The 115,343-nt window shown below is 51.7% G+C and carries 100 protein-coding genes, 4 tRNA genes, 3 rRNA genes and 3 pseudogenes (2 of these 110 only partly in view); 78 read left to right on the top strand and 32 right to left on the bottom strand.

Features of this window, described 5'->3' with window-relative positions; genetic code table 11:
• The 5 genes from JTE88_RS07585 to JTE88_RS07565 form a co-directional block, all read left to right on the top strand.
• Positions 1 to 171, top strand: the end of a protein-coding gene (locus JTE88_RS07585) for a CPBP family intramembrane glutamic endopeptidase (protein ID WP_204424056.1). The gene continues 636 nt to the left of window position 1, outside the view; 171 of the gene's 807 nt are visible here — the last part of the coding sequence; the start codon falls outside the window, past its left edge; the stop codon is at positions 169 to 171.
• The gene (locus JTE88_RS07580) at positions 168 to 1,115 is read left to right on the top strand and encodes a DUF4300 family protein (RefSeq protein WP_204424054.1); all 948 of its coding nucleotides are present in this window, start codon (positions 168 to 170) and stop codon (positions 1,113 to 1,115) included. The genes JTE88_RS07585 and JTE88_RS07580 overlap by 4 nt, the downstream gene beginning before the upstream one ends.
• 272 nt (positions 1,116 to 1,387) lie before the next feature.
• The gene (locus tag JTE88_RS07575; RefSeq protein WP_204424053.1) at positions 1,388 to 3,052 is read left to right on the top strand and encodes a sodium-dependent transporter; all 1,665 of its coding nucleotides are present in this window, start codon (positions 1,388 to 1,390) and stop codon (positions 3,050 to 3,052) included.
• Positions 3,049 to 3,198, top strand: a complete 150-nt coding sequence (locus JTE88_RS07570) for a methionine/alanine import family NSS transporter small subunit (protein WP_204424051.1) — start codon at positions 3,049 to 3,051, stop codon at positions 3,196 to 3,198. The genes JTE88_RS07575 and JTE88_RS07570 overlap by 4 nt, the downstream gene beginning before the upstream one ends.
• A gap of 359 nt (positions 3,199 to 3,557) precedes the next feature.
• On the top strand, positions 3,558 to 4,640 hold the full coding sequence (locus JTE88_RS07565; RefSeq protein WP_204424049.1) for a Fic family protein: 1,083 nt from the start codon (positions 3,558 to 3,560) through the stop codon (positions 4,638 to 4,640).
• 91 nt (positions 4,641 to 4,731) lie between these two features.
• Here the strand turns inward: JTE88_RS07565 and JTE88_RS09340 are convergent, their stop codons facing one another.
• Complete coding sequence (locus JTE88_RS09340; protein ID WP_476693082.1) at positions 4,732 to 5,151, bottom strand: RipA family octameric membrane protein; 420 nt, start codon at positions 5,149 to 5,151, stop codon at positions 4,732 to 4,734.
• A gap of 140 nt (positions 5,152 to 5,291) precedes the next feature.
• Between JTE88_RS09340 and JTE88_RS07560 the strand changes: the two are divergent.
• From JTE88_RS07560 to JTE88_RS07540, 5 genes and pseudogenes are all read left to right on the top strand, one after another.
• Positions 5,292 to 6,534: pseudogene (locus tag JTE88_RS07560) on the top strand (IS3 family transposase).
• 81 nt (positions 6,535 to 6,615) lie between these two features.
• Positions 6,616 to 6,969, top strand: a complete 354-nt coding sequence (locus JTE88_RS07555) for a cupin domain-containing protein (RefSeq protein WP_204424048.1) — start codon at positions 6,616 to 6,618, stop codon at positions 6,967 to 6,969.
• Entirely contained in the window at positions 6,966 to 7,784 is an 819-nt protein-coding gene (locus JTE88_RS07550; RefSeq protein ID WP_204424046.1) for a class I SAM-dependent methyltransferase, read from the top strand. Before JTE88_RS07555 ends, JTE88_RS07550 begins: the two co-directional genes overlap by 4 nt.
• 231 nt (positions 7,785 to 8,015) lie before the next feature.
• Positions 8,016 to 8,273, top strand: a complete 258-nt coding sequence (locus JTE88_RS07545; RefSeq protein ID WP_204424044.1) for a helix-turn-helix transcriptional regulator — start codon at positions 8,016 to 8,018, stop codon at positions 8,271 to 8,273.
• A complete protein-coding gene (locus tag JTE88_RS07540; RefSeq protein WP_239519510.1) occupies positions 8,270 to 9,310 on the top strand; it encodes a type II toxin-antitoxin system HipA family toxin in 1,041 nt (346 codons plus the stop codon). The genes JTE88_RS07545 and JTE88_RS07540 overlap by 4 nt, the downstream gene beginning before the upstream one ends.
• A 377-nt stretch (positions 9,311 to 9,687) precedes the next feature.
• On the opposite strand, the gene JTE88_RS09305 is transcribed toward JTE88_RS07540, so the two are convergent.
• The gene (locus JTE88_RS09305) at positions 9,688 to 9,981 is read right to left on the bottom strand and encodes a DUF4839 domain-containing protein (RefSeq protein ID WP_420826946.1); all 294 of its coding nucleotides are present in this window, start codon (positions 9,979 to 9,981) and stop codon (positions 9,688 to 9,690) included.
• Between the two features lie 333 nt (positions 9,982 to 10,314).
• Positions 10,315 to 10,491: a hypothetical protein gene (locus tag JTE88_RS07530; RefSeq protein WP_204424043.1), complete on the bottom strand. Its 177-nt coding sequence runs from the start codon at positions 10,489 to 10,491 to the stop codon at positions 10,315 to 10,317.
• 182 nt (positions 10,492 to 10,673) lie between these two features.
• On the opposite strand from JTE88_RS07530, the gene JTE88_RS07525 reads away from it, so the two are divergent.
• From JTE88_RS07525 to JTE88_RS07520, 3 genes are all read left to right on the top strand, one after another.
• Complete coding sequence (locus JTE88_RS07525; protein ID WP_204424041.1) at positions 10,674 to 10,943, top strand: transposase; 270 nt, start codon at positions 10,674 to 10,676, stop codon at positions 10,941 to 10,943.
• A 658-nt stretch (positions 10,944 to 11,601) separates the two neighbouring features.
• Positions 11,602 to 11,724, top strand: coding sequence for a hypothetical protein (locus JTE88_RS09180; protein ID WP_275586616.1), 123 nt, complete (start codon positions 11,602 to 11,604; stop codon positions 11,722 to 11,724).
• 38 nt (positions 11,725 to 11,762) lie between these two features.
• Positions 11,763 to 11,915, top strand: coding sequence for a hypothetical protein (locus JTE88_RS07520; RefSeq protein WP_204424039.1), 153 nt, complete (start codon positions 11,763 to 11,765; stop codon positions 11,913 to 11,915).
• A gap of 26 nt (positions 11,916 to 11,941) precedes the next feature.
• On the opposite strand, the gene JTE88_RS07515 is transcribed toward JTE88_RS07520, so the two are convergent.
• The 3 genes from JTE88_RS07515 to JTE88_RS07510 form a co-directional block, all read right to left on the bottom strand.
• Positions 11,942 to 12,193, bottom strand: coding sequence for an integrase core domain-containing protein (locus JTE88_RS07515; RefSeq protein ID WP_204424037.1), 252 nt, complete (start codon positions 12,191 to 12,193; stop codon positions 11,942 to 11,944).
• A 45-nt stretch (positions 12,194 to 12,238) separates the two neighbouring features.
• Complete coding sequence (locus tag JTE88_RS09300) at positions 12,239 to 12,448, bottom strand: hypothetical protein (protein ID WP_420826931.1); 210 nt, start codon at positions 12,446 to 12,448, stop codon at positions 12,239 to 12,241.
• A gap of 204 nt (positions 12,449 to 12,652) precedes the next feature.
• Entirely contained in the window at positions 12,653 to 12,883 is a 231-nt protein-coding gene (locus JTE88_RS07510; protein WP_204424035.1) for a hypothetical protein, read from the bottom strand.
• A gap of 60 nt (positions 12,884 to 12,943) precedes the next feature.
• Here JTE88_RS07510 and JTE88_RS07505 point away from each other — a divergent pair, with 60 nt between their 5' ends.
• From JTE88_RS07505 to JTE88_RS07470, 9 genes are all read left to right on the top strand, one after another.
• Positions 12,944 to 13,531 (top strand): extracellular solute-binding protein, encoded by a 588-nt coding sequence (locus JTE88_RS07505; RefSeq protein WP_204424033.1) that lies wholly within the window; start codon positions 12,944 to 12,946, stop codon positions 13,529 to 13,531.
• Positions 13,528 to 13,668, top strand: a complete 141-nt coding sequence (locus JTE88_RS07500; protein WP_204424031.1) for a hypothetical protein — start codon at positions 13,528 to 13,530, stop codon at positions 13,666 to 13,668. Before JTE88_RS07505 ends, JTE88_RS07500 begins: the two co-directional genes overlap by 4 nt.
• Positions 13,669 to 13,767: 99 nt before the next feature.
• A complete protein-coding gene (locus JTE88_RS09175) occupies positions 13,768 to 14,046 on the top strand; it encodes an ATP-binding cassette domain-containing protein (RefSeq protein WP_275586615.1) in 279 nt (92 codons plus the stop codon).
• A 2-nt stretch (positions 14,047 to 14,048) separates the two neighbouring features.
• Positions 14,049 to 14,879 (top strand): ABC transporter ATP-binding protein, encoded by an 831-nt coding sequence (locus JTE88_RS09170; RefSeq protein ID WP_275586614.1) that lies wholly within the window; start codon positions 14,049 to 14,051, stop codon positions 14,877 to 14,879.
• 195 nt (positions 14,880 to 15,074) lie between these two features.
• A complete protein-coding gene (locus tag JTE88_RS07490; RefSeq protein WP_204424030.1) occupies positions 15,075 to 18,728 on the top strand; it encodes a SpaA isopeptide-forming pilin-related protein in 3,654 nt (1,217 codons plus the stop codon).
• Between the two features lie 47 nt (positions 18,729 to 18,775).
• Entirely contained in the window at positions 18,776 to 20,368 is a 1,593-nt protein-coding gene (locus JTE88_RS07485) for a SpaH/EbpB family LPXTG-anchored major pilin (protein WP_204424028.1), read from the top strand.
• A 204-nt stretch (positions 20,369 to 20,572) separates the two neighbouring features.
• Positions 20,573 to 21,475, top strand: coding sequence for a class C sortase (locus tag JTE88_RS07480; RefSeq protein WP_204424027.1), 903 nt, complete (start codon positions 20,573 to 20,575; stop codon positions 21,473 to 21,475).
• Positions 21,476 to 21,652: 177 nt separating this feature from the next.
• A complete protein-coding gene (locus JTE88_RS07475) occupies positions 21,653 to 22,153 on the top strand; it encodes a hypothetical protein (protein WP_204424025.1) in 501 nt (166 codons plus the stop codon).
• Positions 22,154 to 22,404: 251 nt separating this feature from the next.
• Positions 22,405 to 22,818: a hypothetical protein gene (locus JTE88_RS07470; RefSeq protein WP_204424024.1), complete on the top strand. Its 414-nt coding sequence runs from the start codon at positions 22,405 to 22,407 to the stop codon at positions 22,816 to 22,818.
• Here JTE88_RS07470 and JTE88_RS07465 read toward each other — a convergent pair.
• Positions 22,815 to 24,057: pseudogene (locus tag JTE88_RS07465) on the bottom strand (IS3 family transposase). The gene JTE88_RS07470 and the pseudogene JTE88_RS07465 overlap by 4 nt on opposite strands.
• A gap of 123 nt (positions 24,058 to 24,180) precedes the next feature.
• On the opposite strand from JTE88_RS07465, the pseudogene JTE88_RS07460 reads away from it, so the two are divergent.
• Positions 24,181 to 25,333 (top strand): annotated as a pseudogene (locus JTE88_RS07460) (IS110 family RNA-guided transposase).
• A gap of 578 nt (positions 25,334 to 25,911) precedes the next feature.
• Here the strand turns inward: JTE88_RS07460 and JTE88_RS07455 are convergent.
• On the bottom strand, positions 25,912 to 26,778 hold the full coding sequence (locus JTE88_RS07455) for an Abi family protein (protein WP_204424022.1): 867 nt from the start codon (positions 26,776 to 26,778) through the stop codon (positions 25,912 to 25,914).
• A 201-nt stretch (positions 26,779 to 26,979) separates the two neighbouring features.
• Here JTE88_RS07455 and JTE88_RS07450 point away from each other — a divergent pair, with 201 nt between their 5' ends.
• The 3 genes from JTE88_RS07450 to JTE88_RS07440 are packed head-to-tail and all read left to right on the top strand — an operon-like array spanning position 26,980 to position 28,851.
• Positions 26,980 to 27,693, top strand: coding sequence for an ASCH domain-containing protein (locus JTE88_RS07450; RefSeq protein WP_204424021.1), 714 nt, complete (start codon positions 26,980 to 26,982; stop codon positions 27,691 to 27,693).
• Positions 27,694 to 27,705: 12 nt separating this feature from the next.
• A complete protein-coding gene (locus JTE88_RS07445) occupies positions 27,706 to 28,419 on the top strand; it encodes a potassium channel family protein (protein WP_204424019.1) in 714 nt (237 codons plus the stop codon).
• A gap of 15 nt (positions 28,420 to 28,434) precedes the next feature.
• The gene (locus tag JTE88_RS07440; protein WP_204424017.1) at positions 28,435 to 28,851 is read left to right on the top strand and encodes a rhodanese-like domain-containing protein; all 417 of its coding nucleotides are present in this window, start codon (positions 28,435 to 28,437) and stop codon (positions 28,849 to 28,851) included.
• A gap of 61 nt (positions 28,852 to 28,912) precedes the next feature.
• Here the strand turns inward: JTE88_RS07440 and JTE88_RS07435 are convergent, their stop codons facing one another.
• Both JTE88_RS07435 and JTE88_RS07430 read right to left on the bottom strand, forming a co-directional pair.
• Complete coding sequence (locus JTE88_RS07435; RefSeq protein ID WP_204424015.1) at positions 28,913 to 29,374, bottom strand: Dps family protein; 462 nt, start codon at positions 29,372 to 29,374, stop codon at positions 28,913 to 28,915.
• Between the two features lie 69 nt (positions 29,375 to 29,443).
• Positions 29,444 to 29,992 (bottom strand): NAD(P)H-dependent oxidoreductase, encoded by a 549-nt coding sequence (locus tag JTE88_RS07430; protein ID WP_204424013.1) that lies wholly within the window; start codon positions 29,990 to 29,992, stop codon positions 29,444 to 29,446.
• 700 nt (positions 29,993 to 30,692) lie between these two features.
• On the opposite strand from JTE88_RS07430, the gene JTE88_RS07425 reads away from it, so the two are divergent.
• From JTE88_RS07425 to ptsP, 5 genes are all read left to right on the top strand, one after another.
• A 16S ribosomal RNA gene (locus tag JTE88_RS07425) occupies positions 30,693 to 32,218 on the top strand.
• Positions 32,219 to 32,480: 262 nt separating this feature from the next.
• A 23S ribosomal RNA gene (locus JTE88_RS07420) occupies positions 32,481 to 35,573 on the top strand.
• A 101-nt stretch (positions 35,574 to 35,674) separates the two neighbouring features.
• Positions 35,675 to 35,792: ribosomal RNA gene (gene rrf / locus JTE88_RS07415) — 5S ribosomal RNA — on the top strand.
• Together the 16S, 23S and 5S rRNA genes form the textbook arrangement of a ribosomal RNA operon.
• A 314-nt stretch (positions 35,793 to 36,106) precedes the next feature.
• Entirely contained in the window at positions 36,107 to 36,370 is a 264-nt protein-coding gene (locus JTE88_RS07410) for an HPr family phosphocarrier protein (protein ID WP_204424011.1), read from the top strand.
• 4 nt (positions 36,371 to 36,374) lie between these two features.
• Positions 36,375 to 38,075, top strand: a complete 1,701-nt coding sequence (gene ptsP, locus JTE88_RS07405; RefSeq protein ID WP_204424009.1) for a phosphoenolpyruvate--protein phosphotransferase — start codon at positions 36,375 to 36,377, stop codon at positions 38,073 to 38,075.
• Positions 38,076 to 38,324: 249 nt separating this feature from the next.
• Here the strand turns inward: ptsP and JTE88_RS07400 are convergent, their stop codons facing one another.
• Together JTE88_RS07400 and JTE88_RS07395 are read right to left on the bottom strand one after the other, a co-directional pair.
• Positions 38,325 to 39,176: a PRD domain-containing protein gene (locus JTE88_RS07400; RefSeq protein WP_204424007.1), complete on the bottom strand. Its 852-nt coding sequence runs from the start codon at positions 39,174 to 39,176 to the stop codon at positions 38,325 to 38,327.
• 8 nt (positions 39,177 to 39,184) lie between these two features.
• Positions 39,185 to 41,155: a glucose PTS transporter subunit IIA gene (locus JTE88_RS07395; RefSeq protein ID WP_204424005.1), complete on the bottom strand. Its 1,971-nt coding sequence runs from the start codon at positions 41,153 to 41,155 to the stop codon at positions 39,185 to 39,187.
• A gap of 300 nt (positions 41,156 to 41,455) precedes the next feature.
• Between JTE88_RS07395 and JTE88_RS07390 the strand changes: the two genes are divergently transcribed.
• Positions 41,456 to 42,619, top strand: a complete 1,164-nt coding sequence (locus JTE88_RS07390; RefSeq protein WP_239519509.1) for a peptidase T — start codon at positions 41,456 to 41,458, stop codon at positions 42,617 to 42,619.
• A 119-nt stretch (positions 42,620 to 42,738) separates the two neighbouring features.
• Here JTE88_RS07390 and JTE88_RS07385 read toward each other — a convergent pair whose 3' ends face one another.
• From JTE88_RS07385 to JTE88_RS07375, 3 genes are read right to left on the bottom strand one after another with little or no spacing between them, the layout of a single operon-like run.
• Positions 42,739 to 43,137: a DUF4870 domain-containing protein gene (locus tag JTE88_RS07385; protein WP_204424001.1), complete on the bottom strand. Its 399-nt coding sequence runs from the start codon at positions 43,135 to 43,137 to the stop codon at positions 42,739 to 42,741.
• 58 nt (positions 43,138 to 43,195) lie between these two features.
• A complete protein-coding gene (locus JTE88_RS07380) occupies positions 43,196 to 44,458 on the bottom strand; it encodes an alpha/beta fold hydrolase (RefSeq protein ID WP_204423994.1) in 1,263 nt (420 codons plus the stop codon).
• 9 nt (positions 44,459 to 44,467) lie between these two features.
• On the bottom strand, positions 44,468 to 45,250 hold the full coding sequence (locus JTE88_RS07375; protein ID WP_204423992.1) for an FAA hydrolase family protein: 783 nt from the start codon (positions 45,248 to 45,250) through the stop codon (positions 44,468 to 44,470).
• Positions 45,251 to 45,406: 156 nt separating this feature from the next.
• Between JTE88_RS07375 and JTE88_RS07370 the strand changes: the two genes are divergently transcribed.
• Positions 45,407 to 46,363 carry an L-lactate dehydrogenase gene (locus JTE88_RS07370; RefSeq protein WP_204423990.1) on the top strand — a complete coding sequence of 319 codons (957 nt, stop codon included), beginning with the start codon at positions 45,407 to 45,409 and terminating at the stop codon, positions 46,361 to 46,363.
• A 135-nt stretch (positions 46,364 to 46,498) separates the two neighbouring features.
• Here JTE88_RS07370 and JTE88_RS07365 read toward each other — a convergent pair whose 3' ends face one another.
• Together JTE88_RS07365 and JTE88_RS07360 are read right to left on the bottom strand one after the other, a co-directional pair.
• Complete coding sequence (locus tag JTE88_RS07365) at positions 46,499 to 47,023, bottom strand: LppP/LprE family lipoprotein (protein WP_204423988.1); 525 nt, start codon at positions 47,021 to 47,023, stop codon at positions 46,499 to 46,501.
• Positions 47,024 to 47,132: 109 nt separating this feature from the next.
• Complete coding sequence (locus JTE88_RS07360) at positions 47,133 to 49,355, bottom strand: NADP-dependent isocitrate dehydrogenase (RefSeq protein WP_204423986.1); 2,223 nt, start codon at positions 49,353 to 49,355, stop codon at positions 47,133 to 47,135.
• Between the two features lie 216 nt (positions 49,356 to 49,571).
• Between JTE88_RS07360 and JTE88_RS07355 the strand changes: the two genes are divergently transcribed.
• The 4 genes from JTE88_RS07355 to JTE88_RS07340 all read left to right on the top strand — a co-directional run bounded on the left by JTE88_RS07355 (position 49,572) and on the right by JTE88_RS07340 (position 53,773).
• The gene (locus JTE88_RS07355) at positions 49,572 to 50,024 is read left to right on the top strand and encodes a protein-tyrosine phosphatase family protein (RefSeq protein WP_204423984.1); all 453 of its coding nucleotides are present in this window, start codon (positions 49,572 to 49,574) and stop codon (positions 50,022 to 50,024) included.
• 119 nt (positions 50,025 to 50,143) lie between these two features.
• Positions 50,144 to 50,911, top strand: a complete 768-nt coding sequence (locus tag JTE88_RS07350) for an alpha/beta hydrolase family protein (protein WP_204423983.1) — start codon at positions 50,144 to 50,146, stop codon at positions 50,909 to 50,911.
• 25 nt (positions 50,912 to 50,936) lie between these two features.
• Positions 50,937 to 52,229 carry a M18 family aminopeptidase gene (locus tag JTE88_RS07345; RefSeq protein WP_204423982.1) on the top strand — a complete coding sequence of 431 codons (1,293 nt, stop codon included), beginning with the start codon at positions 50,937 to 50,939 and terminating at the stop codon, positions 52,227 to 52,229.
• Positions 52,226 to 53,773, top strand: coding sequence for a class I adenylate-forming enzyme family protein (locus JTE88_RS07340; RefSeq protein ID WP_204423980.1), 1,548 nt, complete (start codon positions 52,226 to 52,228; stop codon positions 53,771 to 53,773). The genes JTE88_RS07345 and JTE88_RS07340 overlap by 4 nt, the downstream gene beginning before the upstream one ends.
• 71 nt (positions 53,774 to 53,844) lie before the next feature.
• Here the strand turns inward: JTE88_RS07340 and JTE88_RS07335 are convergent, their stop codons facing one another.
• Together JTE88_RS07335 and lipB are read right to left on the bottom strand one after the other, a co-directional pair.
• On the bottom strand, positions 53,845 to 54,891 hold the full coding sequence (locus JTE88_RS07335; RefSeq protein WP_204423978.1) for a lipoyl synthase: 1,047 nt from the start codon (positions 54,889 to 54,891) through the stop codon (positions 53,845 to 53,847).
• Positions 54,870 to 55,661, bottom strand: a complete 792-nt coding sequence (lipB, locus tag JTE88_RS07330) for a lipoyl(octanoyl) transferase LipB (RefSeq protein ID WP_204423977.1) — start codon at positions 55,659 to 55,661, stop codon at positions 54,870 to 54,872. Before lipB ends, JTE88_RS07335 begins: the two co-directional genes overlap by 22 nt.
• Before the next feature lie 257 nt (positions 55,662 to 55,918).
• Here lipB and JTE88_RS07325 point away from each other — a divergent pair, with 257 nt between their 5' ends.
• The 6 genes from JTE88_RS07325 (at position 55,919) to JTE88_RS07300 (ending at position 65,766) form a co-directional block, all read left to right on the top strand.
• Complete coding sequence (locus JTE88_RS07325; protein WP_204423975.1) at positions 55,919 to 56,926, top strand: ABC transporter permease; 1,008 nt, start codon at positions 55,919 to 55,921, stop codon at positions 56,924 to 56,926.
• Positions 56,926 to 57,891: an ABC transporter permease gene (locus JTE88_RS07320; RefSeq protein WP_204423974.1), complete on the top strand. Its 966-nt coding sequence runs from the start codon at positions 56,926 to 56,928 to the stop codon at positions 57,889 to 57,891. Before JTE88_RS07325 ends, JTE88_RS07320 begins: the two co-directional genes overlap by 1 nt.
• A complete protein-coding gene (locus JTE88_RS07315; RefSeq protein ID WP_204423972.1) occupies positions 57,888 to 60,017 on the top strand; it encodes an ABC transporter ATP-binding protein in 2,130 nt (709 codons plus the stop codon). Before JTE88_RS07320 ends, JTE88_RS07315 begins: the two co-directional genes overlap by 4 nt.
• Before the next feature lie 192 nt (positions 60,018 to 60,209).
• Positions 60,210 to 61,901, top strand: a complete 1,692-nt coding sequence (locus tag JTE88_RS07310; RefSeq protein ID WP_204423970.1) for an ABC transporter family substrate-binding protein — start codon at positions 60,210 to 60,212, stop codon at positions 61,899 to 61,901.
• A gap of 47 nt (positions 61,902 to 61,948) precedes the next feature.
• A complete protein-coding gene (locus tag JTE88_RS07305; RefSeq protein ID WP_204423969.1) occupies positions 61,949 to 64,039 on the top strand; it encodes an ABC transporter ATP-binding protein in 2,091 nt (696 codons plus the stop codon).
• Positions 64,036 to 65,766, top strand: a complete 1,731-nt coding sequence (locus tag JTE88_RS07300; RefSeq protein ID WP_204423967.1) for an ABC transporter ATP-binding protein — start codon at positions 64,036 to 64,038, stop codon at positions 65,764 to 65,766. Before JTE88_RS07305 ends, JTE88_RS07300 begins: the two co-directional genes overlap by 4 nt.
• A 26-nt stretch (positions 65,767 to 65,792) precedes the next feature.
• On the opposite strand, the gene JTE88_RS07295 is transcribed toward JTE88_RS07300, so the two are convergent.
• Positions 65,793 to 66,407 (bottom strand): PH domain-containing protein, encoded by a 615-nt coding sequence (locus tag JTE88_RS07295; protein ID WP_204423965.1) that lies wholly within the window; start codon positions 66,405 to 66,407, stop codon positions 65,793 to 65,795.
• 117 nt (positions 66,408 to 66,524) lie between these two features.
• Here JTE88_RS07295 and typA point away from each other — a divergent pair, with 117 nt between their 5' ends.
• The 5 genes from typA (at position 66,525) to JTE88_RS07270 (ending at position 72,476) form a co-directional block, all read left to right on the top strand.
• Positions 66,525 to 68,450, top strand: coding sequence for a translational GTPase TypA (gene typA / locus JTE88_RS07290; protein WP_204423963.1), 1,926 nt, complete (start codon positions 66,525 to 66,527; stop codon positions 68,448 to 68,450).
• A gap of 7 nt (positions 68,451 to 68,457) precedes the next feature.
• Positions 68,458 to 68,850 (top strand): hypothetical protein, encoded by a 393-nt coding sequence (locus JTE88_RS07285; RefSeq protein ID WP_204423961.1) that lies wholly within the window; start codon positions 68,458 to 68,460, stop codon positions 68,848 to 68,850.
• 6 nt (positions 68,851 to 68,856) lie between these two features.
• Positions 68,857 to 70,545: a VanW family protein gene (locus JTE88_RS07280; protein ID WP_204423959.1), complete on the top strand. Its 1,689-nt coding sequence runs from the start codon at positions 68,857 to 68,859 to the stop codon at positions 70,543 to 70,545.
• Between the two features lie 113 nt (positions 70,546 to 70,658).
• Positions 70,659 to 70,982, top strand: coding sequence for a ferredoxin (fdxA, locus tag JTE88_RS07275; RefSeq protein WP_204423957.1), 324 nt, complete (start codon positions 70,659 to 70,661; stop codon positions 70,980 to 70,982).
• A gap of 162 nt (positions 70,983 to 71,144) precedes the next feature.
• Positions 71,145 to 72,476: a citrate synthase gene (locus JTE88_RS07270; RefSeq protein WP_204423955.1), complete on the top strand. Its 1,332-nt coding sequence runs from the start codon at positions 71,145 to 71,147 to the stop codon at positions 72,474 to 72,476.
• Positions 72,477 to 72,627: 151 nt separating this feature from the next.
• On the opposite strand, the gene JTE88_RS07265 is transcribed toward JTE88_RS07270, so the two are convergent.
• On the bottom strand, positions 72,628 to 73,317 hold the full coding sequence (locus tag JTE88_RS07265; protein WP_239519508.1) for a Maf family protein: 690 nt from the start codon (positions 73,315 to 73,317) through the stop codon (positions 72,628 to 72,630).
• Positions 73,314 to 74,978, bottom strand: coding sequence for a DUF885 domain-containing protein (locus JTE88_RS07260; protein ID WP_204423954.1), 1,665 nt, complete (start codon positions 74,976 to 74,978; stop codon positions 73,314 to 73,316). Before JTE88_RS07260 ends, JTE88_RS07265 begins: the two co-directional genes overlap by 4 nt.
• Positions 74,979 to 75,108: 130 nt before the next feature.
• Between JTE88_RS07260 and JTE88_RS07255 the strand changes: the two genes are divergently transcribed.
• The 3 genes from JTE88_RS07255 to JTE88_RS07245 all read left to right on the top strand — a co-directional run bounded on the left by JTE88_RS07255 (position 75,109) and on the right by JTE88_RS07245 (position 78,298).
• Positions 75,109 to 76,152 (top strand): adenylate/guanylate cyclase domain-containing protein, encoded by a 1,044-nt coding sequence (locus tag JTE88_RS07255; protein ID WP_239519507.1) that lies wholly within the window; start codon positions 75,109 to 75,111, stop codon positions 76,150 to 76,152.
• 86 nt (positions 76,153 to 76,238) lie between these two features.
• Positions 76,239 to 76,919 carry a response regulator transcription factor gene (locus JTE88_RS07250; RefSeq protein WP_204423952.1) on the top strand — a complete coding sequence of 227 codons (681 nt, stop codon included), beginning with the start codon at positions 76,239 to 76,241 and terminating at the stop codon, positions 76,917 to 76,919.
• Positions 76,920 to 76,981: 62 nt separating this feature from the next.
• On the top strand, positions 76,982 to 78,298 hold the full coding sequence (locus JTE88_RS07245; protein WP_204423951.1) for a sensor histidine kinase: 1,317 nt from the start codon (positions 76,982 to 76,984) through the stop codon (positions 78,296 to 78,298).
• A gap of 37 nt (positions 78,299 to 78,335) precedes the next feature.
• Here JTE88_RS07245 and JTE88_RS09095 read toward each other — a convergent pair whose 3' ends face one another.
• The 3 genes from JTE88_RS09095 to JTE88_RS07230 all read right to left on the bottom strand — a co-directional run bounded on the left by JTE88_RS09095 (position 78,336) and on the right by JTE88_RS07230 (position 81,626).
• A complete protein-coding gene (locus JTE88_RS09095) occupies positions 78,336 to 79,736 on the bottom strand; it encodes an LCP family protein (RefSeq protein WP_239519506.1) in 1,401 nt (466 codons plus the stop codon).
• 16 nt (positions 79,737 to 79,752) lie between these two features.
• Positions 79,753 to 80,910, bottom strand: coding sequence for an LCP family protein (locus JTE88_RS07235; protein WP_204423949.1), 1,158 nt, complete (start codon positions 80,908 to 80,910; stop codon positions 79,753 to 79,755).
• 65 nt (positions 80,911 to 80,975) lie between these two features.
• A complete protein-coding gene (locus tag JTE88_RS07230) occupies positions 80,976 to 81,626 on the bottom strand; it encodes a TIGR03089 family protein (RefSeq protein WP_204423947.1) in 651 nt (216 codons plus the stop codon).
• 182 nt (positions 81,627 to 81,808) lie between these two features.
• On the opposite strand from JTE88_RS07230, the gene JTE88_RS07225 reads away from it, so the two are divergent.
• Genes JTE88_RS07225 through JTE88_RS07215 form a run of 3 tightly spaced genes read left to right on the top strand, consistent with a single transcriptional unit; the run spans position 81,809 to position 86,465 of the window.
• A complete protein-coding gene (locus JTE88_RS07225; protein ID WP_204425829.1) occupies positions 81,809 to 82,093 on the top strand; it encodes a WhiB family transcriptional regulator in 285 nt (94 codons plus the stop codon).
• Between the two features lie 23 nt (positions 82,094 to 82,116).
• Positions 82,117 to 85,038, top strand: coding sequence for a glycosyltransferase (locus JTE88_RS07220; protein ID WP_204423946.1), 2,922 nt, complete (start codon positions 82,117 to 82,119; stop codon positions 85,036 to 85,038).
• A complete protein-coding gene (locus JTE88_RS07215; protein ID WP_204423944.1) occupies positions 85,035 to 86,465 on the top strand; it encodes a DUF5719 family protein in 1,431 nt (476 codons plus the stop codon). Before JTE88_RS07220 ends, JTE88_RS07215 begins: the two co-directional genes overlap by 4 nt.
• Before the next feature lie 17 nt (positions 86,466 to 86,482).
• On the opposite strand, the gene JTE88_RS07210 is transcribed toward JTE88_RS07215, so the two are convergent.
• Positions 86,483 to 86,911 carry a metallopeptidase family protein gene (locus tag JTE88_RS07210; protein ID WP_204423942.1) on the bottom strand — a complete coding sequence of 143 codons (429 nt, stop codon included), beginning with the start codon at positions 86,909 to 86,911 and terminating at the stop codon, positions 86,483 to 86,485.
• A 56-nt stretch (positions 86,912 to 86,967) separates the two neighbouring features.
• Between JTE88_RS07210 and JTE88_RS07205 the strand changes: the two genes are divergently transcribed.
• The 6 genes from JTE88_RS07205 to hpf all read left to right on the top strand — a co-directional run bounded on the left by JTE88_RS07205 (position 86,968) and on the right by hpf (position 93,095).
• The gene (locus JTE88_RS07205; protein ID WP_204423940.1) at positions 86,968 to 87,417 is read left to right on the top strand and encodes a DUF3499 domain-containing protein; all 450 of its coding nucleotides are present in this window, start codon (positions 86,968 to 86,970) and stop codon (positions 87,415 to 87,417) included.
• A gap of 51 nt (positions 87,418 to 87,468) precedes the next feature.
• Positions 87,469 to 88,143 carry an MtrAB system response regulator MtrA gene (gene mtrA, locus JTE88_RS07200; RefSeq protein WP_204423938.1) on the top strand — a complete coding sequence of 225 codons (675 nt, stop codon included), beginning with the start codon at positions 87,469 to 87,471 and terminating at the stop codon, positions 88,141 to 88,143.
• A gap of 5 nt (positions 88,144 to 88,148) precedes the next feature.
• Positions 88,149 to 89,783 carry an MtrAB system histidine kinase MtrB gene (gene mtrB, locus JTE88_RS07195; protein WP_239519505.1) on the top strand — a complete coding sequence of 545 codons (1,635 nt, stop codon included), beginning with the start codon at positions 88,149 to 88,151 and terminating at the stop codon, positions 89,781 to 89,783.
• Positions 89,780 to 91,456, top strand: a complete 1,677-nt coding sequence (locus JTE88_RS07190; RefSeq protein WP_204423935.1) for an LpqB family beta-propeller domain-containing protein — start codon at positions 89,780 to 89,782, stop codon at positions 91,454 to 91,456. The genes mtrB and JTE88_RS07190 overlap by 4 nt, the downstream gene beginning before the upstream one ends.
• Positions 91,408 to 92,166, top strand: coding sequence for a ComF family protein (locus tag JTE88_RS07185; protein WP_204423933.1), 759 nt, complete (start codon positions 91,408 to 91,410; stop codon positions 92,164 to 92,166). Before JTE88_RS07190 ends, JTE88_RS07185 begins: the two co-directional genes overlap by 49 nt.
• 257 nt (positions 92,167 to 92,423) lie before the next feature.
• Positions 92,424 to 93,095 carry a ribosome hibernation-promoting factor, HPF/YfiA family gene (gene hpf / locus JTE88_RS07180; protein ID WP_204423932.1) on the top strand — a complete coding sequence of 224 codons (672 nt, stop codon included), beginning with the start codon at positions 92,424 to 92,426 and terminating at the stop codon, positions 93,093 to 93,095.
• Between the two features lie 150 nt (positions 93,096 to 93,245).
• Here the strand turns inward: hpf and JTE88_RS07175 are convergent, their stop codons facing one another.
• Positions 93,246 to 93,725, bottom strand: a complete 480-nt coding sequence (locus tag JTE88_RS07175) for a DoxX family protein (protein ID WP_204423931.1) — start codon at positions 93,723 to 93,725, stop codon at positions 93,246 to 93,248.
• Between the two features lie 223 nt (positions 93,726 to 93,948).
• On the opposite strand from JTE88_RS07175, the gene JTE88_RS07170 reads away from it, so the two are divergent.
• A complete protein-coding gene (locus tag JTE88_RS07170; RefSeq protein ID WP_204423929.1) occupies positions 93,949 to 95,334 on the top strand; it encodes an FAD-dependent oxidoreductase in 1,386 nt (461 codons plus the stop codon).
• Positions 95,335 to 95,518: 184 nt separating this feature from the next.
• On the opposite strand, the gene JTE88_RS07165 is transcribed toward JTE88_RS07170, so the two are convergent.
• Positions 95,519 to 96,013: a YajQ family cyclic di-GMP-binding protein gene (locus tag JTE88_RS07165; RefSeq protein ID WP_204423928.1), complete on the bottom strand. Its 495-nt coding sequence runs from the start codon at positions 96,011 to 96,013 to the stop codon at positions 95,519 to 95,521.
• A gap of 135 nt (positions 96,014 to 96,148) precedes the next feature.
• Between JTE88_RS07165 and JTE88_RS07160 the strand changes: the two genes are divergently transcribed.
• From JTE88_RS07160 to JTE88_RS07140, 5 genes are all read left to right on the top strand, one after another.
• A tRNA-Tyr gene (locus JTE88_RS07160) sits at positions 96,149 to 96,229 on the top strand.
• Between the two features lie 110 nt (positions 96,230 to 96,339).
• Positions 96,340 to 96,415, top strand: a tRNA-Thr gene (locus tag JTE88_RS07155).
• A 25-nt stretch (positions 96,416 to 96,440) separates the two neighbouring features.
• A tRNA-Met gene (locus tag JTE88_RS07150) sits at positions 96,441 to 96,514 on the top strand.
• Positions 96,515 to 96,567: 53 nt separating this feature from the next.
• Complete coding sequence (gene rpmG / locus JTE88_RS09295) at positions 96,568 to 96,738, top strand: 50S ribosomal protein L33 (protein WP_204423927.1); 171 nt, start codon at positions 96,568 to 96,570, stop codon at positions 96,736 to 96,738.
• Positions 96,739 to 96,849: 111 nt separating this feature from the next.
• The gene (locus JTE88_RS07140) at positions 96,850 to 98,031 is read left to right on the top strand and encodes a UDP-N-acetylmuramate dehydrogenase (RefSeq protein ID WP_204423925.1); all 1,182 of its coding nucleotides are present in this window, start codon (positions 96,850 to 96,852) and stop codon (positions 98,029 to 98,031) included.
• 17 nt (positions 98,032 to 98,048) lie between these two features.
• On the opposite strand, the gene JTE88_RS07135 is transcribed toward JTE88_RS07140, so the two are convergent.
• Genes JTE88_RS07135 through JTE88_RS07125 form a run of 3 tightly spaced genes read right to left on the bottom strand, consistent with a single transcriptional unit; the run spans position 98,049 to position 100,616 of the window.
• The gene (locus JTE88_RS07135) at positions 98,049 to 98,729 is read right to left on the bottom strand and encodes an esterase/lipase family protein (protein WP_204423923.1); all 681 of its coding nucleotides are present in this window, start codon (positions 98,727 to 98,729) and stop codon (positions 98,049 to 98,051) included.
• The gene (locus JTE88_RS07130; RefSeq protein ID WP_204423921.1) at positions 98,726 to 99,589 is read right to left on the bottom strand and encodes an alpha/beta fold hydrolase; all 864 of its coding nucleotides are present in this window, start codon (positions 99,587 to 99,589) and stop codon (positions 98,726 to 98,728) included. Before JTE88_RS07130 ends, JTE88_RS07135 begins: the two co-directional genes overlap by 4 nt.
• Positions 99,579 to 100,616: an adenosine deaminase gene (locus tag JTE88_RS07125; RefSeq protein ID WP_204423920.1), complete on the bottom strand. Its 1,038-nt coding sequence runs from the start codon at positions 100,614 to 100,616 to the stop codon at positions 99,579 to 99,581. The genes JTE88_RS07130 and JTE88_RS07125 overlap by 11 nt, the downstream gene beginning before the upstream one ends.
• Before the next feature lie 54 nt (positions 100,617 to 100,670).
• Here JTE88_RS07125 and JTE88_RS07120 point away from each other — a divergent pair, with 54 nt between their 5' ends.
• Both JTE88_RS07120 and JTE88_RS07115 read left to right on the top strand, forming a co-directional pair.
• Positions 100,671 to 101,984 (top strand): phosphotransferase family protein, encoded by a 1,314-nt coding sequence (locus JTE88_RS07120; protein WP_204423918.1) that lies wholly within the window; start codon positions 100,671 to 100,673, stop codon positions 101,982 to 101,984.
• 413 nt (positions 101,985 to 102,397) lie between these two features.
• Positions 102,398 to 102,679 carry a hypothetical protein gene (locus JTE88_RS07115; RefSeq protein ID WP_204423916.1) on the top strand — a complete coding sequence of 94 codons (282 nt, stop codon included), beginning with the start codon at positions 102,398 to 102,400 and terminating at the stop codon, positions 102,677 to 102,679.
• A 79-nt stretch (positions 102,680 to 102,758) separates the two neighbouring features.
• On the opposite strand, the gene JTE88_RS07110 is transcribed toward JTE88_RS07115, so the two are convergent.
• On the bottom strand, positions 102,759 to 103,964 hold the full coding sequence (locus JTE88_RS07110) for a pyridoxal phosphate-dependent aminotransferase (protein WP_204423915.1): 1,206 nt from the start codon (positions 103,962 to 103,964) through the stop codon (positions 102,759 to 102,761).
• Positions 103,965 to 104,158: 194 nt separating this feature from the next.
• On the opposite strand from JTE88_RS07110, the gene JTE88_RS07105 reads away from it, so the two are divergent.
• From JTE88_RS07105 to rpoC, 10 genes are all read left to right on the top strand, one after another.
• Positions 104,159 to 104,231, top strand: a tRNA-Trp gene (locus JTE88_RS07105).
• A gap of 51 nt (positions 104,232 to 104,282) precedes the next feature.
• Positions 104,283 to 104,528 (top strand): preprotein translocase subunit SecE, encoded by a 246-nt coding sequence (gene secE, locus JTE88_RS07100; RefSeq protein ID WP_204423913.1) that lies wholly within the window; start codon positions 104,283 to 104,285, stop codon positions 104,526 to 104,528.
• A 33-nt stretch (positions 104,529 to 104,561) separates the two neighbouring features.
• The gene (gene nusG / locus JTE88_RS07095) at positions 104,562 to 105,389 is read left to right on the top strand and encodes a transcription termination/antitermination protein NusG (RefSeq protein ID WP_204423911.1); all 828 of its coding nucleotides are present in this window, start codon (positions 104,562 to 104,564) and stop codon (positions 105,387 to 105,389) included.
• 121 nt (positions 105,390 to 105,510) lie between these two features.
• Entirely contained in the window at positions 105,511 to 105,945 is a 435-nt protein-coding gene (rplK, locus tag JTE88_RS07090) for a 50S ribosomal protein L11 (RefSeq protein WP_204423909.1), read from the top strand.
• A gap of 101 nt (positions 105,946 to 106,046) precedes the next feature.
• A complete protein-coding gene (rplA, locus tag JTE88_RS07085) occupies positions 106,047 to 106,751 on the top strand; it encodes a 50S ribosomal protein L1 (RefSeq protein ID WP_204423908.1) in 705 nt (234 codons plus the stop codon).
• A 329-nt stretch (positions 106,752 to 107,080) separates the two neighbouring features.
• Positions 107,081 to 107,701 (top strand): uridine kinase, encoded by a 621-nt coding sequence (gene udk, locus JTE88_RS07080; protein ID WP_204423906.1) that lies wholly within the window; start codon positions 107,081 to 107,083, stop codon positions 107,699 to 107,701.
• A 249-nt stretch (positions 107,702 to 107,950) separates the two neighbouring features.
• Positions 107,951 to 108,475, top strand: a complete 525-nt coding sequence (gene rplJ / locus JTE88_RS07075) for a 50S ribosomal protein L10 (RefSeq protein WP_204423904.1) — start codon at positions 107,951 to 107,953, stop codon at positions 108,473 to 108,475.
• Between the two features lie 65 nt (positions 108,476 to 108,540).
• A complete protein-coding gene (gene rplL, locus JTE88_RS07070) occupies positions 108,541 to 108,927 on the top strand; it encodes a 50S ribosomal protein L7/L12 (RefSeq protein WP_204423903.1) in 387 nt (128 codons plus the stop codon).
• Positions 108,928 to 109,408: 481 nt separating this feature from the next.
• Positions 109,409 to 112,873 (top strand): DNA-directed RNA polymerase subunit beta, encoded by a 3,465-nt coding sequence (gene rpoB, locus JTE88_RS07065; protein WP_204423901.1) that lies wholly within the window; start codon positions 109,409 to 109,411, stop codon positions 112,871 to 112,873.
• 91 nt (positions 112,874 to 112,964) lie between these two features.
• Positions 112,965 to 115,343 carry the 5' portion of a DNA-directed RNA polymerase subunit beta' gene (gene rpoC / locus JTE88_RS07060; protein WP_204423899.1) on the top strand. 1,599 nt of this gene lie beyond the right edge of the window, so 2,379 of the gene's 3,978 nt are visible here — the first part of the coding sequence; it begins with the start codon at positions 112,965 to 112,967; its stop codon lies beyond the right edge, outside the window.

Raw genomic sequence — 115,343 nt, 5'->3', positions numbered from 1 at the left:
TGGACGGTGAATGTTACTCCGCTTGTGGTGGTCAATGTTGATGACGGGGGTATGTCGAATTCTGCGGTGGCCACCGCGATATTAGTTCCGCAGTTCGTGCTTGCCGGGATTGCGGTTGCGGTCCTTTCTTTTAGACGGTCACGGTTGAAAGCCGATACACTTGCGGTATGAAAACATGGAAGCGAGTAGGTTTAGTAGTTCTAGCTGCGAGTTTTTCTGCAGGCTGTAGCGATGCAACAGGTTCGGTAGCGGACACTGGTGATCTGGAGACGTCAGTGGTTTCTGAATCTGAAGCCAGCGGGCCAGAAACACCTGCAGTTGATCCGGCGTTGGCCTCGGTGCGTACCAGTAATCTGGTCGATGAGCAGTCCCGCCATGAGGTCTACACGGTTTTGAAGAATGCCGGGTTAGGCGAGCAGGCGCTAAACGATTTCGATACGCAGGTGAAACGTTTTTACGATCATGTGCCTACGGCGTCGTTAATCCAATCCGGCTTCCAGCCGTTAGCGCAAGCTCAAAAGGCTGATCTCGTTGCACTTGCTCAAGCTGCCCAAGAAAAGGCCACACCGTTAACGAATTGCCGAATCACAACGTTCACGTTGGGTCGTGAGCAGGTGACGGTGGGCAAACCGCAGGGTGCTGATGATTCGCAGCTCTTCTTCGATATTGAGTCCTTGGATACTGAGCCGAAGATGTTTGTCGGTGCTGAGCGTGAAACCTTCCTTGGTCTTTTTGGCAGAGTACCTACGGTGGCGGAGAAAGATTCCCAGCGTCATACCAATGACATCATTAACTATCTTCTTGAGCATGAGATCGGTTTTAAGGTCGGTCCGGTAAGCATGGTCAGCGTCTATATTCATGACAATATCGATCCGAAAGACGCAGCGATGTTCATCGGGCATATGGGCTTGCTGGTTGAAGATAGTGCGGAAGGTAAGCTGCTTTTCGTTGAGAAGCTGGCATTCGATCAGCCGTATCGGGCGAGCTGGTTTGACTCGCGTGAGCAGCTCGAAACGTATTTGCGGTCGATGTATGACGACGGTCCGGATCTTGAGTATGGCCAGCCGGTGATTATGGAAAACGATCATGTTATGCAGGCAACGCAGATGTATTAAGCTTGCGTTCCAACTGAAGAGCATTTAGTGGAATGAGTGGCCTCGGTTACATGCGGGGTCACTCATTTGACGTTTTGGAAATAGTAATGATACTGTAAGCATCATGTTGCGTAAGAGCTTAGAGATTATTAGCGGGTGTGCAGGCTAGAGAAGCCGCCATCCGCAGTCCTGCGCACCCCACCCCGAAACCTGTCTGGTTCGGGGATTTTTTATATCTTCATTCGCATTTATGTGTTCTGATTATTCATTAACATCCAGCAAAGGTGTCTTTTATGTCTACAACAACAGGTAGAGAAGTCTGGTCTTCCCGCACAGTATTTCTTGCTGCTGCCGTTGGTTCTGCTATTGGTCTGGGGAACATTTGGCGTTTTCCATACATTGCATACGAAAATGGTGGCGGGTCGTTCCTCATTCCTTACGTGATTGCGCTGGTGACCGGTGGTATCTCGATGTTGTTCTTCGACTATGCGATCGGGCATCGGTTCCGTGGCGCACCACCGTTGGCATTCCGCCGCGTGTCAAAGCATGCGGAAGCGTTGGGCTGGGTGCAGACGCTGGTGACGTTCTTCATCGCCGTCTATTACATGGCAATTTTGGCCTGGGCTGGCTTCTACACGTACTATTCAGTGACGCTCGCATGGGGTGATGACCCTGAAGCGTTCTTCCTTACGGAGTTTCTCCAGCTCGACGGCACCTCGGTGTTTACCGGCGGCTATCTTCCCGGTTTGACGGTGGTGTTGGCAGTAATCTGGCTGGTGCTACTCTTCGTGATGTCAAAAGGCGTCGAGCATGGTGTCGGCCAAGTATCGAAGCTGGCAGTGCCGCTATTGATCGTGTTGTTTTTGGCTATTACGGTGCGCGCAGTGTTCTTACCAGGAGCATCCGCGGGCCTCGATACGCTGTTCACTCCGGACTGGTCGGCTCTGTTAAAGCCATCGGTATGGATGGCTGGGTATGGCCAGATCTTCTATTCGCTCGCGGTTGGTTTCGGAATTATGCTCACCCAGGCGTCATACTTGAAGCGCCGAACCGACGTGACAACAACAGCGTGGACGGTTGCCTTCGCTAACTCTTCCTTCGAAGTGTTGGCCGGCATCGGCGTCTTCTCCGTGCTGGGATACATGGCAATGAATTCAGGACAAGAAGTAGGCGACGTCGTTTCCTCCGGCATCGGTTTAGCATTCATCGCCTTCCCAAAGATCATCTCGCTTATGCCCGGCGGTGCACTATTCGGTGTGCTGTTCTTCGGTTCGCTCTTCTTGGCCGGATTCACTTCAATGTTCTCCATCATCGAAGTGCCGATCTCAGCTGCAATGGACAAGTTCGGCTGGGCTCGCCGCAAAGCCGTGTTGGTAGTTGGTGGTCTCGCTGCGCTGATCTCCGTGGGCCTATTGCCCACCACGACTGGTCTTGCCACGCTCGACATCATGGATAAGTTCATCAACGTGTTCGGCATCGTTGCCATCGCACTCGTGACCTTAGTGGTTGTCGGTTGGGGCATGAAGATGTTCCCTGTGCTCTCACGTCACTTGGATGCTATCTCGACCATCCCGACTCGTGGCTGGTGGGTTGCTGCAGTTGGTGTACTCACCCCATTCGTATTGGCAGTGACATTGGTGGGCGATACGCGAGAACTCTTGACGAATCCGTACGGTGGCTACACCACAATGCAGCTGCTGGTTTACGGTTGGGGACTAGCTCTGCTGATCTGGGTGCTTGCTTTCGTGCTGAGCTACCTGCCGTGGGTGAAGGGTACGCAATTTGAAGCTCCAGCAGAATTCGCATTCGACCTGGATAAGACTGAGCAGATGGTTGCCGGTAAGGCAACGGGCGGTGCGCCGGCTGCGGTGGCCGAGCGGGCTGAAGTGGCTGTGCAGGCCGCGGCAGCCGAGCAGGCAGAATTAACTGAACGTAAGAAGGAAGGTGAACGAGCATGACAACATCAGCACTCGTCATGATGGTGGTATACCTAGGATTAGTAGGCGGCGGTTTAGGATTTGGTGTTGCTCTCATGGCAACTCACAATGATGAAACCTCGGGCGTTCTCGGAACCGCTGATGTCAACCCTGCAGATCTTTCCTAGCTTGTAGTTAAGAAGCTCGTGCTGTGGTAAATCATAGCCAGGCTGGCCATTACGGCCAGCCTGGCTTGTTTTGTATGTGCGCTCGGCGCGGAGGTAGGTGGGGGATTCGGGTCAAAGGCCGACTTATAGGCTCGATAGTGTGCACTGATTCGGGGAATAGCGCAAACCTCGTTCATATACGTCGCAGTTTGCGCTATTTCCCCGTTTGCTGCAGATGCTGCCAATTAATTCAGATCGTGGGATCGACTTTTGGCGTTTTAATAGAAATCAATATGTAAAGATTTTTTACACATCCAAATAACGTGTAAAAAATCGGGCGGAAATTTTACACATGCGGATTTGGGGGATATTCTAGAGCTATGAGTGTTGACCGCATGAAGCCCTTTCAAGATTTACCGCCTTTACCTCCGAATGGTGTGGGTACTGCGGAAGTTTATACTGCTGTTATTCGCGCTTCGAGAGCTTTAGCTAAGGCAGATGCAGCCGCTGAGCTACTTCCTAATCCGGATATTCTCATTCACTCTATTCCGTTGCTGGAGGCTCAGGCATCGAATGAAATTGAAAATATTGTGACGACGAATGATGAGTTGTTTCGTGCGGCGCATCATGTAGAAACTCCTTCTCCTGCTACGCGCGAAGCTTTGCGTTATCGTCAGGCTCTATATGTGGGAAGTGAAGCGATTCGAGACCGGCCATTGACAACCAATACGGCTAAGCTTGTATGTTCAACAATCACAGGTGTTGAAATGGATATACGACGTGATGTTGGAACATATATTGGTAATCCGGTAACAAAAGATCGCATTTACACTCCGCCAGAAGGGCAGAGCGTTATTCTGGAGCACTTAACAAAGTGGGAATCTTTTTTGCATAATGACATGTCGTTAGATCCACTTATTAAGTTGGCTCTTTTACACTACCAGTTTGAAGCGATTCACCCATTTTCGGATGGTAATGGGCGAACTGGCAGAATTCTTAACGTGCTTTATTTGGTTCATGAGGGTTTGCTTCGTCAGCCGATTACCTATCTTTCTGGTTATATTGTGGAACATAAAGATGAGTATTATCGACTGTTGAATAATGTCACCCAGAAAGGCGATTGGATACCTTGGGTGTTGTATATGCTCAATGCGGTTGCTATAACTTCTCAATGGACGAGTAATTTAGTTTATGTTATTCGTGATCAGATTGAGGAGACGATCGGCTTACTACATGAAGGTGGAATGCCGGCTCGTGATCTGGCGTATACGTTGTACGAAAAGCCATATCTACGCTATGCAGATTTGATGGTGGCGCTGAACGTCAGTCGTCCAACTGCTGGAAAACATGCGGAGAAGCTTGTTGAATTAGGGGTGTTAGAGCGATATAAAACGGGACGAAGTGTTTTGTTTGTTAATACGCGATACTTAAATATACTTTTCAACGCGAAGCTCCCGCAGTAGGCGGTGGGAAGATATGTAAAAGGTTTTTACATATCCGAATGACGTGTAAAAAATCGGGCGGAAATTTTACACATGGGTGAGTGGTCGGGTGCTATAAAGACTTCGTTTTATAATCGAAAGCTAATTTAGCTATATTGAAAGAAGGGGTCGCTGGTTTATGATTTCCATCTTCGCATGTGTCTTGTTTGGCCACGTCTGACTTAGTTTTAAAGGTTAGCAATACTGCTACAACTACCAGTAGTATTGCAGCTATTATTAGCAGAATGCAATGCCCAAGTTGATATCCTGCTGCGACGGAATATCCAAAGATGATTATCCAGAACAAGAATAGAACTAAACCTAAAAACTGGTTGATTTTAGAGACAGAATACGGGGAAGCGCCTAAAGTCCAGAGTCGGTTTTGGGGTGTTTTAGTTACAGAATGGATTGGGATGGCAGCTATTATCTCGAGAATGTGGACGTGATCCTCCCAGTTCTCTTGCCAGTACTTACTTCCTTTGTTGGCCAGGATCCATCCCAGGGTGAAAATTACTCCTAGCGCAGATAAAAGAACTAAAAAGAGTAGCCGATAATCAGCATCTAACGTTTCATTGAATGCGACTGAACCGCCCTGACTTTTGTTCCGTGTTGTTTTGAGGAAGGATTGTTGTTATGGCACGGAAATTTACGCGGGAGTTGAAGGATCGGGCTGTTCGTTTGACGTTTGAACATCAGCGGATTCATGAGTGTTCACGTTGGGTAGCAGCCCAAGCGATTGCGGTTAAACTTGGTATGTCACCGCATTCGATCTTGGATTGGATGAAAAAGGACGCCGCTTCGGCTAAAGCCGGGCAAGGCAGCGCGATCGATTACGAGGCGGAAAACGCTCGGCTTCGTGCGGAAAATTTTGGAGCTTCGGCGGGTCAATGAGCTACTCAAAGAGGCGTCGGCTTTTTTCGCGTCCGAACTCGACCCCCGAGCCAAGAAATGATCGCGTTCATCGATGCGTATCGTGATCGTTTCGGGGTAGAGTTCATCTGCACTACATTGGCTCGCCACCGCGAAGGTGGGTTTATAACCGCGCGCGGATACCGCGCTACTAAGAGGCATTTTGTCTTCCAAGTGTTCGTTGCGGGACTGCGAAGTGATCCCCATCATGATCGATATCCATCGGAACAATTACGGCGTGTATGGGGTGGGTAAGATGTGGCATGCCATGGCTCAGGCGGGCCATGGCTCGGGCAGGTCATAGCATTGGCCGCGATCAGGTTGCCCGGTTAATGAAGATCGCTGGACTTCACGGTGATCCGAGGCAGGAAGCCCATCACTACCAAGCCCGCTACAAGGCCAGATGTGCGCCCTGACTTAGGTTCAGCGTAACTTCCGCGCACCAGCGCCGAACCGTTTGTGGGTTGCGGATATTACCTATGTGCGCACCCAGTCTGGATTCGTCTACACCGCGTTCGTCACCGACGTGTACTCCAAGAAGATCGTGGGCTGGGCAACCAAGAGCCGCCTGACCACCGAGGCTTTGCCCTTAGAGGTGCTCAATCATGCGATTGCAACCGTTAAAGGAAGGCTGAAGGGCCTGGTGTATCATAGTGATCACGGTAGCCAATACGTTTCCATCGCCTACCACGAACGCCTACATGATCTGGGGATTGATGAGTCCACTGGTAGCGTGGGAGACTCCTACGACAATGCCCTAGCCGAGACCATCAACGGCCTATACAAAAGTGAACTGATCTACTCCCAAACTTGGGAAGGATTAACCGAAGTCGAGTGGGGAACCTTATGCTGGGTTCACTGGTGGAACACCACCGGCCTCCACTGCGAACTGGGATACCGCACCCCGCAAGAAATCGAAGACCACCACTGGGCCAACCAACCCAGTATACTAATACCCACCACCTAGGAACAAAACCCAGGACGGTTCAATCTTTCTCCAGGATAGCTATGGTAAGGTAAGCCTTACCTAAACAACAAGGAGATTGAGATGTCGCCAACCTCGTTATCAGAATCAGTTGTGGTAGCTGATATTTTGGCCGATTTACCTGTAGTGAAGAATTCGACGACGTCGCGAGTGGTGGTCAATAATGAATTGCTGCGTCACGTGATGTTTTCGATGGATGCCGGTCAAGTGTTAACCGAGCACTCCTCATCGCGGGCAGTGATCGTCAATATTTTATCTGGCAAAATGCTGTTCACAGTTTCTGGTGAAGTGCACACTGTCAGCGGTGGAGATGTTATTTATCTTGCGCCGAATGAACGCCATGCAGTTGAAGCGGTAGAACCGTCTTATATGTCATTGACTTTAGTGGTTCAACCAACCTCGGAGAAGACTTCATGAGCGGTGATATAAAAGGTGCTCGGAGCGGTCCAGCGGAAAATCGACTGCAGGGCCACTGGCTACTAGCCAAAATGGGGAAGCGGGTGCTACGCCCTGGAGGGCTAGAAATGACCACCACTTTGCTGGAGCACGCCGAACTGAAACCTACACAGACGGTTGTAGAGTTTGGGCCAGGCGTAGGTAAAACAGCTAGTTTGTTGCTTCAAACGCCGCCGAGCAGTTACATCGGAGTAGATCCGCACACGGAAGGTACCTCGGAGGTTAGCCGAGTTCTTAAGAACTATCCGCACGTCGCTAGTCGTTTAGTGGCCGCCGATGCAAAAAATACTGGTCTTGAAGATGGCGTGGCAGATATGGTGATGGGTGAAGCAATGCTTACCATGATGTCGCCTGTTGACAAGATGGCGACAATGCGTGAGGCTGCGCGATTGCTGAAACCGGGTGGCAAATATGTCATTCATGAGATGGGTCTGACTCCGGATAATATTGCACCCGAACTAGCTCAGCAACTACAAAAAGAGATTTCACGTACGATCAAGGTTGGAGCTAGGCCGCTCACAATGCCAGAATGGCAGCAGCTTCTGACCGAAGCCGGGCTTGCCGTCGAATTCACCTACAGTAACTCCATGAGCTTGCTGGAACCCAAACGCCTGCTTGCTGACGAAGGGGTAGTAGGGGTGCTTCGGATCGTTAAAAACATGATCACTAATCCGGCAGGTCGTAAACGTATGCTTGCGATGCGGGCAATCTTTACCGAGTATGCCGATAACTTATGTGCCGTTGGCATTATCGCTACTAAGCCGATCGGTTCGTGACCCGCGTCTGCGAATCTGGGCAATAGCGCAAACCGAGGTCTATATGAGCTAGGTTTGCGCTATTGCCAAGTTTTCCATACGCACGGTTGCTGGGCTAGCGTTGCTCCTCCGGGTGGATCCACTCGGAAATATCCTTCCGAAAAAACTGTCTGTATGTCCACGATGTTGATAAAAAATGGTAATTCGGAAAAATTGTTCCGAAAGTAGTGAACCTAGGGTATTCTTATGGTCATGAATACCTTAACCGGAAATATCCTTCCGAAAAAAGTGTCCGCTGTCAGTGCTGCTGGTGCTCCGACGTCGATCGCCCAGAAACTGAAAACGACTCGTAAAGAATATGGACTTACTCAGCAACAGGTAGCCGATCTTGCGGGCGTGTCAGATCGGACTGTTCGTAAGTTCGAACAAGGCGAGACAAGCCCGAGTCTGAAAGCTCTTTTGGCTGTTGCAGCAACCCTTGGTTTAGAGGTTCAGGTGGTACTGCCGTGAAACAATCACTGGCTATGGAACTCCCTGATTTACGGTTTGTTGAAAGCGCAGATGTTTATAAAGGAGATCTGCATGCAGGAACACTAACTCGTCTACCTAATGGAGACGTCGAATTTTCCTACCTTCCTGATTATAGTGGCGAACCGGTTTCATTTTCGTTGCCGTTAGGCGAAAAGGCTGTGCGCCCAGGGGGAGCTCTTCCGGCATTCTTTGCCGGGCTGCTACCAGAGGGTCACCGGCTAACAGTATTAAAGCAATCCACCAAAACCTCAATGGACGATGAATTGACCATGCTCCTTGCGGTCGGTGCTGATACACCGGGAGATGTCCGAGTCTTTCCTGCCGGGGTGACTCCTGCTGAGCAACCACCGCTTATCGGTGATGTAGCAGACTGGGACTTTGCTACCGTAATCGATACTGTAGATCGGCACGCAGTACCTGGGGTGCAAAACAAAGCCTCGTCTTCAATGATGAGTGCTCCGATCGCTACTGGAACAGATCATGCGATTCTGAAGATAGATCCTGCGAATTTTCCGCACCTGGTCCAGAACGAGTATCTTCATTTATGTTGTGCGAGCGGGTTGAAAATACCAGTAGCTCAGGCCGACATTGTTACAGATAGGCGAGGTGCAGAAGGGCTGCTTGTTCGCCGATTCGATCGTGTAACGAATGAGGATGGTACTTTGTTGCGGCTAGCTCAAGAAGACGCATCGCAGATTCTGCAAATTTCGCCGGCGCGTAAATATGCGGTTGATTCTGAGGATGTTGTGACTGCGCTAGCAAGCCGAACGCAAGCACCCGTTATTGCAACTCGTAATCTTTACCTTCAATTTCTATTTGCATGGTTAACTGGCAATGGTGAGTTGCATGCAAAAAACGTGTCGATATTGCGTAATCCGAAGGGCGTATGGGCGGTGGCTCCTATGTATGACCTGCCGTGCACTGCGCTCTATCGTGACTTTGACATGGCATTGCCTATGGGAGGGCGCACGAAAAAATACGCGGTAGGCACTGGGACGAATTTGCCCAGAATGTAGGTATTCCATTGCGGGCGGCACGGTCAGCACAACGCCTTGCTCTTAGTGTGGCGGAAACTGTTGACTTGTCTCAGCTTCCATTTGAAGGGTCGATCCTGCGAGGAGCACAGCGTGAATTGAGTGCGCGGCGTTACGAACTTGGATCTTTGATTGGCTGAAGTGACGGATCATCCATCGCTAGGTCGTCCGTATGTGCAGTAACTAGTCTGATGGCAACTAATCTGGATCAAACTGGCGGATCTGGGCAGTGGACTGTGAGATTACTGAGCTTGGCTGGTATAACGAAGGGAGCTCGTAACTTCAATAGCTGGGCTGGCTAAGCCACGGGTTCAGTCAGCCCAGCTATGATTATTACCGGAACGTGATTTTAACGGGAGTTAGATAAAAAAGACCGCTTTTTGTTCGTAGCTATCGACTCTGGCGGTTATGCGGATATTATCGCCAAGTTTTACGGATTCGTGGTTTCCCTCAATATTGAGAGTTGAGAAAGATTGGTTCTTTAATTTGAAGTTTGGTCCTCGCTGTGAGTCTGGGTCATAGTCACCAGGGCATATCAAGAAATCCCATCGGGTCTTATATACTTTCGATGAGGAACGGTAGTGGTCCATGAAACAGATAGAAGCATCGAATTCTATGTTTTGGTTATGATACTTTTTCTCGAAACTGGTAATTGAAGGGTCAAATTCGTTGCCGAGTTGTAACAGATTAGCTAGCTCAGGATTATTTTCTGGAGTTAGCGTAGCTGTAGTTTCCTGATCTTTTGGTTGTGTTTCTTCTACAGGAGTTTCACTTTGAGAGTCATTACTTTTGTCTGTTGGAGGATTATCTAAGTCAGTTTCTTTTTTTATCGTGTTCTGGGAAGGTGCGAAAAAATATTCTTACTGGTGCATCTTTCTTGAATTGGTCGGATGCGGAAAATGAATTCTGTCCATTGATTGTAACGTTTTCTACTTCTCCATCTTTTGTCATCCAGCCCAACACTAAATCAGTTATTGCTTCTCGCTCTATATTTGTGAAGCCAGCATCGCTGAAGCTTTTTCAACGTGGTCAACATTCTCTCCCGATAATGCGGAAGATGATGAAGGCACACTAACCATATCTGCAGAATCTGGATCATTGTTACAAGCACTTAGCGAGATTAACGCTAAGCAAAATGCGAGCATGAAGTGAATTTTCTTCATAACGAACATATCTTTCGGTACTAATTGACGAAATAGTGGTCATGCATTGTTATAGCAGATCGCTTTTAAATGTATTGGGGCTATATCAGTAGTCCTTTAGGAGTGGTCGGGTGAAGTGTACTGGGTTTTCTTTGAAGTGCCCCGGGTTTTGTTCCGTTTGAGTAGATGGGATAATCTGGACTATGCCAAAGAAATTTGATCAGGATGCGAAGGATCGTGTCGTCCGCTTGGTAGAAGACCGTATTGTGGCGGAGAATGTTTCCTTGCAAGAAGCGTGCAAGATTGTGGCACCGAAACTAGGTGTTTCTTGGCACACTGCTGCGCAATGGACTCAGGTAGCTCGCCGTGGAAGGGGCGCGTTCTTGAACGCATGCCCACAGGACTTGGAAGTCGAAAATGTACGACTACGCCGTGAAAATCAGGAGCTTTGTGATACTCATGAGTTCAGATAAGCAGCGTCGGCTTTTAACGTTGGAACTGGCCCCGAAACATTGGTAAATGATTCGGTTCATTGATGAGTATCGGAAGCGTTTCTCTACTCAGTTCATCTGCAAGACGTTAAACACTGACCGTGTTGGTGGTTTGTGGCTATCGTCAATCACAATCTTGTGGTGTGAGTGTTCGTAGCCTGCGTGATGCTGCTGCCGATAGTACATATCGTTGAGGTTCATGAAAGTAACTACAATGTCTACCCGATTCGTAAGATGTGGCACGCGTTGGACCGTGAGGGGATCGATATTGGTCGTGAAGCATACCGCTCGTTTGATGCGCCTTGCTGGAGTTAGGGGTAAAGGTAAGAGCCAGGTTGCTTGTGACAACTCGCAAACCTCGGGTGCTAGATACTCGCCTAGACTTGGCGTGACGTGAATTTCGAGCTCCGAGGCCGAATCGGTTGTGGGTGGGGTGACATGACCTATGTCCGTACCCGTAAGGGGTTTTCTCTACACCGCTTTTGTGACCGATGTGTTCACTCCGGACGGATTTATCGGGTGGGCGCTGGTCGGTTCAATGCGAACGTAAAGCGTTACTGTTGCAGGCGCTCAATCAGGCGATCGTATGTGCGAGGAAAACAACTGGGCTGATTCACCATTGCAACCCGCGGCTTACAGTATGTGTCCATTGTTTACAATGAGCGTCTTGCCGAGCATGGGATTACTTACCTCGACAGGGACGGTTGGCGATTCGGATGACAATGCTTTGGCTGAGAACGTCAACGGTTCATTTCAAGAATGAGCTGATTCATAGGTGGTCATGGGGCGGGGCGTGGTTGGATGTTGAAATCGCTGGCGTTTGAATGGGTTTCGTGGCCGAACGAGTCACGACTTCACCAGAGCTTGGGCTACCGTACACCGGCTGAGGTTGAACAGGAGTTTTGGAACGGCAACACCGGCCATGAAATAATAGAAATCAAGGCACGTGCCTAGGAACAAAACCCGGGGCACTTCACTTCTTAGGCTTTTGTCCTGGTTGGTGTTTGTATTTTCTGTGTTGTGTTAACGGTGTGCCAGTAGTCGTTTTCAACTTCGAGTGGTGTGCGGTAGTCGAGTGCTTGATGTAGCCGTGTCTTATTCCACCAACTTACCCATTCAAAAGTAGCGATTTCCACTTCGAGTACGTCTTGCCATGTACGAGGATGAATAAGCTCGTTTTTATAACAACCATTGACATTCTCAGCTAAAGCATTATCGTAGCTATCACCCACGCTACCTTGTTGAGGGAATAATCCCTCCCCTGTGCTAGGTGCTCGTTATACACAATCGAAGCGTACTAGGAACCATGATCGCCATGGTCTACTAGCCCGCTGACCTCCTTCGCACAAGCAATTGCTTGGTTTAACGCCTGGTAAAGCCTGGGTTCGCATAGAATCCAACAACGCCCACCCCACGATCTTACGGCTGAAAACATCCACAACAAAAGCCGCATACACAAACCCCTGACGTGTTCGAACATACGTCATATCGCCCCACCCATAACTGGCCGGGTTTAACGGCACGGAAATGACGATTAACTAAATCAAGACGAGTATCTTCACATCTTCTTAGCCGACTCACCACCGAGGATCGGCCCTTTACCTTTGCCTGACAAGCCGGCTAAACGCATAAGCCTAGCTGTTTGTTCACACCCAATCATGATCCAGGCACACCCTAAAGCATGCCACATCTCACCCACCCCATACACACCATAATTCGAGGCATGAATATCCACGCATAATCCCCACAAACTCACTATCGCGTCTGGCTCGAGCGCTTAACAGAACCGACTGCCACGAAACCCCAAGCTTGGGTGCTATAGCTTGGCAAGCAGCCTGGATAGTCAACCCCTCGCTCAAGATCCTATCTACGATAAGCCGGACCACCCGATCCTTAGCATCCTGATCAAATTTCTTTGGCATGATAAACATTTTCCCATCTTCTCAAACGCAAGAAAACCTGGGACACTTCAGTCTGAGGCGATGGGTGGGAAACTGGCGTTATCTATTCCGTTCGGTTCGGATTATTTGGCGTGGTATTTTCAAAATATTAACTGGTCTTTCGGGGGATCTTACTCCAAAGAATGGGATCAGAATCTGACTAGCGCGCAAACGATCGAGGCCGGTCAGTGGTTACAAGAGATGGTCGGATCGGGTTTGATCGAAACGGCGAAAACTCCGTCGGAAAGTTTTGCTGCTTGCCAATCGGCGCTGTTACTGCAATCAACTGGCTCGCTGCAAGGTTTGGAAGAAACAGTGCAAGGTTTCGAGTTAGCTACCGCGTTTTTGCCTGGTTTTGGCGACAGCTATGTGTGCCCAACGGGCAGAGCCGGCATTGCGATTCCGGCGAAAGTTACTGGCGAGCGTCGCGCTGCAGCGGTGAAGTTCATTGCGTTTATGACCAACGATGATTCTACTAGTGCCTTTTCGCAAGCAACGGGATATATGCCGGTAACTAAGGGTGCCCAGGATAATGAGCAGATGAAGTCCTACATGGCGAAGCATCCTCATGCTTCCACTGCTGTTGAGCAGCTAGCACATACGCGTCGCAAGATAATTACCGGGTTTTGATCCCTGGTGGGGATCAGAAGCTCGGTGCTGCGCTCGATAAGATCGTGGCCGGTGCGGATGTGGCTGCCACGTTTGCTGGCGTGGGTGCGGAGCTGCAAAAGATTGCCGATAGTCAGATTAAACCGAAACTGAAGTAAATCTAGGCGTAATTCTAGCGTCTAAATAATATGCGATGTACCTGGCGGCGGGTAGATCTGCCTGCTAGGTACATCGCTTATGTGTAAGGAGAAGAAAAGATGACAACTGTTAGCTTCGATCAGGCTAGTAGAATTTTTCCCGGTGCGAACCGTGCCGCGGTAGATCAGCTGAGTTTAGAAGTTGATCATGGCGAATTTTTGGTGCTAGTGGGGCCATCTGGCTGCGGAAAATCTACATCATTGCGTATGGTTGCCGGCTTAGAGCCGGTCAATGCGGGCCGGGTATTCATCGATGGTCAAGACATGGCTCGGGTGCGCCCACGTGTGATCGGGACGTCGCCGTCGTCTTTCAATCCTATGCACTGTATCCGAATATGACTGTGGCGGAAAATCTGGCGTTCGCGTTGAAGAATGCGAAAATGAGCCGGGAGGTGATTCGTGAGCGGGTGGCATTTGCGGCCCGAGCGCTTCAGTTGGATGAGTTGTTGGAGCGGCGCCCAGGTGCACTTTCTGGTGGGCAACGCCAACGGGTGGCGATGGGCCGGGCGATTGTGCGTGAGCCGCGGATTTTTTGTATGGATGAGCCGCTTTCTAATCTCGATGCGAAACTTCGAGGTTCTACGCGTGCGGAGATTGCGCAGTTACAGCGTCGGCTAGGGGTGACGACGATTTATGTAACCCACGATCAGGTTGAGGCGATGACGATGGCTGATCGGGTTGCGGTATTGGAATCGGGGAAGTTACAGCAGGTTGTTCGGCCGATTGATCTTTATCGCCAGCCAGATAATGTTTTTGTTGCTAGTTTTATTGGTTCGCCGGCTATTTCGTTGCTGGATGTGGCTTTTGACGGGGTAGCGGTAGCGATTGGGAGTGCTTTATTGCCTGTTGCGCCGCATATTCGCAGCCAGGCCGGCGCGCGGATCACTGTGGGGTTACGGCCTGAGGCGTGGCGTCTGGTTCGGCCGAGTGAACCGGGGTTAGATGTGCACGTGGATTTGGTAGAGCAATTAGGCGCTGAATCTTTTATGTATGCTACGGTTGCGCAGCACAATACCAGGAGGATCGATTTTTGTTCAGTCGTTGATAATAACCGGATTGCTGTGCATCTTGAGCGCAATCAGCGCGTTGGGGTTAATGACGTGGTGCGCATCGCTCCGGCTACGGCTGAGGTGCTGTATTTTGATGTGGTGACTGGGCGGGCGCTGCGGTAGCGGGTTGTATGGCGGGGAATTGGGGCACTCGGCTAATACTGCAGTGCTAGCTCAATGTAACGAATGTGTACTATCTCCCAGTTCTAGGGTGGAGATCCTCTTTCAGCTTCAAGCTGATAGAGTGACTACTTAGTTATTCGTTGTTTCATCGGTATTATTAAGGTTTTTACCGCAAGGTAGTTATATGGGAGTTGTATGTTTGGTCGTAAAGTTACCTGGCAGTATGGGGTTGCTGGCTTAACAAGTTTAGCAATGCTGGTTAGTCTCCCTATCGCAGGGCTTACTGCTAGTGCAGATACTGTGCCTTCGTCTCACTCTGATTCGGAGCTACCTAACTCTTTGGATGATTCTTCGGATCAAGATTCGCTCGATCTAGTGGATGCACCACTTAGCACTGATGGTGAGGCGTCATCCGAAGGTGTGCCTACTGAAGATAGTGATTCTTTGGGGGATAGTTCGGATCCACTATCTGACGATGATGAAGATTTTGACCTTTCCGCAGCAACTGTTGTAGCGGGGGGGCGTGATCGGGGCTCCTTAACTCCCGAATCGGTTTGTACTCCTGGAGTTTTCCATGTTTTAGGTTCGCGTGGTGAACTTCAGCATTGGAAATACAACTCAGACGGCAAGCCAGCCGAACTCATTACAACTAATGACGTTCCGTTTGGAATTTTTCATTGGCTTAATAATAACGACGGGGGTGTCCGCTCGGACTCCGGAGCACAGTATCACCCCAAGCTGAGCTACAACCCCGATGGTCGTTTCGACGCTATGGGTTTCGATCGAAATAAAATATTCGTCCTCAATGCGCCTAAGACGAACGATAAAAATCCGGGTGGCGAGGGCATTATCATTCATGAGTTTGATAAACGTACCAGTAAATGGTATGCACATACCCGGACTGGGCGCGTTGAAAACGGCTGGAAAAGTGCGACGTGGCACGGCGAAACGATCTATCAGAATAAGGTTCCAAAGGGGAGACACTTCGGGCACTCTCCAACAATGTCAACGTTATTTACTCCGGAGTACGGTCCGGGGCAAAAGAAAAACACTTTTTCGAGGGCATACACGAGTTTCATCGGCGGAACAGTCCTCAATGATGGAACCTATATTTTCGGTGGCACAGCGCATGAGCGCGACCGCAGCAACAACACAAACGATTTCAAACTTTTTGCCCGGAAGCCTGATGGTCAGATCATCTATCTTGGCCATACCTCTGTACCGCAACTTCAGGATACCTCCACTGGTGATTTCATCAGTTCTCCAGAAGGCGACCTATACATAACTAGTGGTTCCATTGGTGGTAGTTTAGGCGATGGAATCCAGAGCGATTCAACGATCAGTCTCGTCAAGATAACTGCAAACGATCTGCGCGAACGTATCAATGCCCCCGGTGCGACGTGGAACGGTAAGAGTAGTCAGTGGCGTTCTTCTAACGGGGCAGGCTTCTACCACAATAGGAATAATAAGCTCGGCTCTACTCCCGTGCAGATTAAGAACAGCAAAATCTTTAATAATGTTGCGGTTCAGACCCCAGGTTTTAAGCCACGCAAGTTGAGTGGCGTCAGCTATTCGTCCGCAGGAAAGATGATTGTGGCGTTCTATGGAGATACGACTGACAACAGGACCATAACTAGGTTCTTTGAGGTAGATACAGCACAAATTCAGCAACGAACTCCGGTCACTGCTACGACGTTGTTTGATAACAATAAAGTGAGCAATGAAGTATATGCATGGGGGAAAAATGCCGGTCGTCCTAATCCTATCGTGACTGAAATGCACGGGTGTCCGTTTCCTTCTGCAACGCCCACCCCTCCAAAAGCTAAACGTAAGATCACCCTGTTTAAAGTGCTAGAGCGAGCTAAGCCGAGTGATCAGTTTGAGATTGACTTCAATCCGCTCCGGAGCCACGAAAATCAACCGCCTTACCGGATTGAAGAGGTAAACACGTCAAACTTGCCTCTTGTGGACGGTAAGTACAAAATTGGCGAATTTGAGTTGCCCGCAGCTAGCTTCACAGGGCGTTTTCGTGAGAGTGCCCTTGGTAGTGCTAAGTTAACTGATTATCGGACGACGTTAACGTGTACTGCAACAGGTAGTGGTCAAGTGGATCCCGGCAGTCAGGAAAACGTTGGCTATAACCGCTTCTTTGATCTCACGGTTCCTGAGAATGTTACCGGAGATGTGGAATGTACGTTAACTAATACCAGCAAACTTCCTAAAACGCATAATGTTAACGTTTATAAAAAATTTGACAAGCGTTACAGCGACAGCGATCAATTTACCATTGAATTAACTACTGGCACTAATATCGCTCGTCGAGAAACTACAAGCTCCAGTCAGAGTGGCGGTCAGGATCACCTCCTGTTCACGGCTTCTGATATTCCTACTTCTAGCCGAGTGAAAATCGCGGAACGTGGGAAAAATGGCGCTGACTTAAGGAATTATGACACTGCGATTTCGTGTTATGACAATCAGCGTTCAACTGGTGGAAAGAAACTTGCTGGAATAGAGGCTCAAAGTTCCTCATTGCAGTTTAGTTTCCCTAAGGATCTTGCGCCTAATGCAACTATCCATTGCTATGTTGACAATACCGCGCATACTGCCACGCGCAAGGTGCATATCTACAAGCAATTTGATAATCGGTACGCTCCTACAAACAATTTCAGAGTTAACGTGTCTCAGGGAGGTCGTGAGCTTGTTACTGGTTGGACAAAGTCTGCCAATACTGTGGGTAGTCCGATTAGCTTGGGTTCGGCGAATGTTCAGGTAGGTTCAGCGTTTAACGTGGCTGAATTGCCATTTGGTGATACTGATTTAACAAAGTACACCACTCAAATTGTTTGTCACCAAGATTCAATTTCCGGACAGATTGTGGGACAGACAGCTGGTCGTTCTCATACACAAACAATTCCCGGTAATGTGCCAGATAATTATTCGTTGCATTGCTTGGTTGATAATAAGGTGAAAACTGCAGGGCGTACATTCTCGCTATTCAAGAAGTTTGACGATCTTGATCCAGCAGACGATATTCCTCGGTTTAATATTCTTGCTGGATTTCATGGGGGAGCTGCTATAGGTAAGAACCTGAAGGTTGAGGGTAATACCGTAACTGGATCAACCACTGAAGAATTCCAGATTGGCTCAACAATCAGTATTCCTTCCGGGCAATACGGTATCTCAGTAAGTGAAAAGGCAGACTACCCTGAGCCCCAAGCAACTGCGTATCGCGAAAAATTTAACATCTCACTTTCGTGTACGGTTGGTGGCAATCATTTGCAGATGATTAACGCGAGCAACTTCGTTAACGACGGATCCTGGTACTTCAACGCAACATTGCCAGCATCGGCTGATGGTGACATTAAGTGTGTTTTAACTAATCGGCTCAAGCCGCAACCCAAGGGTAGTATCTCCATCAATAAGGTCAGCCAAAACGGCGATCGCCTAGCAGGCTCAGAATGGAAGATTCAGCGGCTCTCTGGTGGTGCCTGGGTTGATGTGGCCATCGCGTTAGCCGATCGCACTGATGGAAATCCGGAAGCGGGCTTCAACCTTGATAACGATCCGCAAGCCGGTGTAATCAAAGTATCTGGTTTGCCGTTGGGAACGTATCGAGTAGAGGAAACTAAGGCTCCGGTTGGCTTCCTTATTAATCCTCAACAACCGGAGGAGTTTGAGCTAACTGCTGACAACACCGAAAAAGTGTTAACAGTTAAAAACGATCAAGCTATATCTCCTACACTTCCGCTAACCGGCGGGTGGGGCACTCTGCCCTACATGATTTTTGGCGCCATCTTCATTGGTGGAGCCTCCCTGGCCTTCGTGATTGCGAAGCCAAAGCGTAACTAATTATCGTCCCTTGGGATGAAAATACAACAAAAAAGAAGGAGTTCATAGTGAGTAATACTCTCAGAACTAAACGTCTAGGTGCATTCCTAGCGTTAATCACTGCTTTCGCAATCGCGTTTGCAACACTTGTAGTACCTGCTGCATTCGCTCAATCTGCGGCCGATGTCGAGGTAGGTAATATTAATGAAAACCAAAAAGGTAGTTTGACTGTTCATAAGTACGTTGCGCCTACCTTTGCGGGCAAAGCTGATGGCACCGAGCAGCTGAATGCTCCACAAGAAGCAGAGCGTAAGATCTCTGGTGCTCAATTTTCTGTGACTAAAGTGGATCTCGACTTAACAAAGGCTGCTAATTGGAGTGAGCTTGAAGGGCTTAAAGTTGTTGGCGATAATGTCCAAAAAGCAGATGGTAGCCGTCTAGACACCGCCACTACTCTGACACAAACAACCGACGCTGGTGTAACAAAATTTAATGAGCTCGCTGTTGGTGTTTACCTTGTGCGAGAAATCGATCCGTTGCCTGCGGGTGTTACGAAAGCAGTGGAGCCTTTCTTCGTAACGATTCCTTACGCTAATCCATCCGCTCCTAATGCTCAAGATGGCTGGTTGTACGACCTTCACGTGTATCCCAAGAACGAAGTGACCAAGAAGCTTGACAAGGTTGCTGGCGATAACACTAATACTACTAAACTAGGTACCGATATCGACTGGAAGCTTACCGTTCCTGTTCCTGCGGTCAATAACGCCATCACTAAATTCGAGGTTACCGATACCTTGCAAGAAGGTACTGTAGTTAGTCAACAAAATGATGCTGTAGTTACTCTTGATGGTGATCGGTTGACAGCTGGACAAGATTTGACAGGACCTCATCACTATAAGGTTAGCGGTCAAGGCACCAAGAATTTTAAAATTGAGTTCACAAATGCTGGTTTGAATAAGCTGAATGCGAAAAAGGGGAAGAATCTTAATATCCAGTTCTTCGCAACCGTTAATTCACTAGAGGCAAATAAAGTTATTAACAATAATTTCAATGTCGCCTACGAGGTAAGTAGTAAACCATTTAATCCTGGTGAGCCACTTGACCCTCAGACCCCTCCTGGCAGTGATCCAAACTATCCACAGGATCCCACCCCACCACCAACTATCCCACCGTTCACACCAGACCCGGGTGCGACGCCGCCTACCGCTTACTTCGGTGATTACAAACTGCACAAAGTCTCCACTGAAGGAAAAGTTAATTTGAAGGATGCTAAGTTCTCCGTATTTAAGACTCTAGAAGATGCGAATGCCGATCGCGAACCTGTCTTAACCGATCAGACCTCTAACGACGCGGGCATCGTTGACATTCAAGATCTTTACCGAGGTAAGGATGCTGCAGCTCGAAAGAGTTATTGGGTGAAAGAAACTTCAGCTCCTGCCGGCTTCAAGCTAAATAGTGAGCCGTTTGAGATTATCATTACTCAGGATACGGGTGGCCAGGGTGGTGATCGGGAGGTTCCTAACGAACCTTATGGTCCAGGTGATCTTCCAAACCTGCCACTAACCGGTGCAGCTGGCAAGGTTCTCTTGACCATGGCTGGTGCAGCTATCGTACTGATCGCATTCGGTACTGTGATAGTAACCCGCCGTCGTAAGGCCTGAACATGGGCAACGCGTTAATCACTGATTAACCACTTACCATAAGTTAAGCCTCAAGGCACACACCGTGACCTTGAGGCTTAACTTATAAAAAGCTCCCCCCCCGCAACAAGCAACCCAGTGATACTTAAGCCACCACGCAAACCACGTGCACAGCACCCAGAATCATCACCGGTGTCAAACCACCTCGCAAAAGAAAGTCAAGGCATGAGAGTATATGTAGGCCGAATCGTTGGCGTCCTGTTAGCATTACTAGGATTCGCGGTACTTCTATACCCCACAGCGGCCTCCTGGGTACACCAATACACCCAGTCCACCTTAACCGGAAAACTCCATGCAATAGCCGCAAAAACCGAACCTGCTGGCACCGAACAACTAGATCAAGCACACCGCTACAACAAAGCCCTCCAAGCAGGAGCACGGCTTGCCCCGAACACAAACGTCCCCCTCAGCGACGTAAAACAAGTCGAAGAATCACTAGGGCTGTGGGACTACAACCAAATCCTGCGCGTCGCAGACACCGACATTATGGGACGAATCCTCATCCCCAAAGCCGAAGTAGACCTCCCCATCTATCACGGAACATCAGAACAAACACTACTTCGCGGCGCCGGACACCTCCAAGGAACATCGCTCCCCGTTGGCGGAGTTGGCACCCGAACCGTGATCACAGCACACCGTGGCCTCGCCGAAGCAACCATGTTCAGCTACCTCGACAGGCTAGAACCCGGCGATAATTTCACCCTCAGTATCTTCGACGAAGTATTAGCGTACCGAGTACGAGACGTCAAAGTAGTCGCGCCAGAAGATAGCGAAGCCATCGTCGCCGAACCTGATAAAGATCTTGCCACACTAGTTACGTGTACACCGCTAGGAATCAATACCCATCGCATCCTCGTCACCGGCGAACGAATCTATCCCACACCACAAAAAGAAGCAGACGAAGCACACGCACCGTCAGGATTACCGCGATTCCCGTGGTTTGCCGTCTATTACGCGATCGGTACTGTTCTTGGCGTAGGCGTTATCCTGCGTTCACTTTATATGATCATCAAACTTAAAAAGGCCGACGAAGAACCAAAACCTGCGCCAGCACACCGCCGAAAGTAAGACTAGCTATCCGAGTATGCCGAAACTGTAAAAGCAGTATCTTGCGCTGTATTTCGCACAACAATTCCGATGTGGAGATCATGCTAGCCACTCCATCATATTTACGATCGACTACCTACGCACAGCATGTAATAGGATAGCCTAACCTAATATGATGGCTAGAGTGATTGGAGCGTCATGCAGAAAAAACATCGGAAAAATACGCTAGCTGGAGCACTAGCTGCCGGATTAGCAATCTCAGCATTCATTGTTCCTGCAGCCGAGGCCGCTACATCCCCCGCAGTTAACGGTTTTACCGTTCAGCTCAACGAAATCGACGATAGCGGTAAGCGATACCTTGAATGGGGCCATGACGGTTGCACCGGATCACTTGGCGAATCCCCAGAAATTACTTACACACTCACAAAAGGGGATACCCCCGTTCCGATTAACGGGAAAAACAGGATCGAACTAGCCGATAGTGACGATGCTACATTCACCCTAACCGGTGTGTGCAAACCCTCACGATGGTTGGGCAGTAGTTCCTGGCAACACACCAGCGTCAGTTTAGCCGTACAACCCGGGAAACAAGCGCCCAGCCACCACAATCAGGCAGTACCGAAGAAGAAGATAACCCGGCTACCGAAGAAGCCAATGGGCCATTTACCTTATACTTCGATAAAGAAAATGAAGGCCTAGCCAAGAAACTCACCTGGCGAACCACCGGCTGTCAATCATCACAACAGCCAACCATTACCCTCGAGCGTGACGGCGAACAAATTGATGTTAATGGCCGCACCGAGTTATCCCTCCAAGGCCAACAAGCCGGGCAATACGCCCTTACTGCGAAGTGCTCACGAGAATGGCTTGTACCTGAAAGTCTGCAAAAGACGATCACAGTCACCAGCGAAGATGTAGGGCAACCAGCGCCACCGCACGAAGAATCCGATATGGAAATCATCTCGGCCGCATTCACCGAATCAGAAACCGGGCGGAGTTTATCGTGGGACGTTCGCGGATGTTCAGTGCAAAATAAACGCACCGTCGTCGTCGATGTACTCCTCGGCGGGCGTGAAACAAAACTTCGGAAAACCTCCCGCAAAGAAAACGTCAACGCCTCCCAATGGCCAACCGGCAAATATACTGTGGTTGCCAAATGTATCAACATAAAAACACGAGAAACGCTACACACCAAAACCCTCCCACTGGAATTGACTCGAGCAAATCTCGCCACCACATTCGCCGGCGAAGAACTCAGCTATCTGATCCCTCGCCCGGAGGCAGGGTACATATCTCCTCATACCCTACTCACAACGCATTACAACTCAAAGACGGCACTGAACGGTCCTGGGTTTTGTTCCTAGGTGGTGGGTATTAGTATACTGGGTTGGTTGGCCCAGTGGTGGTCTTCGATTTCTTGCGGGGTGCGGTATCCCAGTTCGCAGTGGAGGCCGGTGGTGTTCCACCAGTGAACCCAGCATAAGGTTCCCCACTCGACTTCGGTTAATCCTTCCCAAGTTTGGGAGTAGATCAGTTCACTTTTGTATAGGCCGTTGATGGTCTCGGCTAGGGCATTGTCGTAGGAGTCTCCCACGCTACCAGTGGACTCATCAATCCCCAGATCATGTAGGCGTTCGTGGTAGGCGATGGAAACGTATTGGCTACCGTGATCACTATGATACACCAGGCCCTTCAGCCTTCCTTTAACGGTTGCAATCGCATGATTGAGCACCTCTAAGGGCAAAGCCTCGGTGGTCAGGCGGCTCTTGGTTGCCCAGCCCACGATCTTCTTGGAGTACACGTCGGTGACGAACGCGGTGTAGACGAATCCAGACTGGGTGCGCACATAGGTAATATCCGCAACCCACAAACGGTTCGGCGCTGGTGCGCGGAAGTTACGCTGAACCTAAGTCAGGGCGCACATCTGGCCTTGTAGCGGGCTTGGTAGTGATGGGCTTCCTGCCTCGGATCACCGTGAAGTCCAGCGATCTTCATTAACCGGGCAACCTGATCGCGGCCAATGCTATGACCTGCCCGAGCCATGGCCCGCCTGAGCCATGGCATGCCACATCTTACCCACCCCATACACGCCGTAATTGTTCCGATGGATATCGATCATGATGGGGATCACTTCGCAGTCCCGCAACGAACACTTGGAAGACAAAATGCCTCTTAGTAGCGCGGTATCCGCGCGCGGTTATAAACCCACCTTCGCGGTGGCGAGCCAATGTAGTGCAGATGAACTCTACCCCGAAACGATCACGATACGCATCGATGAACGCGATCATTTCTTGGCTCGGGGGTCGAGTTCGGACGCGAAAAAAGCCGACGCCTCTTTGAGTAGCTCATTGACCCGCCGAAGCTCCAAAATTTTCCGCACGAAGCCGAGCGTTTTCCGCCTCGTAATCGATCGCGCTGCCTTGCCCGGCTTTAGCCGAAGCGGCGTCCTTTTTCATCCAATCCAAGATCGAATGCGGTGACATACCAAGTTTAACCGCAATCGCTTGGGCTGCTACCCAACGTGAACACTCATGAATCCGCTGATGTTCAAACGTCAAACGAACAGCCCGATCCTTCAACTCCTGCGTAAATTTCCGTGCCATAACAACAATCCTTCCTCAAAACAACACGGAACAAAAGTCAGGGCGGTTCAGTAAGACGGAAGTATTTACCCGCGAAAGCTAACAACTAGTTAGCTGGTTTTATTCTTGAAAGCCAGACAGGCAATGACACCGGCAAATTTCGATATCTGGCTTAGCATCGACGCAGGACAAGACTGATCACTGAGCAACCGCCATTAATCGTAGTGGCGATCAAGCCTATTCACATTCGCTTCCCCAATAATGAAGAAAAAACTCCGACACATTTATGATGAGCTTGCCAGCCTTGGCCGAATACTTGTTGTGGTAGATCAGTCAGCAACAATTCGGCGCGCTGGCTGTGGCAGTGCCCCAAGCAATTGGGGATACAGGTCGCGTACTTACCTGGTTTGACGATGCGACCAATCGCGGATCTATACCCAGGAAACGCTAAAACCAACCAGCGCGATGCGTTCATCATCGCTCAAGCAGCTCCCACGATCCCCCACTTCACATGGTTGATGAAGATGAAGCCGAGCTGGGGATGCTCACCGAATTTGATGATGATCTCACCCAACAACTCACCCAGACCAGGAACCGTATCTAGGGCTTGTTTACTCAGATTCACCCCCGGTATACAACGCGTAATCGGACCACGCCTAGACCATCAAGCAACTGCTAGCCATGCTACAAACCTGGCCAGTACCAGACCAATTGAAGAAAGCTGGCCATGCTCGCATTAGTAGCAATACTAAAGAAATACCCAGCTCGGTATCGGCAAGCTCCGGCAGACGAAACCCGTGACGCTCTAGCCACACAAATACTGACCGTGACCGGTATGACCGCAGCCGCTATTGTTATCGCGCACCTTGCAACAACGCTCAATGAACTCTACCGCCAACGAGCCGACATCAAAAACCCAGATCGAGGCACTGGTGAGCGACCACCCTCTTCACTCGGCCCTCACCTCCATGCCAGGAGTTGGGATCAGGACCAGTGCTGTCACCATCGGACGAACTAGCAGGTAAAGAATTTGCTTCTGCCACACACCATGCCTCATATGCCGGACTGACACCCGCAACTCGTCAATCAGGAACATCAATTAAATCTGAAACCGTGTCCCACACGGGCAACAAACGCCTCAAACGAGCCCTGTTCCTCTCCGCTTTTGCCTCCCTGCGATCAGATTCGACCTCACGGCGCTACTACGACAAGAAACGCCTGGCTGAAAAAACGCCACAACCAAGCCATCATCGCACTCGCACACAAACCTCTAGCAGTCATCTTCACCATGATCTAAGACGGGACTTTCTACAAAACCCGACCCGTCAAACTAGCTGCCTAGGCCTGACAAAAGAGATAGGGGCCCCGAAGATCATTAGCAATCCGCCAAATAGCCTTATAAAGATGTGAAATACTCGGCGGTCAATATCGAAGAATTAGCCATAAGGGCATCTAATAACATTTCCTACTGATGAAATTCAACCATGACGACGAATTGGCAGGCATACTTCGACGATTTGCTTTTGAAACGCAGGTCGGCGATCTTGTGTTTTGCGACTGCTCAGCCAATATTTAGCAGTAGCGAACCTGAACCACTAGTAGGTTATAAATCTTGATTTCTTTCCGGTCACGCAGATGATCGGCGATAATATGGCTCATTAGCAAAGAAACCTCATATGGGTTATAAAACTCGCCTACCTTCTTGCCTGCATTCGCTAAAAAATCGAACGCATCCGATTCGCTGATTCCCAAATCTTGGATGCCAGCTGTTGCTTATTCACCGATTCACGTATTTTTCTATTCGTGACATGAATGAATTATTCAACTTAAAAATACCGGGTTATAACGAGGAATTAAGAGTTGTTAGTAGACTCGCTACTTCATTTTAGGCTTGAGGATACCTGACCTATAAAGGTCGTTACTATCAATAAGTTGTGTCACTTGGTCGAACCACCCATTATCTTTGTCCAGTTGCTTCAGCCAGCGCCGAATAACGATGATTGCACCGTAACTACCCGGATGTGCAAAATCTGGGGCATCTCGCTTCTCCTTAGGGCGAACTTTGAAAGAGATGTCGAATGAGCGGTTCCAGAGCTGAGCATAGTGTGCGCATTTGTTGCGAAGCGAAGAATATGCGTGCAATGTGGAAGAAAAACCTTCACGAGCAATAGCTAACGAATCAGCCGTATTCAAAATAATATCTTTGTTTGCCATGTACTGGCATAATCTCGCGAAGGTTCCAAAACTCATTGTTTCGATTGCAACCCACACGGGAACATGAGAGAAGTCGTCACCCTGTCGGTAGCGTTCTATTGTCGGTTGATTCTTTCGCAGTAGCTGCGAGTGCATTTTGTTTATGTGATCATCCAGCCCCGGTGTCACTGCGAGGTAGTTTGCTTTTTCTAAATAAAACGCATTACTGCCATATATTTTTCCGGCTTCATATGCGAAAACAGACCGTGTGGAAGCTTCGATTATTTCTAATGCTTCAAGCAGTAATCGCCGCAAGCGTTGATCGAGGTCCATAAGAGACGAAATATCGTCAAAACTGATGCCATTGGAGAAATTATTCTTGCCATGTCGAGGGTCTTCTTGAAATTCTCGAGCATACCCAGAAAAACGATAATAATTATGGGATCGCAAAAAATTCTCGGCTTCAGTTTTGGAATGAATAATAAGACCGCGTTCTTCTAACAAAAGAACCTGATCTTCTATTGAAAGAAAGCACTTATTGTTCGCCATGGCAATCCCAAAGTGAAAATTGGCCCTCCGCATTTGAGGAAGCCGAAGCTCTAGCCTTGGGAGGGCGCTGACGTAACTAATCTATCAGATTTCCTTGTATAGCAGAACCCACATTTTATGCATTACGTAACTACCTTAGAAACTTACAGAAAATGCGAGGACTGTGAAAGTAACTGGTGTGTCATGCACTAAACTATCCCTATGCTTTGTGAATCTACCCGCGCTCTTGTGACACATGTGCTCGCGGATCATGCCCGCAGCTCGGGATCCATCCCCAGCTCGGTTTCCGACCATGGCAACAGCCCTGCGCCGTCCTCACTCATCGCTGCTGTCCAAACCCGGTCTGGCCGCGTGATCGCGGGTTTGTCTGAGAATGATTTTCGGCAGTTGCGTGCCAAGAATATTTTTGCCGACGACGATCCCGCCGTCGCCGTAGTCCTATTACACGCGCTAACTGGCAGAATCGTGTGTCCGCCAAAGCCGTGGCGTGAGTTGTTGTGTGCCTATGACCCGGCTATCACGTGTGTTATGCGAGATGACGCTGGCCTGCATGAAGAGCTGGCGAGCCAGCTCCCGGAGTGTGAATTTACTGCGTTCACCCCGCAGCAGATAAATATGTGGGAGGGGTATGAAACCCTTGTTATGAGCGGGCAGAAGAAGCAGACTATCCGGCTGGACGATCCATTCGTGGTGGGGCCAGCGCAGATTGTGCTTGATAAGGATTCTGGGAGGGTCGTAGTGGATGCGGTGGTAACTGCGGTGCGCACATGCAAACTGTCGGAGCTTACTGAGGATGATGCACGCCGTGATGGTTTTGCCTCGTTGGCAGAGCTTTATTCGGCACTGCATCAGCATTATCCGCAACTGCCTGCTGATCCGCCGGTGGATATAGTGAGGTATGAGCTTGCGAAATGAAGAGGTGTGAACATGAGTCGAGTAGAAAAATGGGAGCAGCGAACTGAGCTCCCGATGGTGATTTTGGCTGTGGTTTTTCTGGTCTTTTACGGCTGGGAAGTTATTGGCGATCTCCAGGGGCTTTCCCGGTTGCGCATGGAGTTGGCAATGAATGTAATCTGGGGAGTTTTCATCGTCGATTATTGCGTTCGCCTGATTATTGCAGATAATCGGCGATCCTGGTTTCTGCGAAATTTGTTCGATCTTGTGATCGTGCTTTTGCCGCTGTTACGTCCGCTACGCATGCTGCGTCTGCTGGCGTTTGTGAAGGTTCTGGGCCAGCGGGTAACGGTGGGATTTCGCGGAAAAATCGTTGTCTATGCGGTGTGTGCTGTGACGATGTTGGTTCTTATTTCAGCAATCGCGGTGCTCGATGCGGAGCGCCGGGCGCCGGGGACGATGCTTGCTAACTTCGGGGATTCGTTGTGGTGGGCGTTCGTTACGATTACTACCGTGGGTTACGGGGATCTATTCCCGGTGACGACGACGGGACGTGTTATTGCCTTGCTCCTCATGGTTGGTGGAATCGCGCTGACCGGTATTGTTACGGCAACGCTTGCGTCATGGATTGTTGAAACAGTTAGTGAGGAGTCTGAGGTTCACCAGACGGCAACTAAGAAAGAAATCGCTGATCTGCGTGCCGAAATTAGTGAATTAAAGGAGCTTCTCGCAAAGCAAACGTTTTAGACTACAATGAGCGTTATGATGCAGAAAATTTTTACTGGCGCTGTGTGCGGTGTGTGCCTTGTTCTGGCCGGTTGTTCAGCTCCTGAGCAAGCCCAGCCAAATACCGCCACCGAATCAGTGTCCAGTAATAGCTCCCAGATGATGGATACGAAGAAAGACCAAAACCCAATGATTATTGATGTTCGCACCCCAGAAGAATTCGCTACCGGGCATGTTGCTGGCGCGGTCAACTTCGACGTCAACGATGCTGAATTCCAAAACCAGGTTAAAGATCTGGACAAGTCCGCAGCTTATATCTTGTATTGCCGTTCTGGAAACCGTGCGGATGGAGCCAAAGGCTACATGGAGAGCATCGGCTTTACTGATGTGAAGAACCTTGGGTCGGTTCAAGAGGCGTCCCAAGAGTTGGGCCTCGACGTCGTCGATAAGTAACTTAAGTGACTGTATAAAAAATTGGGGCGAACCGTGGTTCGCCCCAATTTTTGTTTAAAGCTCAAGCCTTGTCGACTGATGATCCAATAAACCAAGCTTGCTGTTCAAGCTGGCGGACGTAGTCTAGCAGGATGTCGGCAGAAGCCGGATCTTCGGCGTCGACCTTTTCGTGAACCTGACGCATTGTGCCAACGGTTGCGTTAATCGCGGCAACTGCTGCCACGACTGCTTCCTCGGTGGAAACGATAGTTTCCTTGACTGCTGGCAGGCTGGTGAGTTCTCCAACGCTTTGCGGGCGACCATCTGGAACAAGGTTGATTGCGCGCATGCGCTCAGCAACTTCGTCAGATGCTGCGCGTGCAATAGCAACGACCTCGTCTAGGTAGAGGTGCAGGCCACGGAAGCCAACACCTACGACGTTCCAATGCAACTGCTTTCCAACTAGGGACAGTGCGGTGACGTCGGTCAAAACTTTTTGTAGGCTTTCAGATAGAACTGAGGAGCCGGTGAAACCCTTGGTCATCTTCTTTCCTCTCTCTATAGAACATTTCCTTACGATTCCATTATCCGGTTTTGGTGATGGAAAATCGCCTTACTTCGCTTCTGGTGGAAAAGCGGCCACGAACTTTGCAACTGCGGTACGCAAGAAGGCTGCAGTGTCATCGTTGAGCTTGTTCTCAACGTAGAGATTATGAATAAAGCTCAAGTAAATTTCTGGTTGCGCAATAACTTGTGCATCTAAGAATGCGAGAACGTTACGTAGATCGCGAATAGCGCCGAAACCGCCGAAGCCTCCAGGAGATGCGCTAGCGACGAGGGTGGGTTTGCCGGAGAAGGTTTGTGCTCCGTATGGGCGCGAAAGGATATCGAGTGCGTTCTTCAACACTGCCGACATTGAGCGGTTGTATTCCGGAGTGGTGATGATGAAACCATCAGCTGCGTCGGCTTTGGCTCGTAGTTCGGTGACTGCGGCTGGGATTGCTTCTGGTGTATCCCAATCTTGATCGTAGAACGGAAGGTCTGCGATGGACAGAAATTCTGCTTCGTAGCCGTCGGGGAGCATCGAGACGAGATCTTCAGCAATTGCGCGATTCCAGGATCCGTGACGGGTGCTTCCGACGATGACGGCGATCTTCTTCATTAGGTGCCTTTCTAAGCAGTCAATGTATGAATGGTTTTCGATGTCAGAGCCGAAAAATCGATTGTTTAATATTAAACCATATGAGGGGGCGGGTGTCTACTGGTGTGAATGTGACGTAGGCTGAGTGTAAGAGTTGGCGGGCAATTGCACGTCGTTGAAACTGTTCCATAGTCCATGAGGTGGACTATCTATCTCATGACGCGGAATGGTGTCCACTTAAAATAGTGTCACCTCGCTTACGTTCTGAAATTGTCTTGAAACGACGCTGGAAAATGGCTTTGTGGTAGTGCTTACGTTGTTTTGGTTTGACGGTTGGTTGTGTGGGTGGGTATTGTTTTTTCTTGTCGCCGAGGAGCGCGGTTAGTGTTCTGGTGGTGATGGTTTCCTTCCTTGTTGATGTGTGACTGGCTTGGGTTTTGACTTGAGTGTGGTTGTGTGTTAGTTTGGTGGGGTTATCCTTCTTGATGGTTGCCTGGTTTTTCTGGGTGGTTGTTGGGTGTGGGTGTGTTGTTTGATATCTCAATAGTGTGTCAGCTTTTTATAATGATTGTTTTTGTTTGGATTGCATGCTGACTGTTTTTGGTTGGTGTGTTTTCTTTATTTTATTTTGGATGAGCTAGTTTTGGTTTGTCTGTTTTGTTGAGCCTGTTTTGGCTTTTCGGACTGTATTGATTGGATACCCTTTGGGGTGTTTGGTTTTTGTTTGGAGAGTTTGATCCTGGCTCAGGACGAACGCTGGCGGCGTGCTTAACACATGCAAGTCGAACGATGAAGCTCCAGCTTGCTGGGGTGGATTAGTGGCGAACGGGTGAGTAATACGTGAGTAACCTGCCCCCTTCTTCGGGATAAGCCTTGGAAACGGGGTCTAATACTGGATATTCTGCTCCTGCCGCATGGTGGGTGTTGGAAAGGGTTTCTGGTGGGGGATGGGCTCACGGCCTATCAGCTTGTTGGTGGGGTGATGGCCTACCAAGGCTTCGACGGGTAGCCGGCCTGAGAGGGTGACCGGCCACATTGGGACTGAGATACGGCCCAGACTCCTACGGGAGGCAGCAGTGGGGAATATTGCACAATGGACGCAAGTCTGATGCAGCGACGCCGCGTGGGGGATGAAGGCTTTCGGGTTGTAAACTCCTTTTAACACTGAACAAGGCGAAAGTTGAGGGTAGGTGTTGAATAAGCGCCGGCTAACTACGTGCCAGCAGCCGCGGTAATACGTAGGGCGCGAGCGTTGTCCGGAATTATTGGGCGTAAAGAGCTCGTAGGCGGTTTGTCGCGTCTGCTGTGAAAGACCGGGGCTTAACTCCGGGGCTGCAGTGGGTACGGGCAGACTAGAGTGCGGTAGGGGTAACTGGAATTCCTGGTGTAGCGGTGGAATGCGCAGATATCAGGAGGAACACCGATGGCGAAGGCAGGTTACTGGGCCGTTACTGACGCTGAGGAGCGAAAGCATGGGGAGCGAACAGGATTAGATACCCTGGTAGTCCATGCCGTAAACGTTGGGCACTAGGTGTGGGGCCTATTTCCATGGGTTCTGTACCGTAGCTAACGCATTAAGTGCCCCGCCTGGGGAGTACGGCCGCAAGGCTAAAACTCAAAGGAATTGACGGGGGCCCGCACAAGCGGCGGAGCATGCGGATTAATTCGATGCAACGCGAAGAACCTTACCAAGGCTTGACATGCACCGGAATCATGCAGAGATGTGTGCGTCTTCGGACTGGTGTACAGGTGGTGCATGGTTGTCGTCAGCTCGTGTCGTGAGATGTTGGGTTAAGTCCCGCAACGAGCGCAACCCTTGTCTTGTGTTGCCAGCACTTTTAGGTGGGGACTCACGAGAGACTGCCGGGGTTAACTCGGAGGAAGGTGGGGACGACGTCAAATCATCATGCCCCTTATGTCTTGGGCTTCACGCATGCTACAATGGCTGGTACAGAGGGTTGCGAGCTTGTGAGGGTGAGCGAATCCCTTAAAGCCAGTCTCAGTTCGGATTGGGGTCTGCAACTCGACCCCATGAAGTCGGAGTCGCTAGTAATCGCAGATCAGCAACGCTGCGGTGAATACGTTCCCGGGCCTTGTACACACCGCCCGTCACGTCACGAAAGTTGGTAACACCCGAAGCCCGTGGCCTAACCTTTTTGGGGGGAGCGGTCGAAGGTGGGATTGGCGATTGGGACGAAGTCGTAACAAGGTAGCCGTACCGGAAGGTGCGGCTGGATCACCTCCTTTCTAAGGAGCTACCTTCATGCCCTGTATTTTTCATGTTTGTTTATTTTGGGGTGTGGCTGGCATTGACCTGTTGTGGTTGGTGTTGGTTGTGGTGGTTTTTAGTGGAAAAATCGTTATGGATTGTCTGGCATGCTGTTGGGGTGTGGGGTAATACTCCGTGTACTGCCTGTGCTTTTGGGTGCTCATCGTGTTGGGTGTTCAGGGGTGTGGTGTTGGTGTGGTGGTTGAGAATTGTATAGTGGACGCGAGCATCTTTGGTTTTTTGTAAGTGTTCAAGAGCGTTCGGTGGATGCCTTGGCATACGGAGCCGATGAAGGACGTTGTAGCCTGCGATAAGCCTCGGGGAGTTGGCAAACGAGCTGTGATCCGGGGGTGTCCGAATGGGGGAACCTGGCTAGAGTTATTTCTAGTTACCAGCATCTGAATGTATAGGGTGTTTGGGGGTAACGCGGGGAAGTGAAACATCTTAGTACCCGCAGGAAAAGATATTCTGTGAGTAGTGGCGAGCGAAAGCGGATGAGGCTAAACCATGCGCGTGTGATAGCTGTCGGGCGTTGCGTGTGTGGTGTTGTTGGGGCCATGTTTGATCCCGCCGATGAGGGGTCGGGTAGTGATAAATGCTGGTGTGTAGACGAATCAGTTGGGAAGCTGGACCGTAGACGGTGAGAGTCCGGTAGTTGGAACATGTCAGTCTGCTTTATGTGGTGCCCGAGTAGCACGGGGCCCGTGAAATCCCGTGTGAATCTGCACAGACCACTGTGTAAGCCTAAATACTCCGTGTGACCGATAGTGGATGAGTACCGTGAGGGAATGGTGAAAAGTACCCCGGGAGGGGAGTGAAATAGTACCTGAAACCGGACGCTTACAATCCGTCAGAGCCTCCTTGGTAGGGGTGATGGCGTGCCTTTTGAAGAATGAGCCTGCGAGTTAGTGGCATGTAGCGAGGTTAACCCGTGTGGGGTAGCCGTAGCGAAAGCGAGTTTTAAAAAGCGATTTTTAGTTGCATGTTCTAGACCCGAAGCGGGGTGATCTACCCATGGGCAGGTTGAAGCACGTGTAAGAGCGTGTGGAGGACCGAACCCACTTCAGTTGAAAATGGAGGGGATGACCTGTGGGTAGGGGTGAAAGGCCAATCAAACTCCGTGATAGCTGGTTCTCCCCGAAATGCATTTAGGTGCAGCGTCGTGTGTTTCTTACCGGAGGTAGAGCGACTGGATGGCCGATGGCCCTTATCGGGGTACTGACGTCAGCCAAACTCCGAATGCCGGTAAGTGAGAGCACGGCAGTGAGACTGCGGGGGATAAGCTTCGTAGTCGAGAGGGAAACAGCCCAGACCGCCGGTTAAGGCCCCTAAGCGTGTGCTAAGTGGGAAAGGATGTGGAGTTGCTGTGACAACCAGGAGGTTGGCTTAGAAGCAGCCACCCTTGAAAGAGTGCGTAATAGCTCACTGGTCAAGTGATTCTGCGCCGACAATGTAGCGGGGCTAAGTACACCGCCGAAACCGCGGCAATAAAACTTTTGTTTTGTTGGGTAGGGGAGCGTCGTACGTGAGGTGAAGCAGCACAAGTGATTGGTTGTGGATTTCGTACGAGTGAGAATGCAGGCATGAGTAGCGAATGACGGGTGAGAATCCCGTCCGCCGAATGACTAAGGGTTCCAGGGCCAGGTTCGTCCGCCCTGGGTTAGTCGGGTCCTAAGGCGAGGCCGACAGGCGTAGTCGATGGGCAACCAGTTGATATTCTGGTACCGGCGAAAAACCGTCAATGTTGAATCATGGGATACTAACCATCCAAACCACCATCTTCTTCCTTCGGGTTGGGGTGTGTGGGGAGCGTGGGACCTGATCGTGTAGTAAGCAAGCGTGTTAACAGGGGTGACGCAGAGTGGTAGCTTCGCGTGGCTAATGGCTTGCCACGTTTAACAGCGCAGCCCGTTCCTCAGGCAAATCCGGGGGACATATAAGGGTGAGGCTGGATGATGACCCATTTATGTGGGGAAGTAGAGTGATCCTGTGCTGTCTAGAAAAGCCTCGACGTTAGGTTTTAGCCGCCCGTACCCTAAACCGACACAGGTAGTCGAGTAGAGAATACTAAGGCGAGCGAGTGAATCGTGGTTAAGGAACTCGGCAAAATGCCCCCGTAACTTCGGAAGAAGGGGGGCCTGATCCCTGAAGCCTTTTAACAGGCTAGGGGTGATGGCCGCAGAAACCAGGGAGAAGCGACTGTTTATCAAAAACACAGGTCCGTGCGAACACGTAAGTGGATGTATACGGACTGACGCCTGCCCGGTGCTGGAAGGTTAAGAGGAACGGTTAGAACATGTAAGTGTTCGAAGCTGTGAATTTAAGCCCCAGTAAACGGCGGTGGTAACTATAACCATCCTAAGGTAGCGAAATTCCTTGTCGGGTAAGTTCCGACCTGCACGAATGGCGTAACGACTTCTCCGCTGTCTCAACCGCGAACTCGGTGAAATTGCATTACGAGTAAAGATGCTCGTTACGCGCAGCAGGACGGAAAGACCCCGGGACCTTTACTATAGCTTGGTATTGGTGTTCGGTACGGCTTGTGTAGGATAGGTGGGAGACTATGAGACAGCCACGCCAGTGGTTGTGGAGTCATTGTTGAAATACCACTCTGGTCGTGCTGGATGTCTAACCTTGGACCATGATCTGGTTCAGGGACAGTGCCTGGTGGGTAGTTTAACTGGGGCGGTTGCCTCCTAAATGGTAACGGAGGCGCTCAAAGGTTCCCTCAGCCTGGTTGGCAATCAGGTGTTGAGTGTAAGTGTACAAGGGAGCTTGACTGTGAGACCGACAGGTCGAGCAGGTACGAAAGTAGGAACTAGTGATCCGGCGGTGGCTTGTGGAAGCGCCGTCGCTCAACGGATAAAAGGTACCCCGGGGATAACAGGCTGATCCTGCCCAAGAGTTCATATCGACGGCATGGTTTGGCACCTCGATGTCGGCTCGTCGCATCCTGGGGCTGGAGTAGGTCCCAAGGGTTGGGCTGTTCGCCCATTAAAGCGGCACGCGAGCTGGGTTCAGAACGTCGTGAGACAGTTCGGTCCCTATCCGCTGCGCGCGTAGGAAACTTGAAAAGGGCTGTCCCTAGTACGAGAGGACCGGGACGGACGAACCTCTGGTGTGCCAGTTGTACCGCCAGGTGCATGGCTGGTTGGCTACGTTCGGAAGGGATAACCGCTGAAAGCATCTAAGCGGGAAGCCTGCTTTGAGATAAGGTTTCCATAAACAATTTGTTTTGTAGGCCCCCTATAGACCATGGGGTTGATAGGCCAGACGTGGAAGCATCGTAAGGTGTGGAGCTGACTGGTACTAATGGCCAACCACTTAACAAAAACATTTTTCGAGTATGTTTCGCGTTCACTATACGATTCCCAACCCCCACACAACAATAGCAGTAGATAATTTAATACAGGATTATTGATCCCAAGATTTTTGACGGTGGTCATAGCGGTAGGGAAACGCCCGGCTCCATTCCGAACCCGGATAGCTAAGCCTTCCAGCGCCGATGGTACTGCACCCGAGGGGGTGTGGGAGAGTAGGACACCGCCGTCATTCAAACATCAATAAAGGGGAGGGCTGGTAAGAAACACTGTTTCCTACCAGCCCTCCCCTTAATCATACCCACACTCGGAAAGATCTCTTTTCCATGAGCGAACATAAATGACCGGCATTTTGCCTATTTGCCTAGCCTAAAGCTATACCATGCGCTAAACTGAGAAGTGGATAAAGTCCAATAACAGGGTTGTTACTGAAAAGGCAAGACCTGAGAAATGCGCATGCATATCTCAGGTCTTTTTGTTTTCAGAACATCCACAATATGTTGAAGTCGTATGCGTAAAGCACCTTCAAAGAGGAAGGAATCACTCATGATCTCTCGTACAGTTACCGTAGCCTCCGCCGTCGGACTACACGCCCGCCCAGCCGCTTTGCTCGCTGAGGCTGCCGAAGCCACTGGAGTTGAGTTCACCCTCACCCTCGATGGAGAAGAAGCAGACGCTGCATCGGTCCTCGACATTATGTCACTCGGTGCGGAACATGGCGATGAAATTATTATTTCAACCGAAGACGACAGTGCAACAGAAGCACTCGATAAGCTCGCTGGACTCATCTCCACCGATCTGGACGCGTGATTTTATGGCGGTAGAACATCGCGTACTTCTCGGGATCGGTGTCTCGTCGGGAACGGCACACGGCGCGATCGCCGTCGTCTCACCGGCACCTGGTGTCGATACTCATGAACCACGTACTGACGACGTCGACGCTGCGACACAACAAGTATCTGACGCACTCGAAACCGTAGCGACAAGCCTTCTCGAACGTGCCGAGCACGCATCGGAAAAAGCGCAAGAGATCCTCAATGCCACTGCAAAAATGGCACGCGATCGCGGACTAAAGAAAGCCATCGTCAAGGAACTAAAAAACGGTTCTGGACTGACCCGCGCTATCTCGGACGCGATCCAGAAATATGCTGACATGTTCATCGAACTCGGTGGCTACATGGCAGAACGTGCGACGGATCTTTATGATGTTCGCGATCGAGCAATCGCCGTCGCCCGTGGACTGCCGATGCCAGGCATTCCTGAGCTCTCAGAACCATCGATTATCGTCGCCCGCGATTTAGCTCCGGCCGAAACCGCTACTCTAGATCCAGACAAGGCTCTCGGTATTGTTATTGCGGAAGGTGGGCCTACCAGTCACACCGCAATCTTGGCAGCACAGCTGGGTATTCCTGCAGCAGTGCGCGTTGGTAAAGTCGTTGATTTTGCCACCCTGGCACAAGCGGAAGGCGCCACCATGGCGCTTGACGGCGGTGTTGGCGAAGTCATTATTGCGCCTTCACAAGAAGATATCGATTTGCTTACGGAACGCTCCGAACAACGTGAAGCTGCCTTGGCAGACTCTCACGGTGTTGGTATGACGTATGACGGTCATCGCGTGGCACTGCTCGCCAATATTGGTACAGCTGACGATGCCAAACGCGCAGCCGAAAAGGATCTCGAAGGATCGGGTCTTTTCCGTACCGAATTCCTCTTCCTCGGTAGAGAAGCAGCCCCCAGCGTCGAAGAACAGACCGAAGTATATAAAACCGTTTTCGAAGCATTTGGCAAGCGACGCATCACAGTGCGTACGCTCGATGCTGGAGCTGACAAACCGTTGAAGTTTGCTGATCTGGGAGAGGAAGAAAACCCAGCGCTCGGCCGTCGAGGGGTTCGCCTAACCCGAATCCGGGAAGACCTCATGGATAGCCAGCTCGAAGCGTTAGCAGCAGCATACAAGGCAACCGGAGCAGACGTCCGCGTGATGGCACCCATGATCGCCACGATGGAAGAAGCACAGTGGTTCGCTGATAAAGCACGCGCTGTCGGGCTACCGTCGGTCGGAATCATGATCGAAGTACCAGCTGCAGCGATCAACTCAGCACAGCTACTGTCAATTGTCGATTTTGCGTCGATTGGTACAAACGATCTTGCACAATACACCATGGCCGCCGACCGTATGCAAGGTGAACTAGCCAGCCTGCTCGATGTTTGGCAGCCAGCCGTGCTACGTATGATTCGCTCTGCGTGCCAAGGTGGTACAGCTACCGGTAAGTATGTGGGCGTGTGCGGCGAAGCTGGCGGTGATCCGCTCCTCGCACTCGTGCTGACCGGACTCGGCGTACAGTCGCTGTCCATGGCTCCAACAAAAGTTGGTGCAGTACGTGCAGCACTCAAGCTCCACGACCTGTCCACCTGCCAACAGATGGCCGCTTATGCAGTAGATGCTCCAACAGCCAACGACGCTCGTGCAGCAGTGGAGAAACTCATCCATCCGGATGTGAAGTTCCTGATCTGACATTAACGAACAGGTTGAGATCCCCAGTAATCGATTCCGATAATCGATGCGAAAGTTCCGGATCTAGCCGCAAAACATCAAGAGTTGGTGGGAGACTGAAATATCAGTCTCCCACCAACTCTTGACATATGTAGAACAGCGACTCCGCTAATCGAAGGGGTGCGGGTACTTCCTTGAACAACGCACGAACTTCAGCCTCAACGGAGTATCAAAGTTTGCTGAGGCGGCCCTCGAGGGAGTCAAATGCTCCTAGGCTTTAGGCGATGTCACCCGCGAAATATGCATGGCAAGATAAGCAGTCTCATTTTCGTTCAACTCCGTGCCAAGACGAAGTGAAATAAGCTGACTAATATTTTCCGCACAAGCGTACTCATCCACCAACGATGAACGGATTGCTTGACCGATCGTCGAAATTTCATCGTCAAGCTGCTTGCCTTGCGTAATGCGTACGAATAAATATCGCATGTGGGTGATGAGGCGAGCAGTGTTGACACTCGTTTGATCCAGAGCGACACCAAAACTTGCACCGATAACATCAATAACTTGCTGAATAAGACCAGTCATCGTGTAGGTATGAGCCAGATCGCCAGCAGAAAAGCCAGCATTGACAAGGTGAAGTGCTACTGCGATGCTCTCATGCATTGGCAGAGGGGTCAGGCTATCAGCTACCAGAAGCCCATTCAAAGCCGCCAGAAAAGCACCAGCCTGGATGTATTCGTCATGGTATAAATGTTCGACCTCCGCCTGCAATGGGTACTGGAGAATCTCGCCAGTTTCCGCCCGGCGCAATGCCAACTCGATGTGGTCACACAAGGCGATATAAAGAGTTGGGCTGGAGAGCTGATCTTCGGAAAACCCAGCGTCCACCATCGCGCGGTGCACGAGCTCGCGAACATTACCGCTTAATTGGGCGATCAGCGTACCCAAATGGTCAGGGTCACGGCCATCAAGTGGCACAAAGACCCGGACGATCAACTCTGGGTTCAGATGTTGACCGGCCTGGGCCTTAAAACCGACGCCTCGGCCCGTCACGATGACCTCGCGGCCAGAGTCTTGACGGGCCAAGACGACGTTGTTATTAAAGATTCGGAGAATCTCCATGTGTGTCCTTAACGTTGGGTGGTCACACCAGGCGTTAGAACTGCTGCGTGGTCAGCCAGCACAGGTGTGACTGCTGCGAAGGAGCGCGTATTGGTGACCGTAACGATCACTGTTGTCGCGTATCCTGCAGCGGCGACTTTCTCAAAGTCTACCCCTACGAGTGGGCTTCCCGCTGTGATCTGGTCACCTTTAGCAACTTTGACATCGAATCCGTCACCCTTGAGGTTGACGGTGTCGATACCGACGTGGACGAGAACTTCGGTTCCGTCAGCTGACTTGATACCGAACGCGTGGCCGGACTTGGTTACGCTGGAGATCGTTCCGGTGATTGGAGCGACGACGTTGGCCTTGCCGGTTGGTCCTACTTCGGGGACGACGGCGAAGCCTTCACCGAGTGCACGGGATGCGAACACCTTATCGCCAGCTTCATCGAGAGAAATGACCTTTCCTTCGATTGGGACACCAACGGTGTTCTCTGGGAGCGTCACAGTGTTCTTACGGATGTATGAAGGACGCTCTTCGAGTGGACGGTAATCGAGGGCGATAACTGCCAGCATCGAGGTAGTGAATGCTACAGCGATCGCGATGAGGTAAACCCAAGCAGGATCAAAGACGGAGATGGTGAGCAATGAGGTAAAGACGAATGCGTCGGTCTTTACGCCACCGTATGGCAGGCTCAAAACAGCGATGGTCAAGCCGCCAGCTAAACAGCCAGCGAGGAGACGGGAGTAGGCAAGCTTGAAGCGTAGGTGGATACCGTAGAGCGAAGGCTCGGAGATGCCGCCGAAGAGGCCGGCTGCGAGTGCACCAGAAGCAGTCTGGCGCATGACGTTGTCCTTATCGCGGATTGCCAAGTAGAGCACGCCTGCGGTGGTGCCGAAACATGCGAAGTTCCATGCACCCATTGGGCCCTGGATGAAGTCGTAACCCAAAGTTTGGATATTGACGAGCATCATGGCGTTCAATGGCCAGTGCAAACCGAGTGGCACGAGGAATGGGTAGATGAGAGGGATTGCGATTGCGAAGACGAATGGAGCAGTGGCGTTCATCCATGCCAAGCCGAAGCCGAGACCGTTACCGATCCAGATGCCCAATGGGCCGATGAGGAAAGCAGTAAGTGGAATGATGACGATCATGGAGATGAATGGAACGAAAACCATCTGTACGTTGCTTGGGATGATCTTCTTGAGGTTGTGGTAAACCAGCGCAAGAACTGGGATCATCATCAATGGGACGAAGACGTTTCCAGAGTAATCTGGCAGCGTTAGCGGCAAGCCGAAGACTTCTGTAGAACAGGTGGCCTTCTTAATTGCTTCATTTTCCACACACTGAAGAGTGGTGTAAAGCTCTGAGTTGGAGAGCTTGAGGAAGTCTGGGGTGAGGAAGGCAGCCATGATGGTTGCACCTAGCCACGGATCGACCTTGAGCTTCTTTGCCGCGTTAAAAGCCACCATGATTGGCAAGAAGTAGAACACGGAGTGCCACATGGAGTCGATGAAGACCCAGCCTGGCGCTTTGTCAGCTGCGCGGAAGTTAACAACTTCAAATGCGTCAAGAACAGCTGCGAATGCGATGATCAGCGATGCTCCCAAGAGCACGCCAAGAATAGGGCGGAAAGAATCGGAAAGATACTCGAAGAACGTATCAAGCCATGCGTTCTTACCGCGAGCCTTGGAGCGAGCAGCTGCCTTCACGTCGTCGTCAGACTGGCTGTTGCTTGCGTGGGTCTTCATATCTGGAAGGCTTTTGATCGCGCTATACATGGACTCGACTGCGCCTCCGACGATGACCTGGTAGCGGTCACCTGACTGCGGCATCGTGCCAAGCACTTCAGGAATCTGCTCGAGATCCTCTGCCTTGACGAGATCGGCATCATTGAGCTCAAAACGCAAACGAGTTGCGCAGTGAGTCAAGGATCGTATGTTATCTGGTCCGCCAATGGCATTGATAATACCCTTGGCGCTCTTGTCTGTAGACATCCTTGTCCTTCTTTGCTTGTGCTGAAAACAAAAAGACTCAAGAGCGCGCTGAAGCGACTCTTGAGTCTTGCCTATGAAAGTTGCAACCTCTATAGGTTTCTTATCTTACGAACCATCAAGTAGCCAGTCAAGCATTTTCCGAAATTGCTTGCTGTTTGTACATGTTCATCAATCCTAGGACGAACACTGAGCACGAGCGTTCTAGGCGTACAATATGGTCATAGTCAGAAAGCGTGGAGGCTTATGGAAGCAACGAGTATTGCACACGAGTTGATAGCAAGATTTTTTCGATACGCGGCGGTGAGTAGCCAGTCAGATGCATCGCGCTCGAGTGTGCCAACAAGTGACGGACAGCGGGTATTGGCCCGCATGCTTGCCGGCGAGTTACGTGAGCTAGGTGGGGTCGACGTCGTGATCGACGACTTCGCGTGTCTCACGGCGCGTTTCCCAGGAAACCTTCCCGGCCCGACGCTCGGATTTTGTGCCCACCTTGATACCGTCGACGTCGGTCTGAGCCCTGTAATTCATCCGCAACTAGTTCGCTTTGCTGGCCAGCCCATCACGCTAGGCAACGGGCATGTTTTGGACCCGCAACAATATCCGGTGCTCGGTGATTACCTGGGCGAAGAGATCATTTGTACAGACGGTACATCCGTATTGGGAAGTGACGATAAGGCGGCATTGGCGTCAATTATGACGGCGCTATCGAACCTCGGCCACGCCGATCACCCCGATATTGTGGTGGCGTTCGTTCCCGATGAAGAGATCGGTTTGCGGGGTGTGAAATCTCTAGATCTTTCTCGGTTCGACGTCGACGGCGCATACACGATTGATTGCGAAGGCCAGGCAACCATCGCTTACGAGACTTTTAACGCCGGTCAGGCAGTTGTCGAGATTGTTGGGGTGCCAGCTCATCCGATGTCGGCAAAAGGTGTGCTGATCAACCCCAACCTTATTGCGCATGATTTCATCTCCCTTTTTGACCGCAGTCAAACGCCAGAATGTACTGAAGGGCGCGAAGGCTATATTTGGGTCCAAAGTATTGACGGTAATCAGGCACGGACGATTGTCACGCTCAATATCCGCGACCACAACAAACAAAAGTTTGCTGAGCGAAAGGCTCACATCCGAGCAGCGGTTACCGAGATTCAGCAACGTTATCCGCGAGCACAAATCGTTTGCGACATCACCGATATTTATGGGAATATCGCCGATTCGTTAGGGCCAGATAATCAGTGGGTTGTCGATGATTTACGGGCAGCTGTCGCTAGTACTGGGAGAGAGGCACGGCCACTCATTATGCGCGGGGGAACCGATGGTTCCTATTTATCTACGCAGGGAATTCCCACCCCAAATATTTTCACTGGAGGTTTCAACTTTCATTCGGTTCATGAATTTTTACCAGTGTCCGAATTCGAACGCTCCTATCGCACGATCTGGGCGCTTATGACGCGGGAGTTCTAGGTAGTGCACTAGTGACAAATGAGAGTGATGGGTCCACGAAAGCGCGGACCCATCACTCTCATAAGACGGTTGAGCTCGTTGTTCAGGAGTAACGCACCGGAACGTAGGAGCTATATTCCTTAGCTCAGAACCGAAATCTGGAAAGGGTAGTGGTACTGCTCGTGGCGATTTACTGCTCCGAAAGCCTTCAAATGATGCCATAGCGTCAAGACAAAACTGGCAATGATCAGTGGAATTCCAACTGGTGCCAAGATAAGTGTGAAGGTTAGTATCCATCCGATTGCGTTCATCACCCACATGCCGATGTTAAAATTGAACGATTCAGCGGCTGCTGAACGCACATACGTTGACGAATCTTTCTTCAAGCCCCAAATAACAAGTGGCCCAAGGAAAGACAGCGATGTGGCGGAGACAATCATGGCGAGAATTGCAGATAGATGTGCAATTTTTGCCCAGATGAGGTCATCCTCGGATACCGAGGCAACGAGCCGGCCATTGTCATAAATAGATTGAGTCATATGTTTATTATGCCTAGACTTGGCTCAGTCCACTGAGATTTATTCCTAGAGCTAAGTGCTACCGGTAACGAATACCTTCCGCCACGTCACACATGTGCTCAAAAATATCGTCACCCATAGCACGCAAACCATTGTGCTCATGAGAATTGGTGACAATTTCTCGAACCCCGGGCATAAGATCAGCAGTTGTCATCGACAGCTCAAACGGCACGAATGCGTCACGCAAATAGATTGTTGCAGCCCCACGAACTCCAGAAGTCTGCAAAACATCTGGATCGAAAAGCGGTGTCCATCGCCATTGCGCCAATTCACGTGCAACCTCAGCCCAGGGCTGCCAGGCAGGAACAGTCTCACACCAGTCACCAAACACGTGTTCGCCAGTCAACAGCGTGCTATCTTCATGGAAATCAGCAGGCATCACGCGCTCGGCAGACCAGTTAGTGACCACACCGTTAGCCCCACAAGCTTCGTGAAGCAAGAAATAGATCGGATTGCGCGCATCGAATGGCAACTGCGCAGATAGGTCGTGAGCAAACGTCGCCGAACGCGGATCCCATTCGAGAAGATTATGGATCGCCAGCCAGCCGTCATTGCGCCCCAAATCCATGCCGATTGAGCGCAATCTCGACGGCGAAACTACTTCACCATCAGGCAACACAATCTCGCCAGCGGCAGCTAGCTCCACTGCGTTGCGCATGCGCTCGCGGTCGTGTGGAAAACGCGAATAATAGTTTTCCGACAGCCACCGCATCTTATTAAACGTTGCGCTATAAAACTCATCCACATGCCCAGTTACAGGTGGCAGGCCGCCAGTAAAGAAGGCACGGTGCACCGATTCGGGGTGAGTGGAAATGTAGGAAACAGCGGTAAACCCACCAAAACTTTGCCCAAGAAGATTCCACTGTTGAGTGCTAGCCCCTAGGTGTTCCCGCAACAATTCGGCATCTTCGACGATGGAATCTGCGCGGAAATGGCTGAGATACTCGGCAACCTCGTGGGTGTTACCTTGGGAAAGTAGACCCGAATCAACCGGGGTTGACCGGCCGGTTCCGCGCTGATCGAGCATGACCACCCGATAACGCTTGAGTGCCGCACCCAACCATCCTGGCGACAGCGGATTTAACGCAACCCGCGGCGCTTCAAATCCCGGACCGCCTTGCAGATAAACCAAGAACGGAAGATTCTCGCCACCGGTTGGGGTGACAACGCGAGCAAACACCTCGATAGTGCGGGTATCGGCGGCGTCGTGATGAACAAGGGGAACACGTAACGTGTGGTCGTCGAGACGAAGACCTTGTAAATATGTTGTGGTAGTCGCCATCGTCGTTCCTTATACGAAACGTGCCGAAATCGTGCCCATCCGGCCGTAATCACACAAGATTACGTCACCGCGCTCAACCGGCATGGAACGGGTGAATGAACCAGCGAGAATGATTTCGCCAGCATCTAATGCTTGATCGCGGGCGCCAAGCGTATTGGCAAGCCACGCGACACCATTAGCTGGATGGTTCAAAACGCCGGCAGCAACGCCAGTTTCTTCAATAACTTCGTTCTTGTAGAGCAGAGCCGAAACCCAGCGCATGTCTACGTCTTCCGGACGTAGCGGACGTCCGCCTAAAATCATGGCGCCGAAATATGAATTGTCGGCAACAGAATCGACAACTGTGCGACCCGGTCCAGCAATGCGCGGAGCGAGAATCTCCAAGGCTGGCGTGATGAACTCAGTGGCGCGTAAAACGTCATACATAGTGACGTGGGGGCCTTCGAGACGATCTTTCAAAATAAACGCCAACTCCACCTCAACGCGCGGATTGTGGAACATGTCGAAATCAATCAGTGATGAATTGTCGAAAATTTGATCACGGAAGATTGTGCCATGGGTTGGTTCGGTAATCCCGCGCCGATCTTGAGCAGCCCGGGCAGTGAGACCAATCTTGTGACCCACGAGCTTGCGCTCGGCATCGAGTTGTTCTTCTACCCATGCTGCCTGGATCTCGTAGGCGTCATCAATAGTTGCGTGCGGGAGCTGCTCGGAAATTCGTGGCAATATTTCCCGCGTGTGCTGTGCGGCGCTCAACTTCCGTGCGAGTTCGTTGGCTAGTGACCTATCCATAACGTATCCTTTCGTGCAGTCCGACGACGAGAATCCCGGCCGCATGTCGTGTTTTCTGATTGTATTGTGTCACTTTTTGCGGCATAGTTGCCACCGGCTAGAAAGTGTGACCAAGAAATTCAAGACTTTTGGCGGAAAAACCGGGATAATGGAAGTATGGCTACACAATTTAAAACCAAAATGTCCGTCATCGGTGCAGGATCAGTCGGTACTGCTCTTGCGTATGCTGCTATGTTGCGCGGTTCTGCCAACGTCGTTGCGCTTTTCGATATCAATAAAACTAAGGTCGACGCCGAGGTGCTCGATCTTGCCCATGGCACTCAGTTCATGGCTGGTTCGGAACTGATCGGTGGCTCGGATATTACCGTTACTGCCAATTCAGACATCGTCTTGATCACTGCTGGAGCAAAGCAGAACCCAGGTCAGACCCGCCTCGAGCTTGCCGAAAAGAATGCCCATATTCTTGAAAGCCTCATGTCAGATCTCGTCCCGCTCTCACCGAACGCTATTTTCGTGTTGGTCACCAACCCGGTAGATGTCCTTACCGCTGCGGCAGCGAAGTTCTCGGGGCTTCCCGAAGGTCGCGTCTTTGGTTCAGGTACGGTGCTGGATTCATCCCGGTTGCGTTGGCTCGTTGGGCGTAAGATCGGCGTCTCACCGCGGTCGGTCCACTCGTTGATTGTTGGTGAGCATGGCGATAGCGAATTCGCACTGTGGTCATCGGCAACTATCGGTCAGGTTTCACTCCGTGATTGGCGTAATGCCAAGGGTGAAAAGGTGTTCACTGACGATGTGCTCCATGAGCTCGAACAAGAAGTGATCCATTCGGCCTACAAGATCATCGAAGGTAAGGGAGCAACCAACTACGCTATTGGCGTTGCTGGCGCTCGTATCGTTGAAGCAGTGTTGAACAACCAGCGCGCAATTTTGCCTGTTTCTAGTGTTCTGCAGGGCTCTTTCGGAGTTGAAGATGTAGCGCTCGCAGTGCCATGTATTGTTGGTGCCAACGGTGTTGAGCGCCCGATCGAATTCCCGATGGACGATGCAGAACGTGCACGTTTCGATGCTTCGGTTCAAGCGCTTACCGCGGCGCAAAAGAGTATCGGCTTGTGATAGCTGGTGGCTGTTCCTGGCCTCGGTAAGTACCTCAGTAAGTAATTGGAGTCAGGGAGCAACCGATTTTTATAGGTGGGCGGGGAACATCATTGTTGATGTTCCCCGCCACCTATATTTACTAGCGTTTACGAGCTATTCGGCATCTGGCTTAAAGGTGCCGGCTGCGAAGTCGTTTGGCGGCAAACTTCCGGTACGCTTGATGCGGGAGTTATCGTCGTTCCATACGTAGGTGGCGACTGCTTTCTTGGGCATCGTGTGCTCGTCGTCGAGATACCAGACGCGATCGATCTGGATTTCCTTATCAGATACCCGCGAAACCTCTGGCTTACTGAGATAGGGGCGTGCTTCAGCACTACGAACAAATTCGCCGTTGTGGAATAGCGCGACGTCGTAGGGGGAGTTCTCATCGGCATCGCCAGTGGGGATAGTAATCCATGAGATCGCCTTGCACGAATCGAAAGTGGAGGTATCTGCGGCGGAGAAGTCCCAGTTTTTTGTAGAATCAGTTTCAAGCCCTTCCCACGCTGGCGCAATTTCGGTTGCTGCTTTTTGCAATGCTTCATCACCGGAAATCTCTACACAATTTGAACATCCAGTAAATGCGACGAGGGCAACTGGTAGCCCAAGAATAAACCGCCATGCGCGTGATCGAGTCATAGTTCCTTCCTCAATGTCAATAACTAAACGACATAAACGTTAGCACTTTTACACGCCATCTTGCGACGGTTCCGATACGTGAGGTTCGTGAATGATGTAGTGAGGCGTTCTATAAAGTAGCCAAAATGTCATTAAATTGTGTGCACGGACGCATCGTCGATTCGAGTACTTCCGGATCAGGCTGATAGTAACCGCCGAGTGAAATGGGCTTACCTTGAGCAGTGATCAGCTCATCTTGGATTTCTCCAGAGTGATCTTCTAATTGCTGCGCCAACGGTGTAAATACGTGCGCCAGCTCCGGGTCGTTGTTTTGGTTAGCCAGCGCTCCTGCCCAATAGGTAGCTAGCCAAACGTGAGATGAACGATTATCAGGTTGGCCCACACCCGCCTGTGCAGAGCGCTCTTCAGAAAGCACGCGCTCGGTTGCCTGATCGAGGGTGTCAGCGAGTACTAATGCTCGCGAGTTGCCCGTTGTTCTCCCCGCATGGCGTAAGGATTCGGCTATAGCTAAAAATTCACCAAGTGAATCCCAGCGCAGATGGTTTTCTTCAAGTAGCTGGCGGGCAAGTTTTGGTGCGGAGCCGCCGGCCCCGGTTTCAAATAGACCACCACCAGCCATGAGCGGAACTACTGACAGCATTTTTGCAGACGTTCCCAACTCCATGATGGGGAAAAGATCAGTCAAATAATCGCGCAAAACATTTCCAGTGGCTGAAATAGTATCGAGCCCGTATCGGATACGTTCAACAGTAACTTCGGTAGCCCGGCGAGGGGACAGTATCTGTATATCCAACCCGTGGGTGTCGTGCTCAGTTAAGTAGTGCGTGACTTTTTCAGCCATGATCCGATCGTGGGCGCGTTGCGGATCAAGCCAGAAAATAACCGGAGTCTGAGAAATTCGAGCACGCTCAACCGCTAAGCCGACCCAGTTGCGAATCGGTTCGTCTTTAGTAACGCAGGAACGGAAAATATCGCCGTCGTGAACATCGCGGGTCAGGAGGACTTTTCCGTTGTCATCTATGAGTTCAACTCGCCCGGCATCTGGGGCGACGAAGGTCTTATCGTGTGAGCCGTATTCCTCAGCTTTTTGCGCCATGAGACCAACGTTGGGAACACTACCCATGGTGACTGGATCGTAGGCTCCGTGAGCTTTGCAATCGTCTATAACTACCTGATAGACATCGGCGTAGGAAGAGTCAGGAATGACGGCTACTGTGTCATGCAATTGGCCATCGGCTCCCCACATTTTCCCTCCGCTACGAATCATCGCTGGCATTGAGGCATCAACGATAACGTCAGAAGGCACGTGAAGATTCGTTATGCCTTGATCGGAGTTGACCATGGCAAGTTGTGGACCAGCAGATAATTCGGCTGCGAAGGAGTCCTTAATGGCGGGTGCAACGGATCGTAAATCTGGCGCGTTTTCAAGACCGGTGAATATCGATCCCAGACCATTATCTGCGTAAAGGCCACTGGCGTGGAGCACTGCTCCGAACTGCTGGAAGGTGCGTGGGAAGAACGCGCGAACGGCACGACCGAAGATAACCGGGTCGGATACCTTCATCATGGTGGCTTTTAAGTGAAGAGAAAAGAGAAGATCGTGAGTTTTCGCTGCTGCTACGCAATCGGTGAGGAAAGTATCCAGTGCGTTGACGTCCATAACGCTGGCATCAACGACGTCGCCGGCGTCGAGTGTGATGTGCGGAGTGATGGTCTGGGATGATCCGTCGAGTGCAGTGAAAATAATTTTTGCATGGCAGAGTTTTTCGACGACGGTGGATACTTCGTTGTGTTTAAAATCCCCGCTGTGCATTGTTGCGACGAATGTTTGCGAATCCGCGGACCAGGTAGCCATATGGTGAGGATGGGATCGCGCATAGTTTTTGACCGCTTGGGGTGCGCGGCGATCGGAGTTACCTTCGCGTAAGACTGGGTTGACTGCGGATCCTATGATCGCATCGTAGCGGCGACGGATATCGCGATCGGCGGCAGTTGTGGGTTGCGTAGGATAATCCGGCAGGGGATATCCGTGGTCTTGTAGCTCTTTGATAGCTGCCAGAAGTTGGGGAAGAGACGCGGAAATATTGGGGAGTTTAACGATATTGGCTTCTGGCTTTTGGGCTAGTTTTCCGAGTTCGGTGAGAGCGTCTGGTTGTTGCATATGTGGCGGAAGCTGATCGCTAAATGCAGCGATCATTCGTCCAGCTAACGAAATATCGTACGAAGTGACCTTTATTCCGGCTGTGGCAGTAAAGGATGAAATGATCGGCAGGAGGGATGCAGAGGCTAGCATTGGTGCTTCGTCTGTGTGGGTATAAATGATCTCAACCATGTCTACTACTCTCCTTCGAGCGGGACTGCGGAAATAAAGATGTCTTGATGTAAAGATTATCAGGAATGGGGAGAAATGTGTTCCAAATCAACATGTCGGTGTGACATTGCTTGCCAAAGTGCCCTAGGGAGGCTTTATTACTAGGGAAATATAGCTAAGCATTGGTAGTTTTGTATTACGCGAAAACGCTCGCGAGTCAATATCAGGAGGTCGACGATGGCTACATGGAATGAAGGTCCAGGTGTCATTACCCTCCCGTCTGGACGACGGATCAGAGGACGCTCATGGAAGGTTGCAGTCGATGAAGCTGCTGATCTGTCCATCGTTTTAACTACCTCTGTTGGTCATCGTTTCGGTGCGCAAACTCTTTCCTCGCGCGCGGGTGAAACGATTATGATTGATTGGCCAGATTATCGGCTACCGCGCCGTTCTGCGCAAGCGCTACAAACGTTGCGTGAAGCTTGGGAAAGTGCCGCGGAGAAGAAGGTCGAAATTACCTGTGCTGGCGGCGTCGGGCGTACCGGAACTGCACTCGCGATTCTTGCGGTATTTGACGGAATGGATCCCCATTCTGCTATTGAACTCGTCCAGCGTGACTACAATCCGCAATCAGTGGAGTCTCCCGCGCAACGCGCATTTGTCATGGACTTAGGCGCCGACGTTAACTAGGTCTTAGGCGCAGTGATGATGTGTGTTATGCCCATTTCATTTCGTGGTCATTGCCTCATCGGTCCAAATACGGTCTTCTTGACATGAGTTTCAGCGATGTTTGAGTGATACTAGTTCCTATGTTCCTTGATGAGGTAACACCAGAAACTCCAGAACGCCATGTCCTTCAGACTCTGGCGGCTTTAAGTGTTGCCAGTGAAGAAATCGAATCGTATGGCGAGCACGACTCTCAATTCATCGAATGGTACGGGCCTCGTGATGGTCAACGTGTTGTTTTTCTTCACGGGGGCGGATATCGGACCGATATGACACTCGCACATGCGCGTCCTGCTGCTCTAGCTCTAGGGGAAGAGGGCTACCGGGTGGCGCTGGTAGAGGTTCGTAAAGAACGTGGAAACCCACGATTGACGATGTCCGATCTATCTTTCTTAGCCAACCGCACCGATCTGAGCGACGCGATCTGGATTGGACACTCCCTAGGTGGAACTTTAGTTCTTGACGTTGCCTTGGATCCAGCACTCCCCCCACGCAGAGCGATTGCCTTGGCGCCCTTTTTCTACTTAACCGAACTTGCAAGCGCTAATGCAGGTGTATCTGGAATCGAACGCTGGATGGGTGGGATGCCCATCCAGCTTCCAGAGCTCTACCGTAAATTCGACCCGAGCGTACGCAGTGCAGATCTCGGTGAAACTGGATATATTGACGGCTGTTTGAATGTACAGATCATTTACGGTGAAGATGACCAAACTGTGCCAGCCGCGGTAACGCGAAAAATTGCGGAAACTCCAATTCGTACCGCGATGGTTCCGGGAACAAACCACGTCGATCTGATTCGCCCTGGCCACGATGCGTGGCTCTTTCTACTCGGAGCTCTGCGCGCAGAGTAACCTCCAAAGGGCTAGAATATGAGGTATGACTTACCTCGATTCTTTTAGTCCTCGTTCCTATGCCGAAGCGTTCGGCGAATTCATCTCCCAATCACCGACCTCCTACCATGCGGCAGAAAACGTTGCCCGCATCTTAACCGACGCTGGTTTTGTACGTAGCGAGCAAACCGAAGCGTGGTCGGGCCAGCGTCACGGTGTCATGGTGGTTGGCGGTGCAGTGATTGCGTGGCAGATGCCGCAGACATTCACCGAAAACACTGGTGCGCGCATTATCGGATCACACACCGATTCGCCGTCGTTCAAACTCAAGCCAGTAGCTACCTCCACGGTTACCGGATACTCTCAAGTCAACGTCGAAGTTTATGGTGGTCCACTCCTGAACTCGTGGCTGAACCGCGATCTTGGCATTGCTGGCCAAATCGTCACCACCGAAGGTGAACGTCACCTTGTTAAGACCGACGCCGTCATGACCATTCCACAACTTGCACCACATCTGGATCGCGGGCAAAACGACGATCTAAGACTTTCCCGCCAGCAGGACTACCACCCAATCTGGTCATGCGACGAAGCATCAGTCATGGACTACATTTGTGCCAGTGCCGGAATTGACGCCGAGCAGGTGGCCGGCACAGACTTGTTTGCCTACGATGTCACCCCATACCGCATCTATGGCGGCGCGGCAGGCGACGACTTCTTCTGCGCTGGTCGCCAAGATAATCTCACTTCGGTATTCGCCTCCCTGGAGGCTTTCCTCGCAACCGCACAAACCGATGTCGAACACGACGACGTCCTCATCTTCGTCGCCTTCGATCACGAAGAAGTGGGTTCAGGTACGCCAACCGGCGCTTCCGGTCCAATTCTCGAAAGCACCTTACGCCGAATCGTCGACGCAACCGAGTTTGCTGGCGACGAAGGATACTGGCGGTTTATTGCGCAATCTTCGTGTATCTCGGCCGACGCCGGCCACGCCATCAACCCGAACAAGATGGACAAGCACGACCCAGCTCATCACCCTATTCTCGGTGGTGGCCCACTGCTTAAACTCAATGCACAACAACGCTACGCGACCGACGCTATCGGCTCGGCAACCTGGTTGCGGGCCGCTCACGAAGCCGGTGTCTCCACTCAAGAGTTCGTTTCCAATAACGACGTGCCGTGCGGTACAACAATCGGCCCGCTGACGGCCACCCGCTTCGGCATGACCACGGTTGATGTGGGCGTGGCTATGCTTTCAATGCATTCGATCCGGGAAATCACCAACCCGGCAGATTTGCTGGCAATGGCGAAGATCCTGCACGCCTACTGGATAGGTGCATGAGGTTGCCACAACCGCAATACAATCCGGCGCAATCCCTTGATTTAGCAGCGTTAGCCCACCCGCATCGTGCCTCGATCCACTATGGAGAGGTAACGATTGGCGTACGCCAGGCTGCCGATGTGACGGTGGCGTTGGCCAAGCTGTTGGCCCAACGCGGGGTAGGGGTTAATGATCGGGTGGTGTTGGTTGCCCGCAACAGCCCCTACCATGTGTTGCTACATGTGGCCTGTGCGCGAATCGGCGCGATTTTCACGCCCGTCTCGTATCGTTTCGCTGGGCCTGAACTTGCTGAGTTACTTGATTTTGTTGGCCCCGCCGTCGTCATCGCGGACCCGGAAACCGCGCGGAGCTATGCTGGCGAGCTCCCTGCGGACGTTTTCGTGATTGACGATGATGAACATGCTCCGCTGGACTCGGCTGAGGCGACGAACTGGGAACGGTTACGTGACAGTTATGCCGGGTTGCTCGGCGATTTGAGTGGTGAGCTAGTGAGCGCGGACGTCAAGCCTGACGACGGTGGTGCGCTGCTGTTCACCTCTGGGTCCACTGGACGTCCCAAAGCAGTACGGCTGACCTACAAGCAACTGTGGTGGGGTTCGCAGAATTTTCGGGAAGGGTTCGAATACTCTCATCACGACGTTGAACTCGTCACCGTCCCGTTAACCCACATCGGTGGGTTTAATGGCACAACGCTCGATTTATTTAGCCACGGCGGAACTATCGTGATTGTTCGAGAGTTTTATCCGGAGCGTGTGTTACGTGAGTTGGAGCGTCATCGTGTGGCGATGATGTTTGCGGTTCCCACGATTTATGCTGCTTTGCTGGCCCATCCGCGATTTTCTGAGTTCGATCTCAGTAACTTCCGACTGCCACTTATTGGTGGAGCTGTGTGCCCACCTGCGTTATTGGCAAAGATGGAAGAACGGGGATTGCGCCCGCTGAACGTGTGGGGGATGACGGAGGCGGCAGCTTCAGGATTTATGCTTTCGCAAGATTTGCTGGACCAAGCACGTGGCTCTATCGGGTTACCGTTCGCGCACGTGCAGGCGCGAATCGTCGATAATGCGGGCAACGATGCGCAGTTTGGTGAGCTGGTTATTAGCGGACCGAATGTGGTCGGTGAGTATTGGCATGACGTTGGCTATAGCGCCGAAGCGTTCAAAGATGGCTGGCTTTATACTGGCGATTTGGCGCGCCGCGATGAGCATGGCTTCGTATGGATTGTGGGTCGGGTGCGCTACCAGATCAACACTGGTGGCGAGAAGGTTATTCCAGAAGAAGTCTCGAATGTGCTTATTCAGATGCCCGGTGTCAGCGATGCGTGCGTGGTGGGAATCCCAGATCCGGTGTGGGGCGAAGCGGTCGCTGCGGCACTCGTGTTGGATGCTGGCGCCGATGTACCACAGCTTGCTGAGGTTCGAGAATTTGTTGCCCAGCATATTGCGCGATTCAAAGCGCCGCGCCATCTCAGCGTGGTGGCGAGTTTGCCAACGAACGCTAACGGCAAAGTTGATATGAGTCAGGTGAAAGCTTTCTTTGACTGAGCCGACGAGAGGTTTGCTGGCAGGGTCCACGATATAGCCACTGCTAGTTGGATGAGAACCTGTTAGGTGGTTCAGAAACCGCGGGCAACGAGGCTGGCGGCTTCTTGGCGTGCATGTCCGCCACCAACGCCTAAGCCGTGCTCGGCAGAAGCTCCGATAGCTTTGAGGTTTTCGGGGATTTCCCAGCCCTTGTGTGCCATTGCGCGGGCCCATAGCGAACCCGAACGGTACGAGGAACGCACCAGTGGACCAGCCATAATGCCAGCGAATCCCATTTCGTATCCGATCTTTGACAGCTCAACAAATTCCTTGGGCTTCAACCAGCGATCAATCGGGTGGTGGAGTGGAGACGGGCGCAAGTATTGGGTAATCGTCAACAGATCACACTTGGCGTCCTTGAGATCTTGCATCGTTTCAATAACCTCGTCCATGGTTTCCCCCATACCCAAAATAAGATTGGATTTGGTGATGAGCCCGTTATCGGATGCTGACGCAATTAGCTCCAAGGAGCGATCGTAACGGAACGCCGGTCGGATCTTCTTGAAGATACGCGGTACGGTTTCGAGATTATGTGCGAGTACTTCTGGACGCGAATCGAAGACCTGTTGCAAGGAGTCTTTCCCGCCTCGCATATCGTCAATCAAGAGTTCGACGCCGGTCGTAGGGGACTGGCGGTGAATCTCCCGGCACGTTTCGGCGTAAAGCCACGAAGCGCCGTCGTCGAGATCGTCTCGGGTAACACCGGTGACAGTGACGTAATTAAGCTTCATACTCACCACAGATTCAGCGACACGACGTGGTTCGTCACGGTCATAGCTGGTTGGGCGGCCAGTCTTAATAAAGCAAAAATCGCAGCGTCGAGTACAAATATCGCCACCGATTAAGAACGAGGCCTCGCGATCTTCCCAACATTCATAGATGTTTGGGCAGTTTGCCTCGGCGCACACGGTGTGGAGGCTGGCCCCTTCCATCAAGTTGCGCATATCAGTGTACTGTTCGCCCACTGTTGCCGTTGTTTTAATCCATTCAGGCTTTTTCTCGATAGGGGTTTCGCGATTGCGTTCTTCAACGCGCAACAACTTGCGGTGTTCTGGGTTTACGCGGTCTGCGACGGCCACGACGCCTCCTTTGGTTCTCTGTTAGTTTTCCATGCTACGCCGGTCCGGTGGGGGACAATGGGGTGATGCGTGAGAGCTTCGTCTAAGAGCTGATCGGGGTTCGGATGGTCAGTGATCTGCGCGCTGGGACGTTCAAGGAATTGCTGATATGTCTGACATAAATAAGGGACAAGGTGATGAGCAGTGTCTTTCAACGAGGCATGGACGCCGAGTTGCGCGAGTGAGGTGACTCCGGCATCGGTGATTCCGCAGGGGATAACCCGCATAAAGCGGTCAAGGTCAGTGGTGACGTTAAAGGCCATGCCGTGCATCGTGGTGTCGGCCGCGAACTTGATGCCAATTGCGCAGAGCTTTGATTCCACACTGGTTGGCATATCACGGGCGCTGATCCAGACCCCGGAACGACCTTCGACGGCTTTCGCTGAAATGCCCAAAGTGTCTACTGCGTGAATTAATGCCTGTTCTGTACTGCGGACAAAAGCGACAACATCTTTTGGTGGGTGAACTTTCACAATGGGATAGATCACGAGTTGCCCTGGTCCGTGATAGGTGACAGAGCCTCCTCGGTCCATGGAGATGACCGGAACTTCGTCGTCCGGAATGTCTTGCTGCTGAGTCCGTCGTCCTGCTGTGTAGGCATCCTGTGACTCCCATAAAATGAGGCTATCTGGCGCCTGTAGTGAAGCAACTTTTTCATGGAGATACCGCTGTAAAGCGTCCACCGCCATGTATGGCAGTGGACCGCGATGTAAGAGATTGATGATCTGCACGTCTTAAGCCTAGACCGGGACGTTAGTCGTATGCTAATTGTAGTGACGAAACACAAATAGTAAGCAAAGAATCAAGGTCCTTTACGGTGTGGTGATGTAATCACAACAACTCTCCGAATGGAATATCAGCCACATTCACGCTGTAGAATGTGAGTCGAAGTATTCTTTCGGTATACACTCCACTGTTAAGAGAATAAGAAAATCGGTGTTTTATCGTCCCCGCGAGGCGGAGAACACCGCCGGACAGAAAGCCTCGCATGTTAAAGTTCATTCTACGGCGACTGCTCAATTATCTGCTCTTGCTAGCAGTAGCGGTTACTCTTGCCTATTTCATTGCTGGGACTCAGCTTGATCCACGGTCGATGCTCATCGAAGCTGAAATCACTTCAGGCAAGAACATTCCTTACGAAGAGGTTGTTCGCACAGTTGATGCACGCCTAACCGGCTGGAACATCAACCCAACCGATCCTATCTTGGATCGTTTTGTGAACTGGGTTGGCATGATTAGCCACTGGGATTGGGGCTACTCTCCTAAGGGAGATAGCGTCAACATGGAAATTGCCAATCGTGTTCCGATTTCTCTACAACTTGTTTTCCTTGGCTTCTTCATCGGTATTATCGGTGGTGTTTCCCTCGGAGCTTGGGCTGCTGTTCATCAGTACTCCAAGCGTGACCGAGTCATCTCACTCGCATCGATGATTATCATTTCCACTCCAGCCATGGTTATTGCCGTGTTCTTACAAATCGGCGCGACATGGGCAAACCAGTCGGCTGGCTACCAGATTTTCAACTTCGTTGGTCCAACATCTGCGATTCCGCCTGACGGTTTCTTCCCGCAGCTATTCGATCGCGCACAGCACTTGCTACTGCCAACGATTAGTATGGCTTTGACATCAGTGGCTACATACTCGCGTATTCAGCGAAACTTGATGCTTGATACTCTCGGTGCAGATTATGTGCGCACTGCGCGCGCCAAGGGTGTCCGTTTTGGAACTGCTGTTCGCAAGCACGCACTACGTACCGCTCTTATTCCAATTGCAACCTACTTTGCCTTTGGTATCGCAACCCTGATCTTGGGTGCCGCTATCACCGAGCAGGTATACGGTTGGAACGGAATGGGTATCTACTCCGTAGGTACCATTACCGGTTCTGATATCAACGGAACTGCAGCTGTTGTTGCGTTCGCCGGTACCTGTACTCTCACCGGTGCTTTCCTTTCTGATGTTGCAATCTCAATTGTTGATCCACGAGTGAGGGTAGGCTGATGACTACAACTCCACATTCCCCAATGGTCACCCAGGCCGAAGTCGATGAGGTCCAAGCTCAGCTCAATAAAGATGCTGTCCAACGCTTAGAAAGCGCACATCGCTTCACCCGTGGCCAACTTATTCGCCGTCGTTTCCTACGGAACAAAACAGCAGTCCTCGGCGTCTTCATGCTCATTGCCGTGATTTCCTTTGCACTTTTTGGCTCATATATCGGCCCGTGGGACTACCTCACACGTGATCGAACAGCAGCGCTCCAAGCGCCAAGCACCAATCACTGGTTTGGTACGGATAACCGTGGTCGCGACTTGTTTGCGCTTACTGTTCAAGGTTTGCGTACTTCGCTGATGATCGGTTTCTCCGTAGCCTTCTTGCAAACCGGGTGGGCAGCTCTCTTTGGTTCGTCGATTGCATACTTCGGTAAATGGATTGACAAGGCAGGCTCGTGGATTATCGATCTGATGCTCGTTATTCCATCATTCTTGCTGATCGCAGTTATTAACCAGCGTCTAGGCGGTCAAAGCGGATCAGTGCCAGTATTGATCTTCCTTTTGGCGCTCTTCGGCTGGATGCTCACTGCCCGTGTTGTACGTTCGTTAACTATGTCGGTCAAGAACCTGGATTACGTCCATGCGGCTCAGTACATGTCGGTTCCGCCGTTCGTTGTCATCATTCGGCACATCATTCCTAACATTTCCTCGTTGTTGATTATCGACTTCACACTCGGGATTGCAGGTGCGGTTCTTGCCGAAACAACGTTGTCATACTTTGGTCTTGGTATTAAGGATCCACAGATTTCTCTCGGTGGCCTCATCGGTCAAGGTCAGTCTTCTGCACTGACTCACTCCTGGCTCTTTGTGCCACCAGCACTCGTACTCGTATTCATGCTGGTTTCAGTGAATTTCATTGGCGACGGTCTGCGTGATGCTATTGATCCAACCTCTAAGTCTGGAGGAGACGCATGAGCAAGAAAAATGAAACTGTAACATTTGAGTCTGAGGATTTTCCTCAGGCGCAACCAGGAACTCCGATTGTTGACGTTACCGATCTGCACGTACGTTTCCCATCTGAAGATGGTTCAGTCCATGCAGTGCGTGGCGTTAATTTCTCGGTCAACTCCGGTGAAGTTCTTGGTATCGTGGGCGAGTCGGGTTCTGGTAAGTCGGTAACGTCGATGGCCATTATGGGTCTCCTTGACCAGTCTGCTCAGGTGGAAGGTTCAGTTAAACTCCACGGCACTGAAGTCCTCGGTCGCTCCGATGCCTACATGTCGCAGGTGCGCGGTAAGACTGTCGCCATGGTTTTCCAAGATCCGCTTTCGGCGCTGACCCCGGTCTACACGATTGGCGATCAGATTGCGGAAGCGCTTAAAGTTCACGATTCATCGTTGTCGGATAATGACTGCCATGAACGAGCGATTGAACTGTTGACGATGGTCGGTATTCCTAATCCGGAAATCCGAATCAAAGCCTTCCCGCATGAATTCTCCGGCGGTATGCGTCAGCGTGCGATGATCGCAATGGCAATCGCAAACAAGCCGGAACTGATTATCGCTGACGAACCAACCACGGCTCTCGACGTCACTATCCAAGCGCAGATCCTTGACGTTTTACGCAAAGCGCAAAATGAGCTCGGCGCTGCAGTCATCATGATTACCCACGATCTGGGTGTGGTCGCTGGTATCGCCGACAAGGTTGCAGTGATGTATGCCGGACGCGTTGTTGAATCTGGATCTGTTGATGAGATTTTCTACCACTCGGCAATGCCATACACGATAGGTTTGCTCGGTTCGTTGCCCCGTTTGGATTCTCGCAAGGAATACCAATTAGCTGCAGTCGAAGGTAATCCGCCATCGATGCTGTTTGAGCCAACGGGCTGTCCGTTCGCGGCGCGTTGCCCAGTTGCGCAGCCAGCATGTTTGGATGGCGAACCGAATTTAGCCGATGTTCATAGTTCCGATGGTTCACGTCATCGTGTCGCATGTAAGCGCGCAGATGAAATCCGCGACGAATCCCGTAAGTACACCGATATCTATCCACTTCCAGCCGCTGTTCCGCCACCGTTTGAAGGTTCGCGCGAAGATCGCGAAGAAGTTTTGCGTATCGAAGGTATGACGCGCTACTTCCCGTTGATGAAGGGGTCGGTGTTCCGCCGCCAGGTGGGCACTGTCCATGCTGTCGATGGAATCGATTTGGATATCCGCGCCGGTGAGACGCTCGGTCTTGTTGGAGAATCGGGTTCCGGTAAAACAACTACCTTGATGCAGGTTCTTGATCTTGTTAAACCACAAAACGGCAAGATCGTGGTGATGGGTGAAGATACTGCAAAGCTCAAGCGTGCAGATCGGAAACGCATCCGTGAGGATCTGCAGGTTGTGTTCCAGGATCCCATGGCGTCACTTGATCCCCGTTTCCCGGTTTTCGATATCATTGCTGAACCATTGCGCTACGGCGGGTGGAAGAAGGAAGATATCCCTGCGCGTGTCGAAGAACTTCTGACGATGGTTGGCCTGGAACCAGCGCACGTCAATCGCTATCCACGCAACTTCTCTGGTGGCCAACGTCAGCGTATTGGAATTGCTCGTGCGCTTGCACTAGAACCGAAGCTATTGATTCTTGACGAGCCAGTTTCGGCACTCGACGTTTCCATTCAGGCCGGTGTGATCAACCTTCTGGATGAACTACGATCAAAGATGTCTCTCTCGTACTTGTTTGTAGCTCACGATCTGTCAGTCATTCGGCACATCGCTGATCGCGTTGCCGTGATGTATCTGGGTAAGATTGTTGAGGTTGGTGATGTGGAAGCTGTGTTTGAGCATCCGCAGCATCCATATACTCAAGCTTTACTCTCGGCGATCCCGATTCCAGATCCGCGCAAGGAGAAGAGCCGCGATCGAATCATTCTCGAAGGTGATTTGCCTTCCCCGGCTAACCCGCCTAAGGGGTGCCGTTTTGTGACAAGGTGTCCGCTATATAAGACACTTTCTGACGGGGAGCAGGCCAAGTGCGAAGCTCAGCATCCGGACTTCCAAATTCTTGGGGACGATCACAAGGCAGCTTGCTATTATCCGCGAGCTCTCAAGCTTTTCTAGGAAAGTAATTGTTCCTTTAAACTATGAATAAAATACATTCGGGCAGATAGTAAACTATCTGCCCGAATGTATTTTATTCCACATTTCCTTAAAAATTAAGTAAATAAATTTACCTTTTACTGCAAAGTAGCATATGGTGGGTATAACGCTCCGGAAGAAATCGTCGGAGACACGTCCTAAAGGAGGACCACTATGGGAATCAAGAAAGCAGGCTTTGCGTTAGTCGCAGCCTCAGCGCTCGTACTCAGCGCATGTTCTGGCCCGGCTTCATCCGAATCCGGCTCTGATGGCAAGTCCGCATCATTGCCTGCCTCAGATTACAATAAGGTTGATCCAGCCGATTTGAAGGATGGCGGCGACCTGCGTCTGGCTATCGCGTCGATGCCAAGCAATTACAACCCACTTCACGTCAACGGTAATACAGTTGAAAACTCAGATATTTGGAGCTACGCCCTAGGTAGTAACTTTATCTACGCTGACGATGCTACGTGGGAACCAAACAAGAACTTCCTCGAGTCTTATGATGTTGATACTAAGGCTGATGGCGATGCGAAGATGACCGTCACCCTTAATCTCAACCCTGAGGCGAAGTGGTACAGCGAAACGCCAATCACCGTTGCCGATTACCAGGCGGGCTGGAATGCATGTAAGTCAGAAGATACTGGCTTCGATTGTGCTTCCACCGATGGTTGGAACCGTATTATCTCGATCGAACAAGGCCGGGATGAATTCCAGGTCATTGCAAAATTTGATCGCGAATACCCGGACTGGTCTTCAGTGCTCGGCACCGCATACCCCGCTGCTGGTTTCTCTGATCCAGCAATGTTTAACGATGGATGGACTGATGACGTTAATGTTCTCAACCAGTTCGTTTCCGGTCCATTTAAGTTCAAGAGCATCGATAATGGCGCAAAGCGCATCACTCTTGAACGTAACGAAAAGTGGTGGGGCGATACCGCCAAGCTTGACGCTGTAACCTTCTCGGTTCTCGATACCAAGGCTCAGGCACAAGCATTTGCTAACAACGAGCTTGACATCGTTGACCAGATCCTTGACGCTCCTACATACGAACTCGTTAAGGGACGTCAGAACGCTGAAGTCAAGCAGTCCGCATCAACTAGCTGGCGTCATATCACGCTAAATTCAAACGCTGAATCTCTTTCAGATGTGAAGGTGCGTCAGGCAATTCAAAAGGGTATTGACTCCGCTGACTTCCTCGCCACCGATATGGCTGGCTTGCCGGTCGAAGGTCTAGATCTTTCGCTTGGTAACCACTTCTTCATGCCAGGCCAGGCCGGCTACGAAGATCACGCAGTTAAGTTTGATCCAGAAGGCGCAATGAAGGATCTTGAAGATCTGGGCTACACCATGAACGAGTCCACCAAGTTCTTCGAGAAGGACGGTAAGCCACTCTCCTTCAACTTCACCCGCCTGACCGGCATCCCAGCTTCCGAATCCGCTGCTGCTTTGCTCAAGGAGCACATGAAGGCAATTGGCATCAACGTTGTCTTCGTTGACACCCCGCCAAAAGAGTTCTCTAACGTTCTCGAATCTGGCGAGTTTGAAGCAATCTCCTTCGGCTGGCGCGGAACGCCATACCCAATGGCAAACGTTGGACAAATCTACGGTCCAGGTTCCTCCTCAAACTTCTCTAAGGTTGACGATCCAAAGATCGCTGAATACATCGAGAAGATCGCCTCTGAGACCGACAATGACAAGCGTGTCAAGCTTACCAATGAAGTTGACGAAATCATCTGGGATAACGTTATGACTATCCCGCTGTACTACCGTGCAACTTTGCGTGCAATTCCAGGAGACCTCGCTAACTACGGTGCAACCGCATTCGAGACCTTCCTGCCAGAGCACATTGGTTACACCAAGTAAGCTCAACCTGAAAATAGCGAACAAGGAATTGTTCAGCTAGTTTCTCGATGCGTCCAACGAGACCGGACCGATATGTATCGGCCGGTCTCGTTGTGTCAGTTTCGGTTTTGCTCACAACACTACGTAGCCTTAACGTCTTTTTGGCTACCCCACAACGAAAGTTCACCATGGTTGCCCAGTTCTTCCGTAATACTCATACAATGACGTCCTCGACGTTCAAAAAAATCCAAAAGACACGGCATTCCTCGGTTACGTCACGAAAGTTCGAACTCGGGCCACAACCGCGCAACTGGCCAGAATTCCTCGAATTTAGCGCAACCCCCGTCGCTAACCACCGATCACTGCTATGGTCGACGGTGAAAGTCAACCGAGGATTATTGTTGTGTGCTTTCGTCATGTCACTATTGATGTTCGTCGGATCTGCACTGATCCCGTGGGCGTTGGGAATATTTCTCGATTCTGGACTCGAACGCGGAATGACCTCAGCCCTCATTCCTGGCGGCCTGATTCTCACCTCCGTAATCCTTGTTCGTGCAATTGGCTCCTTTAGTGAACTTGTTCTTGTCGCCTCATGGATGCGTGGCGATTTCGGCTGGCGCCGTACTATTATTCGCCACATTTCAACGATACGTGGTGGTGGTCGAGAACAAATTCCCGCTGGCGAAATCGTTGCATCTGTTACCTCCGATACCGAAAAAATTGGTAATTTCCTTTACGGAGTGCCCGCTATCGCAGCCTCAGCAGCTTCGTTCTTCGTCATCGCGGTGATGATGTTGCGTACCAATCTAGAACTTGGCCTGATTGTCGTGATCGGCCTGCCTATTGCGATCTTGGCAATGTCACTCCTGATTAAGCCACTCCATCAACGCTTGAGCGCCAACCGTGAAGAACGCGGAAAACTCACCACGTTAGCCTCCGACGCCGTCGTCGGGCTACGCGTGCTACGTGGTGTTGGCGGAGAAGATACCTACAACGTGCGCTACCGTGCCCAATCTGAGCACGTGATGGATACCGGCATCCGTACCGCATTTATCCAAGCGATTCTCGGTGGATTGACTACGGCGGTACCAGCCATTTTCACCGTCGTCGTTATTTCACTGGGTTTGTGGGAGGTTTATGCGGGACAACTGACCTACGGCGAACTCGTCGCCTTCTTCGGCTACACCGTCTACCTCTCGGTCCCCGTATCCTCCGCAACCCAGTTCTTACAAATATTTACCGATGCCCGCGTTGGTGCCCGGCGAACCTCACGAATCATGGATTCCACGCCACTAACCAGCGATAACGATGTTGACCCCACTGTCTGCGAGCCACGATGGGAGAGCGCATCGCTCACTGACCAAACCGCTAACATTACCATTGCGGCCGGCAAGCTCACGGTCATCGTCAGCGCACAGCCTGAAATCTCCGCCAAACTGGCGCAACGGTTGGCGCGTACAGATGACCAGTATCCGGTGCTCGTCCAATGGGAAGACGAATCCGGGCATCACAGTGTGCACTTATCCGACATTGCGTTGGCACAGGTGCGTCAAGCAGTCGTGTTCTCCGGTGCAACCGCGCAACTCTTCCAAGGCCGACTGCGGTCAAACCTTGCCGGTTCGCGTGCTGAACTACCACAAGTACGGTCAGTTGCCGACCAGATGCATGACACCGGCGACGGTTCGGGAACCGCCCACCGCGAGCACATGCTACACCCGGACATGCCAACCGAAGATGTTTTAGACGCCGCGTTGAGCGTGGCCGACGCACACGATATCGTTCTTGGCCTCACAGACGGACTCGACGATTACGTGGCTGAACGAGGGCGCTCACTTTCCGGCGGACAACGCCAACGCATCGCGCTCGCACGCGCGCTGGTGACCCAAGCACCGATCTTGATCGCCGTCGAACCCACATCTGCGGTCGATTCGCACACTGAAATGCGTATCGCATCCGCGCTGCGCACCCAGCGCGCCGGGAGAACGACGGTGATCGTGTCAGTATCGCCAATTGTTTTACATCAATCTGACGAGGTGATCGTCCTCAACCCCGACGGTTCGGAGCGTATGCGCGGAACCTACGAACACGTGGCCGCCGATCCATACGTCCACGCCATCGTTCACCGCGGGCAAGAAGAAACTCAGGAGCATCAGGTATGAAGTTACCAATAGCGAATAACGCTACGATTTTTCGCCAGCTTGCCCAGCTAGGTCGGTATTTCAAACGCGACATCACGATCGTGCTGGTCATCCAGCTCTGCGTTGCGCTCGCGAGCGTTGTGACGCCGTGGATCATAGGTCGATCTTTCGATGCAATCAACGAACCAGACCCAGCACGTGCCATCCGGTTTAACATTATTGTGCTGGTGTGTGCAGTGGCCATCCAGTCGGTGCTGGCTGGTTTCGGTGAGTATCTTTCACGCGCACTCGGTCAGCGGTTCTTCCACCGGTTACGTATTGACCTCGTTGACACGGTGACCCATCTGCCGATTTCGACGGTGGAAGCCGCCGGTACTGGCGACCTGCTGGGACGAACCACGTCCGACGTCGATCGCATCGAGTACATCGTGCGTGTTGGTATCTCACGAATCACATTGCTCGTATTGCAGATCCTCGTTACTGTGGTTGCGGCGCTCGTGATCGATTGGCGAGTGGGGTTCGTCGTGGCGTTGTCCTTCGTACCAGTGTTCTTTATTGTGCGTAAATATCTACGTCGTACGATTGCGGCATACTTGGCATCTTCCGCACTCAACGCGGAAATGTCGGGTGATGTGACCGAAACGGTGGAACATTCCGCTACCGTAGATGCCCTCCACATGGGCGCCTATCGGACGGCGCGTACTACGGTGTTGCTAGAAGAGAAATGGACAAATGAACGATATGCAGCGCTCATGCGCGCTTTCTTCTCCTTCGGCATGGTGGTGGCGTTGTTCTCGCCGGTCATCATCGCCGTCGTATGGGGGTCGTGGCTTATCGGGCAAGGCATCGTCACCGTTGGTGCAGTTATTTCGGTGGCCCTCTACGCGCAGCAGTTGCGCGGCCCAGTCGACGAACTATCCTGGTGGATTGACGAAATACAGTTCGCCTCGGTGTCCCTCGCACGTATTTTCGGCGTCAGCCAAGTTGAATCCGACCGGATCACCGGCGAAGACCTCCCCATTGGTGAGGCCATCGAAATTCGCGATGTGTCATTCTCGTATCGTGACGGTGTCGAGGTGTTGCACGACGTCGATCTCGATGTGGTACCAGGTGAACGGCTCGCGATCGTCGGCCCGTCGGGAGCAGGAAAATCTACCCTTGGTCGCCTGATTGCCGGTATTAACCCGCCTTCGGCTGGCCGAATTCGTATCGGCGGGGTAGAGGTGAGCGAAATTGAAGAAAAGCGCGTTCACTCATACGTCGCCCTCGTAACCCAAGAAAACCATATATTTGTGGGGACGCTTGCCCAAAATCTGCGGTTCGCTGCCCCTGAAGCACAAGATGTGCGGCTATGGGATGCGCTCGACATCGTCGACGCACAATGGGTCAAAGAGCTACCGGAGGGACTGGAAACCAAAGTTGGTTCCGGTGGACTCGAACTAGCTCCGGATCAAGCGCAACAGCTCGCGTTAGCGCGCATCGTGCTCCTCGACCCCGATATCGTGATTCTTGATGAAGCTACGTCCTTGCTCGATCCCACGGCTGCGCGTTCAGCCGAACTCGCGCTCGCGCGCGTGCTCGAAGGGCGCACCGTTATCTCAATCGCACACCGGCTCTACACTGCCTACGATGCAGATCGAGTCTGCGTCATGATCGACGGTAAGATTGCTGAACTTGGCAGTCACGAAGAACTCGTTGCGTTAGGTGGCGAGTACGCTTCGCTGTGGGAGACCTGGCAGCAGGACTAAGCGTGGTAGCTGAGGTGTGCGGTAGCTTAGCGCCAGATAAACATGGCAACAGTCAGTGCAAACAATGCAAGCGAACCGATGATATGTACCGGAATAAAATGAGTAGTACTGGTCTCTTCCCAACCAGCAAGGTGCGGGGCAAGTCGGCGTCGTAAAGCGGCATCGGAGCGGATTGCATGGTTGCGAATATTGAGCGAATCAGCGGTGAAGGTCAGTGGCAGGGCGTATTGGCATACCGTATCGGCCTTCCAATCGATGTCGTCTGGCGCGGCCTTCTTGCGGTCGCGCCAGGAATTTTGCAATAAGCCAACCCGGCTCGGCAACGCCCACACCGCAAACGTTTTGTGCGAGCGAGTCAACAGATAAAGTCCCCAACGATTTTGCGCTTCAGAGAAATCTGCCCACGGGATGAGATGTTCGCGGAAGACATTAACGACACGGATGCCGTCAGCGGTGACAACTAATCTTGGATTCCACCAACCTATCCAGGCAATAAACCCGATAAGGAGGCATAACGGCAAAGCAAAGAGGAGTTCTGCTATGCCTCCATTAATCGTTGAAGCAGTCAGAATAATGGCTGCCAAAAACCACAAAAGATAAGCCCACAGCCGGCTGCCTTCACCACGTATGATTACATCCATAATGTCATTGTCGCAGGTTGTTCGTTGGCTCGCATTTCTTAGACTGTATGCGAAGTCTGCTCACATGACAGCGTAAACTTGCACTATCTATCAGAAAATCTTTATTAAGGGAAATATATGACTCAAACACGCGCCGATCTACGAAACGTTGCCATCGTTGCACACGTCGATCACGGCAAGACCACTCTGGTGGACGGCATGCTCTGGCAAGGCGGCGCGTTTGATGCGCGCGCAACAGTGGAAAAAACTGGCGAACGTGTTATGGATTCGGGGGACTTGGAACGCGAAAAAGGCATTACCATTCTCGCGAAGAATACCGCTATTACCTACCACGGACCGTCAGCTGCTGATTTCGGAGCGCCAGAAGGCGTCACGATTAACGTCATCGACACCCCAGGCCACGCCGATTTCTCTGGCGAAGTCGAACGTGGATTGTCCATGGTTGACGGGGTGGTTTTGTTAGTTGACGCTTCCGAAGGTCCGTTGCCACAGACGCGCTTTGTTTTGCGTAAAGCGCTGGAAGCTAATATGCCGGTTATCACCGTCATCAATAAAGTAGATCGTCCTGACGCACGGATTTCCGAAGTCGTTGAAGAAGCCCAAGATCTGCTGTTGAACCTCGCAGGTGATATTGACGAAGCTGATCTTGACCTCGAACGGTTGATGGATATTCCGGTTATCTACGCAGCTGCTAAAGCTGGACGCGCCGATACGGTCCAACCGGCCGACGGCGAACTGCCAGCTAACGAGAACTTGGAGCCACTTTTCCGTGCAATTTTGGAATACATTCCAGCCCCAACGTATGAGGCTGATGCGCCGCTCGTTGCTCAGGTAACCAACCTTGACGCTTCCCCGTTCCTTGGACGTTTGGCGCTTGTGCGTGTCTACTCCGGTGAACTGAAAAAGGGTGCGTGGGTTGGATTAGCTAACGGCCCAGATTCGGATATCGAACGGGTCCACATTACCGAACTTTTGCGCACCCAAGGTCTCGAACGTGTCCCAGCTACAGTTGCTGGCCCAGGTGATATCGTTGCGGTGGCCGGTATGCCAAACATTATGATTGGTGAAACGCTGGTCGATCTTGAAGATCCACGACCCAAGCCACGTATCCATATTGATGACCCAGCAATCTCGATGACCATCGGAATCAACACCTCGCCACTAGCTGGCAAGGTCAAGGGGCACAAGCTAACCGCCCGCCAGGTTCGCGATCGTCTCACCCAAGAACTCGTTGGCAACGTCTCGATCCGAGTTTTGCCAACCGACCGTCCAGATGCGTGGGAAGTACAAGACCGTGGTGAACTCGCGCTCGCGATCCTCGTTGAAACGATGCGCCGGGAAGGCTTCGAGCTTACGGTGGGCAAGCCACAAGTTGTGAAGCGTGTGATCGACGGTGTCGTGCACGAGCCGTGGGAGCGCGCAACAATCGACGTTCCAGAAGAACATCTTGGTGCTGTCACTCAGCTGATGGCCGCCCGTAAGGGACAGATGGAAACCATGTCCAACCACGGCAGTGGTTGGGTGCGGATGGAGTTCGTCCTCCCATCGCGCGGTATGATCGGCTTCCGTACCCAATTCCTTACCCAAACTCGCGGTACCGGTATCGCCGCCTCAATTTCTGAAGGCTACGGCCCATGGGCCGGCGAAATCGAATCGCGTAACACCGGTTCGCTCGTCTCCGATCGTGCTGGCCAAGTAACTGCGTTCTCACTACAACGTCTTGAGGATCGCGGCACGTTCTTCGTCGACCCAGGTGAAGAAACCTACGAAGGTCAGATTGTCGGTGAAAACGCACGTAACGAAGACATGGAAGTCAACGTCGTCAAAGCTAAAGAAATGACGAATATGCGTTCGGCAACCGCAGATGCCTTCGAAACATTGCAAGCCCGCCGCAAGCTCACACTCGAAGAGTGTATCGAATTTGCTGCCGACGACGAATGCATCGAAGTAACGCCAGAAGTCGTCCGCGTGCGCAAGGTCATCTTGAGCACCACCGAACGCCTCCGCGAAGCTGCTCGCCGGAAGCGTGCGAACGGAAAGTAACGAGCTCATGATCCGTGTTCTCGCTGGAATTGTTCTCGGTGCGTTATCGGCAGTGATGTCGCTAGTGGCCTATTCTGGGCCACTAGACCAGCCGTGGATCGGTTTGGCTCTAGCAACCGGAATTGTTGCTTCGGGAGCGTGGTTAACTGTGCGCTTGGCTGGCATGCTTGGCTGGGTCTGCTACGCGCTCGTAGGTTGTGTAGCGACGGTTTGGCTTTTGTACTTCCCGCCAGCAAATATCGCCCTCTACACTGATTACGCGTGGGCCGATGATGTGTGGTTGTTGCTTTGCTCTGTTGCGTTATGGTTGCCAGTACTGATAGATAGATTCTTCGGACGCACCGATCGGGCAGGTGGAAGTGGTGCTACGGTTGTGAATGAAACGCGGAACGAGGAGTAAAGTATCGTGCCCATTAACGCACTTAACCTACCGAATATCTCGCTAAAGAAAATCGGTGCAGGTTTCGCAGTACTCGTCGTCTTGCTCTATCTCGGCATGGCGTATTCATTTTCTGGTTATATTCCGAACAACACCAAAGTCTCGGGTGTTGACGTTTCTGGGCTCACCCAAGAACAAGCGCGCGAAGCGCTCGCAAGTGAACTTGAACCGCTACTCGCCCAATCCCGCCCAGTTCAGTTAGCCCAAACTGAGGCAGAACCGGTTACGTTTGATCCTGCCGGTGTAGAACTAGCCATCGACTATGATGCCACACTCGAGAGATATACTGGATTCTCCTTGAACCCGATACGCTTGTGGCGCGATATTTTTGGTGGTGAGAACGGCTCAGCGGTTGTCACTGCTAATCAAGAGAATTTAACGAATTCACTGACGGCGATCGCCGAGCAAACTGTCCTAGAGCCGGTTAACGCCGAAATATCTCTCGAACAAGGGCAGGCAACTGTTACGGAATCGCACGACGGTATCATTCTAGATATCGATTCTGCAATTGATACCGTGACGCAGGAATGGTTCTCCGGAAGCGAGGTTTTGACACTGCCAGCGACAGTTCACAAACCTGAAATAACCACTGAGGCTGCCCAAGATTTTGTTGACGCAATGATTGAGCCACTGATCTCCCAACCGTTATCACTAGAGCTCAAAGAAGAACTTATTGAACTCTCTGGCGGTCAGGTAGCGCAGATACTAGTGATCGGTCACGATGCTGCTACGTTCTCCGTCGGTGTCGATAATGACAAACTGATGGGACTAGTTGACGCAGCAAAGCCTGGCCTTCTTCTCCCGGCGAAAGACGCAACGATATCTATCGAGAACTCTGCGGTGCATATCGTTGATTCGCAAGACGGTGAGGGGATAAACATTGAAGAATTTACTACCCGTTTAGTAAATGTAGTTAACACCAGTAATCGCACAATCACTGTGCCGATCGACGTGGTCAAGCCCGAACTTTCTACCGCTGATGCACAAGGTTTGGGTGTCACCGAAGTTGTTTCGGAAATAACAACGCCGTTAACTTCAGACCCGGTACGAACCACGAATCTTATTGTAGGTTCGAAATATGTCACTAACACGTTGGTTAGGCCAGGGGAGACCTTCGACTTGCAAACTGCGCTTGGTCCGTTAGAGGAATCACGAGGATTTGTATCCTCCGGTGTGCTTGTTGATGGTTTCCCGTCTACTGCGTTAGGTGGTGGATTGTCGCAACTTGCCACAAACATATTCAATGTGGGGTATCGTGCTGGGCTTGAAGATGTGGCTCACACGCCGCACTCGGTTTACTATGATCGCTACCCACGAGGCCTAGAATCGACGATCTGGTACGATCAGATCTTTGTGAAGTGGAAGAACACCACGCCATACGGTGTGGTTGTTGAATCGTTTGTTCATGGTTCGAATGTGACAACTCGCCTGTGGTCGACGAAGTATTTTGATGTTCAGGTCCATCAAGGTCAACCGTATGGAATTGTTAAAGCGCAAACCGAAATCAATCCAGCTGCAGACTGTGAGCCGTCGACATATTCCAAAGATGGCTTCTCCGTTGATGTCGGACGTACGGTGACGCTTAATGGCGAGGTTGTAGAAGACTCTCAACATACGGTCCACTATGATGCCCTTCCGCAGGTGCGATGCCAATGAATGATTGGTACTTAAGAATTAACTAGATCACCTCACCCAAGTTAGCGCCCGGTGGCAAAACGACGGATAAGGGCAGATAATTGAACCAGCGTAACGAATAGAAAGAGGAACTCATGACTTACGTAATCGCATTGCCATGTGTTGATGTTAAAGATCGGGCATGCGTTGATGAATGTCCAGTCGATTGCATCTATGAAGGCGAACGTTCACTGTATATTCACCCGGATGAGTGCGTGGATTGTGGCGCTTGCGAACCAGTGTGCCCTACTGAAGCCATCTATTATGAAGACGATGTACCGGCAGAGTGGAGTGAATATTACCGGGCAAATGTTGAGTTCTTTGATGACCTCGGCTCGCCGGGTGGAGCTACGAAGCTTGGTCCGGTAGCAAAAGACCATCCGATTATCGCCAATTTACCGCAGGGTATCAACGATTAATCGCCGACGTCCCTAGGTGAAGGTTGCAGTTAGCTAATCTTGGCCTAGGGATTTACTTTTGCTTTTATCTCAATATCAAAACATTTTTTGTGAAGTGTTGTAATGTGTCTTATATCGCACCGTTTCGATGTTGAGCGGTAAGGAAAGCTAAGGAGACGCATTATGCCCAACAACGCGCACCTCAACGTGGATGGCCAGGAGCTCGAACTGGAACGCGTCCGCGCAGTGTCAGGAAATGACGGATTCAAAATCAATTCCCTCCTTTCGACAACAGGAACAGTAACGCTAGATCCAGGGTTCACTAACACCGCTTCGTGTGCTTCGGAGATCACCTATATCGACGGTGACGCCGGAATTCTCCGGTATCGCGGTTACCCTATCGAGCAATTAGCTGCTCATTGTTCCTTCCTTGAAGTTGCCTACTTGCTGATCTACGGACAGCTACCGGATGTCGAGTCGCTGTCGAAGTTCACTCGTGGTATCAAACGGCATACCTTGTTGCATGAAGATTTTCGGTCGTTCTTCACTGCCTTCCCGTCCTCAGGTCACCCGATGTCAATCCTGCAAGCTGGCGTAGCAGGATTGGGTACTTACTACCAAGACACGCTAGATCCGCAAGACAAAGAACAACGCAACCTCGCTTCGGTACTGTTGTTGGCAAAGTTACCAACGATGATTGCCTACATTTCGAAGCGATCGACGGGTTTGCCGTTGCTTTATCCAGATTCGTCGAAGTCGTACACTGAAGATTTCATTCGCATGACGTTTGCGTTGCCCTACCAAAACCACGACGTGGATCCAACTATTGTTAATGCGCTTGATAAACTCTTCATCCTCCACGCAGACCACGAACAGAATTGTTCGACGTCGACCGTCCGACTGGTCGGTTCAGCCCACGCTAATATTTATGCATCGATTGCAGCCGGGGTGGGTGCGCTCTCGGGCCCATTGCATGGCGGTGCCAACGAAGCGGTTTTGTCTATGCTTGACCATCTGCGGGAAAGTGGGACTCCGATTAAGGACTTCGTCACCCAGGTTAAAGACAAGAAGAATAACGTTAAACTCATGGGGTTCGGACACCGGGTCTACAAGAATTATGATCCGCGCGCCACGATTGTTAAGGAACTCGCAGACGATATTCTTGGCGCCTTGTACGGTGATGAAGAATTATTCGATATGGCTCGCGAGCTTGAACAAATCGCCTTGGAAGATGACTATTTTGTGGAACGTAACCTCTATCCGAATGTTGATTTTTACACGGGACTTATTTACAAGGCGATGGGGTTCCCAACAAAAATGTTCACCCCGCTGTTTGCCCTAGGCCGCCTGCCCGGATGGATTGCGCAATACCATGAGTTAGTAGACGATCCAACTCAGCGCATCGGCCGGCCACGGCAGGTTTATATCGGCGCCCAAGCGCGTGACTGGGTGCCGATGGCGGAGCGTTCGGAGAGCTACTCGGGATTCCACGAACCAATCGACTACCGGGTGTGATAGGCGTTAACGGCTGAGACTTCGCTTGCTGTAGTTGAGGCTTGTCAGGCTGAAAACGAGCACGTGGGGCTCGCAATGACTTTCGTCGTTGTGAGCCCCACAGTCAGTTTTCACGGCCGTCAGCTTCGGCAGATCGGTTGCTACCGATGAGTCATGACAGATCTCCGATGGCCCAAAATTCTGTGATTGAATGACCTAGCTCGGTAAGGAGTGAACGCAACAGCGGCAACGAGATGCCCACAATGCCGTGATAGTCACCTTCAATACTTTCGACGAACGGGCCGCCAAAACCGTCAACTGTGAATGATCCAGCAACATGAAGTGGTTCGCCGGTGCGAATATAGGCGTCAATATCCGCATCACTCAGATGAGCAATATACACAACAGCCGTTGATACGCCCTGCGCGAGCTTCCCAGTGGCGGTATCGATCACGCAGTGTCCGGTATGTAGGTATCCCGCGTTACCGCTCATAGCGCGCAAGCGTTCCCGGGCAATCTCCGAGGTATGTGGTTTGCCCACAATGATGCCATTCATTTCTAGCATCGAATCACAACCAACAATCACGTCACATGACGGTTGTGTACCGATGTTCGGTTGCACACTATCGGGCGAGTGACTGTCGAGGAGGGATGCGTAAATCGTCTCAGCTTTGCGTGTAGCGAGAAGCTGAACTTGGGTGCGCGCAAGTTCACCTCTGGCTAACGACGGATGAGCTCTGCGAAATTGCTCAAGCAGGCCTTCTTCGTCGAGATCGGCGATCATCACCTGCGGATGGATACCTGCGTTGATGAGTGTCTGTTTACGTGCTGGTGAAGCAGAACCTAAAAGCAGTTTTTTCACGCCAACGCCTCACGCAACACGTCGAGTCCCACAGAACCGAGCGAGAGAGCTTGGGTGTGCCAGTCTTTGAGACTGAACTTAGAACCTTGCCGCTGTTCAGCTTCAGCACGTAGGTTTTTCCACATGCGATGGCCGATCTTGTATGACGGAGCCTGACCTGCCCAGCCGAGGTAGCGGTTGAGCTCAAACTGTAAAAACGAGCGCTCCATGGCGACGTTATCTTGTAAGAACTGCCAGGCAACGTCACGGTTCCATACGGGATTAATGTGCTGGTATTGCACCGGAGCTGGCTTTTCCAGATGAACGCCGATATCGAGGACAACACGTGAGGCACGTAGCCGCTCGGCGTCGAGAACACCCATATAGTCACCAGGCTCATCCATGTAGCCTAGCTCGCGCATCAATCCCTCAGCATACAGTGCCCAGCCTTCGCCATGCCCCGAGACCCAACAGAAATTACGGCGCCAAGTGTTGAGTTGTTCGCGCAGGTAGGTAGTGTAACCGATTTGAAGGTGGTGACCTGGAACGCCCTCGTGGTAGACGGTGGTCTTTTCTTGCCACGTGGTGAAAGTTTCGGTGCCATCTGGAACAGACCACCACATCCGACCAGGACGGGAGAAATCGTCAGATGGCCCCGTGTAATAAATAGCGCCAGTGCCTGAGGGTGCAAGCATGCACTCGATCTTTTTCATCGGACGTGGAATGTCAAAGTGCGTCCCTGCAAGATCGTCAAGAGCCTGGTCAGAGATGCCTTGCATCCATTGTTGCAAGGCATCTTTACCATGTAACTGGCGGGTGGGATCGTTGTTGAGCCGCTCCATTGCTTCGGTAACACTCACGCCGGGACCGTAAAGTTTCGCAGAAATTCGAGCTTGTTCAGTGACGATCCGATCGAGTTCGGCGACACCCCACTCGTAGGTCTCATCGAGGTCGAGCTTCGCGCCGACATATTGGCGGATCCGACGCTCATAGCGTTCGCGGCCGAAGGCGTCTTTCTCGCTGCCGTAGGGAGCGATTTCGGTTGCGATGAACTCAGAGAGTTCGCCGTATGCTGCGCGTGCCAGCTTTGAGGCTTCGGAGAGTTCTTCAGCTAGTTGTGGATAGGCGGCTGCACCGCGTTGTGCAAGGCCAGCTAGTGCAGAGGAGTCGCTGGCGACAGCCTTGGCTTCGGCAACAGCTAGCTCGATCTGGCGAGTGGCGTTCGCAGGTCCGCTTTGGGCGCGCAACGAAAGAGTTTGCTGCCAGCCCTTAAGTGCTTGTGGTACTGCACGTAACCGAGCTGCGATGAGTTTCCAGTCTTCTTGCGTCGAGGTAGGCATGAGATCGAAAATTTCTGCCACCCCTTGCAAGGGTGTCGTGATGTTGTTCAGGTCGCCAAACTCCTTGGCATCGAAAAGTTCAAGTTCGAGCCCGAGGCGTTCGTTCATCGCAGCTACTGTGACCCGATCGACGTCGTCAACTGGGGTGAGGGTCTCAAGCTCGCGAAGCGTGGTGCGTTGGATATCGGCTATCTGTTCCAAACCGCGAGGCGAGTAGTCCGAATAGGTTGATTCATCGGCGCCGGGTAAACCTAACGAGGTTACTGATTCAGGCGAGTGGTCAAGGACTTTTTGGGCGTAGTCGTTCGCTAACTGGTCAATGCGTGATAATTGTCGAGTCATAACATTAAGTTTACCGGTACCCAGTGTGCAGGTACCCGGCAAGAATGAAATCGTAGTAATCTAGGGGAGTTGCAATATTGATTGTGGAAATCTCTTCAAATATTGAGAATTAGTTGCTAAAGTGGTTGATGTGATACAAAACACACCGAATTCTCCGCAGGAGGATGAACTCACCACCGTCGAAAAACATGCTCGACGGCTCTTAGGTGGCGCCCCGAAATACGCTGTCCATCAAGCCGCAGAGCTCGCTGGAATGGATGTCGATTCTGTGCGACGTTTTTGGCGTGCAATGGGTTTCCCATACATTAGCAATGCTGAATCGGTCCTTTTCACTGAATATGACATCGATGTGATGCGCGCGCACCAAGATTTCGTCGAGCGTGGAAAAATGGATGAGGATACACAAAATTCGCTTATCCGCGCACAGTCGCATCTCGCAGATCGGATTGTGTTGTGGCAGTATGAAGCTCTAGTTGAGGAAGCAGAAAATAGATACGGATTAGATGAAGTCTCGGCGCGCTACTGGGTTTTAGACCACATCCAAGATTATGAACAATTCTTGGTCTACCAAACCAAATACGCATGGCGCCGCCACCTGACTGCATTCTTGCGACGAACTGAAGTTGAACTAGAAGGTATGTCGTATCACGGGGAAGATGCTATGCCACTTACCCGAGCAGTGGGGTTTGTTGATCTGGTCTCATTTACTCAGCGTTCAGGCGAATTATCTCCCCACCAACTCGTCGATTTTATCCAGACCTTTGAGTTCACCTCCCGAGATGTCATCTCGTCCTACGGTGCACGGGTCGTGAAAACGGTTGGTGATGCGGTCCTATATATTTCCGATGATTTAGAAATCGGTGCCACAGTCGTTTCGGAAATTGTTCAAGCTCTGGATGAAACTCCAGGGATGCCGCAAGTGCGTGCATCGTTGGTATGGGGCGGTTTGGTCTCGCGTTTTGGCGACGTATTTGGGCCCAAGGTCAACCTGGCGTCGCGCCTATGCTCAGTCGCTCCTGTCGGTGGAATTCTTGTCGATCGCAGCACTGCTGAGGCGTTGATGAAAGCCAATGAGCGAGCCTATCGGATTGAACCCTTCGGTTCTCCAGATCTGCAAGGCATTGGTAATATAGACGCCGCTCAATTATTTGTGGAAAAAAGTTCAGGATCCTGACCACAAAAAGTTGAATGTTCCTTTACTATAGATAGTAGCGGTTTACTAGGCTAAGCTGGTGTTTCTACATAAGCAGGGAATTGGATATGACTAAAGTACTTATTGTCGAAGATGATGCGGCTATTTCTGGACCGCTCGTGCGAGCCTTTACCCGTGAAGGTTATGATGTGACCGCCGTCGATAACGGGCAGGCAGCTATTGATCTGGTCTCCTCCTCGATCGACCTCATGGTTCTCGATCTAGGTTTACCAGACGTGGATGGACTGGATGTTGCACGTGCCGCACGCACCGCGGGGCAATCGTTCCCAATTTTGATCTTGACTGCGCGTGCTGAAGAAGTTGATATGGTTGTCGGTCTCGACGCCGGTGCTGATGACTACGTAACAAAACCTTTCCGTTTGGCCGAGTTATTGGCTCGAGTGCGGGCACTATTGCGCCGTACCTCGCCTCATGAAGAAGCTACCGGCATGCTCAAAGCCCAAGACGTCTCTGTCGATATCGGCGCCCATCGTGCATATCTCGGTGACGAAGAGCTTCAGTTGACCGGCAAAGAGTTTGAGCTTTTGACCATTTTGTTGCGCTCAGCGGGCTCTGTGGTTTCACGTGAGACCCTCATGTCAACGATGTGGGGCAAAGACGTCGAAACATCAACCAAAAAGCTCGACATGCACATTTCGTGGTTGCGCCGCAAGCTAGGTGAAGACGTCAGCGAACCGCATTATATTTCTACCGTACGAGGTATGGGTTTCCGCTTCGAAACACAGTGACAAGGCTTTACCCGTTGTTCGGGAATCGGTGCCAGAAAAGTTTCGACTAGAAAAGGTAAAAGATGCGGCAACGCACAATCGAGTTGATGCGAGTCGTGGTAGCTGTTGCAGTGCTATTTTTTGCGATTCCGGGAGTCTTATTAGGAAGTTTCCTTATCTGGCGCGATACCCAAACCAGCATCGAGGTGCGTTCACAAACGGTTGTTGAGATCATTGGCCGCCTCGAGCAAAATGATGCTAAAGTCTGGCCGAATCTGCTCAATTCACTTGCCGAATCCTCACGACTATCTGAAGTTCATATTTCCGTAGCTTATCCCAACGGGCAAACATTTGAATCAACAAACCCGGTTGCTCCGTTGCGCTTTGAGATCCGTCGCTTCTCCCCACAAGGTACGCTGGTGACGATTTCCGCTCCGAAATACGCGGCACTCGGTAATATTTTTAAACTCTGTGGTGCAGCCTTAGTGCTCGTCGTTTCCGCATACGCAGTCGGTGGTCTCGTTGCCCACCGTCGAGCTCGTACGCTCTCTGATCCACTTGTGTTACTCGCAGCTACTGCTGAGCAAATCGGAAATGGGCGCGTGCGGCCACACATGGAACCGTCGGGCATCGAGGAAATCGATCTAGTTTATCAAGAGCTCGAACGAACTGCTACACGTATGGCCGGACGGATCGCTGCCGAACGCCAATTTGCGGCAGATGCTGCCCACCAGTTACGCACTCCACTGACTGCATTATCCATGCGGGTCGAAGAAATCCAGTATTTATCCGACGACGACGAAGTACGTGAAGAAGCATCCCGCGCCCTTGAACAGATCGACCGGCTCAGTGGTGTGGTTGCCGAGCTGATGCGCACCTCAGCATCTGACGTGAGTGCAACAACCGAAGCAGTATCGATTCGTGAGATCTGCGAGCAACAATACGATGAATGGAACGCTGTTTTTCGCAACGAACACCGTGAGCTTGTGCTTGGTGACGGCGACTACGACTTCGTACTCGCCACTCCTGGATCTCTTTCTCAAATCATTGCGACCCTGCTCGAAAACTCGTTGAAATATGGTGCCGGTACAACGACCATTACACCAATCAAATCCGGGCGAATGATCAACATAAAGGTGCGTGACGAAGGACCAGGAGTGCCCGACGAACTTGGCGATACGATTTTCCACAAAGGCGTTTCTGGATCGGGCTCAACCGGAATTGGTCTAGCAGTGGCCCGTCAACTCGCCTCGAGCAATGGCGGACGCTTAGAACTGACCACGCGACAGCCTGCAGAGTTCACACTGACGCTTCCTTCGGTCCCAGAGCATCTTGATCCTAGTCATGTAGTTCCTCAAGGAGCCGTTATTTCTTTAGCCTCACGCCGTCGTCGACGTTAAGCTCAGACAACGATAGCCAAAAGAACCAGAAGGAACGTTAGAACGAAGCGAAGGAATCGTTCGTGACTGTACCGTCACGAACCTCTGCCCAGAAATTATCTATGGTATCTTCGTCGAGCAACACGTACGATGCTCCATCATAGCCGACATAATTTAATGAGCTAATCGGTGGTGCGCCCATGAGGCCATCGGGGCCCATTGCGTTGCGCAACGCAAGACCAGCCCAAGCGACGTCAAGCAAGGAGTCAGACGTATCGGCTGTCAGGACTGCTGCGGCGGATTCGACAAGCTGGCGTTGCTTACCAGGGTTGAAGAAGGTCGACGTAGAGGCGGCCTTACTAATAATTTTAGAAACCACCTGACGTTGACGTGCGGTACGCCCAATATCGCCCAACGGATCCTGGTAGCGCATGCGAGAGAAAGCGAGCGCTGTCGTACCATCGACGTCGTGACAACCGGCCTCCCACACGAGTGTGGAGTACGGATCATCCACATCGTAATCGAGGCAAAGATTCACTCCGCCAACCGCATCTGTGAGCTGTTTGACGCCATCCATGCCGATCTGCACGTAGTGATCAACGGTTAAGCCACTGAGATTTTCCACAGTCGCAACTAATGAGTGTGCGCCATCGATATTGAATGAAGCATTAATTTTTCCGGCGTCCCCATCTGGATAATCGACAAGCGAATCACGCGGAATCGAGGTTAACGATGTTGTTCCAGAATCGGGTACGTGCAACACCATAATAGTATCGGCACGATGACCTTCCGTGGGATCATCGACAACACCACCGCGTTCATCTGAACCCACGATCAGATAGGTAGTTCCGGGAGTCGGTGGCCGGCCAGTCAAAGCTGAGGTTCGAGACATTTGAGAATCACCGAGATCATAGAGATAGTAGCCCCAACCAACTGTTGCAAAAACAAAAAGCGCGACCACTATCGCACTAGCTTTTGCATAATATTGCCAGCTGCGGCGAGTAGCACGGTGGGGATTCGGCTCGGTGTTGCCTGACGGCGAATGTGGACTAGGCACACTAGCGCGGGGGCGAGGAGAGTCGCCGGCAGTGCGTGGTAGCCGCACAGGAGTGGCCTGCCGGTTAGTAGCGCGCTCATGAGAGGGCTGGGGTGGAACCGACGGAGGCATCGCACCATGCGAGGTCGAGCCTTCGGGCATTGGAGTTGGCGCATGCTCTGCTCGTGACTGAGGATCGCGGAAAGCAGATCTCCTGATCGGACCGCGTGGGGCGCGAGCCTGGCTTGCCGCCGAACGCTGATCGCGGGCGTGAGCACTTGACTGGTGTGATTCGGAACCTGTAGGCCGAGAAGTCGGACGTGTTTGCGACGCACTCGACGATGGGCGTCCGACTGGTCGGGCGCCCTGGGCATGTGGACGCGGGCGCCGCTTGCGAGGTTCGAATGACGGAGGTTGAGTCACAGGTCAATCCTAACAATTACTGGACAAGCCCAGAGCCGAGGTTATTGGAGAATTCTTCTAACTGTTCTGGAGTTACACTGCGAACAATGTCCGGGCCAGAGTCATTAGCCGAAGCTTCAGCTGGGATGGGTTGGTCCTCAACTAGTGCCTTCCATACTAATGAGGCTGAGTACGATGGCCGTACACGCGGGCCTTCGTAGATAAATGGCATAGTTGTAAAATTAATTTCGTCCGGATCGACATTTCGAAGCGAGTAAGCAAAGCCACCTAGCCACTGGATGTCGCCAAGTCCCGATGAAAGATCCATATGGCTAGTGACGTCCTTGAGGATACCGTAGAGCGTTGGGATATCCGTGAACAGGTTGAGTGCCAATGTTTTCTTCACAATCGCCGTCACAACCTGATGTTGGCGTGAAATACGACCGATGTCAGACCCGTCGCCAATGGAATAGCGTGCACGAGCAATGCCAAGAGCTTGAGTTCCATCTAAATGATGGCAACCAGCACTGAGACTAATACCGGAGTATGCGTCGTCAATATCCTCATTGAAGCACATATCGATTCCGCCGATGGTGTTTACTACGTCACGGAATGAATCAAAATTTAACACGGCAAATCCGTCGATATAGATGTTGGTGAGTTCCTCAACGGTACGCATTGTACACGCAGCAGCTTGTGCTACCGACCCGCCAAAGGTACCACCAGTAGAGAAAGCGGCATTGAACATCGCATCTGTTTGACGGTAAGAAGATTCATCATTGCCCATCATGCAAGGCGGAATATCAACAAGAGTGTCGCGTGGGATTGAGACGACATCGACGCGCTGGCGATCGGCTGAAACGTGGACGAGCATAGTCGTATCCGAACGCTGGACTCCGCCGTCGGCCTGATCTGCACCAAGGAGTAAAATATTTAGTGGCTTGCCAGCTTTTTGATCAAGCGGAGCCTGGTTTTCGACTGGACGATCTTCTTGGACGACTAAATTCGAGACATCGTGTTGCTTAATCGAACTCTGCAACTGTTGGAGCATTGTCGCGAGTGCTGTCCCGCCAGTGAGAGTACAGGCTAAGAGCGTTAAGAGGAACGCCCGAATGCGGTTGCGCCACGGGTTTAATTTACGTTGATGGGTTGCTGACCTTTGGGGCAGTTGAGAAGTGTCGCTCGAATGTTTCACGCTCTAGTCCTACTTCGCTTAGTAATAAAAACAGTGCTGCCGAAAGGTTGGCAATCAGTGAGTGGTCAAATTCTATCCCATATCGTCGCGTTTTCAGCTTTAAGAATGGCTTCTTCGTTATTTTCTGGGGTAATTATCACCAAGTTGTGGTTACTTATTATAGCTCCGATCAACCGTGTAGTGACATCAGAAAACGTTGTGGGATAGATTGCTAGTGAGCTACTTGCCGTTTGTGGTGGCAGTTCGACGGTAAGTTGCTCGGCGTGGAGAGTTGAAGTGTCGATTGTGTCGGAAAAGCGCATCGAGGCGGCAGTCGCATCTTCGTATCCGATAGGTAAAGGCCCGTTCCAAGACAGCGCAAGCGACTGCAGGTTGAGTGCCAGGTGCACGCCGTCGTCTGGCTCGGCCTCCGGAGTGTTAGTAATGACGACGTCGTCCCAGGAAAGCTGTTCAACTTCAGTAAGAACCTGGCACCCGGTCACTAATCCGGCCAGATGCCACAGTATGCTTTTCCAATGTATCGGTAGGTCGAGGATAAGACGGGAGTTCGCATCGAGTCCGAGATCATCACGCAGATACTGCAAAATTTTCACGATGTGCATAGCTGTGACTTTTCCGGACAGCTCTATGCGCTCACCGTCCCCATACCAGGTCAAAGCCGGCATAGTTCCGCGTGTGAGCATCGCGGAGATGACATCAGCAGGTTGGTAAGACATGTTTTCTCTTTTCGTGTGATTATTTCGAATGCTAGGGGGCAGTTTGCCTTATCGCCTTGACTTTTGGGGTATGACACGCGTGTAATTTACATAGCAAGTTTTTTCGAAGGGACTATCGTATGTGGGAACCAGAGGCACAAGTGACGGACAGTAATTCCGATGCGCCCAATGCCCAGGCCCTCATGCAGGGAATCTTTAATCTTGGGTATGGCACGCTTGTTGCTGAAGATCTTAGCTGGATGGAAGAGGCGTTGTGCGCCCAAACTGATCCAGATATTTTCTATCCGGAAAAAGGCGGTTCTACCGCCCCTGCAACATCGGTATGTGCGAGTTGCTCAGTAAGGGCAGAGTGCTTGGAGTATGCCGTCTCACACGATATTCGCCACGGAATCTGGGGTGGCACGTCCGACAATGATCGCAAGCGTATGGCTCGCGAACGGAAGGTAGCTCGGGGTTCGCGCGGGTAGTGCAGCCACCGCTGGACGATCCCATGAATGAATTCAGTCGCGACCGGGTAACAGCTGTAGTTATTTCCCAACGTCATGACGTCGCATTTTTACCTGAAACGCTACATGCACTAAAAACGCAAACCTACCAAGCTACACATGTGGTCGTTGGAGTTGCAGAACCTGAGCATGTATCCATTGTTGCGGATGCGTATCCCGATGCCGACGTTGTCACAATCGGCGAGCAGAAAACGTTCGGGCGTGCAGTAGCTGCGACGATCGAAAATCGTCCATTAACTGACCCTTGGATATGGTTCTTGCATGCCGATAGCGCTCCAGAACATCAGTCTTTAGAGCTTCTTGTGCAAACTGGGGAAGCCTCCCGGCAGATCGGCGCAGTGGGCGCCAAACAGATTGGTTGGGGTTCGCAGCACCGCACCCTTCTAGAGGTCGGTATCCGGGCAACGCGTTCAGCTCGCCGGATACCAGATGTCGAGCCGGGAGAAATTGACCAAGGTCAGCTCGATTCGCGCACAGATGTTTTGGCAGTTGGCTCTGCCGGAATGCTAGTGCGTGCATCGACGTTTGACGAATGTAGCGGATTTGATGAAGCTTTCGGGCCGTTTGGTGAGGGCCTAGAACTTTGCCGTCGATTCCGTTGCGCAGGTTTTAGAGTAGTGATCGAACCAAAGGCGCGGGTCCGTCACAAGCAAATATCCTTAGGGCAACCGCGAGTGATATCGTTTGCTGCTCGCCGAGCGGCACAACTCCATAACGCCTTAATTGCTGCCCCGACGGTGCTGGTGCCATTCCTGTGGCTGTCGTATGTGGTAGGCAGTATCCCGCGTGCTTTTTTACGGTTGATGGGCAAAGATGTCGCATACAGTCGTGCCGAACTTGTTGCCGGATGGAAACTTGCTGGCTTGCTACCAGCGATCTACCATTCCCGACGGCGCAACCGCGCGGTACGTCGAGTACCGCGTCGTGCCTTGGCTGCGTTAGAAGAAAAACCGTGGAGTGTCCGGCTAGCCAAACGGCAATCACGGCGCGCACACGCAGACGCGGCAGCATTGTCACAAGCTCCGGATCAATTCACGATTATGGAATGGCGAGAGCATTCTCGTGGCGTGCGTATTGGACGCATGCTTACGCTGGCATTATCGACGGTACTCGCTGGTATTATTTTTATTCCGGTTGCTTCCAACGGAGCCTTAACCGGCGGTGGCTTGGCAGTAAGCTCGTTGACGGGGTTTGACCTTACGCGTGAAGCTATGACGGGATGGATTTCCTCAGCAGACGGTTTTCCCGGAACAATAGATCCTTTATGGGTTTTCCTCTCCCTGCCACTCGCATTGTTGCAGCCGTTCCAGATCACTCTCGGGCAACTCGTGACCGTGCTGATGTATCTGGCATTGCCGTTGGTCGCGTTGCTGGCATATGCGGCGGTGGGCCGAGTCGTTGTGAGCTGGCCGGCACGTGTTGTGCTCACTGTGGTGTGGATTGTTTCCCCGGTGTTTCTGATTTCACTGGCGACGGGTAGGGTTGCGGGCGTCGTAGCTTTTACAGGGCTATCTGGTTGTGCCTATGCGTTAGGCGGGGCATGGCGAAACAACAGCCGTGACGCAAGTATGTTGGCGTTCTTTATGATGATCGCCTCGCTTGCAGCACCGATATTTTCTGTGCTCTGTGTGGGGCTGTGCGTGCTTGGTTTTATCGCCCATCAACGTCGGTGGCGATGGTTTTTCCTCGCTTTGCCAGCTATGGTGGTTCATCTTCCTGGATTGTATCTAGCTAGGGAACGTTACCTTTTCACCACTACCGGTATCGTCCAGCGTGATCTCAGTAGTGGGCGTGATGTACTTGATTTGGTCCCGTATGCGTCGCCGTGGCCGCTTGGTTGGTCAACAATAGCATTTGCCCTGCCGGCTGGGTTGGTGGCCGTCGCTGTTGTCGTATTGGTTCGAACATCGCTCTATGGGCGTATTCGTGTGGCGTGGCTGTGGGCGATTCTCGGCATGTTGCTTGCTTTGGGAACTACACGTATTACGGACCCGGCACTGAATTTATGGTCTGGTTTAGGGCAGGAACTGACCTGGGTCTCACTGGTGATGGCTGTTGCGTATGGATTTGCCGGAGGGAGAACCTGGCTACGAGCCTCATCGTTTGGTTTTAAGCATCTTAGTGTCGCGGTTATCGGCATAATTTTAGTGCTAGGAGTTTTCGGAACAACCACTCATTTTGTGCTCAGTGTTGCACAGTTGCGTGAGGTTGCTCCAGTATCCCAAACTTTACTTCCAGCAGTCGGAGTTGAAGATCAACGCTCGGGATCGAAGGTTTTAAGTTTGTCGGTTGACGCTGATCGGATTGTTGCCCAGCTGTGGCGTGGATATGGAACTGAGCTAACTGAAGCTAGTATGAGTGGTCGAGCAAAAGGAATCGATAGCTGGGCCACTGAAGAACTTGCCCAAACAATCGCAAATATTATTGGACGTTCACAGTCAGTTAACTCGGCACTTCGGGTGCATGGTGTTTCCCTTATTCTTGTGCCGCCAGGAGACAGTCTCGAACGGGCACAGCTCGTAGCTGCGCTCAATGCATTACCTAACATCACGTATGTTTCCGGACACGAATCCGGGGATTTCTGGCGGGTTGACGACGTCGATGAACCAGTTGTTCATGCCTTTGTAGGACGTCCTCAGTTGTTGACGGGCGTAGCCTCTGAACGAATTGTTGTTATCCCGGAGCGGGTCTGGCCACACTGGCGCGCACGCGTTGGTGATCAGGAACTTGACATAGCGAAGCTGGGCTGGCAACAAGCATTTGCCGTTCCACCAGGTGCCTCCGGCGAGCTTGTCGTTGAACCAGACAACACAGTGCATGAAATGCTGACCTTAGTCCAATATCTATTCATGGCTATAGGTATCTTGGCAGGTCTACCGCGCATCGGCCGGAGAGTACAACTATGAAATTCAAACCATTAGTTTCAGCAATTGCCATCCTTGCGCTAGCTGGAGGAGTAGTTGTTGGCGGATTGGCCATGAAGCCGATTGTCCATGAGAGTGTCGAACCCACACGCTATCTACCGGAGGGTCAGACATTTGCTCTTGCTTGCACCCCTGGCCTTAGGCGCACGGTGGAAGAAGGTGTCAATGTCACTCAGGAAGCAGAATCAGTTCTTGCTGGTGCATCAGTTTTCGTTCACAATGGACAGTGGTTTGATAACCGAAGCCAAACGCTCACATCGCCGCCGACTATTTCGGCAACGAGGCAAGATTTTGCGCCGGAACTAGGTGCAGGAACGGTGCTGACCTCGAGCTCTGACGTATCTGCAAAGAGATTTATGGGCGGATCGTATGCGCGTATCGGTGGCGGTGATATGCGCGGGCTAGCAGTTAATCCATGCCAGTGGACACGCCAATCCATGTGGCTGGTTGGTAGTAAGGCTCAAACAGGTACGTACAACGTTGTGAGTATTGCCAATCCAGGGCAAAATCCGATTACCGTGACTCTCACCGCCTACGGTGAACGCGGTCAGGTAGATTTAACGAGCTCGCAACAGATTGCGATTGCACCCCAATCAACAACCGAGCTAAACATGGATGGCCTTATCCCAGACACCCAACAACTCGCACTTCATCTTTCTTCTGATTCGGGAACGTTTGCGGCGACGATGCAAACAAATGAACTCGAGGGGTTCACCCCAAGTGGGGTATCGGTTATCAGTAATTCGGAAATCGCAACTAAGATCGTGATACCGGGTATTGTGGTGCCAGAAAAAGTGGCAGCAGATGCGAGTATTCCTGCTGAAGAACGAACAGCAACATTACGTATTGTCAACCCGCATGCCGATGAATTAACCGCGCAGATCAGCTTGATAGGCGAAACTGAACAACCTCTACCAGGAACTCCGGAAGTGACAGTTCCTGCTCAGTCCGTATTAGATTTGACACTTGATGGATTGCCAGCCGGTACTTATGCGGTACAAATCTCAGCAGACCAACCTATGACAGCAAGCGCCGAGATTGCTCTTGCTTCGGGTGGTGCTAGCGATCATGCATGGATAGCTTCACAAACTCCAATTCGTGCCGGGGGAGCAGCAATAGGTGTCGGAGACGCACGTCTGATTGCCGTATCGCCAGATGAATCTGAGGTTACGGTAACTGGGTATGACGAAACCGGCAAGGAAACTTATTCTACGACGGAACGCCTCTCGGGCACCCAGATGATCGATATCGCACCCGGAACACACTTCGTGTGGCTCGATAGTTCACGGTTGCTCAACGTCGGCGTCGAAATAACAACGCCATTGAATAACGGAACTGGTATCGCGTATGTTCCGCTCGTTTCGCAAGGTGCCCAAGACCAAGCCATAACAATCAGCGTTGGTCCGTGAAGGCATTGAGCTGGATGTCATCGCGTAAAATCAATATCGTCTGCAGAAGCGTTCAATGCCGTGGCGATTTGGCTTACCATAACGTTGTGAATAAAAGTACGCGGATCTTCCTCAGCTAAGGCAGCCATTGTCATGGGCATTCGATAGAAAACTATTCGACCCAAAATTTTCGATGGCCGCTCAAACGGTAGGAACCGGGCTAAGGGAACTCCATCTTCCCAGGGAGCAGGATCAGTTGCGGGCACGTCAAGAACAGCAAAATCGTAGCGTAGGAGCACGTGTCCTAAATGCTTGCGAAACTCATCCAGTTCCCACGCCAAAATGTCGTCGAATTTACGTGCACGGGTGCGATAGGCTGGCGAATCTGTCCCGACAACCGGGCCTCGAATTCCACGTCCGTGTCTGTCCCGTCGTCGTCCTTGAGAGCGTTTTGGCAAAGTAGTCACATAACGTAGTTTATGCCACTTCGAATGATTTCGACGAGCGATGTAAACTACGTTATGTGAGTCCAATTCGCCATTGCAGCCGAGGCGCCTGTAAAAATCCCGCAGTCGCCACGATGACCTATGACTATAAACAAGCAACCGCCGTCATTGGCCCGCTATCGCCGGTGCCATTGCCAGGTGCGTTTGATCTATGTGTCGACCACGCCCACTCGGTTACCGTCCCAGTGGGATGGCAGATGATTCGCCTGAAAACTGAATTTGAGCCAGTACCACCGTCGACCGATGATCTCACTGCTTTAGCTGACGCTATCCGAGAAGCCTCACGAAAAGAAGTTCCACCGCCGAAACCTGCGCAGCGTGAAATCCGGAGAACCGCTGTAGATATTTCCGCTACGCCACGCCCGCGGCCACGGCCACGTTTTTCCGTGGTCGACGGTGGGGGTGAAGAAGATTCTGACGCCAATCAACCGCATAATCTCACTCCGGTCTCTGATGAAGAAGGATAGGGCTAACTTCTAGTAGAGTAGAGGGTAGCTGTATGAAAGAAAGGCAAACTCATGCGTATTCTCGTCGTGGATGACGATCCGGGTATCTCAGAGATGGTCGCTATCCTTCTTGAGTCAGAAGGATATGATGTTTCGGTTTGCGCCAATGGTTCAAACGTCTTGCCGTTATTCCGTGCTGAGCATCCAGATTTAGTGCTTCTCGATGTGATGCTCCCCGGATTAGATGGTGTTTCGGTATGCCGCTTGTTGCGTGAAGAATCAGACGTGCCGATTATCATGATGAGTGCGAAAACTGATTCGGTCGATGTGATTGCTGGTTTGGAAGCAGGCGCCGATGATTACGTCACTAAGCCATTCGAGAATTCGGTGTTGCTTGCTCGGGTCAAGGTACGTCTTCGTCGTCAGGAAACTGAAGCAGAGATCTTACGCGTGGCAGACTTGAGTATTGATCTCAAAGCTCACGAGGTAACCCGCAACGGCCAACCGGTTCATTTAACACCACTGGAATTCGATTTGTTAACTGTGCTCGCACGCAAACCGTATCAAGTATTTTCACGTGAAGAGTTACTCGAACAGGTCTGGGGCTACCGCCACTCGGCAGATACTCGGCTTGTCAACGTTCATATTCAGCGGTTGCGTGCCAAAGTAGAACACGACCCGGAAAACCCTGACGTTGTGCTGACCGTTCGCGGTGTCGGGTACCGGGCAGGAGCGGTTAAGGAGTGAACCGCGTGTTTGCGAAAAAGTCGCGCAAACTCAGTATTTTTGAAACTCTAGAACGCAAGATAACGCAAGCCAGCCATTATTGGCAATCGTCATTGTCGATACGTACAGTATCGTTTATCGTTATTGTCTCGGTACTGGGTATTGCGATCACTGGAACTGCCATCATCCATCAAGTGCGTAACGCCGTTTTTTCGAGAACTGTTTCAGTTGATATCGAACGATTCGCCACTGATACACAGCTAGCGCAGGAGAAATTTTCGGTAGGTGTTTCACCAACAACTGCTCAATCGCAACGGGTGGCTGTCGAACTCGTTTCCTCGCTTTACGATCCGGCGCGTGAGCTTTTGGGTGGCGTATTGCTCCGCTCACCAAATCAAGAATTCTCTGGAACTCCGATTCTTGAACCCGAAACTGCAACCACCACTCGAGTTCGTTCTTTGGTTACTCCTGAATTACGCGAAATCGTGCGTTCCGATGCTGACCTAGGCTGGCAACCTGTTTCTACGGAAAACATTGATAATCGAAAGATCCCGGGTATCGTTGTTGGAAAGAAGATAACCATTCCCGGTTCCGGAGATTATGAACTCTACGTAGTGTTTTCCCTTGAAAACCAACAAGATTTACTCGATGTTACGATCCGGGCTTTGCTTGTGGGAATGATCGGCTTACTTGCCTTACTGATCGTTGTTGCTTGGGGCATGATCCGATTTATTTTACGGCCCATTCGAGCAGCAGCGGTTAACGCGCAAAAACTTTCTCAAGGAAATTTCGATTCGCGGATGCGTGTTCGAGGGTCCGATGAACTTGCGCAGCTGGGTGAGTCTTTCAATACGATGGCCTTATCGCTCGAGGAACAGTTCACCAAGCTTGAACGTATGTCGGCGGTGCAGACCAATTTCGTATCAGCAGTTTCTCACGAACTACGTTCCCCGGTAACAACAATACGTATGGCCGGGCAACTCATATATGACAAGCGTGAAGATTTACCGCCAGCACTTAAACGTAGCGCAGAACTCCAGCACACCCAACTACGCAACTTAGACGCGATGCTCTCAGATCTACTAGAAATCTCGCGGTACGATGCTGGCGGGATGGCCCTCGTGCCTCAGGAAGTGGATATCGCAACTATTGCCCAATCTGTTATTGACATGGCTGACCCCTTAGCGATAGATAACGGAGTTGTTGTTCGCATGGACGTTTCTGGAGATACCCAGGCGCACGTTGAGCCACGGCGTATTGAACGAGTTATCCGGAATTTAGTTGTCAACGCGCTTGAGCACGCAGAAGGAAAACCTGTTCATGTTTCAGTTGTCGGCGGACGTGACGCGGTAGCTGTACGCGTCCAAGACAACGGCGTAGGTTTATCGGAGGAACATGCGGCACATGTCTTTGATAGATTCTGGCGGGCTGATTCCTCACGTGTGCGTAAATCAGGTGGAACTGGTCTTGGACTGACGATTGCCAAAGAAGATGCTCTGATTCACGGGGGAACGCTTCAAGCGATTGGCGAGCTCGGAGTTGGTTCAACATTCTTACTCACGATCCCGCGTTCCCCAGGCGAAGATTTCACTCAGCCGTTGCCGTTGGAAGTTCCTGAACCGTTTGTTGTACCCGATATGCATTTTCAGGAGGAGGAATGAAAAAGGCCCTGACTGTGCTTCTGGTGTTGTCTCTCGTGGTAGCGTGCACCCGAATTCCTACGTCGGGTATGCCCCAAGCAGTTGAACGCCCGGCACAGACAAGTAATGGAATTGTCCTCGATCCCCAAGGTCCAGCAGATGACGCAGATCCCCAAGATATCGTTGTCGGTTTCATGCGAGCTTCATCGGCAGGTTTTTCCGATGACTTTGTTGTTGCTCGCCAATTCCTCACGTCGAAGGCTTCAGCTACGTGGAACCCGACGACACAGGTGCGAATTTACCCCGATTCTCAAAATCAGCAAGTAAGTCAGACTCGTTCTGGTGCCTATCGAGTTACTGTTCAAGCCGGTGGAAACGTTGATTCTACAGGGCGTTATACAGCAGCAACTGCTGATTCGACACTGTCAAGCGAATTCTCGTTAGTGCGCAACAAGGCCGGTCAGTGGCGTATTGCCGTTGTTCCTGACGGTGTGACTATGCCAGAGTCGCTTTTCCAAACTTTATTCTCTCGTACTGCACTATATTTTCCGACTCAAGACCTCAGCGCTTTCATTGCTGACACTCGGTGGTATCCGCGCAATCAAGTAGTTTCTTCTGCAGCTCGCGGATTGGTTGACGGGCCAGCTCGGTGGCTAGCAGGATCAGCCTCGTCGCTGCTTCCATCTGGCACCCGGTTAGCTAATCCGGTTGTTATCGTCAACGGGACTTTGGCACGAGTCGATTTAACTGGTGATATTGCCGAGCTTTCTGAGCAAACTCGCAATATCATTTATGCCCAGTTTATAAAAACCCTCACCTCTCTACCTGGTGTCGCAGAAGTCGAAATTTCAGCCAACGGTGTGCCTCTGCCAAGTCAAAATGAGACTGAACTGCCGACCTATCCCTACACGTCTTCGTCGGTTCTGATGCTTTCGAATGGTGAACCGGCGTTTGTCAAAGACGATGGTATTACCCTTATCAACAATGCTCAGGAATTGCGCGCATTAGATCTTTCTCATTTAGCGGTTCCTTACGGTGAAAATCCAAGTCAGTTTGCCGCTCTCGGCGATGATAGGCAAACACTTTACCGCATCACAACTGATGGTCGGTACAGTGCTCTCGTGACCGGAGACGGTCTCATTGGTCCTTCAATTGATCGACAAGGTCAGACGTGGGTAAGCGAGAACGTCGCAAATGCTCAAGTCCAAGCGGTTGATCTCGGAAGCGGAAATGTTGCACTCGTTGATGCTCCATGGTTAGAGGGCGTAAAAGTCCGGAGTCTCGCTGTTTCGCGCGAAGGGGCCAGGCTGGCTATCGTCATTGAAAAAGATGGTATTTCCCAGCTTTTAGTTGCTGGTATTGTGCGGAATAGTTCCGGCCAGCCAATGTCGTTGTCTGAGCCGATCCGTATCGGCCAGCGTCTAACGGATATCGAGGATATCGCCTGGATTGCTGACACACGTTTGGTGGCTGTTGGCAAAGGGCAAAATAGTTTGACCAATGCGTTGTATATGGTTCCACTAGGAGAAAACGTCTCAGTCATGGCGTCCTTGGATGATATCGTCTCCGTCACGGCTGGGCGCGCAGAAGAATCTATTTTGTTGGGCACTTCCGATGGAGATGTGTTTACGTACGATGCGGGTGGGTGGCGCAAGGTCATCGAAGGCGCCATGCAACCTACGTTGCCGGGCTGATCACAGTGGTTGTTTCGGCGACGTTTTCTCGGTTATGGGGCCGAGTGTGCGATATTGTTTTTCCTCGCTGGTGCTTAGGCTGCGGAACGCCTGACGAAAGCTTGTGTCCGCAATGTCATACTGCATGGGCTGCCCCGTGGTGGCGCGCAGAGGCTGATGCCCGCTATTTAGTTCAATTTGATAGTGAGGGTGACGATCTAGTTGTTTTCCCGGTGTGGGGAAAGGCTCGATATGCTGGAGTCGTTTCACGTGGCGTTGTGGGTTGGAAGCATATTCGCGATCGTCGCGCTGATGTGGCCTTTAGAAAATTGATGGCAAGTAATGTGGCGAGTTTGAATGTCAGTGAGGCGTTCCCAGCTGTACGTTGTGGGCAGGTGACAGTCGTTCCAGTCGCGTCGGGTCGCTCACGACGGCGGGATGGATTTCGTACGACGTCGATTTTGGCGCAGGCTGTGGCTGACGTGTGGGCAGTGCCGATGATAGATGGCTTGCGTGCAGTGCACAGAAACGAAATGTCGAACACTGTGGCTGGCCGAAGCCACAAAAGCCGAGGGCAGCGCGCTGTTGTCGATTTTCGCGGCCGAGATATCGTGTTGGTTGATGATGTACTGACAACTGGTGCAACTATGTTGGGTGCTAAACGAGCTGTGGAATCAGTTGGTGGGCGAGTGGTAGGTGCCATCGTCCTAGCGGTGACAACTCGGACGTGAGTGTATATGCGTGTGGCGCGGTTTTTACCGGTTGCTGAGTCTGCTGTTGGCTGAATTAACTCTCGAGTGCCTGCCACACGTCGCACTTTGTGATCTGAGGCACTATGATAGAGGTATCAGTTGATGAGTACTGATAAAAAGTTTGGTACGTGCTGGTTGAAAGAAGGTGATGGTGTTTCTTTCTCGCTAAATGCGAGTTTTAAACCTTCAAAGTAGCATCGAGGAAGTTGCTACCCTCACGACCCGAGGAGGTCATTGTGGAATTCGTAGTTAAAGGCCGTAATGCCGAAGTTACTGAAAGCTTTCGGGAGTTCGTCGAAGAGAAACTGGCGAAAATTGAACAGTTTGCCCCGCGAGCGCAGCGTGTTGAAGTTGAAGTAACGCACGAGCCAAATCCTGCTCAAGCAGAAGTTTCTGAGCGGATTGAAATCACAGTCCGGGATAAAGGGCCAGTTGTACGCGCAGAAGCTGCGAGCTCTGACCGCTACGGCTCGGTTGATATGGCTGCCCAAAAGCTTTTTGAGCGGTTACGTCGCAAGAGCGAAAAGATGAAGGATCGTAAGCACCACGCGGTTAAAAATGGTCCAGCAGAACTTAATGTCGACGAATTACTTGCTGAAGTCAAAACTGCGCATGCAGAAAGTAAAGATCCCAATGAGGTACCTACTCGACCAACCGCAGTTGGTGAAGCAGTAGAAGTCCAGGTCGGAGACTCGCCAGTCGTTGTGCGTGAAAAGCTCTATGAAGCGAAGCCAATGTCTGTCGAGCAAGCCATCGATGAAATGGAATTGGTAGGACATCCGTTCTATTTGTTTATTGATGAAGAAACTTCCCAACCATGCGCGGCGTACCGTCGTCGGGGATGGACGTACGGTGTTATCCGACTAGATGCGACCACAGGTGGATTTGGTCCTGGAGATCCAGCCTAAGCGTCAGGTAAGCTGATCACCCCGAAGCAGTATTATATTAAGTGATCAGTGAGCTTGAAATGAGACATTGATGGTGGGCGTGGCATTGTGCCACGCCCACCATCAACACTGGCAACTTTCCTCACGACTGGATTGAAGATTTATTGACGTTCAGTTCTTCTTGTGTCCGATCCGAGGCAACCCAGCACTCCACAGGGACAAGCCGATGAGGACCGGCTGGAAAAAGAGTCGTCCGAAACGCTTGGCGTCAGTATCGAGCCCAAAGGCGTCCACCGCGTTGACATACTGACTGATATTGCCCGGGAAAATTGCGACGTAGAACAGGGCTAAGGCAGTGCCGGTCCACAAGCGTTGCTTGGGTAAAAGAAGCGTAGATAAGCCTAAACCAATTTCTGCGACGCCAGAGGAAATAACGACGAAATCAGTATCGAGAGGTACCCAGTTGGGGACTTGGGCTTGGAATTCATCGCGAGCAAAAGTCAGATGAGATGTGCCCGCAATTGTCATAAATGTGCCTAAGCCAAGACGAGTAAGAGTTCGAGATGCTGTTATCGCTAGTTGTGTTCTTGAGCGCGGTTTGTCATTGTTAGGCGATGTAGAATCAGGGTTGTTCTTTTTCCAAAAAGACATATCTCGACCTTTCACGACGACATTGTGTATCTGTAGTCTATCCTGCTCCCATCGCATTGGGGCACGAAACTTCCCAGTGACGGCGCGTCTGGCTAGTGAGTAAGCGAAATTTGTCGATATGGTCACCCAGTATTTAACCCGTCACTCTCTTTCGATAGTATTGACCATGGTTTAACTTCGAACATCATCACAGACCGTCATCAAACGGTTGAAAGAGGTAATTGTGACTCAACGTCCACTCCAGGTAGCGGTTATTGGCGCCGGCCCTGCAGGTATCTACGCATCCGATATTCTGTCTAAGTCAGACGTCGATGTGCAGATCGATTTATATGAAAAGTTACCAGCGCCTTACGGGCTCGTTCGTTATGGCGTAGCGCCAGACCACCCACGAATTAAAGCAATTATCACCGCATTGTACAACGTGCTACAGCGTGGGGATATCCGCCTTGTCGGTAACGTTGAAGTGGGTAAGGATATCACTTTCGAAGAACTGCACGAGCACTATGACGCTGTTTTGCTGGCGACTGGTGCGGATCGAGACCGCCCGTTTGATATCCCTGGTTCGGATCTGCCGGAAGTCTATGGTGCAGCAGATTTCGTATACTGGTATGACGGGCATCCAGATGTGCCACGTACGTGGCCGTTGGAAGCTAAGGAAGTCGCGGTTCTTGGTGTGGGTAACGTCGCGCTCGACGTCGCACGAATTCTCGCTAAGCATCCAGACGATCTGATGGGGACCGAAATCCCAGAAAACGTTGAGGCTGGCTTGCGTCAGTCGCCGATCACCGACGTTCACGTTTTCGGCCGTCGCGGCCCAGCTCAGGTGAAGTTCACGCCAATGGAATTGCGCGAACTTGGCCATGTTCCCGACGTCGATATCGTGGTATACCCAGACGATTTCGATTACGATGCCGGTTCGGAAAAGGCGATGGATGAGTCCAAGATGGCTCGCCAAGTGGTCGATCAGTTGACTAACTATGCATTCCAGGACGCTGAAGATCTCACGGCTTCACGCCGGATCCATATCCACATGCTGCAGGCTCCAGTTGAGGTTCTTGGTGATGAGCATGTTGAGGGTATTCGGATGGAGCGTATGGAGCTCCAAGGCGATGAGACAGTAAAGGGCACAGGGGAGTTCATCGACTACCCAGTCCAGGCTGTCTACCGTGCGATTGGCTACGCATCCTCACCAATTCCAGGAGTTCCGTTCGATGAGCGCCGCTACATCGTGCCAAACGAAGGTGGACGCGTTATGGACAATAACGGGGAAGTTGTGCCTGGCATGTATGCCACTGGTTGGATCAAGCGTGGACCGGTTGGATTAATTGGTTCAACGAAGTCAGATGCGCAAGAAACGATCGGTAATCTCGTTGACGATTACAAGGCCGGAAAGCTCCATGCCTCAACTGAGAACGTAGGCTGGGACGCTTCGCGTGCTGTGCTCGATGAGCGCGGTGTACGCTACACCGATTGGGAAGGGTGGCACCTTCTGGAAAACTTTGAAAAGGAGCTTGGAGCGCAGGCAGGACGTGAGCGGATTAAGGTTGTTGAGCGTGAAACGATGACCGCGGTTTCGCGTGGGGAAGAGCACGACGGCAAGCTCTACTGAACAAACTTGTGACAGGCGCGATGAGCGCTGTGTCATGAGGTAAGCGATAGTTGTGGGCGGGCACTGGCTAGAAAAGCTGGTACCCGCCCACAACTGCTTTTTAGTACGAGCGTGACCTGGTTGCGCACCTGACGGACGCATCTGCACAGAGCGCTTGACACATTCGCCGTGCACTCCCAGCTAATTAACGGAAGTTGACGAACTGGAGGGCGACGTCGAACGAGGCGTTCTTCAGCAATGCGATAGTTGCTTGTAGATCGTCTCGCGACTTGGATGAGACGCGAACTTCATCGCCCTGGATCTGCGCCTTAACTGATTTCGGCCCTTCGTCACGAATGAGTTTGGTGATCTTCTTGGCGTTGGGCTGATCAATACCCTTCTTCAGGGAACCGCCTAGTCGATACTCTTTTCCGGAGGCTTTTGGTTCGCCGTCGCCGACATCGACCTGCTTGAGGGAGAGGCCACGCCGGATAAGCTTCGATTGGAGCACATCCCAGATGGCGAGCACGCGCTCAGGGGTGTTAGCGACCATGGTGATTGATTCTCCGCTGAGCTCGATGGAGGCACCAACGTTTTTAAAATCGTAGCGCTGCCCGATCTCCTTTGCGGTCTGATTTACTGCGTTATCAACCTCTTGGTAGTCGTAATCGGAGACGACGTCGAATGATGAATCGGCCATTTTTCCCTGCTTCCTAGTAGTTTTTTGTAAAATGTGACGTGCGTAGCACTGTTTTTCTACCATTATAGTTTGACACGGTATGGGGTGGAGCTGGTAATCTCTTTATCCGCACGGGTTGTTAAAAAATCCGAGCACGGCAGGTTTGCAGAGCGGCCAAATGCATCTGACTGTAAATCAGACGGGTAACCTTCGGGGGTTCAAATCCCTCACCTGCCACGAACTAGTTGTGCACACAACTAGGGAGAAAATCTCGTGATATGTATCACCGGAAATTCTCAAATAATAGTTGGTTTTTTATCATATGACTTGGTAAGCTTTCCAACGTTGCCCCGATAGCTCAGTCGGCAGAGCGTCTCCATGGTAAGGAGAAGGTCAAGGGTTCGATTCCCTTTCGGGGCTCCATTCATTTCACACGAAATGGATTTGAGGCGGGGTAGCTCAGTTGGTCAGAGCGCACGACTCATAATCGTGAGGTCGCGGGTTCAAACCCCGCCCCCGCTACAAACGAAATTGAAGCACCCGCTTCTCAACAAGCCGAACGTGAGGTAACAACAGTGGCTAGCAAGTCTGCAGACGTTCGCCCCAAGATCACCCTCGCTTGCGAGGTTTGCAAGGAGCGTAACTACATTACGAAGAAGAACCGTCGTAACACGCCGGATCGCCTGGAACTGAAGAAGTACTGCCCAAGGTGCAACCAGTCCCAGACTCACCGCGAGACTCGATAAGTTTCTTACGAAAAAGCCCTTCCACTAGGAAGGGCTTTTTGTTGTCTCAATGCCACTGCGACTATAATCAGTTAAAGATTTTCGTTAGTCCACTCCGAAAGCAGGAAACGCATGAGCTGTTCACTAGGTGAAGGCATGATCGGGCACGACGCTGTTGCGCCAGCAGTACCATCTTCCCGAGCCCAACAAGGTGCCACCAGCTTAGCTGAGCTCACCACACTAGGAGTTGGCGGCGCAATCGGAACCCTCGTCCAGGCGCAAACAGAAGCCGAGATCGTCGACGTGGTACGCGATGCCGATGAACGCAAGCTTCCAGTACTTATGGTGGGTGGTGGCTCAAATATTCTCGCTGGCGACGAACCCTTCCCCGGTGTCGTTATCCGCGATATGCGTAATGATATCCGCACCACATTGGACGATGGCTGCGGTGGGGGCCAAATGAGCGTTACGGCCGGCACTGGATGGGACGACGTCGTCGTTTACGCTATCGAAAACGAATGGATGGGGCTCGAAGCCCTCTCCGGTATTCCAGGCTCTGCGGGTGCAGCGCCGGTGCAAAACATCGGGGCCTATGGTCAAGAAGTTGCGGAAACAATCGCATCCTTGCGCGTCTACGATCGTCAAGAAAAGCGTATCACCACCCTTTTCCTGGCAGATCTTGATTTCGGCTACCGGCACTCAGTACTCAAAGAATCCATGGTCAACGGTCCGTGGGGGCCCAGCCCGCGGTGGATCGTACTCAGCGTGAACTTCCATATGCGCCGGGCAACGCTCGGAGCGCCAGTCAAATACGGGCAGCTTGCCCAAACCCTCGGCGTCGAACTCGGCCAACGTGCTCCGGCAACCGCGGTACGCCAAGCCGTTCTTGAGTTACGTCGATCTAAATCGATGGTGCTAGATGATAAAAACCGCAACACCTACTCGGCCGGTTCATTCTTCACCAACCCGATTCTTACCCCGCAGCAGGCAGCCCAGTTGCCCCCGCAAGCTCCGCAATTTCCGGTTACTGACCACACAACAATCAACCAGATCGGAGGAGCGGCCACTCCGGTTCCCGGACTCGTGAAATCTTCAGCAGCGTGGCTCATCTCGCATGCCGGGTTCGATAAAGGTTTTAAAATCTCCGACTCAGCCTCGCTATCCACCGATCACTCTCTGGCCTTAACCAACCGGGGTGACGCTAGTGCAACTGACATTCTCAACCTTGCGCGAGTGGTGCGTGACGGCGTCCGAGAAGCCTTCGGGGTAGAACTAGTGCCGGAACCTGTTTTCGTCGGTCTGAGTTTCGACTAACGCGCTCTGAAAGCAGATCAGGCCGCGGTAGTTGAGTCCTCGGCGTGCTTGCGAAGTAACCGGCGAACACATTCGTGGACGTAACGCTGTGTTTCGGCGGTACCCAATGGGTAGAAATGACCGGCAGTGGACAACCGAATATTGTGGCCGCCGTCGAGATATGAACCATTAGGCACATGCGGATCCCAACGCGGGATCAGTGAATAGATCCGGTGAGCGTGCGTGCCCAGCAACTGCGTTGACCCAAGATCTAACCCACGCGGGGCCAATCGGCGCACCGGTGTGCGCGGCGGGAAAAACTGGGCCAAAGAGGAACCTTGCCACGGAGTTGCGATCGCAATCATGCCAGCCAAATGCGGTAGCGACGGCTGAGAAGCCATGGCTGCGCCCCCAACAAGCCCGCCTTTGGAATGAGCCAGTAAAACAACTGGACCAGCAATCGAAGCAACTTTATTGGTCACTATGTCTGCCAGTTCGGATGTTGGACGAGTCAAAAATGCCAACTCTGGAATACGTTCAATCCGATAACCAGCTCGATGGAGGGAACGGGCCAACGGATCTAGTTGTGTAGGTCCCTCATAAATTCCAGGAACGACGACGATCGCCGCTCCTTCATTTGAGTTTTCCAACGCTGGCTGACGGTTGAGTAAAGTGCGCAAGAACCAGAAATAGTCCGTGGCCCGGTCACCTATTTTCATGACTCAGTCCCGGGAATGAGAGAGATGATATGGCGCGAAACCTCACGATCATCGTTGTATAGCGTGGAGTGTGCTGCGCCAGGGATCGTCACAATTTTGCTACGGCCAACCTTATGTGCCAAGAATTCGAGCCATTGGACAGGTGCCAAGTAATCATGTTCACCCCGAATAAAAACAATGTGGGCATCCGGATGCGCCTGGCTGATGCGCTCTTCGATAGGGTAGGACAATACCCGTGGCATGATCCGCGCCATCCATACAGTAGCTGCTCGGACATATGACCACAATGCGATATGGATGAGTGAAGGCCGTTCCCAGATCGACGATTGCGAATATCTGGCAATCACCCAGCCAGGGCTACGTTCCTGATTAAAAACCGGTGGCCCAATCAGCGCTGCACGCTGGAAGTTTTGTGGGTGCGACGCTAACATTTCGACGACGATCTGAGCTCCCATGGAGTGACCAACGAGAATAGGATGATCGATACCGTTAATGTCAAGAACTTCAGATAAAATCTCGGCAAAATCTCCGATAGTTAAAGCTTTTTCAGGTGCCGGAAGATCGCCAAAGCCAGGTAAGTCAACAAGGAAAACCTGCCCGTAGCGGGATAAGCGTTCAGCCAGCGGCAACATGTAGGTTGCCGATAGACCGATACCGTGGACCAGTAAGAATGTTAACGGGCTGTGATCTCGGGTGTATCGGTCGAGACGTTGGGCACTTGGTCCAGCAACATGCTGATCGTGGCGGGAGAGGCGATACACGCGGGCGAAGGCCGAGCCAATTTTAACGAGTGAGCGTTGGGGCTCAACATAAGGATCATCGTTAATGAGGTAATTAAAACGATCAGGTTTAAGCCGCATGATCGTCCGTATCTGGTGTCGCTAACCAAGCATCGATCTCGTCGTGCCACTTACTCTTCGACTGTGTACTAGCAAGCGAGGCACTAATCGAAGAATGCGCAAGCATCGCGATCTCGTAATCGTCGAAACCGAGCTCGCGCGCAATCTCATACTGTTCAGTCAACCGAGACAAGAACAACAGCGGGTCGTCAGCGCCTAGCGCAACTTGAGCACCGGCGTCGAGCAGAGTGCGTAACGGAACGTCGTCTTTTTGCCCATAAACGCCCAACGAAACATTTGACGCTGGGCATACCTCGAAGGCAATGCCGGCATCGACAATTCGGGCTAACAAATCAGGATCTTCCGCAGCGCGTACGCCATGCCCCAAGCGCACTGGACGCAAATGCGCCACAACCTCACGCAAATGATCCGGACCGAGCAATTCGCCGCCGTGGGGAACAGCTGCGATACCGGCACGTCGCGCAATATTAAATGCCGCAGACCATTCGGAGGTCGTACCGCGTCGTTCGTCGTTACTCAACCCAAATCCGACTACGCTACCTGGTTCATCACCGGCATGCTTTGCCGCCAGCCGAGCTAACGTACGAGCCTCAAGCGGATGACGAATGCGTGAAGCTGCCACAATCACGCCAACCTCAATCCCTATCTCACGCGAAGCGCTAGCAGCCTCATCAAGAACGATCTCTAATGCGGGAGTAATACCTCCCACGAACGGCGCATATGACGTCGGATCGATCTGGATTTCGAGCCGCCGCGAACCTTCACGTTTATCATCTTCGGCCGCATCGCGAACAATGCGACGCATTGCTTCTTCACCGCGCACAACTTTACGTGCCGCATCATAGGCACGTTGAAATCGAAACCAGCCGCGTTGATCGGCAGGTACATGCAACGAAACGTTATCTGTGAGATTTTCGGGAAGACGAAGACCTTGTTCTTGAGCCATCTCAGACAGCGTCGATACACGCATTGAGCCGGTGAAGTGAAGATGAAGATGAGCTTTAGGTAAGGCGTTGAGGTCTCGCATAAACCAAGTCTGCCAGCGCCGCGCCTACCTTTCAATGTTCTAGAGTGTGAGACTGTGCGCTTAGCTATGAAGTTGCCGGCTGGCACAAAGTTCTCTATAAATGGTTACGTGTTCAGCCAGCTCAGTTCTTCCGCGCCATCAAGGAGTGTATCCGAGCGTGAGCGTACCGTGCTTGGGCTACTCGCCGGAGGTGACGCAGCTCAGATGCTCTCGGTTGCCTTAGCTCACCGTGGCATTGTGCGTTCGTGGAATGTGCATACCGTCCATCACCGCCCGGGAGCGGGGATTTCGGTTGGGTACAGTGTAGTACTCGATCACGAGACCGGAAATGGGGCGCGGACTCGCTACCACACCTATGTAGTTGCCACATCAGCGCGAATCAATGAAGAACGCCTGTTGGCGTGCGAGGGGAGGACTGTATCGTGGCGCGATGTGCGGATACATGTGTGGGAGCACCCGCACGATCCGCAACTTCCGGCGCTAGAAAAAGCCTGCGACCAGGGGCTCTTCGAGCAGTGGCTGGGAGAAGAAACCGATATTGAACTTTTAACATATCGACCTACTCGCCGAGCAGTAGTAAAAATCCTGCCCCTCGATAGTGAGGCAACTTTTTTCGGCAAAGTTATGGAACCCGGACAGGTACCTGGGGTAGTTTCGCGATTGCGCATGTTAGAACGCAGTGGTGTACCAGCTCCGCGCGTGAGTCGAGTCGACGACGCCGGGCTAGTTGTGACGACTGCGGTGTCGGGTATGCCGTTGAATAAGGTCTATGCCAGCGTGCATCCAAACAATATCGAGCGAATGCGGGGAGTTCTCGATTCGCTGGCCGATACCTTAGATAGTCTTCCAATGGTGGCGATCGGTTTGCCTGCGCGCCCGGCGTGGGCAGACCGTTGCGAGCATTATGCCCACGCAGCAGGAGTTGCGCTTCCGGAACAGGCGGCGCGCTCGCGGGCAGTGGCCCAGCGGATTCGTCAGCGCTTGGCCAATGCCGATATGGGGCCTCTTGTGCCAACGCATGGTGATTTTTACGAGGCAAATATTTTTATCGACCAGGCCTCAGGCCGGGTTTCTGGAGTGCTCGATGTTGACAATTTAGGGCCGGGCTACCGAGTACATGACTGGGCGTGTTTGCTTGGGCATATGTCAGTACTGCCTGGGTTGGCGCCGAAAACCTATCCACATGTTGACCAATTGTTAACCGATTGGACCGCGCGAGTAGCACGTTGGGTTGATCCGCAAGCTTTAGGGGCATGCGCAGCAGGAGTTGTGTTGTCGTTAGTTGCCGGCGCACGGCGGTCAAAAAAGAAGAATTGGCAGGTTGAGGCGCTTTCTCGGCTGGAAGTTGCTGAAAAATGGTTAGGGTAAAGATAGCCATCTGCCAAGATTGACGCGATGGGATTATGTTCGCGCACATGATCAAGAAACTCGGCCGAGTTTTAGGTCAGCGTGGGGACATGAGGTTATTGGTGGCTTTGATTTTGGTTTTAAGGGATTGTCGCTGAAAATTCCAGCCGGGACCTTGGCACATGATATTCAAGGAGGATCAACGTATATCAGAAGCGAGGTTGCTCAGTATCTTCTCCTTGCTTCGGCCAATATATGTCACTACCGCATCGATTTCCAGAACCGAGATATTCATGGAAACATTATGAAAACGTGGGTAGGACCGACACAGTATAATTGCGCATGGCGCTGGAGTATGAAATGCGAAATCAATCAACCATTTCATGTCTCGCGTGGCAAACAGTGCGCACGGTTATTCGTAGGAGGAGCGTTCCGTGGAGAACAATGTCATAACATCTTCTAAGATTCCGATGCGCCAGTCGCAACAATTGTATTTCGGCTTTATCTTAGCTTTGCTCAGTGTTCCGCTGTTTTTCACAGTAATTTTGCCGCTCAGTGCGATTATTGTTTCGCGCAAGGAGCGCCAAGCTAACCCAGAGTCGTTGCCATCTGCTGGTGGTCTGTACCTTGGAATAGTTACGCTGATCGCCGGACTGATTTTGGCTGGTGTGATTCTTTTCCGATTACTTAGTGCCCTGGTCTATCCAGGCTACTAGTAGCTATTCCATATACACGTTGCCGGGGGAGAGCATGTGTTCTCCCCCGGCAACTATCTTCGGTTAGGTGCTTATCTCGTTACGCAAATAGTTCTTGCAGTCTACGGGCACCGGCAACGAGGTCGTCGTCGGCAAGCGCATAGGAGAAGCGTAGGTAACCGGGCGCTCCGAAGGCTTCGCCGGGAACGACGGCTACTTCGGCTTCTTCTAAAATAAGTTCGGCAAGTTCAGCCGAAGTCTGTGCGACTTTGCCGCGGATTTCTTTACCGAGTAGCGCTTCGATGTTGGGGAAGACGTAGAATGCACCGGTAGGCTGGGGGACAACAAAGCCATCAATCTCGCGAAGCATGGCAACCAGCGTCTGCCGACGTCGATCAAAAGCTTCTTTCATTGGAGCGAGTATGCTTTGATCGCCGGTGAGTGCGGCGATGGCGGCACGCTGGGAGACGTTTGAGACGTTGGACGTAACATGGGATTGGAAGTTGGCTGCTTTCTTGATGACGTCGGAGGGGCCATACATCCAACCCACGCGCCATCCAGTCATGGCATAGGACTTGGCAACGCCGTTGACGACGATGGTCTGGTCGGCGAGCTCTGGCACGACCTTTAGTAGGTAGGACATCTCACCTTCATAGACGAGCTTTTCGTAGATCTCATCGGTGATGATCCAGATTCCGTTATCGAGCGCCCATTGGCCGATTTCGCGAAGTTCGGCTGGAGTGTAGACTGAACCGGTGGGGTTGGATGGGGAGCACATGAGAAGGACTTTTGTTTTGTCCGTTAGTGCGGCATCGAGTTGTGCAGTGGTGACTTTGTAGTCTTGGTCTGGACCGGCAAATACTTCGACGACGGTGCCGCCACACAGTCGGATAGCTTCGGGGTAGGTGGTCCAGTATGGAGCCGGCAAAATGACCTCGTCGCCGTCGGAAACCAGGGATGCGAAAGCTTGGAAGACTGCCTGCTTGCCCCCGTTGGTGACGATGATGTTGGCTGGATCAATGGTAATTCCGGCATCTTCGCGGGCGCGCACTGCGATTGCTTCTCGTAGTTCGGGCAAACCGGAGGCTTGGGTGTACTTGTGGTTCTTCGGATCTTGAGCGGCGGCGACAGCGGCGTCGACGACGTGTTGCGGGGTAGGGAAGTTCGGTTCGCCGGCACCGAATCCGATGACTGGTTTGCCGGCGGCTTTGAGGGCTTTGGCCTTGGCGTCGACGGCGAGGGTGGCTGATGGTTGTAATGCCCCAAGGCGCTGAGAAACGCGGGAGCGAGGTGAAGTTTGTGTCATAGTCCAATACTGGCACGAAAGACGCACACTGTCACATAACTCGAGGATCAGGTCCGAAAGATGAGACGTGACTGTGGTACGAATTACATCTATCTGATTGTATATATGGCGAATAGGAAGTAAAGTAGGGGGAGTTGTGGAACGCATCTTCGCGCTAGCCTGCTCAGGCTTCGAAGTGAAGAGCTTTCCCTTATAGGGTAGTGGCGCAATTGGTAGCGCACCGGTCTCCAAAACCGGCGGTTGTGGGTTCGAGTCCCTCCTGCCCTGCTAGAAGGCGGCCCACAAGGGCCGTTTTCCACATTATCGAGAGGATAACAAATGAGCCAGGCTTCCGCGTCTAGTCACGGCAACAAGCCAGCGAAAACTGAATCGCAAGGCTTCTTTGCTCGCATTATTCAGTTTTTCCACGAAGTTTTCGTTGAGCTAAAGAAAGTTCAGCGCCCAACTCGCTCTGAACTGTGGAAGCTATTCCTTACGGTGGTTTTCTTTGTCACCGTAGTGATGATTTTTGTGGGTATTATCGATCTGGTATTTGCCCAGCTCGTCCTTGTTATCTTCGGCTAGCGCTGATCTACAGGTCAATTGAAAGCAGGAAACATGTCTGAGGAAAAGCTCGACAACACACAAGCTAACCCAGTATTCTCCGATGCTGCTCCAGAGCAGGCGTCGGGTTTTGCTATGCCTGTAGAAGAAGAAAAGACTGAAGTTGTTAATGCTGAGCAGATAGTCGAGGATGTCGCAGAGGAAACTGAACCAGTACAAGAGCCGGCACCAGTTCCCGAAACTCCTTCAGAAGTTGATGAAGAACGTACACTGACTGAAGAGAAAGTTCGTGAGCAGTTGAAGGGCTTGCCAGGTCGCTGGTACGTCCTGCATACCTATGCTGGCTACGAAAAGCGCGTCAAGCACGATCTTGAAACCCGTATGCGCTCCTTGGACATGGAAGATTACATTTTCCAGATTGAAGTTCCAATGGAAGAGGTCTTCGAAGTTAAGAAGGGGCAGCGCAAGCTCGTCTCTCGTGTGCGTATCCCAGGATATGCGCTTATTCGCATGAAGATGACTGATGAATCATGGCGAGTAGTGCAGGACACGAATGGAGTTACTGGTTTCGTTGGAAACGGACGTAACCCAGTTGCATTGATGCCCGATGAAGTTGTGCAAATGCTCACTCCAGTTATTGAAAAGGAAGCCGCTGTAGCCGCCCAAACCGCAGGCGCACAGGTAGGTTCAGTTGGTTTGACGCTCGAGGTTGAGTACTCTGTTGGAGAGACAGTGACGCTCACCACCGAGCCATGGGTTGGAATGCCAGCTACAATTTCTCAGGTTGATGCTGTTAATCAGCGATTGACTGTTCTCATGACACTTGTCGGCCAGGAAACCCCGGTCGATTTGTCCTTCGGACAAGTTAAGAAGATGGACTGATTATTCACTAATCAGCGTTGTGTAGGCTAATCTCCACATCACAATGCGTATCTCTTGATTCAACGAAGGCACCCGTCGTCATTGCCAGGCGGCGGTCACAGATAAGAAAAGAAGGATCAAAATGCCACCGAAGAAGAAGGTTGCCGGTCTGATCAAGCTCCAGATTCAAGCTGGAATGGCCACACCGGCTCCGCCAGTAGGCCCAGCACTGGGTCAGCACGGCGTTAACATTGTGGAATTCACCAAGGCATACAATGCTGCGACTGAATCCATGCGTGGAAACATCATTCCAGTTGAAATTACGGTTTACGAAGATCGTTCGTTCACCTTTATCACCAAGACCCCACCAGCTGCTGAGCTTATTAAGAAGGCTGCTGGCATTAAGAAGGGTTCTGGCGTTCCACAGGCCAACAAGGTTGGCCACCTCACTGCAGATCAGCTCCGGGAGATCGCAAAGACGAAGGAACCAGACCTCAACGCCAACGATATCGACAACGCTGCACGCATTATTGCTGGCACCGCTCGTTCGATGGGCGTTACTACCGACGAGATCTGAGAATCTCAACCGCTCATCCCGAGTAAATGATGCCACCATGGCATCGTGGTAGAGTCCGAGCGGGCTCGTTCCCCACAACTGCTGACAAGGAGAAAAGCAGAATGGCAAAGCGCTCAAAGAATTACCGTAAGGCTGCTGAGCTCATCCAAGCTGGTGAAATTTACACACCAGACGAGGCTATTGAGCTAGCACAGAAAACTTCCGTCACGAAGTTCCCATCAACCGTTGAGGTCATGTACCGCCTCGGTGTTGATCCGCGTAAGGCAGATCAGATGGTTCGTGGCACCGTTAACCTTCCACACGGCACTGGTAAGACGGCTCGCGTTATCGTCTTCGCCGTTGGTGACAAGGCTCAGGCAGCTCTTGAAGCTGGCGCTGACGAAGTCGGCGGCGATGAGCTCATCGAAAAGGTCGCAGGTGGCTGGACTGACTTCGATGCAGCTGTTGCAACCCCAGACCTCATGGGCAAGGTTGGTCGCTTGGGACGCGTACTTGGTCCGCGTGGTTTGATGCCAAACCCAAAGACTGGCACAGTCACAATGGATACTGCCAAGGCTGTCAACGATATCAAGGGTGGCCGTATCGAGTTCCGTGTTGATAAGCACGGCAACCTTGCGTTCATCATTGGTAATACTTCCTTCTCGAAAGAGCAGCTCGTTGAGAACTTTAACGCTGCACACGAGGAGATCATGCGTTTGAAGCCAGCTTCGTCCAAGGGTCGTTACCTGCTCAAGGCAACCATCTCGACCACCATGGGTCCTGGTATTCGCATTGATGCAACCAAGTCTTCTTCTAAAGAGGCCTGAACTCCATCTGAGTTGATAGTATAGAGCGTTAGACGTTCAACTGACGGGTGTGAGACTAGTGTGCTAGTCTCACACCCGTCAGTTCTATATGTCGGCAATGTGTTCTCGCGCGCGTATCGCTGGCGAGGATGTGGGTTTGGGTTGTCTGGGGACTGTCTTGAGCTGATCAAGAGTAGCAACCGCGACCGCTGGTTTGCTTCCAGTCGATCTCGTATTCGTAACGTACAAGCGCGATTTTCACTTTACCTTGAGTCAGACGCAATGAATTCGCATCCATCGCGGTACAATCGTCAACAAGACAACGGCAGAGCCATGAAGGGGTTTTTACGGTGCAGAAATCTTTAGTTATTGGGATAGCGGGCGGTACTGGTAGTGGTAAAACCACACTTACGCGCGCAATTGAATCGCGTTTTGCGCCAAACGCCTCAGTGATTTTTCACGACTCGTACTACAAGGCGCACGATGACTTAAGTTATGAGGAGCGCTCGAAGCTCAATTATGACCATCCACAATCGTTCGACAATGCGTTGTTAGTCCAGCATATTCATCAGCTGCTCAAGGGCCAGGCAATTGAAGCTCCAGTCTACGATTATGCGAACCATAATCGTGCTGAGCATACGCAACATATTGAGCCGGCGCCTGTGTTGATCATAGAGGGAATCTTGATATTCGCTGAACCTCAACTGTGCGATCTGTGTGACGTAAAAATCTTTGTTGATACCGATGCTGATGTCCGTATCCTGCGTCGGATCAAGCGAGATGTTGTGGAACGTGGCCGGTCTTTGGAATCAGTTGAAGCGCAGTATCTCGACACCGTGAAGCCGATGCATGAACTCTACGTTGAGCCCTCCAAGCGTCGTGCAGACCTCATCGTTCCCGAAGGTGGGCACAATATGGTTGCCTTGGACATGCTCGTTCATCGCATTGAAGGGGAGCTGAAGCGCTTGTGAGAATGTTGGACGGCTCACGTCGTCGACTAAACTCTTGCTAAACGAGGTCAGGTGAAGTAGTCTACTAAATGCCCAAGACCGCAGGTCGCCTGAAATTTTCAGGGCGAAGTTCGCACGGCGAAGCCCGCGTAGGTACGATTTGAAAACAGTGTACTGTTATTCTCCTCATGCCTGCGCATGAGGATTTTTTATTTCTCGAGTTTCGCGTCTAGAACTTCCGACCACGGCATTCAATCGGAAGGAGGTCCCATGGCACGGACCGACAAGTCTGCAGCGATCGCAGAGCTCAAGGAGCTATTCTCGGGTTCTTCGGCCGTTCTCGTAACTGAGTATCGCGGACTGACTGTTGCACAGATGAAGAATCTTCGTCGCGCAATGGGTCAGGAAGCAACATACGTGGTTGCTAAGAACACCCTCGCTCGCATCGCGGCTAAGGAAGCTGGCGTCGAAGGACTCGACGAAGCTCTCTCTGGCCCGACTGCACTGGCATTCGTCACCGGTGACATCGCTTCCGCAGCTAAAGCAGTAAAGAACTTTGCTAAAGAAAACCCAGCACTTATTGTCAAGGCTGGTGTTCTCGAAGGTACTCTTCTGGCTGCTGAAGATGTTCAGAAGCTCGCCGATCTCGAATCTCGCGAGGTCCTTTTGGCCAAGGCCGCAGGAGCTCTCAAGGCTTCCATGCAGAAGGCTGCATTTGTATTCAACGCACCAGCAACCAAGCTGGTACGCACCGTCGACGCACTACGTGCGAAGCAAGAAGAAGCTACTGCCTGAGTGTAGTAGCATAACTTAATCAATAAAACCCGCCTCACACGTAGGCAAAGGAAGGTAGGCCAATCATGGCTAAGCTCACCGCTGAAGAGCTCATCGAAGCTTTCAAGGAGCTCACCCTTGTTGAGCTCAACGACTTCGTTAAGAAGTTCGAAGAAGAATTTGACGTAGAAGCAGCTGCTCCAGTTGCAGTTGCTGCTGCAGCTCCTGCTGCTGGTGGTGCCGCTGAAGTTGCAGAAGAGAAGGACGAATTTGACGTCATTCTCGAATCTGCTGGCGACAAGAAGATCGGTGTTATTAAGGAGGTGCGCGCCCTTACCTCCCTCGGTCTGAAGGAAGCTAAGGACCTCGTTGATGGTGCACCAAAGCCAGTTCTCGAAGGTGTCAACAAGGAGACCGCTGAGAAGGCTAAGGAGCAGCTCGAAGGCGCTGGCGCAACCGTCACCCTTAAGTGATTTTCGCGGTTTAATCCGCAATCACGAACTAAAACTTGTTGGTTAATCACCAGCGGTTGAGACGATCCCCCAAACATTACTGTTTGGGGGATCTCTCTGTGTTCCGATAGTGAAAGATTATCGAGGGTTAGGCTCGCCCAATCGTGCCCCTACTTGCATCGCAGCCGAAAGTGTGGGAGAGTTTTCGCGTTGAGATATTTTCTTAATCCTCAGGTTAATCGAGGGGCCTGTACGTAGCACGACGGCTGTACAGTGATTCGAGGATTGTCTGCAGGTCTATAGGAGTCGTGACCCCTACCACAGTGGTTAGGGGTAGACTTTCCTGTGTGTGAACGGTAAATTAGAAACTTGCATGGCTTGTCTTTTGGCTACCATTTTTCCTTGAAAATAGTTCATTCTACTGGCATATCCGGCAAAATGAATGGTTGTCGAAAGCGAAGTCAATGCATATCCCTTACCAGAACCCAGGGAAGGATCACCTTTGGCTGTGCATAGCACCCCTACGCCCACCGTCGTGAACGGCAAATTAGTTTCTGATCGTGTTTCGTTTGCAAAGATCAACGAACCACTATCAGTTCCAGACCTCCTCGGTCTTCAGACCTCCAGTTACGGCTGGCTCATCGGATCTGATGAATGGCGCGAAAGCGCTGCCGAAGGCGAGAAGTCTGGCCTTGAAGAAATTTTTGATGAAGTATCCCCGATCGAGAATACTGCCGGAACGATGGGGCTTGTCCTGTCGAATCCGCATCTCGAAGAGGAAAAAGCGTCCATTGCAGAGTGTAAGGAGAAAGATCTCACTTACTCAGCTGCGTTGTATGTTACTGCAGAATTCCAAAACTACGAGACCGGCGAAATTAAGTCTCAAACCACCTTTATCGGCGATTTTCCGTTGATGACTCCACAAGGAACCTTCGTCATCAATGGTACCGAGCGTGTTGTCGTCTCCCAGCTTGTCCGCTCGCCAGGCGTCTACTTTGAGCGCGCGGCCGATAAGACCTCGGATAAGTACATCTACTCAACGAAGATCATCCCATCACGCGGTGCATGGTTGGAGTTTGAAATCGATAAGCGTGACTCCGTTGGTGTCCGCGTCGATCGTAAGCGTAAGCAGTCAGCCACCGTCTTCCTCAAGGCTCTGGGTATGTCTGAAGCTGAGATTCGTGAAGAGTTCAAGGACTTCCCGATTCTCCTTGACACCTTGGAAAAGGACTCGGTTAAGACTCAAGAAGAAGCTTTACAAGATCTTTACCGCAAACTTCGCCCAGGTGAGCCACCCACAGCTGAAGCTGGTCGTGCGCTGATCAACAATTTCTACCACAACCCGAAGCGTTACGATATGGCAAAGGTTGGCCGGTATAAGGTAAACAAGAAGCTCGGTACCGAGATTGATTCCGATCAGCGTCAGCTCCAGCTCCAAGACGTCACCGCAACCCTGCGGTACCTCTTAGCTCTCCATGCGAACGAATCAACGATCGCAACCGTTGAGGGTGGCAAAGAAGTTCCAGTCGAAACCGACGATATCGACCACTTCGGCAACCGTCGTATCCGTGCAGTAGGCGAACTGATTCAGAATCAGGTTCGCACCGGTTTGGCCCGCTTGGATCGTATGGTTCGTGAGCGCATGACCACTCAGGAAGCGGAAGCAATTACGCCGTCATCGTTGATTAACATTCGCCCAATTGTCGCAGCAATCAAGGAATTCTTTGGAACCTCCCAGCTGTCGCAGTTCATGGACCAAAACAACCCATTGGCAGGCCTGACCCACAAGCGTCGTCTGTCAGCGCTTGGTCCAGGCGGTCTATCCCGTGATCGCGCATCGATGGAAGTCCGAGATGTCCACCCATCGCACTATGGCCGTATGTGTCCAATCGAAACCCCAGAAGGACCAAACATTGGTCTCATCGGTTCGTTGGCTACCTACGGACGCGTGAACGCATTCGGTTTCATTGAAACGCCATACCGTAAAGTCGTTGACGGGCGAGTCACCGATCAAATCGATTACCTCGATGCGGCAGATGAAGATCGTTTCAATGTTGCGCAGGCATCGGCACCGCTCGATGAAAACGGTCATTTCGTTGATGAAGAAGTCCTCGTACGCCTCCCAGGTGGCGAGCCGGCGCTCGTTCCAGCAGACGAAGTGGGCTACATGGACGTTTCCGCACGCCAGATGGTTTCCGTCGGTACCGCGGCAATTCCATTCCTCGAGCACGACGACGCTAACCGTGCACTGATGGGTGCGAACATGCAGCGCCAGGCCGTGCCTCTTATCCGCCCAGTCGCCCCATACGTGGGAACTGGTATTGAAGTTCGCGCCGCAGTTGACGCAGGCGAAGTTATCGTCGCTAAGGCAGGCGGCGTCGTCACCGAAGTATCGGCAGACGTCGTCCATGTCGAAGAAGACGACGGCACCCACCGCGTCTACAAGCTCCTGAAATTCGAGCGCTCCAATCCCGGAAACTGCACCAACCAGATTGTGCGCGTTTCGGAAGGCGACCGCGTCGAACAGGGCTCACTCATTGCAGACGGTCCAGCAACCGACGGCGGCGAACTCGCACTCGGTCAAAACCTTCTCGTTGCCTTCATGGCATGGAACGGCTACAACTACGAAGACGCCATCATCGTCTCCCAGCGTTGCCAGTCAGAAGACTTGCTGACCTCCATCCACATTGAAGAGCACGAAGTCGATGCTCGTGACACCAAGCTTGGACCAGAAGAAATCACCCGCGATATTCCAAACGTCGGTGAAGATATGCTCGCTCACCTCGATGAGCGCGGCATTATCCGCATCGGTGCTGAAGTCTCTGCTGGTGATATTCTCGTCGGCAAGATTACCCCGAAGGGTGAAACCGAACTAACCTCCGAAGAGCGTCTCCTGCGCGCCATCTTTGGTGAAAAGGCCAAGGAAGTTCGCGACACTTCCCTGCGTGTTCCACACGGTGAGTCCGGAATCGTTATCGGCGTTAAGGAATTCTCTTCTGAGAACCACGACGAACTAGCCGCTGACGTACGTCAGACCGTGCGTGTACACATCGCCCAGCGCCGCAAGATCACCATTGGTGACAAGATGGCAGGACGACACGGAAACAAGGGTGTTATCTCCCGTATTCTCCCATTGGAAGACATGCCATTCATGGCTGACGGAACCCCAGTCGATATCGTCCTCAACCCATTGGGCGTGCCATCACGTATGAACCTAGGTCAGGTCTTCGAACTTCACCTTGGTTGGGTAGCTTCCCAGGGATGGGATGCTACCGCAGCCCGCGAAGCCGGTGAAGAATGGGCAGTTCGCCTTCCAGATAACGCAGTCGTAGGACAGCGCGACGGTCGAGTAGCTACCCCAGTGTTCGACGGTGTTGAATCCAACGAACTTCGTGGTTTGCTCGATAACACCAACCTCAACCGTGATGGCGAGCGACTTATCGGGGCATCCGGTAAAGCGCAACTCTTCGACGGTCGTACCGGTGACCCATTCCCAGAACCAGTTTCTGTGGGTTACATGTACATGCTCAAGTTGCACCACCTGGTTGACGATAAGATCCACGCCCGCTCAACCGGACCATACTCCATGGTTACTCAGCAGCCACTCGGTGGTAAGGCTCAGTTCGGTGGACAGCGTTTCGGAGAAATGGAAGTGTGGGCCCTCGAGGCCTACGGTGCAGCGCACACCCTCCAAGAAATGTTGACCATCAAGTCTGACGACACCGTCGGCCGTGTCAAGGTTTATGAAGCAATCGTCAAGGGCGATAACGTTCCAGAACCTGGCATCCCAGAGTCCTTTAAGGTTCTGGTACAAGAAATGCGTTCCTTGTGCTTGAACGTCGAAGCTTTGGATGCTGCCGGTAACCCGATCAACCTCCAAGATTCCGACGACGATGCCTTCCGCGCTCCGCAAAGCGCCGGTATCACCACCGGTTTGGAAGATCTTCAAACCGGTTCGGAACTCTAACAAACGTCAGTGAGGTGAGTAGCTTCAACGCCTGCTACTCACCTCACGAAATGCCCCATAATCGGCGTAAATTAGTGAGGAAGTAGGAATCTTGCTCGACGTCAATCTTTTTGATCAGCTACATATTTCGCTGGCCACATCCGACGATGTGCGCAAGTGGAGTCATGGCACTGTTACCAAGCCAGAAACCATCAATTACCGTACGCTCAAACCAGAAAAAGACGGTCTGTTCGGTGAACAGATCTTTGGTCCAACCCGCGACTGGGAGTGCGCTTGTGGAAAATACAAGCGTCCACGTTACAAGGGTATTGTCTGCGAACGCTGTGGCGTAGAAGTCACCCGTTCAAAGGTTCGCCGCGAACGTATGGGCCACATTGAGCTCGCAGCTCCAGTTACCCATATTTGGTATTTCAAGGGTGTTCCATCACGCCTTGGCTACCTGCTCGATATCGCACCGAAAGACCTCGAAAAGGTCATCTACTTTGCGGCATACATGGTCACCGACGTCGATACTGATCGCCGTCACAATGACATGCCTGCATTGACTGCAGAATACGAGCTCGAGCGCGCAAACCTCGAAAAGGAACGCGACGCTGCAATCGAAAAGCGCCTCAAGGCCGAAGAAGAAGCTCTCGCAGAAGCTGAAAAGAACGGTCAAGACGCTGCTGCTCGCGCTAAGATCAAGCGCAACGCAGAAAGCGAAACCCGTCGAGTTCGTCGCGAATACGATGACGATCTCGCACGCCTCGAAGACGTGTGGGATAAATTCACCAAGCTCAAGGTTGGCGACCTCGAAGGCGACGAAGAAGTCTACCGTGAGATGGCTCTGCGTTGGGGTGACTACTTCCAGGCATTCCGTGGCGCAGAAGCTATCCAGCGCCGCTTGAAGTCCTTCGATCTCGAAGCTGAGCATGAGGCACTCATTGAGCAGATCGAAACTGGCACTGCACAGCGCAAAACTCGAGCACTCAAGCGCATCAAGGTCGTTAATGCATTCTTGCACTCTGGTACCAAACCAGAAGCAATGGTTCTTGACGCACTTCCTGTGATTCCACCGGATCTACGTCCAATGGTTCAGCTCGACGGTGGCCGCTTCGCAACCTCCGATCTTAATGACCTCTACCGTCGCGTTATCAACCGTAATAACCGTCTCCAGCGCATGATTGATCTCAACGCGCCAGAGATCATGGTTAATAACGAAAAGCGTATGCTCCAAGAAGCTGTTGACGCATTGTTCGACAACGGTCGCCGTGGTCGCCCAGTTCAGGGAGCCGGCAACCGTCCGTTGAAGTCCATTTCGGACATGCTCAAGGGCAAGCAGGGACGTTTCCGTCAAAACTTGCTCGGAAAGCGCGTGGACTACTCAGGTCGTTCCGTTATCGTCGTCGGCCCAACCTTGAAGCTCCACCAGTGTGGTTTGCCAAAGACGATGGCTCTTGAACTCTTCAAGCCATTTGTGCAAAAGCGTCTCGTCGATCTTGAATTGGCGAAGAACATCAAGGCAGCTAAGCGGCTAATCGAACGCCAGCGCGACGAGGTCTTCGACGTGCTTGAAGAAGTCATCCGCGAGCACCCCGTGCTGCTTAACCGCGCACCTACCTTGCACCGTCTAGGTATTCAGGCCTTTGAACCACAGCTCATCGAAGGTAAGGCTATCCGTCTTCACCCACTCGTATGTTCGGCATTCAACGCTGACTTCGACGGTGATCAGATGGCGGTCCACCTACCGCTATCGGTTGAGGCTCAGGCAGAGGCTCGTATCCTGATGCTTTCGGCCAACAACATTCTTAAGCCATCCGATGGTCGCCCAGTGACTGTTCCGGCACAGGACATGATTATTGGTCTATACCATCTCACCGTGGTTCGCGATGGGGGAGACGGCGAAGGTCGTTTCTTCTCCTCGGTTGCTGAAGCGCAGATGGCCTTCGATTTGGGTCAGCTTGACCTCAACGCGAAGATCAATATCCGTTTCCCAGCTAATGACATCGTTCCACCACGTGACTGGCAAGCACCAGCAGGCTTCGAAGAGCGCGATCCGATCACCCTCGAAACTACACTCGGACGCGCAATCTTCAACGAAGCATTGCCAACCACTTTCCCATTCATCAACACTGTTGTGGGCAAGAAGGTTTTGGGTTCGATTATTAATGAACTCGCTGAGCGTTACCCGAAGGTAGACGTTGGTGCATCGCTTGACGCATTGAAAGAAACCGGTTTCTACTGGGGCGGACGCTCCGGTGTGACAATTGCGGTTTCTGACGTTATCCCACCGGACACCAAGAAGGATATCTTGGCAGCTGCTGAAAAGCGTGCAGCTAAGATCGAGATGGACTTCCAAGAAGGTAACATTCGAGACGAAGACCGCCGTAAGGATTTGGTTGCGCTATGGACCGAAGTAACCGATGAGGTTGCTGAAGAAATGCGTAAGAACTTCGACGACTGGAACAACGTCAATATCATGGTTACCTCC

Source organism: Arcanobacterium phocisimile, from assembly GCF_016904675.1.
GTDB lineage: Bacteria > Actinomycetota > Actinomycetes > Actinomycetales > Actinomycetaceae > Arcanobacterium > Arcanobacterium phocisimile.
The sequence above is the reverse complement of the archived record's forward strand: the minus strand, read 5'-3'. Positions and strand labels throughout refer to the sequence as shown.

What these genes read in the sequence shown, in the direction of transcription:
- JTE88_RS07570 (WP_204424051.1), top strand. Translation starts at nt 3,049, where the DNA reads ATGACAACATCAGCACTCGTCATGATGGTGGTATACCTAGGATTAGTA.
- JTE88_RS07220 (WP_204423946.1), top strand. Translation starts at nt 82,117, where the DNA reads ATGAATGAATTCAGTCGCGACCGGGTAACAGCTGTAGTTATTTCCCAA.
- JTE88_RS07355 (WP_204423984.1), top strand. Translation starts at nt 49,572, where the DNA reads ATGGCTACATGGAATGAAGGTCCAGGTGTCATTACCCTCCCGTCTGGA.
- JTE88_RS07445 (WP_204424019.1), top strand. Translation starts at nt 27,706, where the DNA reads ATGAGTCGAGTAGAAAAATGGGAGCAGCGAACTGAGCTCCCGATGGTG.
- secE (WP_204423913.1), top strand. Translation starts at nt 104,283, where the DNA reads ATGAGCCAGGCTTCCGCGTCTAGTCACGGCAACAAGCCAGCGAAAACT.
- JTE88_RS07490 (WP_204424030.1), top strand. Translation starts at nt 15,075, where the DNA reads ATGTTTGGTCGTAAAGTTACCTGGCAGTATGGGGTTGCTGGCTTAACA.
- JTE88_RS07375 (WP_204423992.1), bottom strand. Translation starts at nt 45,250, where the DNA reads ATGGATAGGTCACTAGCCAACGAACTCGCACGGAAGTTGAGCGCCGCA.
- JTE88_RS07455 (WP_204424022.1), bottom strand. Translation starts at nt 26,778, where the DNA reads ATGGCGAACAATAAGTGCTTTCTTTCAATAGAAGATCAGGTTCTTTTG.
- JTE88_RS07340 (WP_204423980.1), top strand. Translation starts at nt 52,226, where the DNA reads ATGAGGTTGCCACAACCGCAATACAATCCGGCGCAATCCCTTGATTTA.
- rplJ (WP_204423904.1), top strand. Translation starts at nt 107,951, where the DNA reads ATGGCACGGACCGACAAGTCTGCAGCGATCGCAGAGCTCAAGGAGCTA.
- JTE88_RS07245 (WP_204423951.1), top strand. Translation starts at nt 76,982, where the DNA reads ATGCGGCAACGCACAATCGAGTTGATGCGAGTCGTGGTAGCTGTTGCA.
- JTE88_RS07525 (WP_204424041.1), top strand. Translation starts at nt 10,674, where the DNA reads ATGCCAAAGAAATTTGATCAGGATGCGAAGGATCGTGTCGTCCGCTTG.
- JTE88_RS07395 (WP_204424005.1), bottom strand. Translation starts at nt 41,155, where the DNA reads ATGTCTACAGACAAGAGCGCCAAGGGTATTATCAATGCCATTGGCGGA.
- JTE88_RS07565 (WP_204424049.1), top strand. Translation starts at nt 3,558, where the DNA reads ATGAGTGTTGACCGCATGAAGCCCTTTCAAGATTTACCGCCTTTACCT.
- JTE88_RS07325 (WP_204423975.1), top strand. Translation starts at nt 55,919, where the DNA reads ATGTTAAAGTTCATTCTACGGCGACTGCTCAATTATCTGCTCTTGCTA.
- JTE88_RS07510 (WP_204424035.1), bottom strand. Translation starts at nt 12,883, where the DNA reads ATGCCAAAGAAATTTGATCAGGATGCTAAGGATCGGGTGGTCCGGCTT.
- JTE88_RS07215 (WP_204423944.1), top strand. Translation starts at nt 85,035, where the DNA reads ATGAAATTCAAACCATTAGTTTCAGCAATTGCCATCCTTGCGCTAGCT.
- JTE88_RS07365 (WP_204423988.1), bottom strand. Translation starts at nt 47,023, where the DNA reads ATGACTCGATCACGCGCATGGCGGTTTATTCTTGGGCTACCAGTTGCC.
- mtrA (WP_204423938.1), top strand. Translation starts at nt 87,469, where the DNA reads ATGCGTATTCTCGTCGTGGATGACGATCCGGGTATCTCAGAGATGGTC.
- typA (WP_204423963.1), top strand. Translation starts at nt 66,525, where the DNA reads ATGACTCAAACACGCGCCGATCTACGAAACGTTGCCATCGTTGCACAC.
- JTE88_RS07310 (WP_204423970.1), top strand. Translation starts at nt 60,210, where the DNA reads ATGGGAATCAAGAAAGCAGGCTTTGCGTTAGTCGCAGCCTCAGCGCTC.
- ptsP (WP_204424009.1), top strand. Translation starts at nt 36,375, where the DNA reads ATGGCGGTAGAACATCGCGTACTTCTCGGGATCGGTGTCTCGTCGGGA.
- JTE88_RS07575 (WP_204424053.1), top strand. Translation starts at nt 1,388, where the DNA reads ATGTCTACAACAACAGGTAGAGAAGTCTGGTCTTCCCGCACAGTATTT.
- JTE88_RS07315 (WP_204423972.1), top strand. Translation starts at nt 57,888, where the DNA reads ATGAGCAAGAAAAATGAAACTGTAACATTTGAGTCTGAGGATTTTCCT.
- fdxA (WP_204423957.1), top strand. Translation starts at nt 70,659, where the DNA reads ATGACTTACGTAATCGCATTGCCATGTGTTGATGTTAAAGATCGGGCA.
- JTE88_RS07190 (WP_204423935.1), top strand. Translation starts at nt 89,780, where the DNA reads ATGAAAAAGGCCCTGACTGTGCTTCTGGTGTTGTCTCTCGTGGTAGCG.
- JTE88_RS07230 (WP_204423947.1), bottom strand. Translation starts at nt 81,626, where the DNA reads ATGTCTTACCAACCTGCTGATGTCATCTCCGCGATGCTCACACGCGGA.
- JTE88_RS07225 (WP_204425829.1), top strand. Translation starts at nt 81,809, where the DNA reads ATGCAGGGAATCTTTAATCTTGGGTATGGCACGCTTGTTGCTGAAGAT.
- JTE88_RS07385 (WP_204424001.1), bottom strand. Translation starts at nt 43,137, where the DNA reads ATGACTCAATCTATTTATGACAATGGCCGGCTCGTTGCCTCGGTATCC.
- JTE88_RS07165 (WP_204423928.1), bottom strand. Translation starts at nt 96,013, where the DNA reads ATGGCCGATTCATCATTCGACGTCGTCTCCGATTACGACTACCAAGAG.
- JTE88_RS07370 (WP_204423990.1), top strand. Translation starts at nt 45,407, where the DNA reads ATGGCTACACAATTTAAAACCAAAATGTCCGTCATCGGTGCAGGATCA.
- JTE88_RS07250 (WP_204423952.1), top strand. Translation starts at nt 76,239, where the DNA reads ATGACTAAAGTACTTATTGTCGAAGATGATGCGGCTATTTCTGGACCG.
- JTE88_RS07475 (WP_204424025.1), top strand. Translation starts at nt 21,653, where the DNA reads ATGCAGAAAAAACATCGGAAAAATACGCTAGCTGGAGCACTAGCTGCC.
- JTE88_RS09180 (WP_275586616.1), top strand. Translation starts at nt 11,602, where the DNA reads ATGTGTCCATTGTTTACAATGAGCGTCTTGCCGAGCATGGGATTACTT.
- JTE88_RS07435 (WP_204424015.1), bottom strand. Translation starts at nt 29,374, where the DNA reads ATGACCAAGGGTTTCACCGGCTCCTCAGTTCTATCTGAAAGCCTACAA.
- JTE88_RS07140 (WP_204423925.1), top strand. Translation starts at nt 96,850, where the DNA reads ATGAGCTGTTCACTAGGTGAAGGCATGATCGGGCACGACGCTGTTGCG.
- rplA (WP_204423908.1), top strand. Translation starts at nt 106,047, where the DNA reads ATGGCAAAGCGCTCAAAGAATTACCGTAAGGCTGCTGAGCTCATCCAA.
- JTE88_RS07345 (WP_204423982.1), top strand. Translation starts at nt 50,937, where the DNA reads ATGACTTACCTCGATTCTTTTAGTCCTCGTTCCTATGCCGAAGCGTTC.
- JTE88_RS07130 (WP_204423921.1), bottom strand. Translation starts at nt 99,589, where the DNA reads ATGCGGCTTAAACCTGATCGTTTTAATTACCTCATTAACGATGATCCT.
- JTE88_RS07545 (WP_204424044.1), top strand. Translation starts at nt 8,016, where the DNA reads ATGAATACCTTAACCGGAAATATCCTTCCGAAAAAAGTGTCCGCTGTC.
- JTE88_RS07305 (WP_204423969.1), top strand. Translation starts at nt 61,949, where the DNA reads ATGCGTCCAACGAGACCGGACCGATATGTATCGGCCGGTCTCGTTGTG.
- JTE88_RS07450 (WP_204424021.1), top strand. Translation starts at nt 26,980, where the DNA reads ATGCTTTGTGAATCTACCCGCGCTCTTGTGACACATGTGCTCGCGGAT.
- JTE88_RS07135 (WP_204423923.1), bottom strand. Translation starts at nt 98,729, where the DNA reads ATGAAAATAGGTGACCGGGCCACGGACTATTTCTGGTTCTTGCGCACT.
- JTE88_RS07380 (WP_204423994.1), bottom strand. Translation starts at nt 44,458, where the DNA reads ATGGCGACTACCACAACATATTTACAAGGTCTTCGTCTCGACGACCAC.
- rplK (WP_204423909.1), top strand. Translation starts at nt 105,511, where the DNA reads ATGCCACCGAAGAAGAAGGTTGCCGGTCTGATCAAGCTCCAGATTCAA.
- JTE88_RS07300 (WP_204423967.1), top strand. Translation starts at nt 64,036, where the DNA reads ATGAAGTTACCAATAGCGAATAACGCTACGATTTTTCGCCAGCTTGCC.
- JTE88_RS07480 (WP_204424027.1), top strand. Translation starts at nt 20,573, where the DNA reads ATGAGAGTATATGTAGGCCGAATCGTTGGCGTCCTGTTAGCATTACTA.
- JTE88_RS07400 (WP_204424007.1), bottom strand. Translation starts at nt 39,176, where the DNA reads ATGGAGATTCTCCGAATCTTTAATAACAACGTCGTCTTGGCCCGTCAA.
- JTE88_RS07270 (WP_204423955.1), top strand. Translation starts at nt 71,145, where the DNA reads ATGCCCAACAACGCGCACCTCAACGTGGATGGCCAGGAGCTCGAACTG.
- JTE88_RS09175 (WP_275586615.1), top strand. Translation starts at nt 13,768, where the DNA reads ATGACAACTGTTAGCTTCGATCAGGCTAGTAGAATTTTTCCCGGTGCG.
- JTE88_RS07530 (WP_204424043.1), bottom strand. Translation starts at nt 10,491, where the DNA reads ATGAAGAAAATTCACTTCATGCTCGCATTTTGCTTAGCGTTAATCTCG.
- JTE88_RS07285 (WP_204423961.1), top strand. Translation starts at nt 68,458, where the DNA reads ATGATCCGTGTTCTCGCTGGAATTGTTCTCGGTGCGTTATCGGCAGTG.
- JTE88_RS07470 (WP_204424024.1), top strand. Translation starts at nt 22,405, where the DNA reads ATGGAAATCATCTCGGCCGCATTCACCGAATCAGAAACCGGGCGGAGT.
- nusG (WP_204423911.1), top strand. Translation starts at nt 104,562, where the DNA reads ATGTCTGAGGAAAAGCTCGACAACACACAAGCTAACCCAGTATTCTCC.
- JTE88_RS07555 (WP_204424048.1), top strand. Translation starts at nt 6,616, where the DNA reads ATGTCGCCAACCTCGTTATCAGAATCAGTTGTGGTAGCTGATATTTTG.
- JTE88_RS07125 (WP_204423920.1), bottom strand. Translation starts at nt 100,616, where the DNA reads ATGCGAGACCTCAACGCCTTACCTAAAGCTCATCTTCATCTTCACTTC.
- JTE88_RS07110 (WP_204423915.1), bottom strand. Translation starts at nt 103,964, where the DNA reads ATGACACAAACTTCACCTCGCTCCCGCGTTTCTCAGCGCCTTGGGGCA.
- JTE88_RS07295 (WP_204423965.1), bottom strand. Translation starts at nt 66,407, where the DNA reads ATGGATGTAATCATACGTGGTGAAGGCAGCCGGCTGTGGGCTTATCTT.
- JTE88_RS07505 (WP_204424033.1), top strand. Translation starts at nt 12,944, where the DNA reads ATGGGTGGGAAACTGGCGTTATCTATTCCGTTCGGTTCGGATTATTTG.
- JTE88_RS07260 (WP_204423954.1), bottom strand. Translation starts at nt 74,978, where the DNA reads ATGACTCGACAATTATCACGCATTGACCAGTTAGCGAACGACTACGCC.
- JTE88_RS07320 (WP_204423974.1), top strand. Translation starts at nt 56,926, where the DNA reads ATGACTACAACTCCACATTCCCCAATGGTCACCCAGGCCGAAGTCGAT.
- JTE88_RS07350 (WP_204423983.1), top strand. Translation starts at nt 50,144, where the DNA reads ATGTTCCTTGATGAGGTAACACCAGAAACTCCAGAACGCCATGTCCTT.
- JTE88_RS07580 (WP_204424054.1), top strand. Translation starts at nt 168, where the DNA reads ATGAAAACATGGAAGCGAGTAGGTTTAGTAGTTCTAGCTGCGAGTTTT.
- JTE88_RS07550 (WP_204424046.1), top strand. Translation starts at nt 6,966, where the DNA reads ATGAGCGGTGATATAAAAGGTGCTCGGAGCGGTCCAGCGGAAAATCGA.
- JTE88_RS07520 (WP_204424039.1), top strand. Translation starts at nt 11,763, where the DNA reads ATGTTGAAATCGCTGGCGTTTGAATGGGTTTCGTGGCCGAACGAGTCA.
- JTE88_RS07430 (WP_204424013.1), bottom strand. Translation starts at nt 29,992, where the DNA reads ATGAAGAAGATCGCCGTCATCGTCGGAAGCACCCGTCACGGATCCTGG.
- rplL (WP_204423903.1), top strand. Translation starts at nt 108,541, where the DNA reads ATGGCTAAGCTCACCGCTGAAGAGCTCATCGAAGCTTTCAAGGAGCTC.
- JTE88_RS07410 (WP_204424011.1), top strand. Translation starts at nt 36,107, where the DNA reads ATGATCTCTCGTACAGTTACCGTAGCCTCCGCCGTCGGACTACACGCC.
- JTE88_RS07360 (WP_204423986.1), bottom strand. Translation starts at nt 49,355, where the DNA reads ATGGTTGAGATCATTTATACCCACACAGACGAAGCACCAATGCTAGCC.
- JTE88_RS07175 (WP_204423931.1), bottom strand. Translation starts at nt 93,725, where the DNA reads ATGTCTTTTTGGAAAAAGAACAACCCTGATTCTACATCGCCTAACAAT.
- JTE88_RS07440 (WP_204424017.1), top strand. Translation starts at nt 28,435, where the DNA reads ATGATGCAGAAAATTTTTACTGGCGCTGTGTGCGGTGTGTGCCTTGTT.
- JTE88_RS09300 (WP_420826931.1), bottom strand. Translation starts at nt 12,448, where the DNA reads ATGACGTATGTTCGAACACGTCAGGGGTTTGTGTATGCGGCTTTTGTT.